General features: G+C 64.5%; 105 protein-coding genes (2 of these 105 cut by a window edge). 35 read left to right on the plus strand and 70 right to left on the minus strand.

What is annotated here, in order from left to right:
- Positions 1-362, minus strand: the 5' portion of a protein-coding gene (gene queD, locus IGS55_RS03925; protein ID WP_034755997.1) for a 6-carboxytetrahydropterin synthase QueD. The gene continues 85 nt to the left of window position 1, outside the view; only the first 362 of its 447 coding nucleotides appear in the window; it begins with the start codon at positions 360-362; its stop codon lies beyond the left edge, outside the window.
- A gap of 8 nt (positions 363-370) precedes the next feature.
- Positions 371-1,006 carry a 7-carboxy-7-deazaguanine synthase gene (gene queE, locus IGS55_RS03930; protein ID WP_034755996.1) on the minus strand — a complete coding sequence of 212 codons (636 nt, stop codon included), beginning with the start codon at positions 1,004-1,006 and terminating at the stop codon, positions 371-373.
- A gap of 288 nt (positions 1,007-1,294) precedes the next feature.
- Between queE and IGS55_RS03935 the strand changes: the two genes are divergently transcribed.
- From IGS55_RS03935 to IGS55_RS03950, 4 genes are all read left to right on the plus strand, one after another.
- Positions 1,295-2,194, plus strand: coding sequence for a sensor histidine kinase (locus IGS55_RS03935; protein WP_230516079.1), 900 nt, complete (start codon positions 1,295-1,297; stop codon positions 2,192-2,194).
- 89 nt (positions 2,195-2,283) lie between these two features.
- Complete coding sequence (locus IGS55_RS03940) at positions 2,284-3,270, plus strand: sensor domain-containing diguanylate cyclase (RefSeq protein ID WP_230516080.1); 987 nt, start codon at positions 2,284-2,286, stop codon at positions 3,268-3,270.
- A 153-nt stretch (positions 3,271-3,423) separates the two neighbouring features.
- Positions 3,424-6,291, plus strand: a complete 2,868-nt coding sequence (locus IGS55_RS03945; RefSeq protein ID WP_230516081.1) for a M16 family metallopeptidase — start codon at positions 3,424-3,426, stop codon at positions 6,289-6,291.
- Positions 6,292-6,395: 104 nt separating this feature from the next.
- A complete protein-coding gene (locus IGS55_RS03950; RefSeq protein WP_230516082.1) occupies positions 6,396-7,031 on the plus strand; it encodes a VOC family protein in 636 nt (211 codons plus the stop codon).
- A gap of 36 nt (positions 7,032-7,067) precedes the next feature.
- Here IGS55_RS03950 and IGS55_RS03955 read toward each other — a convergent pair whose 3' ends face one another.
- Both IGS55_RS03955 and IGS55_RS03960 read right to left on the minus strand, forming a co-directional pair.
- On the minus strand, positions 7,068-7,322 hold the full coding sequence (locus IGS55_RS03955) for a hypothetical protein (RefSeq protein WP_230516083.1): 255 nt from the start codon (positions 7,320-7,322) through the stop codon (positions 7,068-7,070).
- A 21-nt stretch (positions 7,323-7,343) separates the two neighbouring features.
- The gene (locus tag IGS55_RS03960) at positions 7,344-8,129 is read right to left on the minus strand and encodes a DNA/RNA non-specific endonuclease (RefSeq protein ID WP_230516084.1); all 786 of its coding nucleotides are present in this window, start codon (positions 8,127-8,129) and stop codon (positions 7,344-7,346) included.
- Between the two features lie 217 nt (positions 8,130-8,346).
- Between IGS55_RS03960 and IGS55_RS03965 the strand changes: the two genes are divergently transcribed.
- The gene (locus IGS55_RS03965) at positions 8,347-8,874 is read left to right on the plus strand and encodes an SRPBCC family protein (RefSeq protein ID WP_230516085.1); all 528 of its coding nucleotides are present in this window, start codon (positions 8,347-8,349) and stop codon (positions 8,872-8,874) included.
- 72 nt (positions 8,875-8,946) lie between these two features.
- Here IGS55_RS03965 and IGS55_RS03970 read toward each other — a convergent pair whose 3' ends face one another.
- From IGS55_RS03970 to IGS55_RS03995, 6 genes are all read right to left on the minus strand, one after another.
- Positions 8,947-9,960, minus strand: a complete 1,014-nt coding sequence (locus tag IGS55_RS03970) for a response regulator (protein ID WP_230516086.1) — start codon at positions 9,958-9,960, stop codon at positions 8,947-8,949.
- A complete protein-coding gene (locus tag IGS55_RS03975) occupies positions 9,953-11,050 on the minus strand; it encodes a hybrid sensor histidine kinase/response regulator (protein ID WP_230516087.1) in 1,098 nt (365 codons plus the stop codon). Before IGS55_RS03975 ends, IGS55_RS03970 begins: the two co-directional genes overlap by 8 nt.
- A 1-nt stretch (position 11,051) precedes the next feature.
- Positions 11,052-12,395, minus strand: a complete 1,344-nt coding sequence (locus IGS55_RS03980; RefSeq protein ID WP_230516088.1) for a sensor histidine kinase — start codon at positions 12,393-12,395, stop codon at positions 11,052-11,054.
- A complete protein-coding gene (locus IGS55_RS03985) occupies positions 12,395-13,789 on the minus strand; it encodes a class I SAM-dependent methyltransferase (RefSeq protein ID WP_230516089.1) in 1,395 nt (464 codons plus the stop codon). The genes IGS55_RS03980 and IGS55_RS03985 overlap by 1 nt, the downstream gene beginning before the upstream one ends.
- A gap of 264 nt (positions 13,790-14,053) precedes the next feature.
- Positions 14,054-15,079, minus strand: a complete 1,026-nt coding sequence (locus IGS55_RS03990; protein WP_230516090.1) for an AraC family transcriptional regulator — start codon at positions 15,077-15,079, stop codon at positions 14,054-14,056.
- Complete coding sequence (locus IGS55_RS03995; protein ID WP_230516091.1) at positions 15,079-15,987, minus strand: GGDEF domain-containing protein; 909 nt, start codon at positions 15,985-15,987, stop codon at positions 15,079-15,081. The genes IGS55_RS03990 and IGS55_RS03995 overlap by 1 nt, the downstream gene beginning before the upstream one ends.
- 315 nt (positions 15,988-16,302) lie before the next feature.
- On the opposite strand from IGS55_RS03995, the gene IGS55_RS04000 reads away from it, so the two are divergent.
- Together IGS55_RS04000 and IGS55_RS04005 are read left to right on the plus strand one after the other, a co-directional pair.
- A complete protein-coding gene (locus tag IGS55_RS04000) occupies positions 16,303-18,831 on the plus strand; it encodes a TonB-dependent receptor (protein WP_230516092.1) in 2,529 nt (842 codons plus the stop codon).
- Between the two features lie 17 nt (positions 18,832-18,848).
- Complete coding sequence (locus tag IGS55_RS04005; RefSeq protein WP_230516093.1) at positions 18,849-20,717, plus strand: phytase; 1,869 nt, start codon at positions 18,849-18,851, stop codon at positions 20,715-20,717.
- An 81-nt stretch (positions 20,718-20,798) separates the two neighbouring features.
- Here the strand turns inward: IGS55_RS04005 and IGS55_RS04010 are convergent, their stop codons facing one another.
- Entirely contained in the window at positions 20,799-21,212 is a 414-nt protein-coding gene (locus tag IGS55_RS04010) for a hypothetical protein (protein ID WP_230516094.1), read from the minus strand.
- Between the two features lie 586 nt (positions 21,213-21,798).
- Between IGS55_RS04010 and IGS55_RS04015 the strand changes: the two genes are divergently transcribed.
- Together IGS55_RS04015 and IGS55_RS04020 are read left to right on the plus strand one after the other, a co-directional pair.
- Positions 21,799-22,677, plus strand: a complete 879-nt coding sequence (locus IGS55_RS04015; protein WP_230516095.1) for an EamA family transporter — start codon at positions 21,799-21,801, stop codon at positions 22,675-22,677.
- A gap of 82 nt (positions 22,678-22,759) precedes the next feature.
- Entirely contained in the window at positions 22,760-23,167 is a 408-nt protein-coding gene (locus IGS55_RS04020) for a c-type cytochrome (protein WP_230516096.1), read from the plus strand.
- Positions 23,168-23,226: 59 nt separating this feature from the next.
- On the opposite strand, the gene IGS55_RS04025 is transcribed toward IGS55_RS04020, so the two are convergent.
- From IGS55_RS04025 to IGS55_RS04040, 4 genes are all read right to left on the minus strand, one after another.
- Positions 23,227-23,577, minus strand: coding sequence for a hypothetical protein (locus tag IGS55_RS04025; RefSeq protein ID WP_230516097.1), 351 nt, complete (start codon positions 23,575-23,577; stop codon positions 23,227-23,229).
- Between the two features lie 12 nt (positions 23,578-23,589).
- Positions 23,590-23,853 (minus strand): DUF378 domain-containing protein, encoded by a 264-nt coding sequence (locus IGS55_RS04030; RefSeq protein ID WP_051991725.1) that lies wholly within the window; start codon positions 23,851-23,853, stop codon positions 23,590-23,592.
- Positions 23,854-24,032: 179 nt separating this feature from the next.
- Entirely contained in the window at positions 24,033-24,563 is a 531-nt protein-coding gene (locus IGS55_RS04035) for a GNAT family N-acetyltransferase (protein WP_230516098.1), read from the minus strand.
- A gap of 7 nt (positions 24,564-24,570) precedes the next feature.
- The gene (locus tag IGS55_RS04040; protein WP_230516099.1) at positions 24,571-25,143 is read right to left on the minus strand and encodes a helix-turn-helix domain-containing protein; all 573 of its coding nucleotides are present in this window, start codon (positions 25,141-25,143) and stop codon (positions 24,571-24,573) included.
- Between the two features lie 116 nt (positions 25,144-25,259).
- On the opposite strand from IGS55_RS04040, the gene IGS55_RS04045 reads away from it, so the two are divergent.
- Positions 25,260-26,348 (plus strand): flavodoxin family protein, encoded by a 1,089-nt coding sequence (locus tag IGS55_RS04045; protein ID WP_230516100.1) that lies wholly within the window; start codon positions 25,260-25,262, stop codon positions 26,346-26,348.
- A gap of 12 nt (positions 26,349-26,360) precedes the next feature.
- Here IGS55_RS04045 and IGS55_RS04050 read toward each other — a convergent pair whose 3' ends face one another.
- Entirely contained in the window at positions 26,361-27,263 is a 903-nt protein-coding gene (locus IGS55_RS04050) for a LysR family transcriptional regulator (RefSeq protein ID WP_230516101.1), read from the minus strand.
- A 107-nt stretch (positions 27,264-27,370) separates the two neighbouring features.
- Between IGS55_RS04050 and IGS55_RS04055 the strand changes: the two genes are divergently transcribed.
- On the plus strand, positions 27,371-28,447 hold the full coding sequence (locus IGS55_RS04055) for a YeiH family protein (protein WP_230516102.1): 1,077 nt from the start codon (positions 27,371-27,373) through the stop codon (positions 28,445-28,447).
- A 106-nt stretch (positions 28,448-28,553) separates the two neighbouring features.
- Positions 28,554-29,195: a LysE family translocator gene (locus tag IGS55_RS04060; protein ID WP_230516103.1), complete on the plus strand. Its 642-nt coding sequence runs from the start codon at positions 28,554-28,556 to the stop codon at positions 29,193-29,195.
- On the opposite strand, the gene IGS55_RS04065 is transcribed toward IGS55_RS04060, so the two are convergent.
- Positions 29,196-29,957 carry an alpha/beta fold hydrolase gene (locus tag IGS55_RS04065; RefSeq protein WP_230516104.1) on the minus strand — a complete coding sequence of 254 codons (762 nt, stop codon included), beginning with the start codon at positions 29,955-29,957 and terminating at the stop codon, positions 29,196-29,198.
- Positions 29,958-30,043: 86 nt separating this feature from the next.
- On the opposite strand from IGS55_RS04065, the gene IGS55_RS04070 reads away from it, so the two are divergent.
- The gene (locus tag IGS55_RS04070) at positions 30,044-30,802 is read left to right on the plus strand and encodes an AraC family transcriptional regulator (protein ID WP_230516105.1); all 759 of its coding nucleotides are present in this window, start codon (positions 30,044-30,046) and stop codon (positions 30,800-30,802) included.
- On the opposite strand, the gene IGS55_RS04075 is transcribed toward IGS55_RS04070, so the two are convergent.
- From IGS55_RS04075 to IGS55_RS04110, 8 genes are all read right to left on the minus strand, one after another.
- Positions 30,799-31,440, minus strand: coding sequence for a CatA-like O-acetyltransferase (locus tag IGS55_RS04075; RefSeq protein WP_230516106.1), 642 nt, complete (start codon positions 31,438-31,440; stop codon positions 30,799-30,801). The genes IGS55_RS04070 and IGS55_RS04075 overlap by 4 nt on opposite strands.
- A 37-nt stretch (positions 31,441-31,477) precedes the next feature.
- Complete coding sequence (locus IGS55_RS04080; RefSeq protein ID WP_230516107.1) at positions 31,478-31,867, minus strand: DUF5071 domain-containing protein; 390 nt, start codon at positions 31,865-31,867, stop codon at positions 31,478-31,480.
- Positions 31,868-31,880: 13 nt separating this feature from the next.
- Positions 31,881-33,101, minus strand: coding sequence for an MFS transporter (locus IGS55_RS04085; RefSeq protein WP_230516108.1), 1,221 nt, complete (start codon positions 33,099-33,101; stop codon positions 31,881-31,883).
- Between the two features lie 66 nt (positions 33,102-33,167).
- Complete coding sequence (locus IGS55_RS04090; protein WP_230516109.1) at positions 33,168-33,722, minus strand: GNAT family N-acetyltransferase; 555 nt, start codon at positions 33,720-33,722, stop codon at positions 33,168-33,170.
- Positions 33,723-33,829: 107 nt separating this feature from the next.
- Positions 33,830-34,117 carry a pentapeptide MXKDX repeat protein gene (locus IGS55_RS04095; RefSeq protein ID WP_230516110.1) on the minus strand — a complete coding sequence of 96 codons (288 nt, stop codon included), beginning with the start codon at positions 34,115-34,117 and terminating at the stop codon, positions 33,830-33,832.
- A gap of 83 nt (positions 34,118-34,200) precedes the next feature.
- Complete coding sequence (locus IGS55_RS04100) at positions 34,201-34,932, minus strand: molybdopterin-dependent oxidoreductase (RefSeq protein ID WP_442908142.1); 732 nt, start codon at positions 34,930-34,932, stop codon at positions 34,201-34,203.
- A 49-nt stretch (positions 34,933-34,981) separates the two neighbouring features.
- The gene (locus IGS55_RS04105) at positions 34,982-35,578 is read right to left on the minus strand and encodes a cytochrome b/b6 domain-containing protein (protein ID WP_230516112.1); all 597 of its coding nucleotides are present in this window, start codon (positions 35,576-35,578) and stop codon (positions 34,982-34,984) included.
- The gene (locus IGS55_RS04110; RefSeq protein ID WP_230516113.1) at positions 35,578-36,384 is read right to left on the minus strand and encodes a DUF1223 domain-containing protein; all 807 of its coding nucleotides are present in this window, start codon (positions 36,382-36,384) and stop codon (positions 35,578-35,580) included. The genes IGS55_RS04105 and IGS55_RS04110 overlap by 1 nt, the downstream gene beginning before the upstream one ends.
- Before the next feature lie 130 nt (positions 36,385-36,514).
- Between IGS55_RS04110 and IGS55_RS04115 the strand changes: the two genes are divergently transcribed.
- The 10 genes from IGS55_RS04115 (at position 36,515) to IGS55_RS04160 (ending at position 47,423) form a co-directional block, all read left to right on the plus strand.
- Complete coding sequence (locus IGS55_RS04115) at positions 36,515-37,099, plus strand: sigma-70 family RNA polymerase sigma factor (RefSeq protein ID WP_230516114.1); 585 nt, start codon at positions 36,515-36,517, stop codon at positions 37,097-37,099.
- On the plus strand, positions 37,096-37,743 hold the full coding sequence (locus tag IGS55_RS04120) for an NrsF family protein (protein WP_230516115.1): 648 nt from the start codon (positions 37,096-37,098) through the stop codon (positions 37,741-37,743). Before IGS55_RS04115 ends, IGS55_RS04120 begins: the two co-directional genes overlap by 4 nt.
- Positions 37,744-37,874: 131 nt before the next feature.
- A complete protein-coding gene (locus IGS55_RS04125) occupies positions 37,875-39,374 on the plus strand; it encodes a DUF4331 domain-containing protein (RefSeq protein WP_230516116.1) in 1,500 nt (499 codons plus the stop codon).
- Positions 39,375-39,387: 13 nt separating this feature from the next.
- Positions 39,388-39,633 (plus strand): hypothetical protein, encoded by a 246-nt coding sequence (locus IGS55_RS04130; protein WP_230516117.1) that lies wholly within the window; start codon positions 39,388-39,390, stop codon positions 39,631-39,633.
- A gap of 66 nt (positions 39,634-39,699) precedes the next feature.
- Positions 39,700-40,911, plus strand: a complete 1,212-nt coding sequence (locus tag IGS55_RS04135; RefSeq protein WP_230516118.1) for a hypothetical protein — start codon at positions 39,700-39,702, stop codon at positions 40,909-40,911.
- Positions 40,908-42,026, plus strand: coding sequence for a HupE/UreJ family protein (locus IGS55_RS04140; protein ID WP_230516119.1), 1,119 nt, complete (start codon positions 40,908-40,910; stop codon positions 42,024-42,026). The genes IGS55_RS04135 and IGS55_RS04140 overlap by 4 nt, the downstream gene beginning before the upstream one ends.
- A gap of 128 nt (positions 42,027-42,154) precedes the next feature.
- Positions 42,155-42,664: a sigma-70 family RNA polymerase sigma factor gene (locus IGS55_RS04145; RefSeq protein WP_230516120.1), complete on the plus strand. Its 510-nt coding sequence runs from the start codon at positions 42,155-42,157 to the stop codon at positions 42,662-42,664.
- Entirely contained in the window at positions 42,661-43,647 is a 987-nt protein-coding gene (locus tag IGS55_RS04150) for a FecR domain-containing protein (protein ID WP_230516121.1), read from the plus strand. The genes IGS55_RS04145 and IGS55_RS04150 overlap by 4 nt, the downstream gene beginning before the upstream one ends.
- Before the next feature lie 93 nt (positions 43,648-43,740).
- Positions 43,741-46,209 carry a TonB-dependent siderophore receptor gene (locus IGS55_RS04155; protein ID WP_230516122.1) on the plus strand — a complete coding sequence of 823 codons (2,469 nt, stop codon included), beginning with the start codon at positions 43,741-43,743 and terminating at the stop codon, positions 46,207-46,209.
- Between the two features lie 35 nt (positions 46,210-46,244).
- Entirely contained in the window at positions 46,245-47,423 is a 1,179-nt protein-coding gene (locus tag IGS55_RS04160; protein ID WP_230516123.1) for a PepSY-associated TM helix domain-containing protein, read from the plus strand.
- A 4-nt stretch (positions 47,424-47,427) separates the two neighbouring features.
- Here IGS55_RS04160 and IGS55_RS04165 read toward each other — a convergent pair whose 3' ends face one another.
- Positions 47,428-47,973: an RNA 2'-phosphotransferase gene (locus IGS55_RS04165; protein ID WP_230516124.1), complete on the minus strand. Its 546-nt coding sequence runs from the start codon at positions 47,971-47,973 to the stop codon at positions 47,428-47,430.
- 17 nt (positions 47,974-47,990) lie between these two features.
- Positions 47,991-50,069 (minus strand): TonB-dependent receptor, encoded by a 2,079-nt coding sequence (locus IGS55_RS04170; RefSeq protein WP_230516125.1) that lies wholly within the window; start codon positions 50,067-50,069, stop codon positions 47,991-47,993.
- A gap of 95 nt (positions 50,070-50,164) precedes the next feature.
- On the opposite strand from IGS55_RS04170, the gene IGS55_RS04175 reads away from it, so the two are divergent.
- Positions 50,165-51,388, plus strand: a complete 1,224-nt coding sequence (locus IGS55_RS04175; RefSeq protein ID WP_230516126.1) for a response regulator — start codon at positions 50,165-50,167, stop codon at positions 51,386-51,388.
- Here the strand turns inward: IGS55_RS04175 and IGS55_RS04180 are convergent.
- Both IGS55_RS04180 and IGS55_RS04185 read right to left on the minus strand, forming a co-directional pair.
- The gene (locus IGS55_RS04180; protein WP_230516127.1) at positions 51,373-51,753 is read right to left on the minus strand and encodes an immunity 22 family protein; all 381 of its coding nucleotides are present in this window, start codon (positions 51,751-51,753) and stop codon (positions 51,373-51,375) included. The two genes, IGS55_RS04175 and IGS55_RS04180, sit on opposite strands and share 16 nt — an antisense overlap.
- Positions 51,754-54,447, minus strand: coding sequence for a polysaccharide deacetylase family protein (locus tag IGS55_RS04185; protein WP_230516128.1), 2,694 nt, complete (start codon positions 54,445-54,447; stop codon positions 51,754-51,756).
- 161 nt (positions 54,448-54,608) lie between these two features.
- Between IGS55_RS04185 and IGS55_RS27850 the strand changes: the two genes are divergently transcribed.
- Positions 54,609-54,731, plus strand: coding sequence for a hypothetical protein (locus tag IGS55_RS27850; RefSeq protein ID WP_256267169.1), 123 nt, complete (start codon positions 54,609-54,611; stop codon positions 54,729-54,731).
- A gap of 22 nt (positions 54,732-54,753) precedes the next feature.
- Here the strand turns inward: IGS55_RS27850 and IGS55_RS04190 are convergent, their stop codons facing one another.
- From IGS55_RS04190 to IGS55_RS04225, 8 genes are read right to left on the minus strand one after another with little or no spacing between them, the layout of a single operon-like run.
- On the minus strand, positions 54,754-55,818 hold the full coding sequence (locus IGS55_RS04190; protein ID WP_230516129.1) for an ABC transporter substrate-binding protein: 1,065 nt from the start codon (positions 55,816-55,818) through the stop codon (positions 54,754-54,756).
- Positions 55,819-55,866: 48 nt separating this feature from the next.
- Complete coding sequence (locus IGS55_RS04195; RefSeq protein WP_230516130.1) at positions 55,867-56,922, minus strand: ABC transporter substrate-binding protein; 1,056 nt, start codon at positions 56,920-56,922, stop codon at positions 55,867-55,869.
- Between the two features lie 39 nt (positions 56,923-56,961).
- Positions 56,962-57,843 (minus strand): ABC transporter ATP-binding protein, encoded by an 882-nt coding sequence (locus IGS55_RS04200; RefSeq protein WP_230516131.1) that lies wholly within the window; start codon positions 57,841-57,843, stop codon positions 56,962-56,964.
- Entirely contained in the window at positions 57,840-59,105 is a 1,266-nt protein-coding gene (locus tag IGS55_RS04205; RefSeq protein WP_230516132.1) for an MFS transporter, read from the minus strand. The genes IGS55_RS04200 and IGS55_RS04205 overlap by 4 nt, the downstream gene beginning before the upstream one ends.
- The gene (locus tag IGS55_RS04210; RefSeq protein ID WP_230516133.1) at positions 59,098-59,862 is read right to left on the minus strand and encodes an ABC transporter permease; all 765 of its coding nucleotides are present in this window, start codon (positions 59,860-59,862) and stop codon (positions 59,098-59,100) included. The genes IGS55_RS04205 and IGS55_RS04210 overlap by 8 nt, the downstream gene beginning before the upstream one ends.
- Positions 59,859-60,695, minus strand: a complete 837-nt coding sequence (locus IGS55_RS04215) for an ABC transporter permease (protein ID WP_230516134.1) — start codon at positions 60,693-60,695, stop codon at positions 59,859-59,861. Before IGS55_RS04215 ends, IGS55_RS04210 begins: the two co-directional genes overlap by 4 nt.
- Positions 60,692-61,765: an ABC transporter substrate-binding protein gene (locus IGS55_RS04220; RefSeq protein WP_230516135.1), complete on the minus strand. Its 1,074-nt coding sequence runs from the start codon at positions 61,763-61,765 to the stop codon at positions 60,692-60,694. Before IGS55_RS04220 ends, IGS55_RS04215 begins: the two co-directional genes overlap by 4 nt.
- 22 nt (positions 61,766-61,787) lie before the next feature.
- On the minus strand, positions 61,788-62,537 hold the full coding sequence (locus tag IGS55_RS04225; RefSeq protein ID WP_230516136.1) for a class II aldolase/adducin family protein: 750 nt from the start codon (positions 62,535-62,537) through the stop codon (positions 61,788-61,790).
- 226 nt (positions 62,538-62,763) lie between these two features.
- Here IGS55_RS04225 and IGS55_RS04230 point away from each other — a divergent pair, with 226 nt between their 5' ends.
- Positions 62,764-63,816, plus strand: a complete 1,053-nt coding sequence (locus IGS55_RS04230; RefSeq protein WP_230516137.1) for an ABC transporter substrate-binding protein — start codon at positions 62,764-62,766, stop codon at positions 63,814-63,816.
- A 50-nt stretch (positions 63,817-63,866) separates the two neighbouring features.
- On the opposite strand, the gene IGS55_RS04235 is transcribed toward IGS55_RS04230, so the two are convergent.
- The 17 genes from IGS55_RS04235 to IGS55_RS04315 all read right to left on the minus strand — a co-directional run bounded on the left by IGS55_RS04235 (position 63,867) and on the right by IGS55_RS04315 (position 84,536).
- A complete protein-coding gene (locus IGS55_RS04235; protein ID WP_230516138.1) occupies positions 63,867-66,239 on the minus strand; it encodes a TonB-dependent receptor in 2,373 nt (790 codons plus the stop codon).
- A gap of 221 nt (positions 66,240-66,460) precedes the next feature.
- Positions 66,461-67,615, minus strand: a complete 1,155-nt coding sequence (locus tag IGS55_RS04240) for an LLM class flavin-dependent oxidoreductase (RefSeq protein WP_230516139.1) — start codon at positions 67,613-67,615, stop codon at positions 66,461-66,463.
- A 28-nt stretch (positions 67,616-67,643) separates the two neighbouring features.
- Positions 67,644-68,723 (minus strand): LLM class flavin-dependent oxidoreductase, encoded by a 1,080-nt coding sequence (locus IGS55_RS04245; RefSeq protein WP_230516140.1) that lies wholly within the window; start codon positions 68,721-68,723, stop codon positions 67,644-67,646.
- A gap of 250 nt (positions 68,724-68,973) precedes the next feature.
- Entirely contained in the window at positions 68,974-70,167 is a 1,194-nt protein-coding gene (locus tag IGS55_RS04250) for a sigma-54 interaction domain-containing protein (protein ID WP_442908134.1), read from the minus strand.
- Positions 70,168-70,341: 174 nt separating this feature from the next.
- Positions 70,342-71,646 carry a homogentisate 1,2-dioxygenase gene (gene hmgA / locus IGS55_RS04255; RefSeq protein ID WP_230516141.1) on the minus strand — a complete coding sequence of 435 codons (1,305 nt, stop codon included), beginning with the start codon at positions 71,644-71,646 and terminating at the stop codon, positions 70,342-70,344.
- A complete protein-coding gene (locus tag IGS55_RS04260) occupies positions 71,643-71,828 on the minus strand; it encodes a DUF2783 domain-containing protein (protein ID WP_034755818.1) in 186 nt (61 codons plus the stop codon). Before IGS55_RS04260 ends, hmgA begins: the two co-directional genes overlap by 4 nt.
- Positions 71,825-73,558, minus strand: a complete 1,734-nt coding sequence (locus IGS55_RS04265) for an FAD-dependent oxidoreductase (protein WP_230516142.1) — start codon at positions 73,556-73,558, stop codon at positions 71,825-71,827. Before IGS55_RS04265 ends, IGS55_RS04260 begins: the two co-directional genes overlap by 4 nt.
- Positions 73,559-73,571: 13 nt before the next feature.
- Positions 73,572-74,915, minus strand: coding sequence for an MFS transporter (locus tag IGS55_RS04270; protein ID WP_230516143.1), 1,344 nt, complete (start codon positions 74,913-74,915; stop codon positions 73,572-73,574).
- 175 nt (positions 74,916-75,090) lie between these two features.
- The gene (locus IGS55_RS04275) at positions 75,091-75,909 is read right to left on the minus strand and encodes a helix-turn-helix domain-containing protein (protein ID WP_230516144.1); all 819 of its coding nucleotides are present in this window, start codon (positions 75,907-75,909) and stop codon (positions 75,091-75,093) included.
- Positions 75,910-75,919: 10 nt separating this feature from the next.
- Positions 75,920-76,441, minus strand: coding sequence for a peptide-methionine (S)-S-oxide reductase MsrA (msrA, locus tag IGS55_RS04280; RefSeq protein ID WP_230516145.1), 522 nt, complete (start codon positions 76,439-76,441; stop codon positions 75,920-75,922).
- A gap of 56 nt (positions 76,442-76,497) precedes the next feature.
- Positions 76,498-77,841 (minus strand): MBL fold metallo-hydrolase, encoded by a 1,344-nt coding sequence (locus tag IGS55_RS04285; protein ID WP_230516146.1) that lies wholly within the window; start codon positions 77,839-77,841, stop codon positions 76,498-76,500.
- A gap of 126 nt (positions 77,842-77,967) precedes the next feature.
- A complete protein-coding gene (gene hemB, locus IGS55_RS04290) occupies positions 77,968-78,942 on the minus strand; it encodes a porphobilinogen synthase (RefSeq protein WP_230516147.1) in 975 nt (324 codons plus the stop codon).
- 135 nt (positions 78,943-79,077) lie between these two features.
- On the minus strand, positions 79,078-79,914 hold the full coding sequence (locus IGS55_RS04295; protein ID WP_329958119.1) for a DUF535 family protein: 837 nt from the start codon (positions 79,912-79,914) through the stop codon (positions 79,078-79,080).
- A 39-nt stretch (positions 79,915-79,953) separates the two neighbouring features.
- Positions 79,954-80,913, minus strand: a complete 960-nt coding sequence (locus IGS55_RS04300; RefSeq protein WP_230537141.1) for an IS1595 family transposase — start codon at positions 80,911-80,913, stop codon at positions 79,954-79,956.
- Positions 80,914-81,185: 272 nt separating this feature from the next.
- Complete coding sequence (locus IGS55_RS04305; protein WP_230518516.1) at positions 81,186-82,232, minus strand: acyltransferase family protein; 1,047 nt, start codon at positions 82,230-82,232, stop codon at positions 81,186-81,188.
- A gap of 272 nt (positions 82,233-82,504) precedes the next feature.
- A complete protein-coding gene (locus IGS55_RS04310) occupies positions 82,505-83,857 on the minus strand; it encodes a sensor histidine kinase (protein ID WP_230518517.1) in 1,353 nt (450 codons plus the stop codon).
- Positions 83,850-84,536 carry a winged helix-turn-helix domain-containing protein gene (locus IGS55_RS04315; RefSeq protein WP_034755791.1) on the minus strand — a complete coding sequence of 229 codons (687 nt, stop codon included), beginning with the start codon at positions 84,534-84,536 and terminating at the stop codon, positions 83,850-83,852. The genes IGS55_RS04310 and IGS55_RS04315 overlap by 8 nt, the downstream gene beginning before the upstream one ends.
- A 245-nt stretch (positions 84,537-84,781) precedes the next feature.
- Between IGS55_RS04315 and IGS55_RS04320 the strand changes: the two genes are divergently transcribed.
- The gene (locus IGS55_RS04320) at positions 84,782-85,558 is read left to right on the plus strand and encodes a DUF481 domain-containing protein (RefSeq protein ID WP_230518518.1); all 777 of its coding nucleotides are present in this window, start codon (positions 84,782-84,784) and stop codon (positions 85,556-85,558) included.
- A gap of 16 nt (positions 85,559-85,574) precedes the next feature.
- Positions 85,575-87,434: an esterase/lipase family protein gene (locus IGS55_RS04325; protein ID WP_230518519.1), complete on the plus strand. Its 1,860-nt coding sequence runs from the start codon at positions 85,575-85,577 to the stop codon at positions 87,432-87,434.
- 244 nt (positions 87,435-87,678) lie between these two features.
- Here IGS55_RS04325 and IGS55_RS04330 read toward each other — a convergent pair whose 3' ends face one another.
- The 12 genes from IGS55_RS04330 to ppc form a co-directional block, all read right to left on the minus strand.
- Positions 87,679-88,674, minus strand: coding sequence for a response regulator (locus tag IGS55_RS04330; RefSeq protein WP_230518520.1), 996 nt, complete (start codon positions 88,672-88,674; stop codon positions 87,679-87,681).
- A 13-nt stretch (positions 88,675-88,687) separates the two neighbouring features.
- Positions 88,688-92,395 (minus strand): PAS domain S-box protein, encoded by a 3,708-nt coding sequence (locus IGS55_RS04335; protein ID WP_230518521.1) that lies wholly within the window; start codon positions 92,393-92,395, stop codon positions 88,688-88,690.
- A 356-nt stretch (positions 92,396-92,751) separates the two neighbouring features.
- Positions 92,752-93,438, minus strand: coding sequence for a hypothetical protein (locus tag IGS55_RS04340; protein WP_230518522.1), 687 nt, complete (start codon positions 93,436-93,438; stop codon positions 92,752-92,754).
- Positions 93,405-93,773: a hypothetical protein gene (locus tag IGS55_RS04345; RefSeq protein ID WP_230518523.1), complete on the minus strand. Its 369-nt coding sequence runs from the start codon at positions 93,771-93,773 to the stop codon at positions 93,405-93,407. Before IGS55_RS04345 ends, IGS55_RS04340 begins: the two co-directional genes overlap by 34 nt.
- Positions 93,774-93,847: 74 nt before the next feature.
- Positions 93,848-96,307 carry a TonB-dependent siderophore receptor gene (locus IGS55_RS04350; protein ID WP_230518524.1) on the minus strand — a complete coding sequence of 820 codons (2,460 nt, stop codon included), beginning with the start codon at positions 96,305-96,307 and terminating at the stop codon, positions 93,848-93,850.
- 220 nt (positions 96,308-96,527) lie between these two features.
- Complete coding sequence (locus IGS55_RS04355) at positions 96,528-97,496, minus strand: FecR domain-containing protein (RefSeq protein ID WP_230518525.1); 969 nt, start codon at positions 97,494-97,496, stop codon at positions 96,528-96,530.
- The gene (locus IGS55_RS04360) at positions 97,493-98,065 is read right to left on the minus strand and encodes a sigma-70 family RNA polymerase sigma factor (RefSeq protein ID WP_268992006.1); all 573 of its coding nucleotides are present in this window, start codon (positions 98,063-98,065) and stop codon (positions 97,493-97,495) included. The genes IGS55_RS04355 and IGS55_RS04360 overlap by 4 nt, the downstream gene beginning before the upstream one ends.
- A gap of 68 nt (positions 98,066-98,133) precedes the next feature.
- A complete protein-coding gene (locus IGS55_RS04365; protein WP_230518526.1) occupies positions 98,134-98,616 on the minus strand; it encodes a DUF3617 domain-containing protein in 483 nt (160 codons plus the stop codon).
- A gap of 60 nt (positions 98,617-98,676) precedes the next feature.
- Positions 98,677-98,850, minus strand: a complete 174-nt coding sequence (locus IGS55_RS04370) for a hypothetical protein (protein ID WP_230518527.1) — start codon at positions 98,848-98,850, stop codon at positions 98,677-98,679.
- A gap of 109 nt (positions 98,851-98,959) precedes the next feature.
- On the minus strand, positions 98,960-100,414 hold the full coding sequence (gene pyk / locus IGS55_RS04375; RefSeq protein WP_035827421.1) for a pyruvate kinase: 1,455 nt from the start codon (positions 100,412-100,414) through the stop codon (positions 98,960-98,962).
- A gap of 93 nt (positions 100,415-100,507) precedes the next feature.
- The gene (gene gap / locus IGS55_RS04380; RefSeq protein WP_230518528.1) at positions 100,508-101,518 is read right to left on the minus strand and encodes a type I glyceraldehyde-3-phosphate dehydrogenase; all 1,011 of its coding nucleotides are present in this window, start codon (positions 101,516-101,518) and stop codon (positions 100,508-100,510) included.
- A gap of 109 nt (positions 101,519-101,627) precedes the next feature.
- Complete coding sequence (gene ppc / locus IGS55_RS04385; RefSeq protein WP_230518529.1) at positions 101,628-104,381, minus strand: phosphoenolpyruvate carboxylase; 2,754 nt, start codon at positions 104,379-104,381, stop codon at positions 101,628-101,630.
- A 340-nt stretch (positions 104,382-104,721) separates the two neighbouring features.
- Here ppc and IGS55_RS04390 point away from each other — a divergent pair, with 340 nt between their 5' ends.
- A complete protein-coding gene (locus IGS55_RS04390) occupies positions 104,722-105,177 on the plus strand; it encodes an RrF2 family transcriptional regulator (protein ID WP_070291511.1) in 456 nt (151 codons plus the stop codon).
- A 64-nt stretch (positions 105,178-105,241) separates the two neighbouring features.
- Here IGS55_RS04390 and IGS55_RS04395 read toward each other — a convergent pair whose 3' ends face one another.
- The 4 genes from IGS55_RS04395 to IGS55_RS04410 all read right to left on the minus strand — a co-directional run bounded on the left by IGS55_RS04395 (position 105,242) and on the right by IGS55_RS04410 (position 108,987).
- Positions 105,242-106,924 (minus strand): cation acetate symporter, encoded by a 1,683-nt coding sequence (locus IGS55_RS04395; protein WP_230518530.1) that lies wholly within the window; start codon positions 106,922-106,924, stop codon positions 105,242-105,244.
- Positions 106,921-107,229, minus strand: coding sequence for a DUF485 domain-containing protein (locus IGS55_RS04400; RefSeq protein ID WP_034755744.1), 309 nt, complete (start codon positions 107,227-107,229; stop codon positions 106,921-106,923). Before IGS55_RS04400 ends, IGS55_RS04395 begins: the two co-directional genes overlap by 4 nt.
- Positions 107,230-107,358: 129 nt before the next feature.
- Positions 107,359-108,540, minus strand: a complete 1,182-nt coding sequence (gene hmpA, locus IGS55_RS04405; protein WP_230518531.1) for an NO-inducible flavohemoprotein — start codon at positions 108,538-108,540, stop codon at positions 107,359-107,361.
- A 33-nt stretch (positions 108,541-108,573) separates the two neighbouring features.
- Positions 108,574-108,987 (minus strand): hemerythrin domain-containing protein, encoded by a 414-nt coding sequence (locus IGS55_RS04410; protein WP_034755737.1) that lies wholly within the window; start codon positions 108,985-108,987, stop codon positions 108,574-108,576.
- Positions 108,988-109,213: 226 nt separating this feature from the next.
- Between IGS55_RS04410 and IGS55_RS04415 the strand changes: the two genes are divergently transcribed.
- The 6 genes in view from IGS55_RS04415 to IGS55_RS04440 are tightly spaced (at most 58 nt apart) and all read left to right on the plus strand, a layout consistent with a single transcriptional unit that may run on beyond the window.
- Positions 109,214-110,092 (plus strand): STAS domain-containing protein, encoded by an 879-nt coding sequence (locus IGS55_RS04415; protein WP_230518532.1) that lies wholly within the window; start codon positions 109,214-109,216, stop codon positions 110,090-110,092.
- A 7-nt stretch (positions 110,093-110,099) separates the two neighbouring features.
- Positions 110,100-110,462 carry an STAS domain-containing protein gene (locus IGS55_RS04420; protein ID WP_230518533.1) on the plus strand — a complete coding sequence of 121 codons (363 nt, stop codon included), beginning with the start codon at positions 110,100-110,102 and terminating at the stop codon, positions 110,460-110,462.
- A gap of 58 nt (positions 110,463-110,520) precedes the next feature.
- Positions 110,521-110,919 carry an ATP-binding protein gene (locus IGS55_RS04425; RefSeq protein ID WP_268992017.1) on the plus strand — a complete coding sequence of 133 codons (399 nt, stop codon included), beginning with the start codon at positions 110,521-110,523 and terminating at the stop codon, positions 110,917-110,919.
- Positions 110,916-112,001 carry an ATP-binding SpoIIE family protein phosphatase gene (locus IGS55_RS04430; RefSeq protein WP_230518535.1) on the plus strand — a complete coding sequence of 362 codons (1,086 nt, stop codon included), beginning with the start codon at positions 110,916-110,918 and terminating at the stop codon, positions 111,999-112,001. The genes IGS55_RS04425 and IGS55_RS04430 overlap by 4 nt, the downstream gene beginning before the upstream one ends.
- Complete coding sequence (locus IGS55_RS04435; protein WP_230518536.1) at positions 111,998-113,821, plus strand: ATP-binding protein; 1,824 nt, start codon at positions 111,998-112,000, stop codon at positions 113,819-113,821. Before IGS55_RS04430 ends, IGS55_RS04435 begins: the two co-directional genes overlap by 4 nt.
- Positions 113,808-114,857 carry the 5' portion of an ATP-binding response regulator gene (locus IGS55_RS04440; RefSeq protein WP_230518537.1) on the plus strand. The gene runs 468 nt beyond the window's last position, so the window shows 1,050 of its 1,518 coding nt (coding positions 1-1,050); the start codon lies at positions 113,808-113,810; its stop codon lies beyond the right edge, outside the window. Before IGS55_RS04435 ends, IGS55_RS04440 begins: the two co-directional genes overlap by 14 nt.

The raw sequence follows: 114,857 nt of genomic DNA on the forward strand, positions 1-114,857 counted from the left end.
GTAAACGCGGCCTTCAAAATGTCGAAGGCGATGCGCGCCAGGTTTTCCACGGTCGGAATGCGGTCGATGACGACGGTTTTATGGTCGGGCAGGCTGGCCAGGAAGTCGCGCACGGCCGTGTCTTTTTCGTAGACGAGGAAGGCGTGGTCCCACACGTCGACCAGGTGCTGCTTGGCCAGGGTTTTCACGTCGGAAAAGTCCATGATCATGCCATTGTCGGAATTGCCTTCCGCTTCGATGACCTTGCCGACCAGGGTGATTTCCACCGTGTAGCGGTGGCCGTGCAGGTTGCGGCACTGGCTTTTGTGGTCGGGAATGCGGTGGCCCGCGTCGAATTCGAGCTTGCGTGTGATAGTCAGCATATGTGTTGTTAAGGTATTTGCAGGAGTTTATGGGTTTGCAGGCTCAGCTTCCACTTCGGGTTGCTTTTGCACGTTTCGATGGCCAGCTTCATGTTGTGCGCGGCCAGGGGGCCATCCATCGCCTGCACGAAGAAGTTCTCGAAATCCAGTTGTTCGTAGGCAGCCAGGTCTTGCTGGAACTGGGGAATGACCACCTTGATTTCATTGCCTTTGTGGACGACCAGTGTCGAACCCATCTTCGGGCTGACGCAGATCCAGTCCACGCCGGCCGGCACGGGCAAAGTACCGTTGGTTTCGATGGCGATGGTAAAGCCGACCGCGTGCATGGCGTCGATCAGGGCCGTGTCCAGCTGCAGCAGCGGCTCGCCGCCCGTAAACACCACGTATTTGCTCGGTGCGTAGCTGGCCGGCCACAGGCTGTCGATCAGCGCGGCCAGTTCCTCGGGCGTCTTGAATTTGCCGCCCAGTTCACCGTCCGTGCCGACAAAATCCGTGTCGCAGAACTGGCACACGGCCGTGGCGCGGTCGCTTTCGCGGCCCGTCCACAGGTTGCAGCCGGAAAAGCGGCAAAACACGGCCGGACGGCCCGCGTGCGCACCTTCGCCCTGCAGGGTGTAAAAAATCTCTTTGATGCTATAAGTCACTGTATTTCCTAAGAGCTGGCTGGCGTCCTCGCGCAGGGCGTACGCAGCGATGCCGGCGCATACCGCCGGCGCCGCAAAAGCCGATTGACAACCCTCTATTATATGCCGCCACGACACTTCCCGTGCAAATGCCGTGCCCGTCACCTGGCCGTGCGGCGCGAAAGGACCAGAAAGCCACGGCGAAAGGCATAACTGCGCGGCTTTTGCGTTTAGACAATATAAATAGCCCACAGTTAATATATTTTCTGTAATAAGATTGCCTTCTGGAAAACATTTAGGGAGCGGGAAATGATGCAACGCTGGCCACGCCTGCCGTACCGTCTGAGCATTCTGGCCTGTCTGGCGGCCAGCGCACTCGCCACCCTGCACACCGGATACGCGGCGGGACCGATGCCGCCGGGCGGCGCCCCCTCCCCTTTGATGGCGGCCTGCGCCGTCCTGCTCGGTGCGCTGACGCTGCTGCTGTGGCGCCAGCACCGCCTGGCGCTGCGCCTGCAGGCGCTGGAACAGCTGCGCGAGGACGGCGAGCAGGCGCGCCTGGCCAGCGGGCAACAGCAGGCGCGCGAGCAGGAACGCCTGCGCATCGGGCGCGACATCCACGACGACCTGGGCCAGCATTTGCTGACCCTGAAGATCGACCTGTCCATGCTGCAGACCAGCACGCATGAGGCGGTGCCCCAGCTGGCGCAACAGCTGGCCGTGATCGCGCGCAATGTCGACCTGACCATCGCGGCGCTGCGCTGCGTCATCCATGACCTGCGCCCGCCTGCCCTCGACGCAGGCCTGCAAGCGGCATGCGATGAACTGCTGGCCGACTTTACGCGTACCACCGGCATCGGCTGCGGCTGCGACTACCAGCTCGACGCCGCCGCCGGCCGCGCGCATGGCGCCTTGCTGTATCACGTGGTGCAGGAAGCGCTGGCGAACATTGCCCGCCATGCGCACGCCACGCATGTCCAGCTGTGTCTGCAGCAAACGGGCGCCACCGTGGCTTGCCGCATCAGCGACGACGGCATCGGACTGTCGGGCTCGCCGCCGCGCCTCGGTTGCGGCCTGTCCGGCATGCATGAGCGCGTGGCCGCCGCCGGCGGCAGCCTGCACATCGACAGCCGCAGCGGCGCCGGCACCACCTTGCGCGTGTCGCTGCCCCTGCCGGTCTGCCACGACGAAGCAATGGTCCATCACTGAAAATATTGCTCAATATCAACACCATCGCTACCCCACGCTGCATCATGGCCAACGAGCCAGCCCCATTCACGCCCAAGAAGGATGCTTTCATGCCGGATAGCCACGCACATGCCAGCCCATCGCCATATGGTGAAGCCCAGGGTTTCGCCGTCAAGATGATGGAATTGCTGGTCGTGCCCACCTTTGTACTCGATGTGCATGGCAGGGTGATGATCTGGAACCGCGCCTGCGAGCAGCTGACGGGCGTGCCTGCCGCCGAAGTGCTGGGCGCGCGCGAACCGGGCCGCTGCTTTTACAACGACGAGCGCCCCACCCTGGCCGACCTGCTGCTGGCCGGGCGCGGCGGCGACATGCGCGCCCTGCATACCCAGCAGCAATACCGCAGCAGCACGGGCAGCAATCTGTGCGCGGAAAACTGGTGCGACATGCCGCGCACGGGACGGCGGCGCTACCTGGCCGTCGATGCCAGCCCCATCTACGGCAATCACGGCGAACTGATCGCCGTCGTCGAAACCCTGCGCGACATGACGGACGAAAAGCGCGCGCACGTGGAACTGGAACGCCTGGCCACGCGCGACGGCCTGACGGGCCTGGCCAACCGGCGCTGCTTCGACGACACCATCCTGGCCGAGTGGCAGCGCGCCCAGCGCCAGGGCCAGCCGTTGTCGCTGCTGATGGTCGACGTCGACAATTTCAAGGAATACAACGACAGCCACGGGCACCAGGGCGGCGACCTGTGCCTGCGCAAGGTGGCCGGCGCCGTCGCCAGCGAAATGCGCGCCAACGACCTGGTGGCGCGCTACGGCGGCGAAGAGTTTGCCGTCATCCTGCCAAACCAGTCCCTCAAGGGCGCGGCCATCGTGGCTGAACGCGTCCGCCACCGCGTCGAGCGGCTGCAGTTGCCGCGCAAGCGTCCCGACGGCGCCTGCGTCACCGTCAGCATCGGCGCCGCCACGGCCCTGCCCGGCCCCGGCACGGAACTGGGGCAGCTGATCCATACGGCCGACTGCGCCCTGTACCGCGCCAAGCACCTGGGCCGCAACCGCATCAGCCTGCCGGAAACGACGCTGACCTGAGCACCTGTCCCTGCGGCACGCTTTGCCTGCCCTGACGGGGCCGCCCCTTCATGCCAAAACGCCTTGCCCCTATGCACGGCGGCACGAATATTCTATGCTGCGGCGTTGCACTTTCCACATTCCAAAAAAGAAGGAGCCCCCGTGTCAAGAATCATGCCCGTTTTACTCCCCGCTTTCGCCCTGGCCCTGTCGGCCATGGCCTCGTCGAACCTGGGCGCCGCACCCGTCAAGCCGGCCGCCGCCCACAGCGCTGCCGCCGCCGGCAAGGCCGACCTGCTGCCGTTCAAGGCCACGGAAAAGACCCTGGCGAATGGCTTGAAGATCATCATCGTGCCGACCGGCTTCCCGAACCTGGTCTCCCTGCAAATACCCGTGCAGACGGGTTCGCGCAATGAAGTCGAGCCTGGCAAGTCCGGCTTCGCCCACTTCTTCGAGCACATGATGTTCCGCGGCACCAAGGCCTATCCGCCCGAAAAATACCAGGAAGTCATCACGCGCGCCGGCGCGCGCCAGAACGCGTATACGAGCGACGACCTGACCAATTACCACACGACGTTTGCCAAGCAGGACCTGGAAACCGTGCTGAAGGTGGAAGCGGACCGCTTCCAGCACCTCGATTACGCGGAAGACGCGTTCAAGACGGAGTCGCGTGCCGTGCTGGGCGAATACAACAAGAACAGCGCCAATCCCGTGTCGAAACTGTTCGAAGTGATGCGCGACAGCGCCTACACGACGCATACCTACAAGCACACGACGATGGGTTTCATTCAGGACATCGAAGACATGCCGAACCAGTACGCGTACTCGAAGATCTTCTTCGACCGCTGGTACCGTCCCGAGCGCACCACCATCATCATCGCTGGCGACGTGGAACCGCAGCACGCCATCGCGCTGGTGGAAAAATACTGGAGCGGCTGGCAGCGCGGCAAGCAGCAGGCGGCCGTGCCCGTGGAACCCGCGCCGCGCGGCCCCCTCTACAAGCACGTGGCCTGGCCCACGCCGACCCTGCCATGGGTGGCCGTCGGCTTTCACGCGCCCGCGTTTTCCGTCAAGGACAAGGACCAGGCCGCCCTGGCGACCTTGCTGTCGCTGTCGTTCGGCCGCACCTCGCCGCTGTATAAACGCCTCGTGCAAAACGAGCAAAAGGTCGACCAGTTGTTCGAGATGACGCCGGACCGGGTCGATCCGACCCTGGCCGTGCTGGGCGCGCGCGTGAAAAACATCGATGACGCCGTCTACGTGCGCGACGCGATATTGGCCACCGTGGCGCGGCTGCGCGACACGCCGGTGAGCGAAAAAGACCTGGCGGACGCCAAGTCGGCGGAAAAATACGGTTTGATACGCTCGCTCGACAACACGGAGCAGATCGCCGGCACCCTGGCGTCGTTCGTGCATTTCGACCGCTCGTATGCCACCATCAACCAGTACTACCGCCTGATCGATACCCTCACGCCGGCCGACCTGCAGGCAGCCGCGCGCAAATATCTGACGGACGAGGGCCTGGTGGTGACGACCCTGTCGCATCAGCCGATGGCCGCCGCCATCGCCACCACGCCGAAGCTGGCCAGCCTGCTGCCGGCCGCCTCGAACGCGAAGTTCGACGTGCTGGTGCAAAAGTCCGCGCTGCCGCAAATCCGCTACAAGCTGCTGTTTATGGCCGGTTCCGCGCAAGATCCGCAAGGCAAGGAAGGCCTGGCCGCGCTGACGGCGTCCATGGTGGCGTCGGGCGGCTCGTCCGAGCGCAAGATCGACGAAGTCAACCAGGCCCTGTTCCCGCTGGCCGGCAGTTTCAGCCAGCAGACGGACAAGGAAATGACGACGTTTACGGGCTCCATCCACAAGGATAACTGGACGCAGTTCAACGCCATCGCCCTGCCCCTGCTGCTGTCGCCCGGTTTCCGCGAAGACGACTTCCGCCGCCTGAAGGATGCGCAAAAGAACGCGCTGCTGCTGGACCTGAAGGACAACAACGAAGAGGAATTCGCCAAGGAGCGGCTGCAAACGAACGTCTACGCGGGCACGCCGTACGGCCACCCCGTGCTGGGCACGGTCGCCGGCATCGACGCCATCACCCTCGACGACGTGAAACAGTTCTGGAAGAGCGCGTACGCGCAAGGCGCCGTCAAGGTGGGCATTTCCGGCGACGTCTCCGAGGCCATGACGGCGTCACTGACGCAGGCGCTGGCAAGCTTGCCGGTAGGCCCAGGCTTGCCGGCAACGGTGAAACCCGCGGGCCGCAAGGCGCATGGCCTGGAAGTGGAAATCATCGAGAAAAACACGCGCGCCACGGCGATTTCCTTCGGCCTGCCTTTGGAGGTGACGCGCACGCACCCGGACTTCCCCGCCCTGTGGCTGGCGAAAACATGGCTGGGCGAGCACCGCGCCTCGAATTCCTACCTGTACCAGCGCATCCGTGAAATCCGCGGCATGAACTATGGCGATTATGCGTACATCGAAGCCTTCCCGCGCGGCATGTTCCAGTTCTTCCCGAGCCCGAACCTGGGCCGCAAGGCGCAGCTGTTCGAAATCTGGATCCGCCCCGTGGCGCCGGACAACGCTCACTTCGCCCTGCGCGTGGCCCTGACGGAATTGGGCAAGCTCGTCGACAACGGCCTGACGCAGGACGATTTCGCCACCACGCGCGACTACCTGATGAAGAACGTCTTCGTCATGACGTCGACGCAAGACCAGCAACTGGGCTATGCGCTCGATTCGCAATGGTATGGCACGCCCGAGTTCACCAAGCTGATGCGTGATGGCTTGTCGAAACTGACGCTGGCGGACGTCAACCGCGCCATCAAGCAGCATTTGTCGGCGAAGAACCTGTCCGTCGTGATCGTCGCCAAGGATGCGGCCGGCCTGAAGGAAAAACTCGTCAGCGACGCGTTTTCTCCCATCAAGTACGACGGCAACAAGCCGCAAGCCCTGCTCGATGAAGACAAGGTCATCGGCGCGATGAAACTGGGCATCAAGCCGGCGGCCGTCACCGTGACGCCAGCGGCGCAGGCGTTCGCGAAGTAAGGGCTGGTGCAGGATCCCCCCCCGTCTGACGAAGCATGTCGGATGGGGTGCATCGGGGATGGCCAGACTTGAACACATCAACGACCTGCGGTGAAGGATATGGAATGCCACGCTGTCACATTGATCATATCGCCATCACGGCGCCAACGCTGGAAGCGGGTGCGGAGCTGGTGCGGCTGGCGCTGGGGGTAGAACTTCAGACTGGCGGAGCGCATACCCGCATGGGGACGCATAACCTTCTGCTAAGGCTAGGCGATGCCGTCTACCTGGAAGTGATCGCCCCCGACCCCGAGGCGCCGCTACCGTCCCGGCCCCGCTGGTTCGCGCTTGACACCCTGGCCGCCGATGCGGCGCCGGCACTCGCCACCTGGATAGCCCGCACCGCCGATATCGAGGCCAGCGTTGCGGCGTGTTCGGAGCCGCTTGGCAATATCGAAGCCATGAGCCGGGGTGCCCTGAATTGGCTGATCACCATTCCCGGCGATGGCGCACTGCCCTTGCATGGCGTCGCCCCGGCACTCATCGAGTGGCAAGCGGAGGCGCACCCGGCGGCCAAGCTGCAGGATCAGGGGCTGTCCCTCATCAAGCTCGAACTGTTTCATCCCGAACCGGAACGCATTGCACGCTTGCTGCTATCGCTGGGCCTTGAAGGCCAGCTTGTTGTGCACGCGTCGACAGCGGAACGCGGCGCCGGCCTGGTCGCCCACATCAATACGCCGCAGGGACCGCGCCGACTGTAAGCGCGGCGGGCGATCAACCGCCCCCGCGCCGCCAATTCACTCGAAGGGATTGGCCACCGACGTCACCTCGGGCGGCGGCAGCTGGTCGGGCAGCTCGTGCTTTTCCAGCTGCGCCACCACGTCAGCCAGCAGTTTTTGCAGCTGCTTGGCCAGGGCCAGGCCCGGCTTGTCCAGGGTCAGGTCGATGTCGCCGCTGATGCTGATGCGGTCGATCCGGTTTTCAATGGTCAGGCTGCCGATTTCCAGCACATCGCTTTCATTGGCATACGGGACGAATTTCTTTGCGCACATGGGATTTCCTTTTTGACGGTCTTATTTCTTGGACTTGCTCTTCACCTTGGGCAAACTCAGCATGCGCAACTTTTGCTGGCGCGTCAGCGACGGTAACAGATCGATGCCGATCCTGTCTTCCAGTTGCGCAATGCTCAACACTTCATATGTCTTGGTGTCGACGTTTTCAATAAAATAGGCGGCGCCGGCGCGCTGGCGCGGGCTGTACACGGCCTTGTACAGATGGCTGGGCACAATGACTCTTCCCACCTTGCGCAGGTTACCGCCAATAAAAGCCGGCCCCGTGATCACATACAGGTCGCCCTCTTTCTTGGCCATCTTGCGTACGGCGCCTTCGATGCCGGCCCACACATAGCGGTTGTTGCGCGAGTCTTGCGGCACCATGTTGGCCAGGGTAAAGCTGTCGCGCTGGCTCTGGCGGTCCGGCATGTCGCCGTTGGGCGCCATATGGCCACGGTCGAAGCCGCTGCGCGCATAATCGACCAGCTCCGCGCGCTGGGCGGCGGGCAGCTTGCGTTCGGCGTGGAAGGAGTTTTCGCGCGACAAGTCCTGCGCCGCTTCCAGATTGTTCGCCGTCAAGTGCTCGGCCGACCACAGCGGCGTGCGCGTGATACCCGAGTGCATTACGCCAAACACGTTGTAGCACAGCTCTTTGGTTGCCACGTCCAGCTTGGGGTTGGTGATTTCCGGCTTCCGGCCATCGACGTAATGGGCGGGACAGGCATCGGCATGCGCCAGGTTCGCGGCAAAGGCGCAAGCCAGCAAGCCGCACGCCAGGGTCAGCCTGGCGATCGATCGTTGAATCATATTTCCCTAAGTGAAATCATTGCAGGCCAGCATTCTAGCGGACGGCGGCCATCATCACAAACCCGCGCAAACCTGGCGTGCGCGACGAAAACTGGGCGTGCAGGCGGTCCTGCGCAGAGCTGGTGCAAATAAAGGCCAACAGGCCGCGCACAGCCATTCATATCTGCTAAGATTGCCTAGATTCGTTCGCATCGACCATTCAAGATTTGGAGAGCATATGATCAAAAAAACCCTGCTGCTGATCGTTGTCGTCGTCGCCGCCATCCTCGGCTATGCCACCACCAAGCCCGACACCTTCAGTGTCCAGCGCGAAATCACCATCAAGGCCCCGCCCGAGAAAATCGCCGCCCTGATCACGGACTTCCATTACTGGGCCGCCTGGTCGCCTTGGGAAAAGCTCGATCCCGCCATGCGCCGCACGTTTACGGGCCCGGCCAATGGCCTGGGCGCGCAATATGCGTGGCAAGGCAATGACAAGGTGGGCGCCGGCCGCATGGAAATCACGGAAGCGGCCCGGCCCGAACGCACCGTCATCAAGCTGGACTTCCTCAAGCCCTTCGAAAGCCACAACACCACCACCTTTACCATGACACAAGAAGGCGACGGCACCAGGGTGAACTGGACCATGACGGGCCCCAGCCCTTACGTCAGCAAGGTGATGACGGTCTTCGTCAGCATGGACAGGATGATCGGCAAGGATTTTGAAAAAGGCTTGAACAACCTGAAGGCGGCTGCGGAACGCTAAGCCCGCTAGCAGCAAAAGGAAACAGGGCCCGCGCGGCCCTGTTTTACTTGGCGCCGCCTTGCGGGGGCATGCTCAGAACTGCTCGATCCAGGCGGCCAGGTGGTCTGGCGTAAGCGCCGGTTCAGCCTGCACTACCTTGCCCTGCAAGCCCAGTTCAGTCCTGCTCAACTGCAGGGACCAGCCGCGCCGCGCCAGCCACAGCAAGCTGGCCAGCCAGAACGAGTGGATGGACGAGACGGGCGTGGTGGTCGGTGTTTCCAGGAATTCCGTCAGCAGCCGTCCATCGAGGAACAGCGCCGTGCCGCCCTGGTTTTGCAGCGCCGCGCCGAATACGGGCAGCAGCATGTCGATCGCCTGCTCCACGCCACGCCCCGGATGCTCGCGCTCGAGCGTGTCGAGCTGCTGGCGCACGGCGGCGGCAAAGGCCGTGCCGCGGAACGCTTCCGAACTGACCAGGTCGGCATAATCCATCAGCAGCCAGTCCGGCTCGGGCGGCGTGACGCCGGCCGTCAGGGCCGCCGACAGATACGCTTCCACGGGCAGTTGCTGTTCCGGACCGGCCAGGCTGGCGCACAGGGCGTACAGGGTGCCGATGCGGTTGGCGACGGCTTGCCGCTGGCGCACCATCAGCTTTTCGCGCAACAACTGGGCGTGTTCATTGCGCAAGCGCGCCAGTTCCAGCGCCTGTTTGAGTTCCATGCGCAGGGCCGCGATATCCCACGGCTTCTGGATGTAGCGGTGGATCTGCCCCTGGTTGACGGCTTCCACCGTGTGCTCGAGCTCGGAATACGCGGTGGTCAAAATACGCACGATGTGCGGATGGCGGTCCCAGCAATACGACAGCAATTCGTTGCCGTAGGCGCCGGGCATGCGCTGATCCGACACCAGCACGGCGATGCGGTCGGCCTGCTCGTCGAGGATGCGCTTGCCCTCCTCGACCGAGGTGGCCGTCAGCACGTCGGCCAGCGGCGCGATGGCGCGCTGGAAGTATTTGAGGGCGTTGGCCTCGTCATCGACATAGAGTATCGTCGGCAAGCCTTGCGCCGGCTCACGCTGAGCCGGTAAACGCAGATTGGCGTCAATCATGCTCGTTCCTTATATGTACTGGAAAATTCAGGGTTACCGTGGTGGAGGTGCCAAACTCGGTGGCGATATCGAGGTTGCCGCCGAACGACTGCATCATGCGGTGGCAAAACACCATGCCCCAGCCCTTGCCTTCGCCGCCGCCGGCACTGACGGGGTCGATCAACAGCTGTTCCACAATCTCGGGGGCGATGCCGGCGCCATTGTCGCGCACCATGATGCGGCCGGCATCGATGCGGATGCCGATCGCCGGATGGGTTTGCTCGCCGGCCGAACGCAAGGCATTCGCCAGCACGGACGATAATATCAGCGCGACGCAATTGGGCGACTCGGCTATGGAAAAATCTTCGCCCACTTCGACCGTGATGGCGGCGCGCTGGGCCGCGCTCAAGGGATAGCTGTCGAGCAAGGCGTCCAGCAACTGGCGCGCGCTGCCGGCGCGGCGCCCGCCCTGCATGCCGGGCCCGGCGCTGGCCAGGCGCACCGTGTCGACAAAGCTGGCCAGAACGGACAAACAATAGCGCGCATTGTCGTGCATCAGGGCGGCCGCTTCGCCGATCTCGGCCTGCGGCGCGGCGTCCGCCTGCGCGCGCCGCGCGATGCCGCGCGCAAAATTGGCGATGGCCGCCAGCGGCGTGTTCAATTCATGCGCGAGGAAGGCCAGCGATTCCTCCATCGCCACCAGGCCCTGGCGGCGCGCGGCCCGTTCGCGGCCCGTCTGTACGGCCAGCTGCAGCGCCGTTTGCATGGCGGCCAGGTCGAGCGGCTTTTCCAGCAAACGGAACAAGGTGCCGCCGTTGATCAGCTCGAGCAGCACGTCCTTGTCCGCATAGGCGGTCACCAGCATGCAGACGATGTGCGGATAGCGCTGCGCCACTTCCTGCAGCAGCTCGCTGCCCAGGCGGTCCGGCATGCGGTAATCAGTGACGAGCACGTCGATCTGGCCGGCCTCGTCTTCCAGCAGGGCCAGCGCCGCATCGACGCTCTGCGCCGTCAATACGCGGTAACGGGGGCCGACGGCGCGCTCGAAATACTTGCAGGCGAGCGCTTCGTCGTCCACATACAGCACGCTGGCGCGGCTATCGCTGTCCATGCTAGCGGCCCTCCCAATCGGAGCGCTGCAAGTCGAAATTCATGCTGGCCCATTTGCCCAGCTCGCTTTCGGCGCTCAATGTTCCCCCGTGGCGCTCGATCACGCCATAGCTGATGCTCAAGCCCAAGCCCAGCCCCTGCCCCACTTCGCGCGTGGTAAAGAACGGCTCGAACACACGCGCCAGGTTTTCCGGAGCGATGCCGGGGCCGTTGTCGCGCACGCTGATGCGCAGGCGGTTGTCATCCCAGTGGGCCGTGATGCGGATCTCGAACGGCGGCGCATTGCCCTTGCGCATGGACAGCACGGCATTGCCCAGCAAGTTGATCAGCACGCCCACGATGGCCGCCTCGTCGCCGCGCACCAGTGTGTCGACCGGCAAGTCGTGGCTGATGCTGACATTTTTCGTCTCATGGCCCACGAGGCGGATGGCCGCGTCGAGCGCGCTGCGGAACTGGAAGTGTCCCGTTTCCAGCTGGTTCCCGCTCTTGCGGTAGGCAAAGGTCTTCAAGTCGGACACGATGTGCTGCACGCGCAGCATGCCCTGTTTGGCGTCGGCCAGGCATTCGCTGACCAGCGCGCTTTGCTTGGCGGCCGGGTCTTCGATGGCCACTTCGATGGCCATCATGCAGAAATTCACGGGGTTATTGACTTCATGCAGCATGCCGGCGGCCAGGGTGCCGATGGCGGCCATCTTCTCCTGTTGCAGCATCTGTCCCTTGATATCGGCCAGGCTTTTATTCGTTTCTTCCAGCTGCGTGTTCTTTTGCGCCACTTCCGCCTTCAACTGGAACAGCATGAAGCGGGCGCGCTCATTGAAATACGTAAAGACGGCGCTGATGCTGGCCGACATGATGAGGAACAGACAGTTGACGACAAACGTGCCCGGCAAGTCGAAGCCGCCCGCATGCCAGGCGCAGGCGCCCACGTACAGCAGGCAGGAGATGGCGCCGAAGACCATGTTTTGCCACAGGCCGAAAGCGAGCACGATGCCCGACGAATAGATGGCCAGGGTCATGCCCACGTAATAGATCGAGGTGGCGCCTTCCGTGATGGCGATCATCCAGGCGATCATGATTTGCGGCAGGATCAGCCAGACAAACGTCAGCCCCTGGATGCGGTCCTGCGCCCAGCGCGTGCGCATGGCCAGCACGACGCAAAAGATCAGCACGGACACGACGATGCGCGCGCTGGTAAACGCCGATTGCTTGTCCGGATACAGTGCCGAATCGAGGCCCATCCCCAGCAGGATCAGCACGATGCCCGTGTACGCCCCGCCGCGGCTGAATTCCAGGCGGAAGTCGCGCAAAACGGCCGTGTAGCCGGCGTGCAGGCCTGGAGTATCCATCAAGGAATGCTCACTTCCGCGAACACATTCACGCCCGTCGCGTCGACATAGATTTTCGGCTCCGTCGCATGCTCGGGCAGCAAGGCCGACAGGCCCGCTTCATTGCGATAGATCAAATGCCACTCGAGCAAATGTTCCATGCCGAACTTGCCCGGGTTGTTGGCGTGCACATTGGTGACGAGCAAACGTCCGCCCGGCCCCACGCGCGAGGCGAAGTGCATCAACAGGCGCGCGCACACCTTGTCGGACAGGTAGTCGAACAGGCCGGCGCAATACACGGCGTCAAAACTGCCGGGCAAGCCCGTGATGCCCGAGCCATGGCGGCGCTTGAGCAGGTTATGCACGGAATCGTGCACATAATCGATCTCGACCACACGCCCCGTGCGCTGCATGATGGTGGCCAGGCGCGCGCGCGTCCAGTCCAGGGTCTCGCTGCTGAAGTCGACCAGCTCGAAGGCCAGCCATTGCGCATCGGGGCATGTCTCGAGAAAACGCTGCACCTCGATGGCCGGGCCGCAGCCCACGTTGAGCACTTTGTACACACGCCCCGCGGCACGCGCCGCGGCCGCCTTTTCAGCCAAAAATTCCGTCAGGATATCGATGCGGTTGCGGTGCGCCGTCGCCACGGCCGCCTGCAAAAAGGCCGCATTGACGATCTGAAAATACGTGCTTGGGCCCTGGCGCGGATCGTCGAGCAGCTGGTTGACCATCTGGTAATCGCCCGCATAGCCGAGCGGCTTGGTAAACGTGCGGAAGACGAACGGCGCGCGCAGGATCAAAGGATGCAGCGCCGCCTGGGCGAATGCGCGGTGGGCCGGTGCCCGCTCTTCCTCGACGAGCGAGGCTTCCACCTCGAGCTGGCGCAAGTAAAGCTGGGTCTGCTCCATCAGCGGCAAGGCCAGTTCATCGAAGATATCGGGGCGCAGCCGGCCGTTTTCCTTGGGCAGCGAGTCGGACAAGTCGACCTGCTCGACCCAGCGCGCCACTTCCGACAGGAAGGCACGCATTTCGTTGACGACGATCTGGTAGTCGCGGCGGATGCGGAAGCGCTCGCCCCAGCCGGCCACAAAGGCGCTGGACTCTTTCGCCACGGCGCCCTTGACGACGACCACGTCGCTCAATTCGCGCCACTCGTCGATCAGGGTCACGGAAACGATGGCGGTCAGGCCCGTGTTGACGCTGCTGATGACGACGGCCTTGCCGACGTAGGCGTTTTTCGCCCCCATGCGCACCGTCACGTCATTGAGCACCTCGCTGACCTGCACAATCGAGTATGGATTGTAGATTTCCATGACCAGCGAATTGCGCTGCAAGTTAAAAATCGTGCCGCGCACCGCCTCACCTTGGGTGTTGCGGAAACTGACGACTGGATCGATCTGCGATTGTGAATACACGATTGAGCATTATCAAGTTGCCCGGTTTCCGGCGCACCACACTGGTGACACCAGATTCCTGGCTGGGTTAAGGCACGGCACACCGGTCGTTTGCCGCCGGCTCCGCCATCGCAATGTCGGTATTGCGGCGTCGCGCGACGCCGTGCCGGAGCGCCTCAAAGCGCATCTGTTCGCTCTCTGATCGAGTGTACTATGGATGTAGCAGAACGGGCAATTGTTCCCTCAGGAACGACTGCCCGTGGCGCTGGCGCGCAACGCCGGCGCTCATCCCGCGACGAACAAGGCCAGCGCATGACGCAGCAACTGCGGCGTTTGCCCCGTCCAGCGCTTGAACGAGCGGCGAAAGTTGGTGGCATCATGAAAGCCGAGGTAGGCGGCCACGGCATCGTTGTCGTAGCCATGCGCCTGGAACAGATAAATCGCCTTGTGCGCGCGCACCTGGTCCAGCTCGGCCTGAAAATGCGTGCCATGGCGCGCCAGGTGGCGCTTCAGGGTGGCGGGACTGACGCCAAACTCCTGCGCCGTGTGCTCCAGAGTTGGCGCGCAGCGGATATTGGCCAGCAGATAGTCGTACAGCGCACCGAGCAGGCTCGCTGCCGGCACGGGCGCCAGGGCCGCCGCGCGCAAGGCCAGCGCGGCCGCCGTGGCATTGCCGCGCGGCCAGGGTTTGTCGAGCCAGTTGGAATCGATGAGCATGGCGTCGACCTGGCAATCGAAACGCAGGGACTGCCCCAGGTGCACCTCGTGCTGCTCCACATGACGGGGCCGCGCGCGGTTGAAGCAGAAGCGCCACGGCAAAGACTCTCCGGCCAGCCAGCGGCACATGGCCGCCAGCGCCGTCATGTGCATTTCCACCAGAAATGGCAGCTGGCTCGGCGCGCCGAACGCGTCGACCCAGTACAGCACGTGCATGTCGCCCGCCTCTCGCAAGCGCGGTTGTAGCAGCGGACACAGCAAGGTATGAAAGTCGCACAGGATGGTCAATGCCTGGCGCAGGTTCTGCGCCTGCAGCAAGGCATGGCTGGCGGCGCCGTAATGGCCGGGCAGCATTTGCTGGCCCAGCATGAAGCTCGTGTCGGCACTGTCCAGGCCGCGCGCCACGTTGGCCAGCAATTGCAGGTATTGCGCGGCGCTGACCTGGCTTTCCGCGGACGGCAGCGCGCCGCCATCAAGGCCCGTGCCCTTGAGCAGCGGCGCCGTGGCCAGCTCGCGGCTGCGCGCGTAATCGAGCACCAGCGCCGGCTGGTGATGGGCTGCGATGCTGGGGTCGCTTTGCTGGTTCAGCGACATCAGGCAGGCGCGGCGGTGCCGGCCCTGGAACTGGCGCTCCGGCCCGGCGTTTCAACGGCACGGCTCAGCTCGGCCAGCACCACTTCCGGCACGCCATCGGTGAGCGAGCAGGCATGGCGCAGGCTCAGGCGGATTTCACGGTTGTCGTTGGCATGGTGGCGCATCTGCCCCACCATGGCGCACAGGTGGCGCGCCTTCACTGCCGCATCCTCGCGCGACACGCCAGGCATCAGCACGGCGAAGCGGTCGCCCGCATAGCGGCACAGCAAATCGTCATTGCGCAAATTCAGCAGCAGCATGTGGCCCACGGCTTGCAGCACGCGGTCACCTTCGCGGTGGCCGTATTCGCGGTTAATCAGGTGAAAGCTGTCGATATCGAGCAAGATCAGCGCGCAATCGAGACCGGGACGGCGCTCCTGCTCCAGGCGCATCTGCGTGCGCAGGTAGCTGGCGTCGGCCAGCTGCGTGATGCGGTCGAAGGCGCGGTGGTCGCGGAACAGGCGTTCGCGCTTTTGCAGATGCTCGTTCAGGCGGAACTGTTCCTGGCGCCAGTAATACATGCCGATCGTCACCAGCAGCATGCCAAACGGAATCAAGCCTTCGAGCCAGTTATCCCACACGGCGCTCTTGTCAACGGCGAAGAATTCGTCAAGGCAATCGGCCCAGGAGCCCAGCATGATGGCGCACAGGCCGCCGGCGATCAGACTCGTCACCAGCCCGCGCGGCCGGCTGCTGAGGGTAAACAAAAACCAGGTGCCCGCCATGACGGCCGTGCCGCCTTCGCAGACGATATCCATCCACTTCCAGATGGCGAATGGTTTAAGGTGTCCCAGTGTGGCATACAGGAACAAGAACAGGGGCAAGGCCAGTGCGGCGGCAATCAGGCTGTTACGGTGCAATGGCAGCATGTGGGAAAACCTTTAAAAGTGGTGCTGTCGCCACGATAGCGCCCGCCCATGACGGCACGATGACATGCCCCACGCCCGTGCGGCAGGTGCAAACGGCTCATCATTACCTTGGGCGCTCATGCAAATACGGCATGCCACGCCCCATGTGCCCGCGACCGGCAGGTCATTTCAGCTCACCACGCTCCATTTCCAGCCGGAAAGCGTTCACGGGCCGTTGTTTTCAGGGTGGCAAGCCCTTGCCTGTCACGCAACCGTCATATTTGCTGCCTAGAATCCGCCCGGTTCCTTCCCCTAACCGAGCTCTTCATGAAAACCATGCACACTTCGTTACCCTCCCCGCTGCGCCTGACGGCCCTGGCCCTCGGCATCATGGCCGTCTTCAGCGGTCAAAGCCATGCGCAAGCGCAAGATGCGGATGGCCAGCCAGCCGCCACCGTGGTCGTCAGCGGCCAGCGCGCCAGCCTGCGCAATGCCATCGCGGCACAAGAGAAAGCCGACAACATCATCAGCGTCATCAGCAGCGACGATATCGGCGGCTTGCCCGACAAAAACGCAGCCGAGGCGCTGGCGCGCTTGCCGGGCGTGTCCGTGCAGCGCGACCAGGGCGAAGGCCGCTACATCACGGTGCGCGGCCTGGGTCCGGACTTGAATGCCGTCACCATCAACGGCGCCCTCGTGCCGTCGCCGGAAGCGGGCCGCCGCGCCGTGGCGCTCGACATCCTGCCTGCCGGTCTGATCCGCACCCTGGAAGTCTCGAAGACTTTACTTCCTGAAATGGACGCCAACTCGCTGGGCGCCACGGTCGAAGTGAAATCGCTGTCCGCCTTCGACTTGCCGGGCAAGCTGCTGTCGGCCAACGTGGGCGCCAGCTACGACGAAAAGACGGGCAAGACCAGCCCCAGCGGCGGCGCCCTGTGGGCCCAGCGCTTCCTCGACGGCAAGCTGGGCGTGGCCGCCGGCCTGAGCGCGGAAAAGCGCTCGTTCGGCTCCGATGACGTGGAAACGGGCGGCGCCTGGAGCAAGGGTAAATTGTCCGGCCTGGAATTGCGCGACTACCTGCCCGTGCGCAAGCGCGGCGCCCTGGCCGTCAACCTCGATTACCGTCCCGAAGCGGGCAACAGCTGGTTCTTGCGCTCGTTCGTCAGCGAGTTTTCCGACAATGAAGTGCGTGACCGCCTGACCATCAGCAATATCGCGGGCGGCAGCCTGGCCGAAGACCAGACGGCCAGCGCGCGCGCCGAGCGCCGCATCCGCCAGCGCAAGTACACGCAGCAAGTACGCTCGCTCGTGCTGGGCACGCAACAGAAATCGGGCGACTGGACCCTGGACGTGAAAGGCGGCATGAGCCGCGCCACGGAAGACACGCCGGAATCCCTGAACGATGGCCGTTTCCGCGGCACCAGCAATTTCGCCGGCATCAGCTTTACGGATACGCAGGCGCCGACATTGAGCGGCCCCGCCTCGCTGTACGATCCGGCCAGCTACGCGCTCAACGCCATCACCCTGCAAAAGCGCTACTCGAAGGACAATGAACACCATGCGCGCATCGACCTGGCGCGCAAGTTCGACATCGCCACGCTGAAGTTCGGCGCCAAAGTCAGCCGCCGTGAAAAGACCAATGACACGGATCAATGGGCGTATAACAGCAGCAAGGCCACCAGCGGCAACTATTGGGGCGCTGGTTCCACGTCGATGAGCAATTTCGTGCAGGGCCACAATCTCGACTACGACCTGGGCAACATCGGCGTGGCGCTGGACCCGGCCCTGATACGCGCCCGCGTGGCGGGACTGGACCGCGCCAAGGCGCGCCTGTCCACGGAATCGATCATCAACGACTACCGCATGCATGAAGACATCAACGCCATGTATGTGCAAAACAGCTACGACTTCGACGCCTGGCACATCCTCGGCGGCGTGCGTGCCGAACGTACCAGCTTTGAAGCGGCTGGCTCGCAAGTGGACAGCGCCGGCGTCGCCACGGCCTTGACGCGCGAACGTTCGTACACCAACTGGCTGCCCAACCTGCAAACCCGTTATGACGTGGATCAAAAGACCAGCGTGCGGGCCGCCTGGACGCAAGCCGTGGTGCGCGCCAATTTCAGCCAGCTGGCGCCCGGCATCAGCCTGGCCAGCAACACGGAAGCCGTGATCGGCAACCCGGACTTGAAACCGCTGAAGGCGAACAACCTGGACCTCGGTATCGAGCGCGTGCTGGGCAATGATGGCGTGATGTCGGCCTACGGCTTCTACAAGGACATCAAGAATTTTACCTACACGACGAATCTGGCCGGCACCGGCCAATGGGCGGGCTACACGACGGCCACATCGTATGCGAACGGCGACGCGGCCAAAGTCAAAGGCATCGAACTGGCCTACACGCAGCCGCTGCGCATGCTGCCGGCGCCATTCAATAAATTCCTCGTCGGCGTGAATGGCACCCTGAGCACCTCGAGCGCGCAAATCGGCCGCTTCGACAAAGCCGGCAACAAGCAGATGCACCGCGACATCCGCCTGCCGGGCCAGTCGAACCAGGTGATGAACTTGATGCTGGGTTATGAAACAGGCCCGGTCAGCGCCCGCCTGGCACTCAACTACAAGTCGCCGTACCTGCTGGAAATGGGCAACGACATCCTTGACCAAAGCCAGGACCATATCGTCGCCAGCCAGAAACAGCTCGATTTTTCGCTGTCGTACCAGATCAACAAGCAGTTCCAGATACTGTTCGAAGCGGCGAACCTGAACAACGAGAAATACTATGTCTACCAGGGCACGAAGCAATACAACGTGCAGAACGAACAATACGGCCGCACTTTCAAAGTGAGCCTGAAAGCCAGCGCCTTCTGATGATGATTTCAATGAACATGAATAACATAAAAGAAACCGTACTCTGCAGCGCTTTGCTGGCTGCTTTTTGCCTCGCAGGCATGGCGCAAGCGGCGCCTGCCCAAGCTGTCCCTTCATTCACGCAGGAAGCGGAAGAGCTGGCGCGCCTGCCCGGCGGCGGCTGGTTGACCCTGGACAAGCATGGCTTGCGCCTGTTTAACGCCAGCGGCCAGGAGCAGGACCGCATCGCCGTGCGCGCCAAGCAGCTCGACACGCGCAGCGACGGCAATAAAGTGCTGGCCGTGTTCCTGGAAGCGGACACGCAGCGCCCGCTGCCCGTGTCCGTCGACGTGCAGGCCGGCAAGCTCAATCGCCTGGCGCCGTTCCCCGTGCCCACCTTTTCCGTGGAAGCGTCGTGTTTGTACCGTGACGCCCAGCAACTCGACCATCTGTTCTTGATCGGCAAGGATGGACAAGCGGAACAGTGGGTGATGCAGGGCGAACAGCGCAGCCTGGTACGCAAACTGGCTCTGCCGCCGCACGCCAAGCATTGCCGCGCCGACGATGGCGCCCAGCGCCTGCTGGTCAGCGAGGCCAACATGGGCGTGTGGTCGTATGAAGCCGATTCGGAAGGCATGGGCAAGCGCGAAGTGGTGGCCCTGCGCAAGCCATATGGCCAGCTGGACGGGGGCGCCGGCGCGCTGGCCGTGCTGCCGGGCGGCGTGGCCGTGCTCGACAGCAAGGCGGACAAGCTGCACCTGGTCGCCCATCAGGCGGGCAAGTGGACGGCCCAGCTGCCGCAAGCCGTGGCCTTGAACGTGCGCAAGGGCGACAGCCAGCTGGCACTCGACGGAAATTCCTTGATGTTGCGCGGCAAAAACGGTTGGCAAGCGCGGCCATTGAAGTGGAATGGCAAGGCGGAAGCGGTGCCTGCGGTTGCCATCATCGCCCCGCAAGCCCAAACGGAACCGATGGCGCGCCAGGGCGACGCGGCCGACGACCCGGCCATCTGGCTGTCCGGCAACCCTGCCGACGCGCGCATCCTCGGCACCAACAAAAAGCAGGGGCTATTGGTCTACGGCCTGCAAGGCAAGCAGACCCAGTTGCTGGAAGTGGGACGCCTGAATAACGTCGATGTGCGGCAAAACATCAGCCTTGGCGGCGGCAAGGTCGACCTGGCCGTCGCCACCCAGCGCGACGACAACAGCATGATGCTGTTCACAATCAATGCCGATGGCGTCGTGGCGGAAGCGGGCCGTTTCCCGACCGGACTGAAAAGCATCTACGGCATGTGCTTGTACCAGCCAGCCGGCGGCGGCGTGGAAGCGTTCATCAACGATAAAGATGGTACCTTCCAGCAATACAGCATCGGCCTGGAAGGCAACAAGTTCAGTGCCACCCTCTTGCGCAGCTTCAAGGTCGCCACCCAACCGGAAGGCTGCGTGGCCGACGACGCCAACGCCAGATTGTTCCTGGGCGAGGAAACCCGCGGCATCTGGACCACCTCGGCCGACGCCGCCAAGCCCGACGCCCTCACCATGGTCTTGCCCGTGGGCGCACAGCTGACGGCCGACGTGGAAGGCATGGCCATCTATCGCAAGCCGGGCGGCAAGGCTGATTCTGGCTACCTGATCGTCTCCAGCCAGGGCGACAACAGCTACGTCGTGCTCGATGCCAAAGCCCCCTACAAGGTGCGCGGCCGTTTCAAGGTGGGCTTCAATTTACCGGCAGGCATCGACGGCACCTCGGAAACGGATGGCCTGGACGTGACCTCCGCCAACCTGGGCGGCGCGTACGCGCAAGGCATGCTGGTGATCCAGGACGGCTACAAGCGTTTGCCCGATGGGCCACAGAACTTCAAGTATGTGGCGTGGGGCGATGTGGCGAAGGCGTTGAAGCTGGAATAATCAGGAAGAAGCGGGGTCGGGCCTGCCGGGGAATGCGCACCAATGGGGCGCATTCCCATCCCGAAGAGGCCGGTCCCAGCACTATGTGCGCGGCATATCGATATGAAATGGCAGGCGCTTGCCGCACAAGTCCACCATGCCCGTCACGAGCAGGCGCCCTGCCGACAATTCGACAATGTTGACAGCCGATACGTCGCCGTATTCCATCATATAGATACCCGATTCCTCTGCATCGGGATGCGTATCGAGCATTCCGATCGCAAGCGTAGCTTCCTGCCCTTCCGGTATGCGCAAGCCGTGCAGGAAAAAAACCGGCGGATACAGCGCCCACGACCATTCCGCATCGTCCGGCTCGGTCAAGCGCATGAACACATCATCGTCACCATGGATATCGATATTGAGCTCCAGCATACCCTTGCCATGAGCGTCCAGATTAATGCTTGATTTCGCTACATCCACTTCAAAATTGGTGTCACCGATACTAAAAACAGTCATTCAATACTACTCCCAAGTTACAGGTAAATGGACGCGACAGGTAGCAAGAAATACAGGGCAGCCCCGTCGGCCGCGAAACCAGAAGGATAAAGCCGTCAATCACGGCTATCGTGCCGACACCCTATTTTTATCCTTTTAACCATGTTCGTACCATCATTGTCAACGCGCGCCAAAATGAGGTCAAACCTCATCGCCTTTAAGAATGCCGGTGAACGCAAGAAAAGGCCGCTTACTCCGAAAAAAAGCCAAAACCTGTAACGTCCGCTTCCACCGTATTGTGTTGAAGAAGTCGAGCGGCAACAATTTCGGGAGATCTCAGACTTCCAAACAGAAGATGATCGTTCAATAGCGGCGGTTCTGGCCAGTCTAGGCTGGCAGGATTTCTATCTAATCGTTTACATACCCGCGTTTTTCAAGACAATAGGCCATTAGCAAACAATTCTACAGCTGTAGCGTATTTTGCAACAGGGCATCAAAAAAAAGAAACCTCGATGCGCTAGCCATGCCAGCAACTACCCAGTTAAATCTCCCCGGCTTACCAATCTGCCAGCGACTGCCAGCCTCAAGCATATTAAAATACCGTCCCATGACCTCCCCCGCCTCGACCTCTTCCCTTCCCGACAGCATCCTGCTCCCTTCCCTGGCCGTATTGGGAGGGCAGATTTCCGTCAATCTGGGGGCGGCGATTGCGAAGAATCTGTTTCCCGTCATTGGCGTGGAAGGGATTACGGCGTACCGGGTGGGGTTTTCGGCGCTGATCTTGCTGGCGATTTTCCGGCCGTGGCGCTACCGGCTGACGCGCAAGGATGTACTCAATTTGCTCGTCTACGGTTCCGTGCTGGGGCTGATGAACTTGCTGATTTACCGGGCATTTGCGCTGATACCGATCGGCATCGCGGTCGCCATCGAGGTGACGGGGCCGCTGGCCGTGGCCATGCTGTCGTCGCGCCGGCCGCGCGATTTGCTGGCCGTGGCTTGCGCCGTGTTCGGCTTGTATCTGCTGTTGCCCCTGCAAGGCAACCCCGGCAGCCTGGACCCTGTCGGCGTGGCGTATGCGCTGGGGGCGGCGCTGTGCTGGGCGCTGTACATCATTTTCGGCAAGCGGGCATCGACCTTGCAAGGCGGCCAAGCCGTGGCCTGGGGCATGACGGTGGCGGCCATGGTGACGGTGCCCATCGGCATCACCTATTCGGGCACGGCACTGCTGGCGCCATCGATTGCGCTGATGGGCCTGGCAATCGCCATGCTGTCCAGCGCCCTGCCGTACTCGCTGGAAATCTTTGCCTTGCGCCGCTTGCCGCAAGGCGTGTTCGGCATGTTCAGCAGCGCGGCACCGGCCGTCAGCGCGCTGGCCGCCATGGTGGTACTGGGAGAAATGCTGAGCTTGACGCAGTGGCTGGCCATCGCCTGCATCGTGTTTGCGTCGGCCATGGCGGCGCTCGGCGCACAGGGCGGCAAACGCTAGCGGTGCTCGACGGGCAGGCAGGTTTTGATGCCCGCCTGTAAAATGCGTCATTGCTTGCCATATCGCGCACTCTGTCCCACCGATGACATCGACACTTCTTTTTCGCCTGCTCTCCCCTTTCGCTACCGCAGCCGTGCTGCTGGCGCCAGCCGCCGTCGCGCAGGCTGCCGCTCCGGCCGCCCTCACCGGCAATGCGGAAGCGGGCAAGGCCGCGTTTCGCAAGTGCGCTTCCTGCCACCAGGTAGGACCATCGGCGCGCGGCGGCTTTGGCCCCAAGCTGTCGGGCGTGATCGGTCGCAAAGCCGGCGCCACCACCGACTACAAATACTCGGCGGCCATGAAAAACGCGAATATCGTCTGGACCGAGCAAAACCTGGCCGCCTTCCTCAAGGCGCCCAGCGATTTCATTCCCGGAAACAACATGCGCTTCTGGGGCATCGGCAATGCGCAGCAGGTGGCCGACTTGCTGGCCTACCTGCGCACGCAGTAAGCCCAGCCCATAACGCATGCACGGACAGGCGCATACCGCATCCCGCCCATGAAGCCGGATCAAGCTCCCAGCGCCTGCAGCACGCCCTTGCGCTTCTTGTGCGCCGCTTCATAGACTCGCAGCCGCTTGCGCTGGGCGGCGGACAGGCCATCGAGCTTGTCGCGGATCTGCGCCACCGTCAATTGCTGGTAGCCGGCGATGGGCAAGTCCGGCTGCGACGCATCCGAGGCAGCGCCGCCGGCATTTTTCCGCTCCTGTGCTTCCTTCGTTTCACCCGATTGCGCCCTTTGCTTGTTCACGATGCGCGCCGCGACTTCTTCCTCGCGGCCCGGATAGCGGCCTTCCTGCTTGAAATCCCGTTCCAGTTTCTTGAATTCGCGTTCACGCTTGGGGCTTGCACCGACAGGCATGTCACCTCCCGTCTACGGTTTGGCCGGCAACTTGCGCAGGCACAGGTAAATGGAATACAGCGCCGCCAGTCCCACCAGCACGTACACGCCGCGCGAAGCGGCCGTCATGGCGCCGAGGATGCTGGCCACGATGTCGATATCGAACAAGCCCACCAGCGCCCAGTTCAAGCCGCCCACGATCAAGAGGATCATCGAGATCCAGTCGACCACGTTCAAGCGCTTTGCCGACATTTCCTGTTTTGCCGCACCGTCCGATCCTGCCTGGATATTCGCCATATCAGCCTCCTGTAAGAAGAAAGGACCCGCCGCCGGGTCTATCAAGGAACAGTGTAGGCGCGGCACCGGCATGCGCCAGTCGGACGATGCCGGGCATTCAAGTAGGAAGACTCTGTAATCAGGCGGGTGATTTTATCTGGCAACAAGCCAGGCGGCAGCGCGCATCGGGTAACTGCAGCTCATTGCCGCAGCTGCTTGTACATGATGGTGGTGGCGTCCAGGCGGTTGCCGTCCGGCGCCAGCGCATAGGCGGGGATGCTGCCGGCCACCACGTAGCCAAGCGACAAGTACAGCGGTTGCGCTTGGTCGCCGCTGCGCGTGTCCAGAGTCAGCAGGCTGCGCGGCAACTGGCGCGCCTGTGCTTCCAGCGCCTGCATCAGCTGGCGGGCGATGCCATGCCGGCGGAAAGTGGGCGCAACCAGCAGCTTGCGCACTTCGGCCCGGTGCGCCTGGTTGGGATTAGTGTCCCAGTCCAGCTGCACGGCGCCCGCCACCCGGCCATCGACTTCGGCCACCAGCAACAGGCGCACGCCGCGCGTGACGGCCGGCAACACATTATCGGTCCAGAACGCCTGGCTGGCCGCCGTGTCGAAAGGCAAGATAAAACCGATGCTGGCGCCGTCGTACACGCAGTCTTGCAGCAAGGCGCCCAGTTCCGGCAAGCGTTCGACAATATCGGTGGGCGAAAAATGGCATAGCGATGCGGGCATGGCGACCTCAGACAAGAAAGAGAAAATAGCGGGCGCCGCTGTCTGGCGGCGTCGTGAACGCGCTGGGGCCGTGCAGCTGGTAGCGCAAACAGTCGCCGGCTAGCAAATCGTACGCGCGGCCATCGACGGTCACGTTCAGCTTGCCTTCCTGCAGCAACAGATGGTGTTCCATGCCGGGCCGGGGCGAGGCGGCATAAGTGATCGTCACGCCCGCATCGAGTTCGCATTCGAGCGCTTCGCCGGCCAGTACGCGTGACGGGGGCGAGACAGAGCGGCGCCGGAAACCCGTGTCCGGGTCCGTCCATACGCTTTGCTGAGCCCGCCGCAGCAGCGGTGGGAAATCGTCTTCCACCATGCGCAGCAGGCGCGACATGGCCAGGCCGTACGCCGCGCACAGCTTGCCCAGCACGCTAGTCGTCGGGCTGACTTCGCCATTTTCCAGGCGTGACAGGGTGGCGCGGCTGACCTGGCTGGCACTGGCCAGCTGGTCCAGCGACCAACCCTGCTCCACGCGCAACTGTTTTAAACGCGCCGCCAGCCGCTGTTCCGTGTCGTTATCAGTCAATGTTGGATTTTCCATATATGGGAATTTATCCCACAAAAGAGAAATTGGCAAGCAGTTGCTGCACAGTTGTTCAGCGCACAGACCAGCAAGCCCTCCCCAGGCACGATACGCCATCACTTCAAGGAAAAGCCATGGCCTCCACTCCCGCCACTCCCCAGCCACGTCTGGGTCAGGCGCCCGCGCCGCTGGGCAGGGTCGAATTCCATTTGCAGTTTATTCGCTCATATGCCGATCCCGCGTTCGACGCCGTGCGCGGCGCCTTGGTGCAGGTGGAAGAAGTGGCGTGGAAGAATTACCAGGATGGCCGCAAGGCGCCCGTGACACAGAAGGCGGGGCCCGGTTTTCTTGACCCGGACTACGACTTGTCCGTGGAGTGGAAAGCCACGCGCGACCGCCTTCTGGCCGCCGAAGCGCGCCAGAAAGACCCCGCCACGGCGTCGCGCGTGCTGCTGATCTGCGGCGCGGCACGCAATGACGGTTCTTGCCCTGGTGAAATTTCCAAAACGTGGCGCATGACGCAATGGGCCAGGGAAGTGCTGCAGGCCGACAATATCGAAACGGACGTGCTGGACCTGAGCCTGCTGACCTCTTCATATGATTTGCACATTCATCCGTGCAAGGGCTGTGTCTCGACAGCCATGCCTCTGTGCCACTGGCCATGCAGTTGCTACCCGAACCATGGCGAACGGCAGACGAATGACTGGATGGCGGAAATTTACGAGCGCTGGACGGCTGCGCACGCCGTCATCATCCTCACGCCCGTGTACTGGTACCAGACGCCCAGCGTACTCAAACTGATGATAGACCGGCTCGTGTGCGCCGACGGCGGCAACCCCGATCCCACGTCCACGCACGGCAAGAAAGCCGTGGAAGCAAAGGCACTCGAATTACAAGGCTGGAATTACCCGAAACACCTGGCCGGGCGCGCGTATGGCCTCGTCGTGCATGGCGACGTGGCCGGCATCGAAGGCGTGCGTCGGGGCCTGTCCGACTGGCTGGACTGGATGGGCCTGGTTAACGCAGGCGCCAAGGCGCGGCTGGACCGCTACATCGGCTATTACGACAGTTACGCGCAAAGCCACGATACCCTCGACCATGACGCTAATCTGCAGGAAGAAGTGCGCAACGTGGCGCGCGCCGTGGCCGTCGCCGTCCAACGGCTGCGTGCAGGCACGCTGGCGCCGCCCGATACGGAACTCCAGCCTCCCCGGCCAAAATGACACCCGGCACAGCTAGCCCGCCATGCGCGATGCGTGGCGGCACAGCTCCAGGAAACCGGCCAGGCGCGGCGAGAGTATCTTCTTGGACTGGCGGATCAGATAAAAGTTGCGCTCCAGGGGCGGCAGCATGGTCTCGAGTTCCACCAGTTGCCCGCCGGCCAGCAAATCGGCCACGACGACGCGCGACAGGCAGGCGATGCCCAGCCCCGCCGCCGCGCCATATTTGATGGCTTCCGAATTACTGAATTCGCCCGCGGCGCGCAGGTAGTGCAGATACGGCACCAGCGCCTGCTCCACAGCTTCGCGCGTGCCCGAGCCCGCTTCGCGCAGCAGCCAGCCTGCCTGGTTCAGTTCCGTAAAGCTGAGCAGATGGCGCAGCTGCGCCAGCGGATGCGTGGGCGCGGCCACGATCAGCATCTGGTCCGTCAGCCACGGCTCCACCAGCAAGCCCGGCTCATGGCACGGCCCTTCGATCAGGCCGACATCGACACGGAACTCGGCTACGGCGGCCGCGATGTCGGCCGTGTTGGCAATCGTCACCTGCGGAATGCTGCGCCCGTATTGCTGCGCCGCTTGCGCCAGGATCTGCGGCAGCAGATAGATGCCGATGGTGGTGCTGGCGCCGATCTGCAGGCTGACGGGCACGGACGGGTCGGCGCCCGCGAACTGGCGCTCGATGCTGGCGGCCCCGTCGCGCATCTGCCGCGCCTGCGGCAACAGCAGGCGGCCATTGTCGTTGAGCAGCAATCGCTTGCCCACCCGGTCGAACAGTTGCGCACCCAGCAAGGTTTCCAGTTCGTTCAGGGACGCGCTCGTGGCCGATTGCGACAGCGCAATCAGGTCGCCAGCCGCGCTGGTGCTGCCCGAGTCCGCCACGGCGAGGAAAATCTGCAATTGCCGCAAGGTCAACGCCATCTCATCTACCTATTTTTTCAGTTAAACATACAAAAACAATCCGTTTTACCATTTAATCAGCGGACTGTACAGTCATGCCATACGAATCAAGAACCATGGAGTACGGCATGTCATCCCTCTTAACAACTAACACAACCAATTTCAGCGACCGCTATGGCCGCCTTCTGCCGGGCCTGCTGCTCAGCGGCGCAATCGCTTATGGCGCCATCGCGCTGGGCAAGCTGGAATGGATGCAAAGCCACGGCATGAGCGCGCTGACCCTGGCCATCATGCTGGGCATCGTGCTGGGCAACAGCGTGTACGGCCGCCTGGCGCCCACCTGCGGCGCGGGCGTGGCCTTTTCCAAACAGACCTTATTACGACTCGGCATCATCCTGTACGGCTTCCGCCTGACCTTCCAGGATATCGGCCAGGTAGGGCTGGCCGGCATCGCCATCGATGCGCTGGTGCTGGCGTCCACGTTTGGCCTGGCCATGTTCCTCGGCACCAAGGTATTCAAGCTGGAGCGCAACAGCGCCATTTTGATTGGCGCGGGCAGCTCGATCTGCGGCGCGGCAGCCGTGATGGCGACGGAACCCGTCGTCAAGGGACGCAGCGAGGATGTCACCGTGGCAGTTTCGACGGTCGTGGTGTTCGGCACCATCGCCATCTTTTTATATCCTTTGCTGTACCAGCTGAATCAAGGCTGGCATCTGCTGGGCGCCACGCCTGCCGCCTTCGGCGTGTACATCGGCTCGACCGTGCATGAAGTGGCGCAAGTGGTGGCGGCCGGCAAGTCGATCGGACAGGAGGCGGCGAATGCGGCCGTGATCGCCAAGATGGTGCGCGTGATGATGCTGGCGCCGTTTCTCGTCATCCTGTCGGCCGTGCTGGCACGCGGCAAAGCGAAGGCCGGTGGCAAGGAAAATGCGGCCAAGTTGGCCATCCCCTGGTTCGCCTTCATCTTCATTGCCGTGGTCGCCTTCAATTCGCTGGGCTGGCTGTCGGCACCGGTGGTAGCCGCCATCACCGAGTTCGATACGGCCCTGCTGGCCATGGCCATGGCGGCCCTGGGCTTGACGACGCATATGTCGGCCATCCGCCGCGCCGGCATCAAGCCCCTGCTGCTGGCAGGCCTGCTGTTCTGCTGGCTGATCGCCGGTGGCGCCGCCATCAACCACGTGGTTGCCAGCCTGTTTGCCTGACCTTGAGCCGGATTCAAGCCGGGGCCGCTGACGCGGGAGCCGAAAACTTCGTACAATACAAGTGTTTTGACTCTCAAACCGGCTTCGGCCCCATCCAGGAACATCCATGCACCTCTCGAACTGGCTGCTTTTCTGCAGCGTCGCCCTGCTCGTCACGTTTTCTCCCGGCCCGGCCGTCTTGCTGGCCATCTCGAACGCCATCGCCGTCGGCCCCCGCCGCGCGATGATCAGCAGCATGGGTAATGGTTTTGGCTTGTTCATCATTTCCGGCGTGGCCATGGCCGGCATGGGCGTGGTGCTGGCCACCTCGGCCACGGCCTTCATGCTGCTGAAACTGGCCGGCGCCCTGTACCTCGTGTACCTGGGCATCAAGCAATGGCGCAGCAAGACCAGCGTCGTGGCCGATGCGCCCGTGGTGGCTGGTGCGGCGAATCCTAATTCGTTCTGGAAACTGTTCCGCCAGGGTTTGACGGTCGCGTTGACCAATCCGAAAGCCATCCTGTTCTTCTCGGCACTGTTCCCGCAATTCATCACGCCGGGCGAACCCGTGGCCATCCAGTTCACCGTGCTGACGACCTCGTTTGTCGCCTGCGCCATGCTGGCCCACTTGTTCTACGCCAACCTGGCACGCCTGCTGAAAACCCAGCTGGCCACGCCGGGCCGCGCCAAGCTGTTCAACCGCATCACGGGCGGCGCCTTCGTCTTGCTGGGCCTGAGCCTGCTGCGCCTGCGCAGCAAGGTCGCGTAATTACTGAAGTAAAAATGTCTCGATGCTGGCCGCCAGGGCCAGCGGCGTTTCATTCATCGGATAATGTCCCGCATTGCCCAGCACCTCGAGCCGGGCTTGCGGGTACCACGCCAGATACGTGCGGCGCATCAGGGCCGCATCAAAACGGGGGTCGTGCTCCCCCACCAGCGCCAGCAACGGTAGTTCCACGCGCGCCGCCTTGATGTCTTCACTGAAATCCGTCCCGCTCCACGCGAGAAAATAGGCGGCAAACGCCGCTTGGTCCGAACTTTCCCAAGAGTATTGCGCCTTCCAGTCCAGCCAGGCGGCTGGCAAGCGTTCGCCCGTGCTGCGGTCGATGATGCCGCGCCGCGCCTGCACATTGCCACTGGCGTCGAGAAACAGTTGCCGCGCCGCCCCATCGAGCGCCACGCCACAGCTGGGTACTGGCGCCACGGCCACCAGTTTGCGCAGGCGCAAGGGCGCCAGCAAGGCCAGCCGTTCCAGCGCCATGCCGCCCATCGAGTGACCGACCACGCTGAACGTGGCAAAGCCGAGCGCATCGGCCAGGGCCAGCGCGTCGCGGGCGACCTCGTCCATCGAATAGCTGCCCTGTGCGCCGCGCATGCCGCCATAGCCGCGATTATCCATGAAGACATAGCTGAAAGCGCCGCCATCGAGGGCCGCTTCCATCGGCCCGAACGCGTGCGCGTCGCCAAACCAGCCGTGCAGGACGATGACGGCGTGGGCGCCATGGCCCACGCGATGATAGGTGTTGTGCATATTCACTCCTGAAAAAGAGTGTGATGGTAAGCGGCCAGCCGTCGGCCCGCCTTCGATGGCAGGTCAAATACTATAGAGTACGGGCCATGGATGATTTTTATACAGAAGTGCCGCGCCCCTTGATCGCCACGGCGCGCGACTATGGCGCAGGCGCGATGTTTCCCAGCCACAGCCATGCGCGCGGGCAATTCGCGTATGCGGCGCAGGGCGTCATCAGCGTGCACACGCCGCAAGGCAGCTGGCTGGTGCCGCCGCAACGGGCTTGCTGGGTGCCGGCCCAACTCGTCCACGGCATGCGCATGCATGGCGCCGTGACCATGCACAACGTGTTTATCGACGCCCCAGCCATCGCCGGGGCCGGCTTGCCGCCCCACTGCCAGGTGCTGGACACACCGCCGCTGCTGCGCCAGTTGCTGGCCGAGGCAGTGACCGTCGACGCCCTGTATGCGGAACAATCGCGGGCCGGACGATTGATGGCCTTGCTGCTCGATGAGATTGCCGCCGCCAGGCCCCTGCCCCTGAGCGCGCCCCTGCCGCAGGAACCGCGGCTGGCGCGGCTGTGCATGGATATGCTGCAGCAACCGGGCCTGGGCAGCAGCCTCGATACGATGGCGGCGCAGGCCGGCATGAGCCGGCGCACGTTCACCCGGCAATTCCGCGCCCAGACGGGACTGGCCTTTGTCCAATGGCGCCAGCAAGCGTGCCTGCTGGCCGCCATCACGCGGCTGGCCGAGGGGCAAGCCGTCACCAGGATCGCACTCGACCTCGGTTATGCCAGCCCCAGCGCCTTCACGGCCGCCTTCCGCCGCGTGCTGGGCCAGGCGCCCAGCGATTATCTAGCCTAGACAATGATGGCGGCGATGCGCCGCGCCAGCGCCTGCGCCAGTTTCTGCACGTGGTAGCCGTCGACAAAACCATGGTGGGCTTGGGCAGAAAACGGCACGCGCATGCGGCCATCTTCCTGCGCGGGACCGAACTTGCCCCAGGTAAAGGTCGGGATGTCGGCGTCGCCGTGGCGGAAGATCGGGTGCTCGATGGCCGCCAGTTCCAGCCATGGCAGGCAGGTGATGAAGATATTGTTGCGCTGCTCGCGCTCGGTTTCTCCCTCCCCCGTGTTGATCAGCGCGCTGCTCGCTTCGGCCAGGCGTTTCGCTTCCAGGCTGCGTGCGATGAATATATTTAGCTGGTCCGTCATCGCGAAGCGCGTGTAGTTGAGGTTCTCGTCGCCGTTGATGACGGTGTACGAGGCGGGGAAATCGTCGATCTTGATCACCGCGCCCTGGTAGATGCGGTACATGAAGTTGTCGATCTCCCTGACCGTATTGAGCAGGCAGAACAGGAAAAAGTGGAATACGGGGATTTCCCGTTCCTTGCACCAGGGACGGAAATCCGGCACGTCGAGCTGGAAGTTGATGTTGACGAGGGGATTGTCAAACGCCCGGAACAAGTCATAGCGGTCGCGCCGCTTTTCAAAATTTTTCATGCGGCGAGTGTAGACGATGCAGGTGCTGGCGGGCAAGTCACGCAGCACCAGCGCCGCTGCCCGCCAAAATCTCCCGGGCCGCCTCGGCCACGCCTTCCTCCAGCTCGGCAGCCGTTGGCGCCAGGGCGAAACGCTGCAATTGCCCGTCCACCGCGGCAGCCAGCCCGGAGGAATGGCGCACGATGCCCATCAGAACAATGTACTTCCACTGTTCATCGTCGCTGGCCAGCACCGTTTTGACATAGGGAGCCAGGCGCGGACCGATGCCGGCCAGGTAAGGCAGGAGGACGGCGGCCACGGGCCAGTTGGCGTCCTGCACCCACTCGAGGATCTGCGGCATGGCGGGACGGATTTCCTCCCAGCGCAAGGCGGTCAGGGCTTGCGCGTTCTGCGTATCGTGTTTGTCGCGCGGCAATGGCAGACTCATGCGAGGCATCTTGTCATGCGGCGCCGCCATGCGCCAGGCCCCGCTGCACCTTCCACGCCAGCGGCAAGGTCAGCAGCAATACGGCCGCCAGCGCCAGCAAGGCCGTGTGTACGCTCGTATGGTCGCCCAGCGCGCCGAACAGCACGGGCGACAGGGCTCCGCCGCCGATGCTGCCCGTGTAGAACAGGGCAAACGCGTGCTCGCGCTTGCCGGGCCCGGCCAGTTCCGGCACGGCGCCATACAGCACGGACGAGGTGCCGTTCAGCGCCAGTCCCAGCAGGGGCAGCATGGCCATGACGCCGGCCAGCGGCAGCCACAGGGCCGCCACGATCAGCAGCGAGGTCATCGATTCCGTCAGCCACACGGTCTTCATCATGCCGATGCGCGCGCCCAAGTAGCCGCACAGCAGCTTGCCGAAGGCGCCACCCACGAACAGCAGAGATAAGGCCACGCCGATGCCGGCCGTGCCCGCCCCCTTGCTTTTCAGCAGGAATGGCAAAAAGGTGAGAAAACCCATGCGTACGGCGCTGTCCAGGGTGCCCGTGGCCAGCAGCGCACGGAAACTCGCGGGCGAACCGTTGCCCGCAATGGGCTTGCTTACTTTTTTCTGGCTGGCCTGGATGTCGCCGGGCTTGGGCAGCAGCCACCACAGCAAACCGGCCGCCGCCAGCCCCAGCAAGCCCAGCAGCGAGACGCTGGCTTGCCAGCTGCAGACCAATAACAGCAAGCCCACCAGCGCGGGTATCAGGGTCTTGCCGATATCGCCGGCAAAGTTATAGTGCGACAGCGCCTCCTTGACGCCGCCGCCCGCCTCGTGCGTGTCGGTGACGATGGACGAGGCCAACGGATGCTGGGTGCTGGCGCCCAGGCCGCCCAGCAGCAAGGCGAACAGCAGCACGGCCAGACCGCCCGCCTGCCCCGCGACCAGATAGGCGACGCCGGCCAGCGCCGTGCCGCCCACCAGCAGGCGTTCGCGCCCCCAGCGCCTGGCCATGCGGCTGGCCAGCAACTGGAAGCCGGCCATCATGCCCGAGTACGAGCCGCGCAACAGGCCCACCATGGCATAGCTGATGGCAAACTGCGCCTGCCAGATGGGCAGCAGCACATAGATCACGTCCGTCAAGCCGTCATGCACGGCATGCGCGCTGCAGGCGGCGAACAGCGAGCGGCGGCGCAGGGATTTGTCGGTAACGGTGGATATGGCGGACAGCGAGGTGGCGGACGGGTCGGTCATGGCTCTGCGGGTATCGGGAGAGATATCTAGTATACAAGTCTCTGCTCATCCGCGTGCCACGGCTTCCTATCCTTGCGGATGGATCAGCGCATTGAGCACCATATCTTCCCACTGGCCGGCAATTTTCAGATAGGCCCTGGCATAACCTTCGCGCTCGAATCCCAGCGTGCGTAACAGGCGCTCGCTTTTCACGTTGGCCGGCATGTGGTTGGCCATGATGCGGTGCAAGCCCAGCTCCCCGAAGGCATAGCCGATCCCCGCCGCCGCCACTTCGCGCATCAGGCCACGGCCCTCGCAAGCCTTGGCGACGGAGTAGCCAAGATTGCACGCTTGCAGCGGCCCCCTGACGATATTCGTGAAGTTGCACCCGGCAACCATCTTGTGCGAGTCCCGGCCGATGGCGATGAAATTGACGGCGTTGCCATCCAAGAATGCGCGATACGCACTTGCGGCTCGCGCATGGCAGGCATCCACAGTGTAAAACTGGCTGTCGCGTTCAGGCTCCCACGGTGCCAGGTGATGCCTGTTTTCCTGCTGGTAGGCAAGCAGCAGATCCGCATTGCCGGGGTGGAGCACGGTCAAAATGGTCTGTGGCGTTACAATCGTGGGCAATGGCCGCATGGGTATCCGGAGTCGGTATTGTCACCGCACTCTGCGGTATCCGGCCTGCCGCGTCAATACCATGATTGGCCTTGCACCGCCACGACAGGCGGCGCAAGGCCCTTTCCTTATTTGGCCATCGCATCCTTGGCCATGCCATCTTTCTTCATTTCATCCTTTTTCATCTCGTCCTTGGCCGTGCCGTCTTTCGCCATGCCATCCTTGGCCATGTGATCCTTCTTCATGTGTTTCTTGGCCATCGGCTTTTTCATGCCGTCTTTGCCCATCGCGTCCTTGTGCATGGCATCGGCCGAAGCGTCCTTGGCCATGGCGTCTTTCTTCATGGCGTCCTGGGCAAACGCGCCGCCCGACATGAGGATGGCGGAAGCGATGATGGCGGTGATGGTGGTTTTCATGATAGGTCCTTGTCTCAGTGTGGGATGGGCGAGATTGCCCGGTGGTAAAGTGACTGCGGTGCTATAGGTGTTGCCAAAAGTGATCAAGATCCGCCGAACCAGTTGTAGCCCTGATTCTCCCAATACCCTCCCGGGTAGGTATTCGTGACAAAAATGGCCTGGATGTGCTTGGGGTTCTTGTAGCCCAACTTGGTCGGCATGCGCAGCTTCATCGGGTAGCCATACTTGGGCGGCAATTCCTGGCCGTCATACGTCAGGGCCATGATGGTTTGCGGGTGCAGGGCCGTGGCCATGTCGATGCTCGTAAAATAATCGTCGGCGCACTTGAAGCCGATGTATTTGGCCGTCGTGTCGGCGCCCACCCGCTTGAGGAAATGGGAAAACGGCACGCCGCCCCACTTGCCGATGGCGCTCCAGCCTTCCACGCAGATGTGGCGCGTCACCTGCGTTTCCTGCGGCAAGGCGCGCAGCTGCGGCAGGGTCCACGCTTTCTTGTCGGCGATCAGGCCGCTCAATTCCAGGCGCCAGGCGTCGCCGTCGACCTGTTCCACTTCATCTTCGCCGTAATACGCGTTGAAGGGAAACGGCCGCGTGATCATGGAATCGGGATACGTGGGCGCCAGCTTGCTCGGGTCGAACAGCCAGCCTTGCACCCGGTCGTTGAAGCGCGACACCGCCGTCAGGGCTGTCTCGATGCTGGACGGGTCGCTGGCGCTGCAGCCCGTCAGCAAGGACAGGCCGCCCAGGGTCAAGCTGCGCTGCAGGAACAGTCGCCGCGACGGCTGCTTGATCTGGCGCAAGGCGTCGGCCAGCATGGCCTGGCCCTGCTCTTGCACGAGGATGGTTTTTTTCATGCTCATCTCCTTAGCGGCCGCGCAGCATGGCGACCAGGGTGCGCGGCACCAGCGCCACCATCAGCAGGTGCACGCCGACAAAGCCCGTCAGCAGTGCCATGGCGATGAAGTGGACCCTGCGCGCGCTCTCGTAGCCGCCCATCAGCTCGCGCAGCAGGGGAAATTGCACGGATTTCCACAGCACCAGGCCGGACAGCACCAGCACGATGCAGTCGAGCATGACGAACAGGTAGGCGGCGCGCTGCACCATGTTGTAGTGGCGCGGGTCCGCATGGGCCAGCTTGCCCTTCAGCGCGGCCGCAAAATCGGCCAGCAGCAGTCGCGGCGACAAGGGAAAGAACTGGCGCCGCAGCCGCCCCGAGACGATATTAATGATCAGATACAGCAAGCCATTGGCCACCAGCAGCCACATGGCGGCGAAATGCCACTGCAGCGCGCCGCCGAGCCAGCCGCCCAGGGTCAGGATGCGCGGCAGTTCGAACGGGAAAAACGGCGCCGCGTTATAGATGCGCCAGCCGCTGGTGGCCAGCACCACGACGGCCACGGCGTTGAGCCAGTGCGTGATGCGCAGCCAGGCTGGATGGATCACGCTTGCTTGTCCGTTCATCACATCGCTCCCTTCGCGCAGGATGCCGTGCTGACGGCTTGCAGGATGGCGCTGCTGTCGCTGCGCTGCACGAAGGCCACCACTTGCAGCCGCTCCGGGCGCCAGCTGGCGGGCAGGTTGACTTCACGGCGCAGCTGGGCACGGCCTTGCGACATCGCAACCGGTCCCAGCCACAGGCGCACGGCCGCGTCGTGATGCAGGGTGGCGCCCCGGTTTTCCCCGCGCAGCACTTTGGACACGATGGCGCTTTCGCTGATGGCCACGTACAGCTGGCCGCGCGTCTGCGCGTCCGGCGCGCTGGCATTGGCTTCCAGCACCAGCTTCCCACCGGACCCCGGCGTGGCGGACAGGCCGATAGCGACGGGCGCGGCGGTGGCGTTGATGCGGCGGATGGCGGCCGGCAGTTGCGTATCCCAGCTGCGCAATTCCGTGCCGCCGACGAAAAACTGCGGCGTGTAGGCCACGTGGCGCGGCTGGTGGCGCAGCAATTCGGCCTGGCGCGCATCGAATTGCGCCTGCGCCAGCGGATCCGTCCAGCCGATCTGGTCCCAGTAGGTGACGTGCAAGGCCAGCGGCACGATCAGGCTGGCCGCTCCCGCTTCCTTGCGCAAGGCGCTCAGGCGCTGGTCGGCGGGCGGACAGCTGGAGCAGCCTTCGCTGCTGTAGAGCTCCACCAGCGCCGCCGTCTGCGGCCCGCTTTGCACGGCGCAGCGCTGGCCGGACACCATCTGCGCCATGGCCGGGGCGGCCACAGCCATGCTCAGTACGGGTAAAAGCAGTGTTGCAAGGCGGTGCTTGATGTCCATGGTCTTTACCCGGTATATTGAATTAAGAAGCGTGCTTGCCTGTCAATTCGCCGCATGCCGCGGATTGGTTACAGCCGCCCTCCATTATTTTTGAATTTATTTTTTCCAACGCCTGTCACCAAAGGCCTGCATGCAACGAATACCTGTAAGCGAACGCCTGCATGGCACGGAATTGCGGCTGCATGGCTTGATGCTGCGCGGGCTCGATGGCGATGCGGCGGCCTACCGCAGTTTTTTGCAGGCAAGCAGCCAGCACTTGCGCGCGTTTTTCCGGCGCCGCCTGCAGCGCTGGCCGGACGAGGTGGAAGACCTGGTGCAGGAGTGTCTGCTGGCCATCCACAACCAGCGGTTGACGTATGACACGGGGGTGCCGCTGACGTCGTGGATCCATGCGATCGCGCGCTATAAGTTGATCGACTGGCTGCGCCGGCATGGGCGGCGCGAGGCGCAGCACTTGCCGTACGACGAAGAAGATAGCGCGCAGGAACTGTTTTCCAGCGCCGATGCCGAGGCGGCCGAAGCCAGCCGCGACTTGGGCAAGCTGCTGGCCACCTTGCCCGCGCAGCAGCGCGACGCCATCGTGCACACCAAGCTCGATGGCTGGTCCGTGCGCGACACGGCGGCCGCCATGCGGATTTCGGAAGCCAGCGTCAAAGTGGCCGTACATCGCGGCTTGAAGGCACTGGCAGCCAACTTGAGGATAACGACACCATGAAAACCGATGACTTGATCGCCATGCTGGCCAACGGCCCCGACGTGGCCGCCGCGCCGCCGCCGGGCACGCACTGGCGCACCGCATCCACGTTGGGCGCCGGGCTGCTGGCCAGCGTGGCCCTGATGGCCATGCTGCTGGGCGTGCGGCCCAATTTGGAGCAGCTGGCCCAGCTGCCCGATTTCTGGATCAAGGTGGGCTTTGTCGGCTGCCTCTGCCTGGCGGCCTGGCAGGTCAGCCGCCGCCTGTGCGTGCCGGGCGCCGCCACGCGCGCCCTGCCCCTGCTGCTCGCCATGCCCCTGCTGCTGATGTGGGCGCTGGGCGCCATCGTCCTGAGCGAAGCGCCGCCCGAGCAACGGGCGGAACTGTTCTGGGGCGCCACCTGGCGCAGCTGCCCCTTGCTCATCGCCCTGCTGTCGCTGCCCATCCTGGCCGCCGTGCTGCGCCTGATGCGCCAGCTGGCGCCCACGCGGCTGCGCCTGGCCGGCGCGGCGGCCGGGTTTGCCGCCGGCGCCATGGCTGCCCTCGTGTATTGCCTGCATTGCCCCGAGCTGGCGGCCAGCTTCGTCGGCTTCTGGTATGTGCTGGGCATGCTGGCGCCGACCGCCATCGGCGCGACCCTCGGCCCCAAAGTGCTGGCCTGGTAAGGAGGCGGCAAGGTCAGTTGCATACTTTGACAAAGAGTTGAATCCGTTTTTTGTAGCCGTTCGTATAAGTCAGGCAGCCTGCAGTTTCTTGGACTTATCTGTCAACGCTAACAAAAATCGGGAGAATCGACATGTCATTGTTACACTCGAAAACCGCACTGGGCGCCGCCCTCCTGGGCAACCTGCTGGCCTTGGCGATCGCGCCATCGGCCTTCGCCTCCAGCCACCGCGAAGCGCCGTTCATCACGCAAAACCCCAAGGTCGACGCCACCGACTTCTATATGTTCCGCAGCTATGAAACGGGGCGCGGTGCCTACACCACGCTGGTGGCCGACTATATCCCCCTGCAGGACGCCTACGGCGGGCCGAATTACTTCACCATGGACCCGAACGCGCTGTACGAAATCCATATCGACAACAATGGCGACGGCAAGGAAGACCTCACCTTCCAGTTCCGTTTCACCAACACCATCAAGGATGGCCAGTTCACCGTGGGCGGCAAGAAAGTCTCGATTCCGCTCGTCATCAACGGCGGCGCCATCGATTCCGTCAACCCGGCCGGCCTGAACGTGCGCGAAACCTACAGCGTGACCGTGGTGCGGGGCGACCGCCGCACGGGCACGCGCAGCAGCGTCACGAATGCCACGGGCGGCGGCACGACTTTCGACAAGCCCGTCGACAATATCGGTAACAAGGCCATTCCCAACTACGCCGCATATGCCGCGCAGCATGTGTACGCCGTCAACATTCCCGGCTGCGCCACGCCGGCGCGCCTGTTCGTCGGGCAACGCAAGGACCCGTTCGTGGTCAACCTGGGCGAAACGTTCGACTTGATCAACATCAAGGCGCCCGCCACGGAATTTGCCGCGAATGCGGAGTCGGCCGCCAAGGATGACCTGGCCAAGAAAAACGTCACGGCCATCGAGATGGAAGTGCCGACCGCCTGCCTGACCGCCGGCGCCGACCCCGTCATCGGCGGCTGGACCACGGCCAGCCTGCGCCAGGGACGCCTGCTGAACCCGGCGCCGGGCACGGCCACCGCGGCTTCGAAGGAAGGCGGCGCGTGGGTACAAGTGTCGCGCCTGGGCATGCCGCTGGTAAATGAACTGGTGATCGGCCTGAAGGACAAGGACCGCTTCAACGCCAGCAAGCCCTCGGGCGACGCGCAATTTGCCGACTATGTCACCAACCCCACGGCGCCAGCCCTGGTGGAAGTACTGTACGGCTCGGCCGGCGCCAAGGCGCCCACCAACTTTCCCCGCAACGATCTGGTCGCCACCTTTTTGACGGGCATCAAGGGCGTGAACCAGCCCGTCACCGTGACGGCATCGGAAATGCTGCGCCTGAATACGTCCATCGCCGCCACCAACGTCGGTGCGCAAAACCGCCTCGGCGTCATCGGCGGCGATAACGCGGGCTTCCCGAACGGCCGCCGCCCCGGCGACGACGTGGTCGACGTCGTCCTGCGCGTGGCCATGGGCAAGCTGTGCACCCTGAACATCGGCTGCGCCCCAAGCGATGCCCCGGCCGGCGGCCTGCATTTCACGGATGGCGCCTTCCTCGACGAAACGTCGTTCACGGCAGGCTTCCCCTACCTGAAAAATCCCGTGGCCGGTTCGCCGCAGCTGTAACCAGGAGAATGCGATGAAAAAGCTCTATGTATGCGGCGCCCTGGCGTTCACGGCCCTGCTGGCCGGCTGCGGTGGCGGCGGTAGCAGCAGCCACGGCGGCGATAACGGCGGCGTCAATCCTCCGCCCGTCGTCCTGCTCGACTCTTTTTATGTGGCCGTCAGCAACGTCATCCTGACCACCAGCGATGACAAGGACGGCGTCGGCATCGACGCCATCATGGCGACGTCTCCGGAGAATACGGAGCCGGTGCCTCTGTAAGCCCCATCGGGCGCCGGGGAGTCAGCTCCCCGGCGCCCTTGCCCATTCCCGTCGATGGCGTCCACGATGAAAACACCGATTTCCCTGCTGTGCGCCTGTTTGCCCTTGCTGGCATGGGCCGCGCCCTACACGCCGAAAGACGGCAGCGCCGTCATCGAACAGCTGCCGCGCCGCGCCGACGCCACGCAACTGGCCCTGCGCGGCCTGCGCCAGCAACTCGACGCCAAACCACAAGACCTGGCTCTGGCCAGCGGCCTGGCGCAACGCTACATTGCCCTGGCCCGCAGCGACACGGATCCGCGCTACCTGGGCTATGCGCAAGCGGCGCTGGCGCCCTGGTGGCGGCAAGCGGCGCCGCCCGTCCCCGTGCGCCTGCTGCGCGCCACCATCTTGCAAAGCACCCACCATTTCGGCCCCGCCCTGCAGGATCTCGACGCTGTCATCGCGCAGGAGCCGGCCAACGGGCAAGCGTGGCTGACGCGCGCCACCGTGCTCACAGTGCAGGGCGACTACGCGAAGGCGACCGCCAGCTGCGCCCGGCTGTCGGCCTTGACAACACAGCTCGTCACCATCACCTGCCTTGCCAACATCGCCAGCGTCACGGGCCGCGCCGCCGCCAGCGAGCGCTTGCTGGACCTGACCTTGCAGCGTAGCGCCGGCGCGGCGCCCGAACTGGAAAGCTGGGCAGCAACCCTGCTGGCGGAAATGGCCACGCGGCGCGGAGAGCGGGCGCTGGCCGAGGCCCGCTACACCAAGGCGCTGGCGCAGCAGCCGCGCGACAGCTATCTGCTGGGCGCCTACGCGGATTTCCTGCTCGACCGGCAGCGCCCGCAGGAAGTCGCCAAGCTGCTGAAAGAGCGGCAGCGCATCGACGCCCTGCTGCTGCGTTACGCGCTGGCCCTGCAAGCGCTGCCCGGCCAGCAGGCCGCCTTCCTGGCGGCGAAAGCGGAGTTGGCGGCCCGCTTCAACGCCGCCATGCAGCGCGGCGACACGGTGCACCAGCGCGAACAGGCCCGCTTCGCCCTGTTTTTGCAGCAGGATATTCCCGCCGCCCTGCAACTGGCGCAGAAAAACTGGGCCATCCAGAAAGAAGTGCCCGACATGCGCATCTTGCTGGAAGCATCGCTGGCCGCACGCAACTATACGGCGGCACAGCCCGTGCTGGCCTGGATCGCGGCCAATGGCGTGGAAGACGTGGCCTTGCAGCGCCTCGTCAGGCAGCTGGGGCCGCAGGATGATGCGAAAATCAGCTCTGCGAAGAAGGCAGGTGCGCTATGAAACGCTGCCTTTTCATCCTGCTGCTGTGCGCCTGGTTCGCGCCCGCGCAAGCCCACAAGCCCAGCGACAGCTACCTGAGCCTGGAGGTCCACGGCCAGCAGATCGAAGGACAATGGGATATCGCCCTGCGCGACCTCGATTTCGCCATCGGCCTCGATGGCAATGGCGACGGCGCCCTGACGTGGGATGAAATCCGCGCGCGCCACGAGGCCATCGCCGCCTACGCGCTGCAGCGCCTGCAAGTGGCCAGCGACCAGGGCGCGTGCCCCTTGAAAGCCGTCGAACAACTGATCGACAACCATACGGACGGCGCCTACAGCGTGCTGCGCTTCCAGGCCAGCTGCCCCGGCGCTGCGCCGGCCAGCCTTGCCATCGGCTACACCTTGTTCGCGGACCTCGATCCGCAGCACAAGGGACTGTTCAAGATTAATAGCGGTGGTTCCACGCAAACGGCCATCTTCGACCCGGACAGCGCGCGCCAGACGCTTTCCCTGGCCGCGCCCGACCGCCCGGCGCAGTTCCGCGCCTATGTGAAACACGGCGTCTGGCATATCTGGATCGGCTACGACCATATTTTGTTTTTGCTGTCACTGCTGCTGCCGGCCGTGCTGCTGCCGGGCTTGCGCGAACAGCAGCAGGGTCTGAAGGCGGCTTTTTATGACGTGCTGAAAGTCGTCACGGCATTTACGCTTGCCCATTCCATCACCCTGAGCCTGGCCAGCCTGTCGCTCATCTCGCTGCCATCGCGCTGGGTGGAATCGGCCATCGCCGGTTCGGTGATCCTGGCCGCGCTGAACAACCTGCTGCCGCTGTTCCGCGGCAAGCGCCCCGTGGCCGCCTTCGCGTTTGGCCTGATCCACGGCTTCGGCTTTGCCAGCGTGCTGCGCGACCTGGGCTTGCCCCAGGGTTCCCTGATGGCCAGCCTGCTGGGCTTTAACGTGGGCGTGGAACTGGGCCAACTGGCCATCGTCGCCGCGTTCCTGCCCGCCGCCTGGCTGCTGCGCAAGACCTGGCTGTACCGGCAAGTGCTGACCGTCGGCTCGCTGGCCATCGCCCTGGTGGCGGCCGTCTGGCTGGTGGAGAGAGTGGTCGACATCAAGCTGATTTCAAGCTGATGGCGTTGTTGAACAGCCACTAGCCGGCCACAAGCGAGCCACAAGCACGCACAACCGGGCTACAATACGAACAATTCTCAATCGCATCAAGGCCTGTTTGTCCGCGGACCATGGCATGGAAAGGTTGCATGCTACGCCCCGAACTGGAACTGCATCGGCAAATCGAAGTGCTCTACAGCGACCACCACGGCTGGCTGCAGGGCTGGCTGCGCCGCAAGCTGGGCAACGCCTTCGATGCGGCCGACCTGGCGCACGACACCTATCTGCGCATCCTCGCGCGGGGCCGCGCGCCCGGACGCGACGAATCGCGCCAGCACCTGGCGCAGATCGCCAACGGCCTCGTGGTCGACCTGTTCCGCCGCCGGCATATCGAATCAGCCTACGCGGACGCCATCGCCGCGCAGCCGGAAGCGGCCGCACCGACGCCGGAAATACGCGCGCTGATCGTCGAGGCACTGATGGAAATCGACGCCATCCTCGCCAGCCTGCCCGCTAAAGTGCGCGACGCCTTCTTGCTGTGCAAGCTCGAAGGCATGGGCTACGCCGACATCGCCGCACGGCTGGACGTTTCCGTCTCGTCGGTGGAAAAATACATCGCCCGCGCGCTGCTGGCCTGCTGCGCGGCGCAATTCGCATGAGCTCCCAGCTGGACAGCGCCCCCATCGCCCCCGCCGTGCTGCAGCGCGCCGCCGAGTGGATGGCGCGGCTGTGGGCGGAAGACGCCAGCGCGGCCGATGCGGACGCCTGCGCCGCCTGGCGCGCCGCCAACCCCGAACACGAACGGGCCTGGGCCCGGCTGCAGCGCTTCGCCCGGCAATTCGAGGCGTTACCGCGCGACGTGGCGCGCAACGCCCTGGCGGCGGCGCCGCGCCATGCCGCCGGCCGCCGGCGCGCCTTGCAGCTGCTAGGGCTGATCGCGGCGGGCGGCGGCACGGCCCTGCTGGCGCACGAGTCCGGCCTGTGGCAACGCGCCGCCAGCGATTACCGCACGTCGGTCGGCGAGACGCGCGCCATCGTGCTGGCCGACGGCACGCACGTGGTGCTCGACACGGCCAGCGCCATCGACGTGCGCCACGGCGCCAATGAACGGCGCATCGTGCTGCGCGCGGGCGCCATCCTCGTCACCAGCGCGCACGAAACGGCGCCCGTCTACCGTCCGCTGCTGGTGGCAACGCCGCAAGGCACGGCCACGGCGCTGGGCACGCGTTTTAGCGTGCGCCTCGATGAAGGCGAGAGCCGTGTCGCCGTGTTCCAGGGGGCAGTCGCCCTACAGCCGATGCAGGACGGCGCCCCCGCCCTGCACCTGCAGGCGGGCCAGCAGGCCGGCTACACGCGCCTGGAAGTACAAGATGTGACGAACGTCGAAAACAGCGCCGCCGCCTGGGCCGATGGCAGCCTGGTGGCCGAGCGCATGCGCCTGGACGAGCTGCTGGCCGAGCTGGGGCGCTACCGCCACGGCGTGCTGCGCTGCGACGAATCGATCGCCGGCCTGCGCGTGACGGGCGTGTATTCGCTGCGCGACACGAACCGCTCGCTGGCCAACCTGGCCGCCAGCCTGCCCGTGCAGCTGGTTTACCGCACGCGCTACTGGGTCAGCGTGGGGCCGCGCCAGGCCGCCTGAAAAAATAAGTGAAAAAACGTTGAGGGTTTTGGCTTTTCGTTCGGAATACGGGAAGAACCGATTTTTTCCCGCCACTTTCCAAGGATTTGCACCATGCCCCCTCGCCTGACCGCACCCGCGCACAAACTGCGTCCGTTCCCCCTCGCCGCCGCCATCCAGGCCCTGTTCCTCGCAGGCGCCGCCGTGGGCGCCGTCGCCGTCACGGCCCCCGCCGCCCACGCGCAGACGTTAGAGAATACGCAAGCGAAGCGCCAGTACGCGGTCCCCGCCGGACCGCTGGAACGGGCCTTGACCACGTTCGCCAGCGCGGCCGGCGTGGAACTGTCGGCCGACGCGGCCCTGTTGCAGGGCAAGCGCAGCGGCGGCCTGGCGGGCAGCTACACGGTGCGCCAGGGTTTCGAGGAGCTGCTGCGCGGCCAGGGCGTGCGCGTGGTGGCGGGCGCCAACGGCGCGTATGCGCTGCGGCCGGATACTGCGCCAGCGCCGGCAGCCGCGCCGGCCCAGGCCAGCGCCACCCTGCCCGCCATCACCATCAATGCCAGCAGCGAACGCGAAACGGCGACGGGTCCCGTACGCGGCTACGTGGCGCGGCGCGCCGGCTCGGCCACCAAGACGGATACGGCGCTCAATGAAAACCCGCAATCCGTGTCCGTCGTCACGGCCGATGAAATCAGCGACCGCAATGCCGAGTCGCTCGACGAAACCCTGCGCTACACGGCGGGCGTGACGCCGAACCAGCGCCCGCTGGGCAGCGACGATTCCTCGCTGCTGCGCGGCTTCACCATCGAGACGAACGGCATCCTGCAAGATGGCTTGCGCAACTCGGGCCGCACTTTTGGCGCCTCGATCGAACCGTATGGCCTGGAACGCCTGGAAGTGCTGCGCGGCCCCGCGTCCGTGCTGTACGGGCAAATTCCGCCGGGCGGCATGGTCAACGCCGTCAGCAAGCGTCCCAGCGCGGACGCCGTGCGCGAAGTGGGAATTGAGTACGGCAGCTACCAGCGCCGCCAGCTGAAAGCCGACGTGGGCGGCACCCTCGACGCGCCAGGCGCCTGGACTTACCGGGTCGTCATGCTGGGCCGCGAAGCCCATACGCGGCTGGACCGCGACCGCGACAACCGCTTGTACTTCGCCCCCTCGCTCACCTGGCAGGCAGGCCCCGCCACGCGTTTGACCCTGCTGGCTCGCTACGAGCAGGACAACCAGCAGTACGCGTTCCCGAACCAGCTGCTGCACCCGGGCCCGCGCGGCCAGGTCGACCCAAGTCTGAACCTGATGGGCGACGATAACCGCTTCAAACGCCGCAACACCATGCTGGGCTACGAGTTCGAGCACGCATTCAACGATACGTGGTCGCTGCGCCAGAACCTGCGCTACACGCGCCTGAAGAACGACCGCACGGACATGTTCCCCTTGGGCCTGAATGACGATGGCACGGTGGAGCGCTATTTCATGCCTGTCGATACGGCGTCGAAAAGCCTGTTCGCCGACACGCAGCTGCAGGCGCGATTTGCCACGGGCGACCTGACGCACCAGGTGCTGCTGGGCGTCGATTACGCGAACATCCGCAACACGGACGACTACCGCCACCAGCGGGGCTTCATCGAGCCGCTCGACCTGTACCAGCCCGTGTACGGCAAGCAGCCCCTGGTCCCGTCCAAGGCGCCCACGCGCGCCGATGCCCCTTCGCGCCAGCTGGGCCTGTACGCGCAGGATCAATTGAAATGGGACCGCTGGGTCGTCACTGCCGGCCTGCGCCGCGACAAGGCCACGCAATCGCGCGACGTCACGGACCTCAATACCGGCGCCGTCAAACCGGACTACCACCAGTCGCCATCGGCCACCACGGGCCGCCTGGGCGCCGTCTACCTGTTCGATGACGGCTGGGCGCCGTATGTCAGCTATGCCAGTTCATTCTCGCCCGAACTGGGCACGACGATGGGCGGCGGCGCCTTGAAACCGTCGCGCGGCAAGCAGTTCGAAGCCGGAGTCCGCTACGAACCCGTAGGCCAGCGCGCCAGCTATACGGCAGCCGTGTTCGACCTGGTGCGCGACAATGTCTCCACGTCCGACATCGGGAATCCGGGTTTCCTGCTGCAGACGGGCCAGGTCAAGTCGCGCGGCGTCGAACTGGAAGCGCGCACGGAGTTCGCCAGCCGTCTGAGCCTGATCGCCCAATACACCTACCTCGATACGGAGGTCACAAAGAGCAACAATGGCGACCTGGGTTTGCAGCAAGCGGGCGCGCCGCGCCATAGCGCCTCGGCCTGGGCCCGCCAATCGTTCACGCTGGCCGGCAGCCTGCCCGCGTATGCGGCACTGGGCATGCGTTTTCTCGGCGCCATGCGCTCGAACTCCGACGGCGAAAACCTGAATATCCGCAATGGCGGCATCACGCAGTGGGATGCGGCGCTGGGCGTGTCGCGCGGTCCTTGGCAGTTTGCCCTCAACGTCAACAATGTGCTGAACAAGCAAACCCTGTATGACTGCGGCTACCTGCCCAACCTGTGCTACCGCAATGCGGAACGCACGGCCAACGTCAGCGCCATGTACCGCTTCTGATGCCATCGCTGCAAGTTCGGCCGGCATTGGCGGCCATGCACCGCTATGCCGGCCTGCTGATGGCCGGCTTCCTCATCGTGACCGGCGTGACGGGCAGCGCGCTCGCGTGGAAGGATGAACTGGAGGCAGCCATGCTGCCCGCCGTCTTCCGCGTAGCGCCGCCCACGCCTGGTGCGGTGCCGCTCGACGCCCTGCTGCTGCGCGAGTCCGTCGCCACGCGCTTTCCCCAGGCACAGGTCAGCTACGCGCCGCTGTCCGCGCCACAAGGCCACAGCATGGTGTTTTACCTGCGTCCGGCGGACGACGCCCCGCTGGTCAGCGACGAAGTATTCGTCGATCCCTACACGGGTGCGATACTTGACCAGCGCCGCTGGGGCGAGATCAGCCAGGGCGCCATCAACCTGCTGCCCTTCATCGAGCGCCTGCATTACGCGCTGGCGCTGGGCGACACAGGCTTGCTGATATTCGGCCTGATCGCCATCGTGTGGACGGTCGACTGCTTCATCGGCGCCGCCCTGACCTTCCCCGCGCGCCTGAAAAAACGCTCGCCGGGCAGCAAACCGTGGCTGCTGCGCTGGCGCCCGTCATGGCTGCTGCGCCGCAACGGCGGCAGCTATAAACTGGTGTTCGACCTGCACCGCGCGGGCGGCCTGTGGCTGTGGGCCATGCTGCTGGTGTTTGCCTGGAGCGGCGTCGCCTTCAACCTGTACGGCGCGTATGCGGCCGTCATGCATCCACTGTTTGCCCACCAGGGTGCCGAAGAAATCGTCGCGCGGCACACGCCGTCGCCGGGGCCGCGGCTGGACTGGCCTGCCGCGCGCGCGCAGGGCCGCCAGTTGATGGACGCGCTGGCGCGCCAGCACGCATTCACCATCGTCGAGGAAAACGCGCTGGCCTACGAACGCGCGCTGGGCGTGTACAGCTACAACGTGCGCAGCAGCCGCGACGTGCGCGCCCACAAGGGCCTGACCACCGTCTTTTTCGATGCGGCCAGCGGCCGGCAGCTGGCCACCTGGCTGCCCACGGGAGCGGCCAGCGGCGACACCATCCGCAGCTGGATCAGCGCCCTGCACATGGCCTCGATGTGGGGCTGGCCCTTCAAACTGTTCATTTGCGCCATGGGCGTGCTGGTGGCGGGCCTGAGCGTGACGGGCGTGCTGATCTGGCGCCGCAAGCGCCAGGGGCAAGCCAGGGCCAAAGCGCTAAGTCATTAATTAGTCAGGGAAAGCCGATGAAGGCCACCGGCACTGCCGGCGTCAGCCACACGCCATTGTCCGATACATAAAATGCGTGGCCCTGTGCCCGCATGGCGGCAGCATCCACCGTCAGCACGACGGGCTTGCCATGGCGCGCGCCCACGGCCACGGCCGTTTCGCGGCTGGACGACAGGTGCACGTGCTTGCGCGCTCCCGGCAGCAAGCCGCCGGCGCGGATCGCCTCGACAAAGCGGCTGGCCGTGCCGTGGAACAGCATGGCGGGCGGCGTGGACGGCGGCAAGGCGATATCGACGGCGGCCAGCGAATGTCCCTGGTTGGCGCGGATGCGCAAGCCGTCGGCACTGATGGCGTAGCGCGTCTTGCTGTCGCGCGCCACCACCTCATCCAATTGTTCACGGGAAATGCGGCGGCCATGTTGGGCCGCCAGCGCCAGCAGCTGGCCGATGTCAGCCCAGCCCTGGGCATCGAGCGCGAGGCCGATTTTTTCGGGCGCGTGGCGCAGGATAAGGGAAAGGAATTTACTGGTTTGTACTAGGTGATCGGTCATGCCCCAGTGTAGCGTTATCAGAACGCATACGACAAGGTCAGGCGCGCGGAACGCGGTTCCACCGGATGAAAATGCCGGTCGTTCACGCCTTCCGCTGCTTCCCCAGGCAAGCGCGAGGCATAGTAGTAGTCGATGTCGCTGGCGCGCTTGTCGAACAGGTTGAATACGTCGAGCGAGACGCGCGTCTTGCGGTTGAGCTGGTAAGCCACGCGCGCATACGCCAGGGTCGTCGAGGCCGAGCGCACGCTGTTGTCCTCGATCAGGGGACGGGGGCCGAAGTAGCGCAGCTGGAAGGCGCCCGACCACGGGCCCCGGTCCGTCACGGTCACGCCGAACGACGCCACCTTGTCGATCGAACCGGGGATGAAATTGCCGGCCGGATCATTTTCCGTGTAGCGCGAGCGCGAAGCGGCCAGGTCCAGGTCGAACAGCAGCCACGGTGCGGCGATGTAGTGGTTGTTCCACTCGATACCGTGGCGGCGGCTGGCGCGGCTGGCCTCCGTCTCGCCCGCGTCGCCGACGAACAGCAATTCCGACGCGATGTCGAGGCGCCACAGGGCCAGCGAGCTTTGCAGGCCCGGCAGCCATTCCGTGCGCGCGCCCAGTTCCATGCCTTTCGTCGGCACCAGCGGCGTGACGGGCGTGGATGGCGTGCCGTCGGGCAAGCGCGTCTGCGTCGTGCCGCGCGCATCGTTGCTGTGGAAGCCCTTGCCGTAATTGACAAAAAACTCCGTCTTGCTCCACGGCCCAAGTATCAATGACAGTTTCGGCGACACCACGTGGTCGTTCGCCGAGCCGCTGTTGCCGTCTATGCTGCTGTCCACATTGAAACGGTAGGCGTCATGGCGCACGCCCGCCACGGAACGCAGCCAGGGCAGCCATTGCACCGTGTTTTCGCCGTAGAGACCGATGCTGCTTTCGCGCACCCGGTCTTCGCGCACCGCGCTTTGCCGCACGCGCTCCACCGTGTTGTACAAACCCACGGGCGACAGCCGGTCATGGCGCGCCTGCACGCCCAGCTTGTTGCGCAGGGGAAGACCAAACAGCTCCATGGTCCAGCTTTCGCTGGCGTTCACGCCCACCACCGTGCGCCGCTCGCTTTGCTGGAACTGGTCGCCCTGTTCCGGATCGGCAAGGAAATACGTGAAGTCGCTATTGAGGTCCAGCCGCGAGCGGATCAGGTAGGCGTCGAGCTCGAACAGCCGGTTGTCCGTGCGCTTGCGCATCGCGTACGACAGGCTGTAGCGCGACGTGTCGCCGCCGTCGCTGGGTGCCAGGCTGCCGAAACGGCCGATCTGGCCCGATTCCACGGCGCGCAGCGGCACCTGGTCGGTGGCGTTCCAGCTGTTTTTATAGGCCATGGCCGTCACGCTGAAGCCGTCGTCCGGCGTGCCCTGGCTGTAGCGCAGCACGCCGCTGTATTTACGCACGCGCTCCGGCACGTCCCAGGGGCCATTGTTGCGGTTCACCTCCAGGCCATACAGCAAGGTGCCTTGTCCGGCGTCGAGAGAATCGGCCACGATGGCGCGCACATAACCGTGCTGGCCGACGGAGACGCTGGCCTGGCCCTGCGGCAATTTGTCGGCCAGGCGGATGCGCGCCGCGCCCGCCGAGGCGAAATCGCCTTCGCCGGCGAAATACGGCCCCTTCTTGTAATCGATGCGCTGCACCAGCTCGGGAATGAGGAAATTGAGGTCGGAATAGCCTTGCCCGTGCGCATGCGTGCGCATATTGACGGGCATGCCGTCGACATAGGTGGCGAAATCCGTGCCATGGTCGAGGTTAAAGCCGCGCAAGAAATACTGGTTGGCCTTGCCGTCGCCGCTGTGCTGGGTGACGATCAGGCCGGGCACGAATTCCAGCAATTCGCCCGTGCGCAAGGCGGGCCGGTTGACAATCAACTCAGTAGTGATGACGCCCTGGCTGGCCGCGTCCGACGTGCCGACGGCGTTGTCGTAGTGGCCAGTCACGCGCACGGTGCGTGTTTCATCGGCGACTGGAGCCGCCTCGGCCTGGACCTGGGCCGCCGCCTGGTGCCCCAAGCCCAGCAATGCCAGCGCACAAGCCGCCAGCTGTTTGCGTTTTATCAACCGCATCGCGTCTCCCCTTTTTATGATGTCAGTACAGGCTCCTACGGGATATATACGCGGCAGGCCGGCTGCCTGGATTCAGCATTTTTCAAGGAGCGACCGTGGACCTGAGCGACAGTGCCGGCAAGGCGAGCAAAAGCGTCACGGCGGCCGTGCGCAAGCGCGACGTGCTGCCGTACATCCTGCTGTTCATCTTGCTGGCGGGCTTGCTGGCCGTGATGGCGGGCGCCCTGCTGCCGCCCTACTACCAGGCCGTGCCGGTCCTGCTGTGGAGCTTGGGATTTTGCGTCAGCGGCATGCTGCTGGGCTTTTTGTTCGGCATCCCGCGCAGCCTGCCATCGGGCACAGTCAGCGCCGCACCGCCCGACGAGCGGAACAATGGCAAGAGCCGTCCCACGGACGAGCCGCCGGCCGCAGGGACCGACACGGCCACCGCCGCCCCCAGCAATACGCTGTTCCTGGGCACGCCCACGCCCATGGAAATCAATTCGAATCTGGTGGAAGTGTCGGACTGGTTGACGAAAATCATCGTCGGCGTGGGCTTGATCGAACTCAAAAGCCTGCCTGGCAGCGCGCGCAGCATGGCCGCCTTTATCGCGCCCAGCCTGGCCACGGATACGGCCACGGCGATGGCGGTGGTCGGCGGCATCATGCTGTTCTTTTCCGTGCATGGTTTCCTGATCGGCTACCTGCTTACGCGCATTTACCTGTCCATCATGATCAAGCGGGCCGACAGCATGGTCAAGAACGAATCCGTGCGCCTGGAGAGCGGCAAGGAAATCGAGGTGACGGAACTGAGCCGCTTGCAGCAAAAGTCGCTCGATGACATGCAGGAAGCCGTCACGCAGCTGCTGCTGGCCTACCCGCCCGACGGCGGCGCGCCAGTCACGGCCCTGGCCGGCGTGCCGATGGCGCAAAAGCCGGCCAGCCTGGTGCTGTGGCTGGACGACCATCCGCGCAACAATACCTTGCTGGTGGAACAGCTGGAACGGGAAAACATCAAGGTGGACCAGGCCGTGTCGACACGGCAGGCGCTGGCCATGCTGCAACAGAAACCGTATGCGCTGCTGATCACGGACATGGCACGGGTGGAAAACCGCCGGCGCATCAAGGATGCGGGCGTGCGCACGGTGCGCGAAGTGCGCCAGACCTTGCCGGAACTGCCCATCGTCGTATATTGCAGCAAGGATACGGTCGCCAGCTACGGCACGGAAGCGCAGGCGGCCGGCGCCCGTTTCATCACCACGTCGGGCACCAGCCTGCTGGCGGCAATCAACAAGCTACTGCATGAGCAGCGCGAGGATGGCGCTCAGCCACCGGCGTAGGCATAGCTGCCCACGTAATGCAGCGAACTGCGGTGGGGGTGCGACAGCTGGTTCGGCGCAAACACGCAGACGGCCGTGTCGGCCAGCACGCCCTGCCCATCCGCGTCAGCGCAGGCCTGCGCCAGCCAGCTGTCGGGATACGACACGCCATCGAGCAACTGCGCCAGCGGCGCGGGCGACGCCAGCATCGCGCTTTCAAAACAGGCCGGCTCGTAGCACGTGAGGCCCGTTTCCAGGATGAATGGCGATGGCACGGCATCGCCATCCTCCGTGTACGTGGGCGACAGGTAGTCCTGCAGCGCCTCCCAGCTGGGGAAACGGCCGCTGCAGGCAAACACGTGGACGATGGGCAAAGTATTGGCCAACTACAGCTTCTCCATCTTTTGCCGCACGGCCGGCGCCGTGGCCGCCGTCGGCGCCAGTTCCAGATAGGTTTTATAGGCGGCTTTGGCCTTGGCCGCATCGCCGGCCTTGGCATACGCGTCGCCCAGGTTCAGATAGGCGATGGCGCGCGACGGGTCCATCTTGACCGTGTTTTCAAACCAGCGGGCCGCTTCGCGGTATTTTTCCTGCTTGTAGAAGACAAAGCCCAGGTTGTTGGCCGCCAGCGCGAAATCGGGACGCAATTTCAGCGCTTCCGTAAATTGCGCTTCCGCCGCCGCATACTGTTTCTCCTTGTACAGCTGCAAGCCACGGTCGTTGGCCCGCTGCGCCAGCTGGCGCGTCGAGCTCGGCACGGCGCCCGGCGTGACGATCTTCTGTTCGCCGCCCTGCAAATCCTTGACCGTCACGCTGGCCGCCGCCGGTTTGGCGTCGAGCTTGCTGTTCAGGGCAATGGCTTCCGTCGACAGCTGCGTCGTGTTCGGGCTGAGGAATTCCGTCTCGCCCGGCAATTCAAAGACGAAATCGCCCCCTTCCGAACCGGGCAAGCTGCCGAATGCGGGCGTCTGGTTCGACACGCTGGACACGGCAGGCGCCACGTAGGCCGCCAGCTCCGTCGCCGTGATGAGGCCATCGCCGTTCAGGTCGCCCTTGCCCGCCAGCCCTTGCAGCAGGGTCCACGTGAACACGGAGTGGCCGTTCGGCCCGCCATCAGCCACCAGCTGGTCGCCGCCGCCGGCCGTCAGCATTTGCCGGCCGATGCGCTTGGCGTTGTCGCGCAGGAAGGAGTTGGAACCGGCGCCGCGCGTCAGGCCCAGGCCGCTGTAGCAGGCGTCCATGACGAAGAACGCGTGCTTGGCCGTCAGGGACTCCGCGATATTCTGGATTTCCGTCATCGGGATCGCATCCGTGGCAAACTGCGCCGGGTCGGAGTCGACGGGCACGATGTAGCCAAGGTCGCGCCCGGAGCTCAGCCTGCGCGTGGCGCCGTGGCCGGCGAAGAAGACGAAGATGCGGTCATTCTTTTGCACGCCGCCATGTGCCAGCTTGTCGTGGAAGGCGGCCAGGATGTTGTTGCGCGTCGCTTCGCCATTCTTCAAGGTCACGACACGCTCGGGCGCGAACGCAAATTTCTCGATCAGGGTTTCACGGATGCCTTGCGCGTCGCGCACCGCATATTGCAATTTCGGCCACTTCGCGTAATCGTCGATGCCGATCACCACGGCCCAGGAATTGGCGTAACCGGTGGTGACGGGCACTTTCTCGGGCGCGGGCGCCGTGCTTTTCGCCACCTGGAAGCTCGTGCCATCCCAGCCGGCGAATTGATAGCCTTCGGCGATCAGCTTGTCGAGCACGGCCGGCAGGGCTTTTACCGTGCGTTCGTGGATGTCATGGAACAAAATGATGCCGCGTCCCGCCTTGTCGACGGACGCCAGCACCCGGTTCGTGATGGAACTGGGCACGGGGTCGGCCCAGTCCAGCGAGTCGATATTCCACATCACGGATTTCAGATGGGCATCGGCCAGCGCGGCCATGCCTTCGCTGTTGCGCGCGCCATACGGAAAGCGGAACAGCGCGGCCCGCTCGGGGCTGATGGCTTTCAATAAAGTGTCGGTGCCGAGGATTTCGCCCTTCAGCTTGTCGCCCGTCTGTTTCGACAGCTGTGCATGGCTGAAACTGTGGTTGCCCACGGCATAGCCCTCTTTCATCAGCTTGCGGCTCACTTCCGCGCCCGCGTTCAGCTTGGCGTGGCCTTCCGCATCGAGCGACCCCAGGTTGCGGCCCACGTTGAAAAACACGGCCGGCACGCCGTACTGTTTCAAAATGGCGCTGATTTCTTCCGTATAACGGCGGTGCGGGCCGTCGTCGAAGGTCAGCACGATGGTTTTCTTCGGCAAGCCCAGGCCGAAGATTTCCGCTTCATCTTTTTTTGGCGCCGGCTTGGCTTCCGGAATGGAACCTGCCGGTGGCACGGTGTAAGGCACGACAATGCCGTTTTCCTTGAGGATCTGTTCGCGGCTGTAGCGTTTTTTCAGCTGCGCCACGTAATCGTCCCACCGTTCGCGCTTGAGCTCGATGGCGCGCTGGCCCAGGTTGCCGAAGATCTGCCGGATTTCCTTCTCGTAATTGCGCTCGATCTCGCCCAGCGCGTCGAGGTCTTCGGAAATGCGCTTGTGCAGCTTGATCGCCGGCAAGGACGAATCCTTGGCCACGTCGGCCAGCATGCTTTGCAGCAGTTCGCGGAAAGCCAGGCGGTCCGCGTCGTACAGGCCGGGATCGGATTCGATATACGTCAACAGGCTGTCGAGCGCTTCGAAGCGGCCCGGATTGGCGGGCGCCGTCAGCTGGTCGAGCGCGGCATCGAGCCTGGCGATGCGTTCCTGGTTTTCATGGAACAGGGCCTGGCCCACTTTACGGGCTTCGTCGCGCGCGCCTTCGGGCAAGCTTTGCTCGTCGGCCAGCAGCACGATAATCTTGCGGAAATTGCCCAGCAAGTCGCGGAATTGGCTGGCCACGGCGGCCGTATCGACGGCGGAGTGCGGCGCGGCGGCCGGGCTGCCCGCGGCGGGAGCGCCCGGCGTGGCGGTGGCGGCGGGCCGGGTGTAGCTATAAATGCCGGCCCCAGCGGCGAGAGCCACGACGACGGTGGCGGCGATCTTGATCGGCTTGGAAGTCACAGGCTTGTCATTCCCTTCACATACTATGCATACAATTCAGATGGCGCGGATGCGCAAGATGCATAATTGTAAAGCACGCCAGGCACAAGCCCGGCCCGCACGATGAATTTCGGCAATAATATGACGGCAAACCTTCAGTGAACGTAGGAACGGAAAAGACGATGCACAAGAAACTCTGCGCTGCGGCGCTGATGCTGGGCGTGGCCCTGATGCTGCTGCAACTGCGCGCGCATGCGGGCGACGACGTGGTCAATGTGGCGGGACGCGTGTGCCTGCCGCACTGAGCCACGCGCCCGTCTTCCAGAACTACACCTTGGCCGGCTCCCAGTAACTGGCCAGGCCCAGCTTTTTCAAGCCTGCCGCGACAAAACGCGGTTCCAGCAATTCCTCCGCCGTCAGGGGCTGGCGGATCAGCTTTTGTTCCTGCGCAAACGCCAGCACCCGGCGGTAATGGCGGTACACGGCGTCGTCGTACAGGGGCGACCAGCGCTCCTTCCACGGCAAGCCCGGATCGTCATAGCTGCGCCGCACCACGCTGTCGGGCGTGCCATTGCGCGTGCCATCCTTGATGATCGCTTCGCGGTTGCCATCGAGCGCCGCCCAGTGCTGGGCCCGCAGCCAGGCCGTGGCCACCAGTTCGGCGATGTCGGGATGGGCTTGCGTAAAGTCGCGCCGCGCCCACAGCTCCGCCCGCATCTTGCGTTCGGGCAGCCCCTTGCTGGACCAGATGATGCGGCCGATGCCCTTGTCTTCCAGCGGATAGCCATTGATCATGAACAAGGCATCGACGGCGCCCGTGGCCAGCGCGGCCGTGCCCGGTTTCAAATCCATATTGATCAAACGAAAGTCCGTCGGCGACATGCGCTGGTCGGCGATCAGCTGGCGCAAGCCCAGTTCCCACGGCCGGCCCCGGTGCACGCTGATGCGCTTGCCCTTCAGGTCGGCCAGGGACGTGGCGCGCGAACCGGTGGGCACCAGCAAGAACTGGTCCGTGCCCCGCCCCGCCGGCACGATCACCTGCGTGCGCACGCCGCCCGCGTTGAGGATGACGGATGGCAAGTCGCCGTATGCGGCCATGTCGATGCGGCCGCTGGCGAACGCTTCATTCATGGTCGCGCCCGTGTCGCCCGTGACGGGCAGCCATTCCAGCCGCACGCCCCGTTGCTTCAGTTCGCGCGCCAGCCAGCCTTCCTGCTGTACCCGGTAAGCGATGCCGCCCAGCTCCGCCTTGCCGTTTTCCGCAAAACCCGTCGAGGCGATGCGCAGGGCCGCCGGCGGCGCCCCCGCCCCTTTCGCTGCCGACACCGCCGACACTGCCTGTCCCGCCAGGGGCAGCAAGGCCAGACCGCCCATCACCGTGCGTCGCCGCATCGCATTCTCCTCATCATCGAACATGGCCACTGTTGACGTGCTTCCCGCTCAAGCCGCCCGGCGCGTCTGCGCCAGCGCCGCGTCGAAAGGACGGGGATCGATCCACGCGCGCACGTCGACCTTGCTGGGCAGGAAGTTCCAGCGGAACAAAAAGTCGCTGAAGTCCTGCAAGCCGGCAACCGACGTTTCCGCCAGATCCGTGTCCAGGCGCAGATGGGCATCCTTGCCGTAGGCCACTTGCACCCAATGCTCGCTGGCATTCGATTCGCGCGCGAGGAAACGCCGCGTTTCGTCCGCATGGCCACGGGCCCACGCTTCGGCCCGCAGCACCTGGTCGACCAGGGTCACGGCGGAAGCAAAATGATTGTCGAGCAAGTGCGCATCGACGCTCAGGGTGCGCGGCGTGCCGTTGTTGGCGCGGATCAAGGGGTCCGGATGGATGCCCGTGTCGATCACCGTATGCAAGCCGAACTGCTGCGCCAGCTGGGCCGCTGACGCGCCTTTCAGGAAAATGGCGTCCACCTCGCCCCGCAGCAGTCCCAGCAGTTCCGGACTTTGGCCGCCGCGCCGCGTACCGCTGAACAGATTCGTCGCCGCGCCCTTCTCCGGCGCCGTCTCGCTCTGGCCCGTATTGACCACATAACCGACCAGTTCCACGTCATCAACAGCCAGCCCTTCCAGGCTCAGCGCGTTTTCCAGCCCGCGCAAGGCTTGCGCGCGCGCAAAGTCGATCTGCGCCTTGGCCCATAATGGCAAGCCGAAGCGCCGCCCCTTCAAGTCGCGCACGGTCTCGATGCCGCTGCCGGGCAAGGTCAATATCAGCTGCGTCTCGTCCGACCACGACAGGCCGATGACGCGCGTCTCGCGCCCCGCCGCGCGCGCCCACAGGGCGGGAATATTGCCGCCGTGACGCACGGAATTCTGCAAGGTATGGTCGAAATGCGATTCGCGCACGGCTTCCTGGTCGGATTCGCGCAAGGAGCGCAAGCTGGTGCCGTCGGCGCGCAACGCCTCTTCCAGCCAGCCTTGCTGCAGGGAAATGCCCAGGCCCGTGGGGACGGGACAGCGCGTGTACCACAGGGTGTCGAGTGTGTCATTGCTCATGGTGTATCTCCAGAGTGGGTGGACCAGTCAAAAAGGAAACTACAGCGCCATCCTGCGCGCCCATTCATTACCATCCCACAAGCTGCTGGGGTGTTCCTCCTGCGCCACCGGCGCATGCGATTCGTCGAGGTCGCTGAAATCCGCATGCAAGCCATCGCGGATGGACACAAAACCGGGCGAACCGCGCTGACGCGGGTGGGCCAGCGGCACGTCTTGCACCCGGCGCACCTTGCCGGGACGCGCGTCGAGCACGACGATGCGGTCGGCCAGGTAGACGGCTTCATCGATGTCATGCGTGACCATGACCATGGTGATGCCTTCGTCTTGCCACAAACGGCGCAGTTCCTGCTGCAGGCGCAAACGGGTCAACGCGTCCAGCGCACCGAGCGGCTCGTCCAGCAGCAGCACGTCGGGCCGCCCCACGAGGGCGCGGGCAATCGCCGCCCGTTGCGACATGCCACCCGACAATTGATGGGGATAAGCATCCGCATAGCCGTCGAGGCCCACGCGCGCAATTTCCGCCGCCACGCGCGCGGCGCGCTCGGCCAGCGGTACCCTGGTATTGCTGAAGGCCACGGCCACGTTCTGCTGCACCGTCAGCCAGGGAAACAGGCGGTGATCCTGGAATACGAGGCCCCGGTGCAAGTCCGTGCCACGAATCGGCACGCCATCGTGCAGCAGCAAGCCCGTGTAGTCCGTGTCGAGGCCCGCCAGCAGGCGCAGCAAGGTGGATTTGCCGCAACCGGACGCGCCCACGATGGCGACGAATTCGCCCGGAGCAATCGTCAGGGAAATATCGTCGAGCACAGGCAGCGGCGCGCCTTTCAGCGAAAACGACTTGCTCACGTGCTGCACTTGCAAGCCGCCGCTCAGGTGCTGCTGTTGCGGCGACAAGGCCGAAGGGGAAACGAAATCATTCATGGCGCACTCTCTGCGGTGGGGGCGAGGGAAGGAATGGCGGCGGGCGGCGCCCGGCGCAGCCAGCGGCTGCCGTGGAAAACCAGCCAGGCGGCCAGCCACGGAGCCAGCCAGATCAGGAACACATTACGCAGCCCCGTCAGGTCGGCCAGGCGGCCGGCCGCCAGCGCGCCAGCCGTGCCGCCCACCATGCCGAACAGGGTCAAGTGGGCCGAGACTCGGGCCTTGTCGACGGGCGCACGGGCGATATTGTCCGTATTGACGAGGTTATTCACACCCAGACCCAGGCCCAGCAGCACGGAGGCAGCCAGGTAGGCGATGCTGTTCGGCCACAGGCCGAGGATCAGCAAGGCGGCCATGATGGCCAGGTGGGCGCCGCCATACAGTTGCTCGCGGTGACGGCTGGCCAGCACGAAGCGCCCCAGGAACAGCAGCACGAGCACGCAGCTCAAGCCCTGCACGGCCATCAGCCAGACGGAGTGATGCGCAGGCCAATGCAGCACGCGGATGGCCAGCAGGATGGAAAACACCCCCACGCTGGAGGCCGTGAAGCTGGCAAGGATTTCAAACAGGTAAGTCACGCGCACGATAGGCAGGCCCAGCAGTTCGCGCAGGCTGGCCGCTCCGGGCAACAAGGCCCGGCCTTCCAGCTTGCGCGGCGCCGTATTGCTGGGTAACACTTGCCAGCCCAGTACGGCCAGGATGGCGAACATCAGGGCGGAGATCAAAAAGCCCGCCTTCAGCCCCAGTTGCGCGATCAAATAATTGCCGCACAAAGGCCCCAGGAACTGCATGCCGAGGATTAATGTGCCTTTGTACCAGCCGGCCTTGCCCTGCCCCAGTTCCGGCAGGCGCACGAGAAACACCGTACTCATGGCAACAATGCGCAGCGAGATGCACAGGCCGACGAGAAACATCAGCAGGGCCACCCATTGCCAGCCGGGCAGCCACGGCAGCACGCAAAAGGCCAGCGCCAGGCTCAGGCTCACTCCCGCATACAAATGCTTCGGACTACCGCGCGACAAGATATAGCCGGCCGGTATGGTACCGAGCGCCATGGCCAGGGTTTCCGCGCTGCTGATCGCGGCCAGCTGGAAATTGCTCACGTGCAGATGCAAGCCCAGCAAGGTGGCCAGCACCTTGTTCATGCCGATGGTCACGCCCGACAGCAAGGTCAGGCCGATAAAGCGCAGCAAGAAGGCGCGCAGCGCCCCTTCGCGCGCGCTGGCGGCCGCGTCTGGCTGGAATGGCGGGGATTCACTCACTGCTGCGCCCCTTCACCAGCAAACGCGCGAGACGCGCGAACGCCACGTTCATCGCTTGCGCCAGCAAGGCGATGACGAGCACGGCCAGCAAAACGACGTCCATGCGGCCCGACACTTCGCCATTGAGCAGCAAGGAACCCATGCCGGGGCCAGCCGAAAACAGCAGTTCGCCGCCCAGGCAGGCGAGCCAGGCGAACGCCAGCGCATGCGTGATACCGGTGACGATGGCCGGCATGGCGCCCGGCAACAGAATCTGGCGCAAGGTTTGCCAGCGCGTCAGGGTCAGCACCTGTCCCACTTCGCGCAGTCTCCCTTCCACCTGGCGCATGCCCGCATACGTGTTGAGCACCGTGGGATAGAAGGCGGCGATGGCGATCACCAGCAGCTTGGCGCCATCGCCATTGCCCACCCACAAGCCCAGCAAGGGGATCAGGCCCAGCAGCGGGACTTGGCGAATGCTGTGGAACAGCGGGCCGATCAGCCGGTCCGCCAGCGGCGACTGCGCCATCAGCGCGCCCGTGACGATGCCGGCGCTGCCGCCCAGCAGCAAGCCGGCCAACGTCCTGCCCAGGCTGGCGCGCAAATGCACCCACAGCTCGCCCGTGACGAGCAAGTCGCGCAAGCTGTGCGCCAGGTCGCCCAGCGACACGAAAATGTAGGCGGCGGCCGCGCCCTGGCCCGAGGCCCATTGCCAGGCGCCCAGCAAGGCCAGCGGCAGCAGCGCGCCCTTGATGAGCAGTACTAAACGCTGTTTCATGTGTTCTCTCCGCTACGTTTCCAGCGCATCAGCCGTGCTTCCAGCGTGTGGCAGAGCCGGTCCAGGCCAAAGCCGATCACACCCGTCAGCACCACGCCCACCATCACCACGTCGAGGCGGAACATTTGCCGGCCCATTTCCATCATCTGGCCCAGGCCGCTGTCGGCGGCCAACAATTCCGCGCCCACCAGCACCATCCACGAGCGCGACAGGGCAATGCGCATGCCCGTCAGCGCGGCCGGCACGATGGCGGGCAGGACGATCAGGCGGATGCGCTGCCAGCGCGAAAAGCAATACACTTGCGCCACCTCAAAATAGCGCTGCGACAGGTTGCGGATGGCGTCATGCACAGCAAGCGCGACGATAAAGAAACTGGCCTTGGCCACGATAAACACCTTGAAACTCTCGCCTATGCCGAACAGCAAGATAAACAGGGGAATCAAGGCCACCGTGGGCAGCTGGCGCAAGACATTGAACGTGGGGTCGACATAGCTGCGCAAGCCCGGCGACAGGCCCAGCACGACGCCAAACGCCAGCCCCCCGCTGGCGCCCAGGCAGAAACCGGCCAGCAGGCGGAACAGGCTGATGCCGAGGTGCTGGCCCAGTTCGCCGCTCTCGGCCAGGTCGCGGGACGTCAACAGCACTTGCCATGGCGACATCAAGATGTGCGCGGGCATCCACTCCCAAGTGGTGGCCGCCGTCCACAGCAGCAGCAAGGCCAGCGGCGAAGCCCACACGGACCAGGGCGAACGCACGAAGCGCCGCAGCCAGGGAACAGAAGCCGCACGCGCTGGCGCAGGGGCGCGCGGCAAGGCGATAGTCAAGGAAGTCATGGCGCCCAGTAAGTTTGCAATTTCAGCTGCGCCAGCGCCTGGTTGACGAACTGGGGCGCGAACAGGCTGTCCACTTGCAGGGGCCGCCCGATCAGGCCCGCGCTCTTCGCATACGCCGCCTCGCCCACGTAATGCTGGCGCAGGCTGGCCGTAAAGAGGGGCGACCAGCGCGCCTGCCATGGCGTATGGTCGCCCGCCAGTTCGCGCCGCACCACGCTTTCCACCTGGCCCGCGGCCGCCTCGGTGCGCACGTATTCATCTTCGCCGCCAGCGCCGGCGGCCCGGTGGTGCTCGCGCACATAGGCCGTCACCACCAGCTGGGCCAGCTGCGGATAGCTTTTCAGGAAACCGCTGTCGGCCCACAGTTCGGCGCGCATCTTCCAGTCCTGCGGCGGCGCCTTGCTGGCCCAGATGATCTTGCCCACCTTTTTATCCTCGAGCAGGAAAGCATCGCTGAGGGTGAAGAAGGCATCCGCGCCACCGGTCGCCACGGCCGCCGCGCCCGCCTGCGGATTGAGGTTGAGGATTTTCACGTCGCGCAAGCTCATGCCATTGGCTTCCAGCAAGCGCGCGAACGGGTATTCCCACGGCCGGCCACGGTGCAGCGCGATCTTCTTGCCCTTCAAGTCCTTGATCGACTTGGCCGTCGAGCCGTTCGGCACCACCAGATAGGTATTGTTGGCGCTGCCGCCGGGCAGGATCAGCCGCGTCTGCAAGCCCGAGGCATTGGCGATAATCGACGGCAGATCGCCATACTGGGCCAGGTCGATCGAATGGTTGGCAAACGCTTCGTTGACCTGCGTCGCCACGGAATTGGTCGTGACGGGCACCCATTCCAGCTTCACGCCCAGCTTGCCCAGCTCGGCCGCCAGCCAGCCTTGGGATGCCACCTGGGCGGCCGAGCCGGCAAACACGGTCTTGCCGGACGGCGCCGTGCGGGCCACGACGGCGATGCGCACGGCGGCCGGCAACGGCTCGGCGGCCGCCGCGATGGCTGGCGCCAGCAGGCTGGCTGCTAGGGCGGCCGCGGCGACTTTGCGCCAGCTCAAACGTAAGAATTTCAATGACATTGCGGGCCTGTTCTAGTAAGGGTTACACCAGGTCGGTGGCAGGCAGGAGCGACAGCGCGCGCGCCGTGTCGATCAGCTTGCTCATCTTCCATTGCTGCAGCAGCACGCCGGGGCCGAAGTCGCGCGAACCGCCGATGGCTTCGGCCGCGATCTGGATCTGCGCGCCCTCTTCCAGCAGCAGGATGAATTCGGCCAGCTTCAGCAAGCCCTGCTTGCCCCACACGGTGGCGCCGCCATTCGCTTCCAGGATGGCCGTCGCGTGCGTATTGCGCGCGATTTCGCTGAGGATGAAATCGACTTCCGGCTGGCGGCGGTCGATATAGATGGGAATTTCGCGGATCAGCTGAAAGCGCTGCACGGGCACGTAGCGGATCGGCAGGGTGCGGTGCGTCTGCGCCCACGCGCCCAGGGACGGCGAATGCACGTGCGAGATCGACGTGACCTCGGGCCGTTCGCGGAACAGTTTTAAATAGCGCGCGCCGCCGTTGTTCGCGTCACCCACGATCACCGTGCCGTCCAGCGCCAGCACGGCCGCCTTTAACGGCTGGCCGCGGCGGAACGGACCCGGATCGTTGACCACCACGACCTTGTCGCCGCCAGGGGTGCGCTCGACAAAGCCCACCGTGCCGTTGGCCGTCAGGCTGCCCGTCTCGCGCAAGCCGTCGAAGGCGATCTGCGCGTCGCGCCGCACCTGCTCGACGAAGGCCAGTTCGGCCGCCGTCAGATCCTGTGCCTGTACTTGCTGTGCTTCCGCTTGTGCCACGTCCGTCATGTCATGCTCCAGTCTTTGAGGTTGAGGTACGAATCAGTCATGCCTTTACTTCGCAAGACGCGTGCCAGCGCCGGGGCCGCGAAAATGGTGAAGCGCTGCTGCCTGCGCAACAGCGGCTGCTGGCGGGGCAGCAGCGTTGCCGGCACGCGCTGTCGGCAAATTAGCAAGCGGCGCGGGCACGTTTCCTGCACGGCTCAAGGCACCACCACCACCACCAAGGAATTCCATGACTACCGCACCATCTTCCGCCGTCGATACCGTCTGGTTCACCCGCTGCCCCGTGCCCACGGCGACGGGCCTGGCCTATAAACTGGGCTGGCTGGACGAGGAATTCGCCCGCGACGGCATCGCCCTGAAAACCCTGCAGGAAGTGGGCGGCGAACTGGCGCGCCACCATTACGACCACGGCTTGTCCACGCTCGTGCGCGAAGGCGGCAACCTGCTGGCTCTGCCAGCCCGCGCGCAAGGGGCGCCCACGCGCCTGATCGGCCTGACGTGGATCGATGAGTGGCAAGCCATCCTCGTGCGCCCCGGTTCCGGCATCGCCACGCCCGCGCAGCTGCAGGGCAAGCGCCTGGCGCTGCCCGCGTTCCGCGCCGAAGACTTGCGCGAGAACCGGCGCGGGCGCAGCATCGCGCGCGGCATGAGCCTGGCCGGCTACAAGGGCGTGCTGGCGTCGGCCGGCCTCACCTTGGACGATGTGCAGCTGGTGGAAGTGGGCGCCGACGCCCAGGCATCGGCCAATCTGGGCGCGGGCCTGTGGCAAGGCATCGCGCCGCTGCTGCGCGGCGAAGTCGATGCCGTCTACGTGAAAGGCGCGGCGGCGGCCGAGGCGGCCCGCGCGGCGGGGCTGGAGGTGGGGATCGACATCGACGCCCTGCCCGACCGGCGCTTCCGCGTGAACAACGGCACGCCGCGCCCGATCACCGTGCATGAAACCATGCTGGAGCAGCATTTCGAACTGGTCGTGCGCTTTTTGACGCAGACACTGCGCGCCGCGCACTGGGCCCGCAGCCACCAGGCCGACGTGCTGGCCATCCTGCAGGGCGAGACGCGGGCCGGCGCCGACGCCGTGGCCGAGGCTTATCGGGACGGTTTTCACCTGACCCTGGCGCCCGACCTGTCCGACGACAAGGTGGCGTTGTTCCGCCAGCAAAAGGATTTTCAGCTGCGGCATGGTTTTCTTGACCGCGACGTGGATATCGAGCGCTGGATCGACCGGCGGCCGCTGGAGGAGGCGCAGCGGCGGCTGGAGGCGCTGCTGCAAGTGGCGGCATAAACAACAAGGCCGGCGCGTTCGCCGGCCATTTTTACATCAATCAATCGCCGTCAGAACTGGATCGTGTACGACGCGCCCACCGTGCGGCCCTGGCCGATGATGACGGTGTCGCCGTTGACGGCGCCGGGCACGAAGCTGGTCAGGGTGTGGTTGCGGTAGACCTTGTCTGCCAGGTTGTTCGCATACGCCGTGATCCGGTGCCTGCCGCCCGGGAGCACGTACGACAGGCGGGCATTGGCCAGCGCGAAGCCGCCCTGGTTCAGCAGGTCGCGCGCGGCGTTTTGCGGGTCGACATAGTAGTACTGCTTCGATGTGTAGCGCACGTCGCCGCTGAAGACCAGCTGCGCGCCATTGCCCAGCGGGTAGCGGTAATCGGCCGCCAGCAAGGCCGTCACGTGGGGCGAGCGCACGAATTCATTGCCGGAGCGGTCGCCGCCATTGTTCTGGATGGCGAAGTCGTCGAATTCCGTGCGCAGCAGGCCGACATTGGCGTTGATGTGCAGATTGTCCGTCGGCTGCGCCTCGATCTCGAATTCCGCGCCATTCACATGGGCCTTGCGCACGTTCTGCAGGTAATTGACGCTTTGCGTGGGGTCGCCGTTGTACACGCCCGTGATATTGACCTGCACGTTCTTGTAGTCATAGTGAAAAACATTGGCGTTGAAATTCAAACGCCCGTCCAGCCACTCGGACTTGATGCCCGCCTCGAACGAGTTCAGGGTTTCGGGCTTGACCGTGTTCAGCGCCCGCACGTCCGTGGCGCTCGTGTTGTAGCCGCCCGACTTGATGCCATGCGCATATTTCAAATAGCCGCGCAAGGTGCGGCTGAAGCGGTATTCGGGCGTCACGTCATACGTGAGCGCGTTCCACGTGGTCGATGGATTCGACGTGAAGTTATTGTTGGCCACCGAGGCGGCCGCGTAATTGCCGCCCCGGACCGTGTTCCACCAGCTGGCCGCGTCGCCAAACGTCACCGTGTTCGATGCGGCCTGCACGCGCTGCAAGTCGAGGTCCTTGGTTTCCGTCGTCCAGCGCAGGCCGAAGGTGGACAGGAACTGTTCGCTGAAGTTGACGGTCGTGCTGCCGAAAATGGCCGCGCTGCGCGCCTTGTGCTGATAGATGGCGCGGTTGTAGCCGACGGGCTGCGTGCTGCCCGCCAGCGCCGGCACGGTGCCGTTGGGCAGGCGCGCGCCGGCCGAATCGGAATCGATCTTTTCATTGAAGTAGAACAGGCCCGCCACCCAGCTCACGGCGCCGTTTTGCGGCGACGTCAGGCGCAGCTCCTGCGACACTTGCCGGCTGCTGGCTTTTGAACGGCTGCGGCCCACTTCCAGCGGCGTGTTGTCGCTGTCGCCCGTCGCTTCGTTCCTGAAATTTTCATAGCCCGTGATCGACGTCAGGGTCAGCTCGCCCAGCGCGTATTCCAGGTTCAGCTGCGCGCCGCCCTGTTTCACGTCGCTGTCGGCCGGCGCATTCGTGCTGACGTCATCGGGATTGGTGCTGGGGACGTAGCCATTGCGGTACACGCCGTTGGCGCCATAGCTGGCCACCGTCGTCGTGGCGCCCTTGGTCGTGTAGTCGCGGTAATGCAGGTTCAAATTGGCCGTCAGGTCGCGCCCGATCAGGGCCTTGAGCTGGCCGCGGATGGCGCTGTCCTTGAGTTTTCCATCGCGCTCGCCCGTAAACTGGTTGCGGAAGCGGCCCTTGTCCTGCCGCTCCGTGTGGAAGGACAAGCGCCCCGCCAGCACCTCGTCGACGAGCGCGCCGCCAATGGCGCCTTCGGCCAGCTTGGTGTCGTAGCTGCCGTAGTCGAGCTTGGCGTAGCCGCTGGACTTGAACGAGGGTTTGCGCGAAATGACGTTGATGGCGCCGCCCGTCGTGTTCTTGCCCCACAAGGTACCTTGCGGGCCGCGCAGCACTTCCACCCGGTCCAGGTCGAACAGGGGAAAGCCCGTGGCGCTGGAATTGCTGATGTAGACGTCGTCGAGGTAGAAGCCGACGGGATTCGGGAAATCCACCTGCTGCTGGCCCGCGCCGACGCCGCGTATCCACCAGCGGGGGCGGCCATGCTGCTGCGTGCCGGCCGAAGCGTTCGGCACGTAATTGAGGATTTCGCTGGCCGAGCGGCCGATGCCCGTATCGAGCAGTTCCTTGCCACCGAGGACCGTGATCGCGCTCGGCACCTTCTGCGCCGATTCCTCGCGCTTTTGCGCCGTCACCGTCACCGATTGCAGGGAGGCGCCCTCGCCCCCGCCGTTCGCGTCGACGGCGGCAATGACGTCGGCGCCAGGCGCTTCGGCATGGACCATGCTGGAAGCGAGCATCAGGCCGCCGATGGCGAAGGCCGAGCGCAGCGCGCGGCGCACCGGCGTCAAATGGAAGGGGAAAGAAGAAACGGCGGCGGGGGCGGTCGAACGGCGCATGGGTGATTATCCTTGAGTAAAGTCAAAACGCGAGATGGTGATGACCTGTATTGCAAGGCGCATGCCCGCTGCCGCAGCGCAACAAAATCGTTCTTAAGTAATTGATTTAAAAGGAAGTCCATCATCATGATAGTGCTGTTGATTTGGCAGCAGCGGAACCGCCGCGTGCTGCCTGCGCGACAGCGGGCGGTGGTGCTGCTGTCGCGCCAACAGGGAAAGGATCAGGCGGCGCGCAAGAGCGCGGACGTGTGTCCGCGCACGAGCGGCAGCACTTCCTCGCCTACCCGGTACGCTTCTTCCAGGTGCGGCGTGCTGGCCAGGATGAAGGCGTCGGCGCCCAGTTGCACCAGTTCGTCGAGGCGTTCGGCCACTTGCTGGTAGCTGCCGACGATGCCCTGCGTCTGCCCGCCGCGCAGCAAGTTGAAACCGGACCAGATGTTCGGCGCCGTGATCAAATCCTTGTAGCTGTTCAGGGTGGTCGGACGGTTGCCCCGCTGGCGCGCCGCGCCCACGGAATCGCCGCCATCGGCGCCGAGGAACTGGCGCAAGGTCGCGGGGTCCACGGCGTCAAAGCCCTTGCGCACTTCATCCCACGCTTCTTCTTCCGTGGCGCGGGCGACGATGTCGACGCGCACGGCGCATTTGATCTTGCGTCCCAGTAGCGCCGTCTTTTCATGCACGCGGGCGAATTTCTCGCGCAGCTGCTCGAACGGTTCCAGCCACGTCAGGTAGTAATCGGCATGCTTCGAAGCGGAACCGAGGGCCGCGTCGGACGAGCCGGAAAAATAAATCTCGGGGAAGTCCTGCTCCGACAGCGGCGTGGCCAGGCCCGCGTCTTCCACCTGGTAGAACTTACCCTGGTAGGAAAATGGCCCGCCGCGCCACACGCCGCGCACCACGTCGAGAAATTCCGTTGTGCGCGTGTAGCGGTCGTCGTGGCCGGCCGCATCGCCCCACCACAGCTGTGCCGGACCGCCGCCGCCCGTGATCACGTTGTACAGGGCGCGGCCGCCCGTGGCCCGCTGCAGGCTGGCCGTCATGCGCGCGGCCACCACGGGGTTCAGGAAACCGGGCTGGAACGGGATCATGAAGCGGAAGGTGCTCGTCTCGCGCGCCAGCAGCGCGGAAATGGCCCACGGTTCATCCGTCATGGGGAAAGACGGAATCAAACCGCCCTGGAAGCCCGACAGCTCGGCCGCGCGGGCGATCTCGGCCAAATAGTCGATATACGTAAAACCGTCGGCGCCGCCGCCGCCGAGGCCGGCCTGGCGCAGGTTGTCATTGCCGGGAAACCAGTCGCCGCGAAACGGCGTGCGGGCGCGGTGCGAACTCGGTTCGCCATGCGTGGGGATGCGCCAGAAAAAATCGATTGCCATGTAGTGGTACTCCTTCAAATTAGGGGATTCAGGCCGCTTGCCGTTGCGTGTACAAAGCCGCCCGCACAAGCGGCAGCACGTGTTCGCCGATGCGGTAGGCTTCCTCGAAATGGGGGATGGCGGCCAGCACGAAGCTGGAGATACCCGCCTGCGCGTAGGCCTCGAGCGCGGCGCTGACCTGTGCATAGCTGCCGACCAGGGCGCCGCGGGCGCCCGTCTGCGCTTGCGCAAAGCCGGGCCAGAAGGCGGCCGTGCCGCCATCAAACGCACTATCGTCGGACAATCCCGCCCCGCTGCGGTAGCCGCGCGCGTCGCGCAACGCTTCCTCGAACGTTTCACGGGCCAGCACGTCGATGCGCACGCCTGCGGCCACCGTGCGGCCCTGCTGGCGCGCCTGCGCTCGCAGGCTGGCGATGGCCGGCTGCAAGTCCGTCACGGGCACCGCGTCGAACACGTGCACGTCGGCCTGGCGCGCCGACAGGGCCAGCGCCTCCGGGCTGTCCCCCGTCAGATAGATGCTGTTAATGGGATGGTTCGCCAGCGGCCCCTTGAAGCCGCCGTCCTGCACCTCGAAGAACTTGCCCTTGAAACTGAACGGCGAAGTACTCTGCACGCCGCGCGCCACCGTGATGAATTCATCGATGCGGGGCAGAATATCGGCGTCCGGCACGGCATCGCCCTGGCGCCGGCGCGCTGCCGCATCGCCGCCGTGACCGATCTGCCAGGCGAAGCGCCCGCCCGTAAAGCGCTGGAAGCTGACGGCGTTCTTTGCCGCATACACGGCCGAACCCCAGGCCGCGTCGAATTCGGCGATCAGTTTCAGGTGACGCGTGCTGCGCGCCAGATACCCTGCGACGATCCAGCTTTCATCGCCCTGCGTATCGTGGCGTACCTGGATGCCGTCAAAGCCGGAAAGATCGGCCGCGCGGGCGATCTGGTGCAGGTAGTCGAAATAATTGAAGGGCGGGCGCGCGCCGCGCGGGTCGCTCACGCCCGCCTGCAAGGGACTGGGCGCGCCAGCGTTTCGCTCGCCCCGGCGCGTGATGCCGGGCGCCGCGTAGCGGCCGTCGCCGCTGGTGGGCAATTGCCAGATGAATTCGATGGTCATGCATGGACTCCTGTCGTGGGTCGAAGAAAATGCCGCTGCGCGCATTGCCTACTTGCGCGCAACGGCCCGCCCTTCCCTCCTCGCAGAAAACATGCCATGCGCTGGACACCCATCGGCGCCCGAAGCTGCTGCTTGCGCAGCAACCGGCTGCAGCCACGGCAGCAATGTGTTGCGCGCGCAGCAGCCATGAAAAAAGCCGGAGCCGCATCGCTGCGGGTCCGGCTCCGGCTCCGGGAAGTGCATCGAGCGCCTAGTCGATGGCGCCCGCCTTTTTCAAGAAGGTGCGCAAGATGTTACGGCTCAGGTTCAAGTGCCTGGCCGTGCGTACCTGGTTGCGCTCGTTGCGCTCCCACGCGGCGCGCACCAGTTCCTGCTGCATGGCTTCGAATTCCACGGCTTCGCCCGATTCGAGCAAGGCTTGCCAGGCGCGGGCAAAACGCTCGGCGGCCAACAAGTCGTCCTGGCCGGCCGCGCCATGGGCCGCATACGCGATATCGGCGCCGCCGGCCCACGCATCTGGAACAGGCGCAGAGACAGGTGCGGCGGCAGGCGCGCGGTGCCAGCCCGACAAACTCAAGTCCTCGTCCCGCACGACGCCGCTGCGGCAGACGAGCAGCGCGCGGTGAATGACATTTTCCAGTTCGCGGATATTGCCCGGCCATGGATAAGCGAGCAAGGCCTGCTGCGCATCGGGGCCCAGTTCCACCTCGCCCAGGTGCAATCGCTGCGCATAGATGGCCATGAAGTGGCGCGTCAGCGGCATGATGTCGCCCGGACGCTCGCGCAAGGGGCGCAGCGGCAGGCCGATCACCTGCAGCCGGTAATACAGGTCTTCGCGGAAGCGCCCGGCCCGCACGGCTTCGGCCAGGTCCACGTTGGTGGCCGCGATCAGGCGCACGTCGATGGGGATGGCACGGCGCGCGCCCAGGCGCACCACTTCGCGCTCCTGCAGCACGCGCAGCAGCTTGACCTGCATCGCCAGCGGGAGGTCGCCGATTTCATCAAGGAACAGGGTGCCGCCGCTGGCCGTCTCGAACCAGCCAGGCTTGCCCTGCTGCGCGCCCGTAAACGCGCCTTTTTCATAGCCAAACAGCTCGCTCTCGACGAGGGTTTCGGAAAACGCGCCGCAGTTGATCGCCACGAAGGTCTGTTCGGCGCGCCCGCTCAAGCCGTGCACGTGGCGCGCGATCAGTTCTTTTCCCGTCCCCGTTTCGCCCGTGATCAGCACCGTCGCCTCGCTGGGGGCGATACGTTCGATCAGTTCGTGCAGCTGGCGCGAACGGGGATCGGCAAAGACAAAGGCCGTGGCGCGCACCAGCAAGCTCATTTGCTGCGGATCGCGGAAGGCGACCAGCGCCTCGCTGTCGCCGTCATCGCCGGCGCCACGGGCAAGGTGGGCGCTGCGCGCGAAATCGCTGCTGAAATTGTGGGCTAAGAGTTCCATGAGCCGACTATACCGCGCGCCATCCGCAGGCGTGAACGAATGGTGCCGCGCTAGCTTATCCGGATTTTGCATATGCGGGGCGTGGGCCCGAACCTTGCTGCGGCAAGGAAGCAGGCAATGCGGCCTGCCCGGCAACCCGCACACGCTGGCGCGGGCCGCTTGACCGCCGTTTGACTATGCCTGGTCGGGATCGAAATGCTTGCGCAAACCTTGCCAGCACTCGAAATAGTCGTTTTGCAGCAGCTCGCCGTTCAAGGCGAATGGCGTCGGCTTGAGGATGGTGCGCGTCTCGAACATGAAGGCCATGGTGTCGGCCACCTTCACGGGCGCGGACGTGTCGCTGTGCGACGCCTTTTCGAACGTCTGCGCATCGGGGCCATGGCCCGACATGCAGTTGTGCAGGCTGGCCCCGCCCGGCACGAAGCCGGCCGCCTTGGCGTCGTAGACGCCGTGGATCAAGCCCATGAATTCGCTGGCCACGTTGCGGTGGAACCAGGGCGGGCGGAACGTGTGTTCGGCGGCCAGCCAGCGCGGCGGGAAGATGGCGAAGTCGATGGCGCCGAACTGCGGATTTTCGCTCGGTGCCTGCAGCACGAGGAAGATCGACGGGTCCGGATGGTCGTAGCTGATCGAGCCGATGACATTAAAGCGGCGCAAATCGTATTTGTAGGGCGCGTAATTGCCATGCCAGGCCACCACGTCCAGCGGCGAATGGTCGAGGGTCGTGCGCCACAGATGGCCGCCGAACTTGGCCACCAGTTCGCATTCGCCATCGATGTCTTCGTAGGCCGCGTGCGGCGTGAGGAAGTCGCGGCTATTGGCCAGGCCGTTCGAGCCGATGGGCCCCATGTCGGGCAGGCGGAAGGCCGTGCCGAAGTTTTCGCACACATAGCCGCGCGCCTTGCCGTCCGGCAGAGTCACGCGGAAACGCACGCCGCGGGGAATCACGGCGATTTCCTGCGGTTCCAGCTCGATCAAGCCCAGTTCCGTGGCGATCGCCAGCCGGCCTTCCTGCGGTACGACCAGCAATTCGCCATCGGCCGAGTAAAAGAAACGCTGCATGGAACGGTTGGCTGCATACACGTGGATGGCGCAGCCGCTCATCGCTTCCGCGCTGCCATTGCCGGCCATCGTTTGCCAGCCGTCGATGAAGTCCGTTGGCGTCGCGCTGTCGGGCAACGGCAGCGGATCCCAGCGCAGCTGGTTCGGCGGCGTGGGCGGCATGGCGTGGAAATCGCTGACGATGCGCGTGTTGGCCAACAAGGTAAAAGGCGGATGCTGGCTGGCGGGACGGATGCGGTACAGCCACGAGCGCCGGTTCTGCGCGCGCGGCGCCGTGAAGGCCGTGCCCGACAATTGCTCCGCGTACAGGCCCAGCGGCGCCCGCTGCGGAGAATTCTGCCCTTGCGGCAAGGCGCCGGCGATGGCTTCCGTGGCAAATTCGTTGCCGAAGCCGCTCTGGTAGCCGGCGCCTATCATGCGCGCTCCGCCAGGCCATCGGCCGCGTCGCGCAGCAAGCCTTGGACCACGTCGGCCTTACCGATGGCGCCCATGGCCAGCAAGGCGAAGCGGGCCAGGAACAAGGGCGAACGCTGTTCGCCCAGGCCGCCCATGGTGTGGCACAGCTCGGTGTAAAGATTGTCCAGTTCGATGTCGGTCATGCTGCCTCCTTAATAACTTTTAATGACCCGCTGCGCAGAGTACTGGGGTCAGACCCGCCGGGTCTGACCCCGGCTTTTGCCAGCGCTTCAAGCACCTGCCCCACCCTCACCTCGCGCCAGCGCCCCAGCACGTGCCCATCAGGTCGCACGAGATAAAACGTGCCTGGCTGCGCGTCGAACAGCGAGCATACCTGCGCCGTGTGGTCCCAGGCGCCCCCTTGCGCGCCGCTGCGGGCGATCGCCACGGTCGTCAGCGGCAAGCTATCGCCCAGCGCCAGCAGTTCCGCAGGCACGCAGCCATCGTCGCTGAAATACAGCCCCGTGAAATGGCCATCAGTGCGGTTCACCAGATCGGTAATATACCGCGCTTTCTGCCCGCCGTTGTGCGGCAGCGCCAGCGGACACTCGGGCAAGACGGCGCCCGGCGCCGGGCCGCCGGCAAACACATCCGAATCAAGCACGTTCAAGGCCGACTGCGCATACGCGATGGCGCTCGTCTGGCGCGGGTTGATCAAGGAGCGCACGTGCGCGTGCTTGCCCGCCAGGCCCAGCACGGCCGTGCGCATGAGATCGAAGGCGAACGTGGGCGGCGCCATGAATTCCGTGCTTTTCGTGCCGTGGCGCAGGTTTTCATGGGCGGCGAACACGCGCTCGTCCGAATAGCTGTCGAGCAAGGCCTGCGGCGCCTGGCCCTTGACCACGTACGCGAGCTTCCAGGCCAGGTTGTCCGCATCATCGATGCCCGAGTTCGCCCCGCGCACGCCGAAGATGGGCACCAGGTGGGCCGCATCGCCAGCGAACAGCACGGGACCGTGCCGGTATCTTTCCAGGGTCAGCGCGTTGGCTTTATAAATGGTGATCCATACGGGATGCCAAGGCTGTGTCTCCCCCATCATGGCCAGCAGGCTGTCCACGCGGGGCGCCACGTTTTCCAGCAGCACGGCCGCCTGCGCATCCTCGTCGTCGCGCAATTGATAGTCGATGCGCCAGATATCGTCGGGCTGCTTGTGCACCAGCACGGTCGAGCCTGGATTCGATGGCGGATCGAAATACGCGAGGCGCTCCGTCGGGCGGTCACTCTTCAGGTGGATATCGACGATCACATAGCGTCCTTCATAGCTGGTGCCCTGCAATTTCAAGCCCAACGCCTCGCGCACGACGCTGCGCCCGCCATCGGCCGCCACCAGCCAGTCCGTCTCGATCAGATACGTTTCATCGGGCGTGGCCACGGTAACGGTAGCGCCATCGGCGCGCTGGTCCACGCGCGTGACTTTCGTCTGCCAGCGGATATCGATCAGCTCCGGCTGGCGTTCGGCCGCGTCGAGCAGGAATTGCTCGATATGGTATTGCGCCAGGTTGACCATCGGCGGCAGCTTCTGGTTCGCGTCCTGCGGCATGCTGAAGTGCAGCACTTGCTCGGCGCGGTAAAAACTGCGTCCGCCCGCCCAAGGCAAGCCCTTGGCCAGGAAACCGTCCAGCGCGCCCAGGCGTTCGATGATTTCCAGGCTGCGCCGCGAGATGCAGATGGCGCGGCTGCCCGTGCACACGCCATCGTCCGCTTCGATCATCACCGAGCGCACGCCGTGGCGGGCCAGGCCCAGGGCCGTGGCCAGTCCCACGGGGCCGCCGCCGACGATCAGCACCGGGACGTGCTGCGTCGATGCGCCCGCCGGCTTGCCGGGCGGATACACTTTCGGCACATGGGGATAAGGGTGGAACGTATCGCTCATGATGGTGTCCTCTTCAAAGTTGTTCTTTGTTGCCGCCACGGGCGATGGGCAAGGTCAGCACGATGGCCGCGCCGGCCACCAGCAGCACGCTGGCGTACAGCAAGCCCGTGGCAAAGCTGTGCGTGAAATCCTTCAGCCAGCCCACGACAACGGGATTCAGGGCCGAGCCGATATTGCCCGTCGCATTGATGACGGCGATGCCGATGGCCCGCGCGCCCAGGCTCAGGGCCCGGTCCGGCGTCGTCCAGAAGACGGACATGGCCGTGTACGCGCCCGTCGATGCCATGCATACGCCCAGCAGCTGCACGATGGGATTGCCCGAATACGCGGTCAGCAGCCAGCCACCGGCCGACAGCAGCATGGGCCAGACGATGTGCCAGCGGCGCTCCTGCAGGCGGTCCGAGCGCCGGCCCCACAGGATCATGCCGATGACGGTGCACACTTGCGGGATGGCGGCCAGCAAGCCGATCTGCGTGTTGCTGGCGTTGCCGCTAAAACTTTTCACGATCAGCGGCGTCCACACGGCCACCATCGCCAAAGTATTCACCAGGCAAAAGTAGGCGACGCCGAATTTCAATACCGTGGGCGACAGCATTTCCGCCATCACCGAGGTGTTCTGCCGCGGCGCCACGGGCTTGTGCTCGGCCGCCAGCATGCGCGCCAGCACCTGCTGTTCCAGCTTGCTCAGCCAGTTCGCCTTGTTGGGCGAGTCGTCGAGGTAACCATACACGGCCAGCCCCAGGAACACGGATGGCATGCCTTCGAGCAAGAACAGCCATTGCCAGCCCTTCAAGCCCCAGTGCCCATCGAGCCCCAGGATCAGGCCGGACAAGGCCGAGCCGATGGCGGCCGTGACCGGCATGGCGATCATGAACAGAGCATTGGCCCGCGCCCGGTAGGCGCTGGGAAACCAGTACGTCAGGTACAGCAGCATGCCGGGCAGGAAGCCCGCCTCCGTCACGCCCACCAAAAAGCGCAGCGCGTAGAGGCTGGCCGGACCGCCGGCGAACAGGGTCGCCGTCGAGGCCAGGCCCCAGGCGATCATCATGCTGCCTATCCATTTACGCGCGCCGATGCGCGCCAGCACGATATTGCTGGGGATGCTGCAAGCGATGTAGGCGATGTAAAACAGGGTGGTGGCAAAGCCGAACTGGGTGCCGCTCAAGCCCAGGTCTTGCATCATGGTCAGGCCGGCAAAGCCGATGTTGATGCGGTCCAGGAAGGAAAACACGAACAGCAGGAACAGAAATCCCAGCAGATGGCGCGATACCTTGCGCATCACCTGCTGTTCCAGTTGGACGGCGGCCACGTCGGGAACGGGCGCAGTGGCGGGGGTGGCCGCTTTGGCGATGGTCATGCTTGTCTCCATAAGGTGTCGCCCTCCCCTTGCTGTTTTTATTGGGTGAGAGCGGCCGGGTGATCCCGGCTTGAAACACAGTATGCAGACGGCAACGACGCCGGCTGTCCCCATTTTGGGGACATTTTGCGGCCAAAACAGTCAGAAAGGCGGAGCCATTGCTACGTCCAAGGAACTAGACAGGCGCTGGCGCCATGCACAGGGCGAACAACTGGCGCTGGCTGGAAATGCCCAGGCGTTTATACGCGCGCTTCTGGTAAGTCGTCACGCTGGACGGCTGCACACCCATGATCTCGGCGATTTCCACGGCCGTGAGGCCTTCGAGCACACAGCGCAGCACATCCAGTTCACGCTTGCTCAAGGCGGGACAATGCTGGCGCAGCCTTGCCAGCATCATGGGCGCGACGCCCTGCGCGGCCTGGCCGTTCAGGCTGTAGTGATGCTTGACGGCATGGGCAAACAGCGGCGACAGGGTTTCGATGCCGGCCACTTCGCCGGCCTGGAACTGGCCCTGGCTGCTGTCGCGGTAGAAATTGACGGATAGCCAGATATCGCCGGCCGGCTGCACCAGCAGGGATAAGCGATCCGAGACATTCGGTTTTTGGTAGCAGGCGGCGCGGTAGCCGGGATGGTCGATCTCGTCGCTGGCCTGCTGGTGCAGCACGATGGCGGGATCGATTTTCCGCCCCGGCGCCGGCGCGATCACGCGCTGGTTGCCGTCGAGCGCGTAGTAATGGCGCGCGTAGCTGTCGGCAATATCCTGCAGGAAACGTCCACCGCGCCGGTCGGCCACGGCGACAGTGCGTGGCCGGTTGCCGAATTCATAGGCAAAGATCGTGCACTGGGCAATCGGCGCGACCGTGCTGACCGTCTTCAGGATCGCCCCGGCGACGGCATTCACGTCGGCATGGCCGATGGCCGCCATCAACTCCAGGGTACGCCCGAAGTCCAGCTGCCCTTCCGCCTGCCGCCGTTCGACGCGCCAGTAACGCATATCTGCGCCCTTACTGCCCGCGCTGCGGCAAGACCCAGTCCGGCCGGATGTAATGGCAGGTGTAGCCGTGTGGCAAGCGCTGCAGATAATCCTGGTGCTCCGGCTCCGCTTCCCAGAACGGGCCGGCCGGCGCCACTTCCGTCACCACCTTGCCGGGCCACAGGCCGGAAGCGTCGACGTCGCGGATAGTGTCTTCGGCTACCCGTTTTTGCTCGTCGTTCGTGTAATAGATGGCTGAACGGTAGCTCGTGCCGCGGTCGTTGCCCTGGCGGTTTTCCGTGCTGGGATCGTGGATCTGGAAGAAAAATTCCAGGATCTTGCGGTAGCTGATGGTGTCCGGGTCGAAAATGATTTCGATCGCTTCCGCATGCGTGCCATGGTTGCGGTAGGTGGCGTTGGCCACGTCGCCGCCGCTGTAGCCCACGCGCGTGGCGATCACGCCCGGATAACGGCGCAGCAAGTCTTGCACGCCCCAGAAGCAGCCGCCGGCCAGGATCGCCGTTTCATTGCCTTGTGCATTGTCTTGTGCCATGGTGTCTTTCCCGTTCTAGTCAGAAGCAGCTATCTTACCCTGTCGCGCGACTTTCTTCAGCGGGCCAGCAAGCGCTTGAGCTGAGCCGCCTGGTAGGCGCCGATGGCGTCGTTGAACAGGCAGCGGATCAGCGGGTCGTCGACGATGTCGGCCTCGTCCAGCTCCGCCCGCGTGGCGGCATCGAAAGGGCCATCGTTGATGCGCATGTACATCGACGTCAGCGATTCACCGAGCACCAGCGCCGCATGGCATTTCACCAGCGGCACTTCCGTCGTCCAGCCGGGCGCCTCGCCCGTGTCCGGCACGAGGTCGATCAAGTCGCCGTGCGTACGGTAATGGAGGACGGTGGCCGCGCCGTCATGGCCATACAGCGACAATCGCCACAAACGCGGTTGCTGGAAGTAGCTGTCCTCAGGCAGCTCCATGTCACGGTAGCGCTCAAGCAAACCGTTGCGGCAGAAATCGAGCACCAGCGCTGCGTCGGCATCGCTCAAGGGCGCGAAACGGCGCGCGATGTCCGCCGTGGCGGGTGGCGGCGCCTCGGGACGGTAGTCGAAATCCACGTCTTGCGGGCCCACGGGTACCACCCAGGGCAAGGGTTCGGCGCTGCTCACGCCGTGCGCGTCGAGCAGCACGGCCGTCGATGGATCGAGGCGGAAAATGTGCGCCTCGGGCTGCGCGGCGCCGATTTCATCGGCAAAGCGGCGGTAGGTAATCGGGAACATCGCGTGGTTGTACCAGGACCAGTCTTCCTGCACGAACTGGCAAGAGCTGGGCACGATGTACCGTGGCGCCAGCGCGCGCAGCTGCGCCCCCCAGTCGTCAGGCAGCTCGACGGGGCCAGGCTGCGCCTGCGACGGCGCGATGACGGCGATCTCGCGCATGGTCTGGAATGGCCACAGCACCATGTCCCACGGCGCAAAGGCGGCCAGCTGTTCAAGCGTCTCGGGGCCGATCCAGGAATCGACGACATTGAGTACGTTCAGCCCGGCCGCGCGCACCTGGAACAGCGAGTCGACATCGTCATCGAGCGCGCGGCGCGGAATCACCTCGATGGCGCCCACCTGCACGGGCACGTCCACGTGCAGGCGCTGCACCTGTGTAAAACCCAGCGCGCGCAGCATCGCGAACAGTTCGTCGAAGACGCAGTACAGGTAGATGGGCGTAGCGCGGTCGAGCACATCGAGGCTGTCGAGCGAGCAATGGTCGTCGTGGAAGTGCGAGATGAAGACGGCATCCCAGCGCAGCCGGCGCACGGCGTCCAGGTCGAAGCGCACGGACGGAAACGCGTGGCAGTTGCGGCTGAACGGATTTTCGACGATGGGGTCGAAGGCGATGGCCGTGCCTTCGCATTCGAAGACATAGCCGGCGTGCAGGATGCGGGAGATTTTCAGGGGCATGGGAAAGCTGAATAAACCCAAAGGCAAATTCCGGGGTCAGACGGGGACGCCGAGTCCCGGCGGGTCTGACCCCGGCTCTTGCTTTTGGGGTGAAAAAGAACGCTAACGGCGCGCCAGAGACAAACCTCAATACGGATTATTCAGCACATCCATCGCAAAATACGTAAAGATCATGTCCGCGCCCGCGCGCTTGATGGCGCCCAGGGTTTCCTGCACCACGCGGCGTTCGTCGATGGCGCCCGCCTGCGCGGCGAACTTGATCATCGCATATTCTCCACTGACCTGGTAGGCGCCGATCGGCAAGCGCGTCACTTCGCGCAGGTCGCGGATGATATCCAGATACGCGCCGGCCGGTTTCACCATCAGCGCATCGGCGCCTTCGGCTTCATCGATCAGCGATTCGCGGATCGCTTCGCGGCGGTTCATCGGGTCCATCTGGTAGGTCTTGCGGTCGCCCTTCAGGGTGCTGCCGGCCGCGTCGCGGAACGGGCCGTACAGGCCGGAGGCGAACTTGGTCGAATACGCCATCACGGGCGTGTCATGGAAACCGGCTGCGTCGAGCGCGCTGCGGATGGCCGCCACCTGGCCATCCATGGCGGCCGATGGAGCGATGATGTCGGCGCCCGCCTGCGCGGCGATGACGGCCTGCTTGCCCAGGTTCAGCACCGTGCTGTCATTGTCGACCGTGTCGCCATGCAGGATGCCGCAATGGCCGTGGTCCGTGTATTCGCAGAAGCAGGTATCGGACATGACGACCATTTCCGGCACGGCGTCCTTGATGATGCGCGACATGCGCGCCACCAGGCCGTCCGGGTTCAGGGTGTCCGTGCCGTGGCTGTCCTTGTGGTGCGAAATGCCGAAGGTCATGACGGAGCGCAGGCCGGCGCGCGCGTAGCGCTCCACTTCCTGCGCCAGCTTCGCTTCGGGAATGCGGCGCACGCCGGGCATGGACTTGATGTCGATGAAATCGCTGCTGCCCTCGTCGACGAAGATCGGCAGGACCAGGTCGCGCGGATTGATCTCGGTTTCGCGGAACAGCTCGCGCAGTTGCGGGGTCGCGCGCAGGCGGCGCATGCGCGAAATGGGGAATTGTGCTGGCATGGAGTGACTGGCTTCGGGTTAACAACGCCGATAAGTATACGCCGATCGCGCCGGTTGCGCCGGACCGCCCGGCAAAAAAGCCGCGCAGGTCAAGAAACACCGCCCTGCGCCGTCATTGCGCGTGCAGCAGGGCCGTCACTTGCCAGCGCATGTCGGCCGCCAGCTGCACCAGCATGGGCCCCGGCGGCGCGCATCGGCCCGTTTCTTCGACGGCACCAGCGCCAGGTCCGGCATCCGGCAGGGGCCGCACGGCAGACGGAAATTGCCGCCGCTGGCGAGCAGCGCATGCAGTTCGCGCCACGCCAGGTCGTAGTCGCACGAGATATGCCGGCGCCGGCGCCAGTTCAGCGCGATGCGGTTGGCGTTGCTGACCAGTTCCAGATGGTCGCAGCCGAACAAGTCGCCCAGGTCGCGCAAAGCGGCCACCATCAGGTTTTTCGGCCGGCAGCCGTGCAGCGCCCGCGTGGCCTCTTTCACCGCCTGAGCGCCGGCGGGCGAGCGCAAGCCCTGCAAGGCGCCCAGCTGGATGACGGCGCCGCCTGGCTGGGGGCGGAACAGGAAACTGGCCAGGTACAGCGGGACGCCGTCGCGCGTCAGGCGCAGGCACAGCTCCCCTTCCCGGTGGCTGTCGCGGATGGCCGTCAGTTGCAAACGGTAGGTGGCGCCATCCTTGCCCGCGATGGCGGCCAGCACCAGCGCACGGCGCGCCGCGTACTCCACCAGCGGCCGCGCGCCCGCCTGCCACAGGAAGCGGTAATGCCCGCACAGCAGGTCCACCCGCGCCGCGCCGCCGAACTGGCGGCTGGCGTAGGGACGATAAATCTTGTACAGCAGACTGGGATGGGCTTGCGCCAGCGCCGCCAGGCCCGGCGTCGTGGAAATAAAGGCTTGCCAGCGCGCGCGCTGCACGGGAAAGGCGATGGCGCCCAGCGCGGCCTTGATACGGTGGCCATGCTGGCGCAGTGGCGCCAGCTGCGGCGCGGCGTTGTCGCCGGTGGCGGTAAAAGTAGGCTATGTCACCGTCAGATGTGGGAATGCACCCAAAGTTGCTTTCAACAGCGTTTCCGGTGACCGGATGCGCCCGGCGTCGAGTATCCAGCGCCAGCCCAGGTAGTTCGGCAGGTAGCGCGTCGCCACGCCGTGAAACGGCCCCATCCATTTTCGCAAACGGCTGTGATAGGCGTTAACGTTCTGCACGTGGGCGGCGCCCCGCACGCGGATGCCGGCACGCAAGTTGACGGCTTGGTGGCTGATCCCCGCTTCCCGGGCGAAGGCCCGGTAGGCGCGATGGCCGTCGGTGACCAGCAAGACATCCTTGTCGATGACAGGCAACAAACAGTGATGCAACTGCGCCTTCGTCAGCGCTCCTTTGCCCGTGACGAAATCGAGGGTCTGTCCCGTGCGGTCGCGGGCCACCAGGATGCAGACCTGTTCGTTCGATATGCCGCGTTTATGGGCATGGCCGCCCCGGCGGCGGGGCGGACGCGTCATCTGCCGTGCTCCCTTTTCCGATTCCAGCAGATATAACTCGTCGGCCTCGGCGATGCCATGCAGGCCATGCGGCCGGTCCGTCTTGGCCAGCGATAAAAACCGGTGGCGCCAGCGAAACGTGGTGTTGCGGTGCACGCCCAGCTGTAACGCCGCCTTGCGCACGGAATCCGATGCCAGCAGACAATCGGCGTAATCGAGCCACAGCGATTTATGGCGCAAGCGCGCCAGCGGCGTGCCGGTGAGCGCATTGAAGGTGCGCCCGCACGGCACGCAACGGTAGCGCTGCAGACCGTGCGCGTGACCATGCCGGTGCAGGTGCGCCGAGTGGCAGGCGGGACAGGCCAATCGCGGCTGCGCGACACTTTCCAGCAACGCGACGGTCGCGTCGTGTGGCGCGTTGCCATGCAGCAGGGCAATGCCAGCCTGCCGCTGACGCTGGCTCAACTGCGCAATCAAGGTGATCCATTCGGCTGGCCGCATGATCTGCTCCTGCAGGGTAAGTATGCAGAGTCAGACAACACAACCAAGGGAAGATTCCGGCATTTCCCTACTTGCCGATGACAGAGCCTAAAAGTATGCATGCAAACGGCTCTACTGAAAAGGACGCGGCGACGGCCGCAGGCAGCCCGGAACAGGCGGCTGCGCGCTGGCAGCCGCTCTACGCCGGGTAGAGCGGATGATAGGGGGAGGTGAAAACGAAGGGGGTTACAAGTTGGTAATGTGCCGGCAAGCGCGTCCTGGCGCCATGCGGTTTACACGGCCGTGGCAGCGGCGCGGGCCACGGGCCGCCGTCCGTAGCGCTGGACAAGCCAGCGACGCGCCGGCACTTCCAGCAGGCGGTAACTGAGGCTGCTGGCAATGATCAGCACGAGACCGAACACGCCGGCCTTGAGCAGCACCGACAACAGGTCGGTGCCGGGAAACGCCAGGCGCAGCGGCTTTTGCAGCAGCAGCGACAGCGGGATGTGCAGCAGGTAGACGGCGTAGGAAATATCACCCAGGAAAGCCGACACTCTGCCCTCCAGCACGGCCGGCCGCCAGCGCGCGCACAGCCAGATCAGCACAGGCAGCACGCCCATGACGGTGAGCGCCAGCGGCGCCACGTCGCCCGCCCCTCCATGCAGGGCCAGAGCGGCAAGAGTGAGGCCAGTCAACACGGCAAAGTACAACAGGATACGCGGCTCTTTCCTGCATTCGAAGAGCAACAATCCGCCTGCAAATCCCATCACGCCCCGCAACATGCCCTCCAGTAAATCGCTATTGTTAAACCCCTGCAGATACCTGCCCATTCCCATTGCCATGCCCCAGAGGAAAATGCACGAAACGATGTGGATGGCCATTTTCCAGTCCATGCTGCGCAAACCATAGCGCACCGCGCAGTACCACAGCACGTTCAGTACGACCTCGACAAAAATGCTCCATCCAGGCTGGTTCAGGGGAAAGCCCAAACCATCATTGAGCAGACACGGCAGCATCAGCGCATTTGGTGCGGCACAGCGCAAATCGGCGATGCCCTCACCCGTGCCTAACCACCTTTTCGACACGAATACGAGCAAGGCCAGCATCAGGCTGGCGATATACAGCGGATACAGACGTGCCATGCGGTTGAGAAAAAAAGTGCGCGCAGGCAGGCCCTGAGCGATGCGTTCCTCATAGCTGTAGGCCATGACCCAGCCCGACAGCAGGAAGAAAAAGTCCACGGCCAGGTCGGCATGCGGAATCGCGAAGCCGAACAGTCCAGGCAGATGGTAGACCGCCACGATGAGGGCGGCAATGCCGCGCAAACCGTCGAGCGACACGATGCGCGTGTTCGCCACGCCCCGTCCATTCATACCTGCAACATGCATGTCACGCCCCGTCTTTTGTCTGAGAGCGGCAAAAATGATGAGCCCGACAACGGAAGCATGGCCATGACGGCATGCACCCGGCACAGGTCAAAATAGTGCCAAAAATGCATTATAGTGTCTTTTTTATAATTTGACGATTTAATTTATGATAACTTTAAACTGATCAATGCCGCGCGCGCGCCGAGGCGGCGGTAGGGCCCGCCAGCGGCAGCGATACTGGGAAACTAGCGGCGCAGGCGCAATTGCACCCGCAAGCCCGGCGCCGCATCCTCGATCTCCAGGCTGCCGCCATGCAGGGCCGCGATGGCCGCCACGATGGACAGGCCCAGGCCATTGCCGGGCAAGTGACGGCTCTTGTCGAGCCGGTAAAAGCGCTGCGTCAGCTTCGGCAGCTCTTCCGTTGGCACCCCGGGGCCGTTGTCGCGCACGGCCAGCCAGTTGCCATGCGCATCGCTGCCGGCCGACACCTCCACCGTCGCGCCCGGGCCCGCGTACTTGATGGCATTGTCGACCAGGCTGGCCAGCGCGCTGCCCAGCAGGTTGCGGTCGCCGCGCGCCGGCACGCCGTCGCCATACATCTGTACCAGCAGCACGCCCTGCTCGTCGGCCGTGGCCTCGTACATTTCCACGATGTCGGCGCCGATCTGATGCAGGTCGATGTCGTCGAAATTCTCGGGGCGCATGCCCGATTCGGCCGCGGCGATCTGCAGCAGCTTGTCGAACACGCGCGTCAGGTCGTCGATGTCGTCGATGGCCGCCTGCGCCGCGCTCTCGTAGCCGGCCACGCCCTGCTGCTGGCGCAAGGCGCCATCGAGCTTGTTGCGGATGCGGCCCAGCGGCGTACGCAGGTCGTGCGCGATGGCGTTCGACACATGGCGCACGCCTTCCATCAGGTGTTCGATGCGGTCGAGCATGCGGTTGATGTCGCGGCTCAGCAAGCCGAATTCATCCTCGCTGGAGACAGGAATGCGCCGACTCAGGTCGCCCGCCTCGATCTCGCCCGCCGTGCGGCGGATCTGGCCAATCCGCGCTTCGAGCTGGCGCCGGAACAGCCAGGCGCCGGCCACCACCAGCAGGATGGCCGCCCCGCCGCCATAGGCCAGCGAGCGCAGTACCAGGGAGCGGATCGACTTGCCCTCCTCCATATCGCGCCCGACGAACAGGCGCGCGCCGCCCGCCAGCTCGCGGATCAGCATGCGCGCGGGCACCCTGCGCCCTTCGCGCGTGACGTCGCGGTGCAGCAGGTGGCCCACGGGGCTGCCCACGTCGGGCCAGGACGACAGATTGCCCGCCACGCGGCGGCCATCGGCGTCCACCAGCAAAAAGATCTCCGTGTCGCTGTCGGTGCGGTCGGTGAGCAAGTGGGCGATTTCCGCCGTCGTGCGGCTGCTGCCGCCCTGCTCGTACAGCACGGCGAGGCGCTCGGAGAGCAGGGTCAGCTTGCGGTCCACGCTGCGATCGAGCACGCCGATGGTGCCGAAGTAGAACACGGCGCAGACGATGCTGATCGACACGACCACCAGCACGCCATAGCCAAGCGCCAGGCGGGCCGCGATCGAGCGGTGCAAATTACGCACTGTCGATCACGCCCAGGGTGTAGCCGACGCCGCGCACCGTATGGATCAGCGGCGGCGAAAATTCCTTGTCCACCTTGGTGCGCAAGCGGCTCACCTGCACGTCGATGACGTTCGTCTGCGGGTCGAAATGGTAGTCCCACACGGCTTCGAGCAGCATGGCGCGCGTGACGGACTGGCCCTGGTGGCGCATCAGGTATTCGAGCAGGCGAAATTCGCGCGGCTGCAGGGCGATCTGCCGGTTGGCGCGCGTCACGCGCATGGTGCGCATGTCGAGCACCAGGTCGGCCACCTGCAGCTGCGTCGATTCGGGCACGGGCGCGGCGCGGCGCAGCAGCGCCTCGATGCGCGCCAGCAGTTCGTCGATGGCGAACGGTTTCGACAGGTAATCGTCGCCGCCGCTGCGCAGGCCGCGCACGCGCTCGTCGACGCTGGACAGGGCCGACAGCACCAGCACGGGCGTGTTGCGGCCCATGCCGCGCAGGCGCGCGACGATGGCCAGGCCATCGATCTCGCCGGGCAGCAGGCGGTCGAGCACCAGCGCATCCCAGTCTTCGCCGCAGGCCAGGCGCATGCCGTCGATGCCATTGTCGCAGGCGGTGACGTCGTGACCCGCCTCGCGCAGGCCGGCACAGATATAGCGGGAAGTTTCGGCTTCGTCTTCGATGACCAGGCAGCGCACGGGGAATTCCTTGTAATGATCAGGCAGCAAATAGGCGCAGCATACGCCAGGCGCGCGCCACTTGCCAGCCCCGCCGCGTGCGACGCGCGATCACAGGGTCGGGTACAATACAGCCTCGACAATGTTTGGCCGCGCCCGCGCGCGCATTTTTTATCGGCGCCTCCCGGCTTGCCGCGGCCTGCAAACCATCACTGCCACTAACGAACATCAGGCGCGCCTGGCGCGCGCCACAAACCGATACAGCCATGAAATCGACCCACTCTCTCGCACTGGCGCTGGCCATGGCCATCAGCTGCGGCGGTGCCGCCGCCGCAGACACCAAGCAAAGCATGCTGTTCGATGAAATCCCCATCGGCAGCTGGAGCACTTCCGCCGAACTGGGCGCCATCACCACCTCGGGCAACACGGTCGGCACCTCCGTCACGGGCAAGATCGATGCGCGCCAGGAGCTCGATGACTGGAGCAACCAGTACATCTTCAGCGGCTATTTCAAGGAAGACGAAACGACGAACGACGATGGCGAGAAAGTGCGCGAACGCTCGGCCGAACGCTTTTCCGCCTCCGCCAAGGCGGCGTACAAGCTGATGGCCGACCATGAAAAACTGTTCGTGCTGGCCTCGCACGTGAACGACAAGTTCGGCGCCTACACCAAGTACTCGACCCTGGCCGTCGGTCATGGCTCGCGCTGGTACCAGTCGACAGATAAAAGCGTCGACGTGGAAATCGGTCCTGGCTATTTCAGCGGCACCAACGACGCGGGCGAATCGGAACACGGCCTGACGGTGCGCGGCGCGGCCGCCATGAAGTGGAAGATCAGCCAGTCGGCCATGTTCACGCAGACGGTCAGCGTGGAACGAGGCACCTCGAACACCCACTCGATCGCCGAAACGGCCCTCAGCACGAAAATCAACGGCACCATGCAGATGAAAGCCGCCTTCAGCGCCCGCAACGACACACGCGTGCCGGACGACAAGAAGAACACGGATACGCAAACCTCGCTGACCCTGGTCTACTCGTTCTGACATGCGGGCAACGCTGATGCGGCGCCCGCGCCTTGGCGCCTTGCTGTGCGCGGCGGCGCTGCTGAGCGGCTGCGCCGCCGTCACCGTCAGCTCCATTTCACCGGCCGACTACCTGCAGCAGCGGCGCGGCGACATCCTCACCACGGGCAAACTGAGCGCCTCGGCCAGCGAGGTGCTGCGCATCATCGGCAGCGACATCGCCGCCTGCGAAGCCAATACGGGCAGCTGCCGCGCCGACCTGGCACGCTCCGAGCTGCTGAGCGACGAGCAGCGCCTGGCGACCCTGTCCGAATTGTGGCTGGAAAGCGCGCTGGCGGAAGAAAAACAGGGCGGCCACCCGAGCGCCGAAACGCTGGCCGCGTGGCTCGAATCGGCCCGCTACGCGTATGCCTACCTGTTCTACACGACGCGCACGCCGGGCCAGCGCGCCTTCGAGGAACGGCAGACGCAAATCCGCGACTACTATAACTATGCCGTGCAAAAGGCCGTCGGCAACCTGTTCCGCCACCGCGGCGAATACCGCCCCGACGGCAATGTGATCCGCGTCGCCGGCTGGCAGATCGACAGCGAATTGTCGGCCCTGCGCCTGCCCGACGACGGCACCCTGCCCGACGAACTGCTGCCGGCCACCTCGCTGTCGTTTTCCGGCCTGCGCAATGTGTACCGGCGCGACGGTTTCGGCGCCGACCTGGTGGCCGTCATGCCCAAGCCCCGGGCGCCGAAAGGCGCGTATGTACCGTACCAGGAGACGCGCTTTCCTGTCGTCACGGCGCTGATCCGCTTCGACGGCAACAGCCTGCAGGAGGTACTGGCCACGCAACAGCTGCTGGTGATGCTGGTCGACCCGACGCGCAGCGAATCGACGCGCATGGCGGGCCAGGAACTGCCCGTGGCGGCCAATTTCACGGCCGGCTACGGCCTGTGGCTGGCCCGCTCCGGCTTCGGCGTGCAGGCGCTGCGCACTCTGTTCGGCAGCGCCGACGGCATCTCGCGCCCGCAGGTGCACCTGATGCAGCCCTACGATCCGGACAAGCGCACCATCGTCATGCTGCACGGCCTGGCCAGCAGCCCGGAAGCGTGGATCAACGTGGCGAATGAACTGATGGGCGACGAGCAGCTGCGCCGCCGCTACCAGATCTGGCAGGTGTACTACCCGAGCAATGCACCACTGGCGGCCAACAACGCCGCCATCCGCAAGGCGCTGAACGCGACCCTGGCGCAATTCGACCCTGCCGCCAAGGCCGACGCGGCCAACGACATGGTCTTGATCGGCCACAGCATGGGCGGCGTACTGGCGCGCCTGATGGTCTCCGATGCCAGCAACACGCTGCTCGACGCCATCACGGAAGAATACAATTTGAAGGGCAAGAAGGCGGAAAAAGTGCGCGCGGGACTGGCGCCCTACCTGAATTTCACGGCCATGCCTCAGGTGAACCGCGCCATCTTCATCGCCGCGCCGCATCGCGGCACTTCGTTCGCCAACCACAAGGTGGCGCGCTGGATCGCCAACCTCGTCACCTTGCCCATCACCATGCTCGACCAGTTGTCCGACGCGGCCGGCAGCCTGGCGCAGCTCGACACGGGCAGCAGCGAACCGCTGCGCATCCCCAACAGCATCGATAACCTCAGCGACAAGGACCCGTTCGTGCGCCTGGTGGCCGACCTGCCCATCAGCCCGAACGTGCGCTACTACTCCATCATGGGCAACGACACGCCGGACCTGCCGCTGGTGGAGTCGAGCGACGGCGTCGTGCCCTACGCCAGCGCCCACCTCGACGGCGCGCAGTCGGAAAAAGTCATCCCTTCGTGGCACAGCGTGCAGGAAAGCCCGCAGGCGATTCTGGAGATACGGCGCATCTTGCGCATGCCGGATTAAGTCGCCAGGGCGATAGCGGCGTAGGTCGGATTAGCGGGGCCGCCGAGGCCGCAAGCGGCAATCCGACAACATTATTGGCCACGCCCATGGTGATGTCGGCTTACTGGCAACCGTAGGTCGGCTTAGGCGAAGCCGTAATCCGACAACATTGTTAGCTTCGCTTTGGGCAGCGTCAACAACGTTGTCGGATTACGCGGGGCTTTGCCCCGCTAATCCGACCTACCAGGCTGGCGCGCTCCCAGCATCACACCGGCTCGCGCCACTTGTCCTTGATCTCCAGCATGGCCGGCAGCTGTTCCACAAACAGTGCCAGCAGGTCCGGGTCGAAGTGCGTGCCGCTGTCGCGCTGCATGGTGGCGATGGCCTCGTCGACCGTCCAGGCGCGCTTGTACGGGCGCTCGCTGGTGAGCGCGTCGAAGACGTCGGCGATGGCGACGATGCGGCCTTCGTGCGCAATTTCCTCGCCCTTCAAGCCTTGCGGATAGCCGCTGCCATCCCATTTCTCGTGGTGCGTGAGGGCGATGGTGCGCGCCATTTTCAGCAGGCCGCTTGCGTGCTCGCCGATGATGGCCGCGCCGATTTCCGCGTGGCGGCGCATGACTTGCCATTCGTCCGCATCGAGCTTGCCCGGCTTTTGCAGGATGGCGTCGGGGATGCCGATCTTGCCCACGTCGTGCATGGGCGCCGCGTTGAGCAGGTCTTCCGCCCTGCCCGCGCTGTAGCCGGCCGCCAGCGCCAGCTGGCGCGCGTAATAGCTCATGCGGATGACGTGCATGCCCGTCTCGTTATCCTTGTATTCGGCCGCCTGGCCCAGGGTCTGGATCACCTGCAGGCGCGAGCGGCGCAATTCCTCGGCGTCCACCAGCGACAGGTGCGTGCGCACGCGGGCGCGCACGATGGGCGGGCTGACGGGCTTGGTGATGTAGTCGACGGCGCCCGCGTCGAAGCCGTCCGCCTCGTCCTTCACGTCGCACAGGGCGGTGACGAAGATGACAGGAATGGGCGCGGTGGCCGGCATGGCTTTGAGCTGGCGGCATACTTCATAGCCCGTCATGGCCGGCATCATGATGTCGAGCAGGATCAGTTCGACGGGGTTGTTCTGCGCCAGTTCCAGCGCCTTCTCGCCATCCTTGGCGTACAGCAGGCGGTAATCGTCCTGCAGGATCTGGCGCAGCACCTGCAGGTTCGTCGCTTCGTCGTCGACGAGCAGCAGGATCGGTTTGTCTTCTTGTAAGGTCATCGTCAGCCCAATATCAGGAAAGGTCGGCAGGCACCGGTGCTTCCAGCCACGCCAGCAGCTGGCGCAGCACGCCCGCGGCACGCGCAAATTCAAAGTCGTCGATGGCGCTGGCCAGCGCCTGCAGGCGCTGCTGCTGGCCGTGCGGCGCCAGCATGGCGGCGATCTGCGCCATCAGGGCGTCGTCGAGCTGCCCGCCCTCCAGGCAGGCGATGGCTTGCCGCAGCAAGGCACCAACGGCGGTGGCATCAAGGGGCGCGCCGGCAGCCGGCGTACCCACGGCCACGGCCGGCATACCCGATTCTTCCAGCTCGCCGGCCAGCGCCATGAAGGCGGCGGCCAGCTGTACCAGCAATTCGGTCGCAGGCAACTGGCGCGCGATCGCCTGCTCGATGCGTCCCAGCAGGCTTTCGACCTGCACCAGGCACAGGTTGCCCGCCGCGCCCTTGATACGGTGCAGCAGATGGCCCGCCACGCTGCTGCCGCCACGTTCCAGTTCGGCCGCCAGCATGGCGGCGCAGTCGCCATTGGCCTGCACGAAGCGGCCAATCGCCCGCTGCAAGGCTTCGCGGCCGCCCCACAGGGCGATGCCGCGCTGCCAGTCGATCTGGCCCGCGGCCGCACGCGCCGCCGCGCCGGCCGCCGGCGGCGGCATGGACACGGCGATATCGAGCAGGCGGGCGATTTCCGCCGTCAGCTTGTGCATTTCCAGCGGCTTCGAAGCAAAACCGTTCATGCCGGCCGTCTGCGCGGCGCGCCGGTCCTGTTCCAGCACGCTGGCCGTCAGGGCGATGATGGGCGTCGCCTTCAAGCCCTGTTCGCGCTCATGCACGCGGATCAAACGCGTCGCTTCCAGGCCATCCATGCGCGGCATCTGCACGTCCATCAGGACGATGTCGAAGCTGCCCTTGCTGAACTCGCGCACGGCGCTCTCGCCATCGCTGGCGGCGATCACCTGGTGGCCGGCCGCGCCCAGGCTGATCAGAAGCAGTTCCACGTTCTGCGGCACGTCGTCGGCCGCCAGGATGCGCAGCGGCGGCAAGGCCGCCACGGGCTGCTCGCTGCGGCGCGACACGGCCTTGCCCGGCGCCAGCGGCAACAGCACGTGGAACACGCTGCCCACGCCCAGGGTGCTTTCCACCGTGATGGTACCTCCCATCAGTTCGACCAGCTGCAGCGAAATCGTCGTGCCCAGGCCCGTGCCGCCAAAGCGGCGGCTCATCGAGGAATCGGCTTGCGTGAATGGAGCGAAGATTTTGTCCAGGCGGTCGGCCGGGATGCCGATGCCCGTGTCGTGCACAGCGATGTGCACCTGCTCGCCCCGCATGTCGACGGCCACGCGTACATGGCCCACTTCCGTGAACTTGACGGCGTTGCCGATCAAATTCGTCAGCACCTGCTGTACCCGGCGCGCGTCGCCCAGGAAGAACTGGCCCATGCCGGGATCGACATCGACATGCAGCACCAGGTCGCGCGCATGCGCCGTGATGCGCAGGGACGCGGCCACGTGGTCGACCAGGTCCGGCAGCGAAAAGTCCACCAGTTCCAGCTCGGTGGCGCCTTTTTCCAGCTTGGCCGTGTCGAGGATGTCGTTCAGCAGTTCGAGCAGCGAACGGGCCGACTGGCGCACCGTGCCCAGGTGGCGGCGCTGCAGGCTGTCCAGGGCTGTGCCCAGCAGCACTTCCGTAAAGCCGATGATGGCGTTCATCGGCGTGCGGATTTCATGGCTCATGTTGGCCAGGAAGCTGGTCTTCGATTCGGCGGCCAGCTCGGCGCGGTCTTTCGCCGCGCGCAGGTTTTCCTGCATGGCGCGCCGCTCGCTCACGTCGGTGGCCAGCTTGACCACCTTGAACGGCTTGCCGTCCGTGTTGAAGATCGGATTGTACGAAGCCTGTATCCACACTTCCTTGCCATGCTTGCCGATGCGCTTGTACTCGCCCGTATTGAATTCACCCTGCGCCAGTTGCCGCCAGAACGCGCTGTAGTCGGGCGAGGTCACGTAACCCGGTTCGCAGAAGATGCTGTGGTGCAGGCCCAGCACGTCGTCGAGCTGGTAGCCGACCAGGTCGAGGAAGTTCTGGTTGGCGGCCAGGATGCGTCCCTGCAGGTCGAACTCCGCGACGGCCGTCGCGCGCGAGATCGCCGTCACCTTGCCCTCGTATTCCGCGTTGCGCAATTCGCTTTCCGTGATATCGAGGATGACGCCGTCGATCCAGCGCACCACGCCGTCGTTATCGAGCACGGGACCGCTGCTTTCGCGTACCCAGCGCTCGCGCCCGTCGCGGTGGATCATGCGGTAGACGTTCTCGAAATCGCGCCGTTCGCCGGCCGCCTGCACGCAGGTGTCGTTGACGCGCTGGCGGTCGTCCGGATGCACGAGGTCGAACAGCCTGACCCGCCCTTCGGCGAAGTCCTGCGGCAGCCAGCCCGTCAGATTGAAGACGGCGTCGCTGATGAAAATCATTTTCCATTCGGGCGCGAAGCTGCAGTGGAAGGACACGCCGGGGATATTGCGGATCAGGGTGCGGTACTGGCGCTCGCTGTCCTTGAGCGCCTGCTCCATGCTGCGCGACGAGCGCATGTCCGTGACAAACGCCACGAACAGGGGCTGGCCCGGCGTATCAATCTTGCCGATCGCCACGCGCATGGGCAGCACGGCGCCATCCTTGTGGCGGCCATCGAGTTCGCGTCCGCTGTCGAGGATGCGCGAGGCGCCCGTTTCCAGGTAGTCGCGCAGATAGCCCTCGTATTCGGCCGCGTCGGCCGGCTGCAGCAGCACGCTGGCGTCGCGCCCCGCGATTTCCGCTTCGCGCCAGCCAAACAAGCTTTCCGCGGCGGGATTGAAGGAGCGCACCTTGCCCTGGCCATCGATGGTGATCAAGCCATCGGCCGCCGTATCGACGATGGCGCGCAGGCGCGATTCACTGACGCTGGCGTGGCGCAGCAGCTGGCGGTAGCGCAGCAAGCCGTTCGCGGCCGCCACGAAGACGGTCAGGGTAATGGTGATCAGGGCCACGGCCAGGGCCACGAACGAGGCTTGCACCGTAATCGTGTTCTCGCCTGCCGTGGGCGTACCGGAAAAACGCGCGGCCAGCATGCCTGTGTAGTGCATGCCGGAAATGGCCAGGCCCATCACCACGCTGCTGAGCAGCAAGGAAGTCAAGGGGCTCAGGCGCTGGCGCATGGCGCTCAGGCCGAAGCGCACCCACAGCGCCAGCATGGCCAAGGTGACGGCCACCAGCAGCGACAGGGCGAACAGCCAGGGTTCGTAGCGCAGGGCCAGCGACGTCTGCATGGCCGCCATGCCGCTGTAATGCATGGAGCCGATGCCCACGCCGACGAGCACGCCGCCCACCACCAGTTGCCGCCAGTTGATGCTCGGACGCGCCAGCAAGTGCAGCGCCACCCACGAAGCGGCCATGCCGGGCAGCATCGACAGCAGGGTCAGGCCGGGGTCGAAGGACACGCGCGTGCAGATGTCGAAGGCCAGCATGCCGATGAAGTGCATCGACCAGATGCCGCCGCCGAGCGCGATGGCGCCCGTGATGATGGCCGTCTGGCGCTGAAAGCCGCGTTCGCTGCTGCGCGCCATGCCGGCGATCTGCAAGGCCATGAACGAGGCAAAGACGGCGATACCGATGGAAAACAGCACCAGCCACGCATTGTGCGTGCCATAGATGTACTGCATGGTATCGGTCGATACGGCAAAGATGGAACTAAACATACTGTCGTGGCATAAGAGAGTGAAACCTAACGTCGCAAAACATGACGGCACACCGCGCGCCGTCGCCAGGCTTTTTACTAAAGCGGCAATACAGCGGAAATGACAACGGTAGCAGTCGACCAGGGCAAGGCTCGGTCATCACGCCCGCGCCTGCCGCGCGGGGGAAAGGTGCTTTTTACAGAGGGAAAAAGCGGAATGCGTACGAACTCTGGCGCGGATATCTGGCCGCCAGCGTGACGATGATTTTTTAAAGAGCCATGAGTATAGTTGCTTTGCGAACATATTCATAGGACTTCAGCAATATAGTTGCCAAAAGAAAAATATTCCGCAGCCCTGATGCGACAATTCCCGGCCGCTCAGCCTGGCGGCCACTGCGCGCGTATCGCGGAAGATTCCTGATAGGCGGGACCGGCCCGCACGGCGACAGGAATACCGGCCAGTTTGCAACGTCGGCTCAACTCGTCCTTGATCTGCCGCAACGACCAGCGCTGCGGCACGGGCAGATCCATGCCAATCACGCGAATCAGCGGGCAGTCGTCGAGGGTCGTGTGCAGCAGCAGCTCCAGGCGCGCCATCGGTGGCCCGCCCCGGTAGACATTTACCGCGCCCGCGTAGGCGACTACCTCGAGCGCGCGTATCTGCCGCAGTTCCAGCTGCAGCGCCTTCTCATGGCCAGGCAAACGCCGCGCCACCCGGCGCAGCAACAAGCCGGCGTCGTTGATTTCGACATGAAAGGACAGATTGCGATCCGGCAGCAGGACCAGGCCGACGGTCCAGGCGGCCAGCGCCGGCAGGAGCAGCAGCACCGCCTCGCCCGCGTATGGCACGTCGCGCCAGACGGCTTGCAGGACAAAGGCGAGGATCAGGGCGCAGCCGCCCAGCAGCACGCTGCGCCACAGCACGGGACGCAGATTGGCCATCATCGCTGTCTGGGAACTGGCATCGTCGGCCGGCGCAAAGCGTATCCATTCGGCCCGTGCCCCTTTGAGCTTGCGCGACGGCGCTGCGCTCAGGCGTTCTGCGCCAGCATGCGGCGGAACCATGCCAGCTGTTCGCGCGTCAAATAATTGGCGCCATCGCCGTGCAGGATGACGATTTCGATCTCGGCGGGAATCGAAGCAACCAGTTGCGCGCCCGTGACGGGAATCTTCGGAAACGCGATGCCGGCCAGGAAGGCCGGGTCTTCCGCCACCGTCACGCACTGGCGCTCGGGATTCGGCGACGGCACGAGGAACAGGTCGATCTGCTCGCTCTGCCCGCCGATAACGACGTGCAATTGCGCGGCCAGCAGTTCGGGCAGGATCAGCTCGATGTTATTCTCGGTGCGCGATTGCTGGAAAGCGCTTTTCAGGGGTGTGAGGACAGGCGTGGCGGTCATGGCAAAGTGAAAAGATAAAGACGGCGGCAGTGTAGCAGAGGCGCCGCAAGGGACGCGCTCCGCTGGCGCAACGGCTACATCTTGTAGTGCAAGGACAGCAGCACGCTGCGCGGCGCGCCGTAACGCTCCAGCCCGCCCGACCACGCATAGCCGAGCGCCTGGTAATAGCGTCGGTCGAGCACGTTGTCGACATTCACGCGCAGCTGCAGCTGCTCGCTGATACGGTAGCCGGCCGTCAGCCCGACGATGGCGTAGCCGCCCTGCCGCGTCAGGTAAGCCGTGTCGCGGCGCTCAATCTTGTCTTGCGCGTACACGGAAGCGCCCACATTCCATTGCGCCAGGCTGCCGCCCAGCTGTACGCTCGTCATCAGCTTGAACAGCTGCTTCGGTTCGTCCGTGGCGATGCGCTGGCCGATGTTGGCGGCCACGCTGTCCTGCGTGTACTTGGCCAGTACATAGGTGTAGCCGCCGGCGATCTGCCAGCCCGGCAATGGCGAGCCCGACAATTGCAGATCGATGCCTTCGCTCCGCACCTGCCCGGCCGCGCGGGCGCAGTAAATGGCGCCGCCTGTGGGACAGTTGAGCTCATCGGCCATGGCGCGGTTATTTTGCCGGATGCGGAACAGCGCACCGCTGGCATTGAGCCGGCCGCCGAAATACTCGCCCTTGACGCCCGCCTCCAGGTTGGTGCCGCTCAACGGCGGCAAGGTGTTGCCGCGCACGTCCAGCGAACTTTGCGGCTCGAAAATCTGCGTACCGCTCGCATACACGGAGTGATGCCGGTCCACATCGTAGACGAGGCCTGCGTACGGCGTGAATTTCGCATTTTCCGTCAGGCCGCGGCGCCAGCTCGGATTGGTGGAATACCAGCCCGTGACATCCTGCGCATACCAGCCGAAGCGCCCGCCCAGCACCAGGCGCAGCGAATCGGCCAGGCTGAAGTTGCCTGCCGCATACACACCCTTCTCGTCCGTCTTGCGGCCCCAGTTGTACGGCTCGAACGGCGCGCCGCGCATCGGGTAGGCGTAGGGATTCCACTGGCGGATATCGATCACGCGCGTGGCAGCGCCTTCCCAGCTTTGGCCCGCGTCCGAATCGTCATGGCGGTAACTGGCGCCGACGATCACGTCGTGCTGGCGGCCGAACCAGGTGACGGGACCGCTCAGGCGCCAGTCGGCCACCACCTGTTCCGTGTTGTACTTCCAGCCCGTTTCCGACTGGCTCAGCTTGTATATTTCGCCATCGATGCGGCTGTTGGTGGTGTTGCGCGTGCTCGACGAGGCGTCGATGCGCGTGATGGCGAAGCGGCTGCGCCAGCCCTGCTCCAGCTTTGTTTCCAGGTCGGCGAAGACGACGTTGTTGTCGCGTTTCTGGAAGGAGTCGGCATTGTTCAGAAAAGTCGAGCGGGGCAAGTCCATGTGACGGCCGTCAAACATGGTCGGCAAGCCGACGAACACGCCATCTGTGCGGCTGTGCTGGCGCGAAAAGCCGATGCCGGCCGTGGTCGACGGCGTCAAGTCCGCCTCGACGACCGCATACACGGTGCTGTTCTTGTTGTTGACCACGTCGACGAAACTGTCGCTGTCGCGCCAGCTGGCCGCCACACGCCCCCGCACGCTGCCCGAGGCATTCAGCGCATTGCTGGCGTCCACCGTCAATTGCTTGTCCTTCCAGCTGCCCAGGTGAGCGGAAGCGTTCAGCAGGGGCGTGGCCGTGGGCCGCTTGCGTATCATGTTGATGCTGCCCGACGGCGCGCCCGCCCCTTCCATCAAGCCCGTGGCGCCGCGCACCACTTCCACCCTGTCGTACATCAGCATGTCGGCCGAGACGTTGCGTTCATTAAACCCCGTGACGTCCAGCGGCAAGCCATCGACGTTGACGTGGCTCAAGGCAAAGCCGCGCGCGAAATACGTGGTTTCCTGGTCGGACACGCCCTGCGTCTTGCCATAGATGCCAGGCGTGGCGCGCGCCACGTCCTGCAAGGTGCTCAGATCGAAATCTTCCATTTGCTGGCGCGAAATGACGCTGACCGTTTGCGGCGTGTGGCGCTGCGACAAATTCAACCCCGTGGCCGTCGACATATTCCTCGACGTGTATAAACCCGTGCCTTCCGTGGCGCGGTCCGCCTCGGCGCTGACGACGACGGCGGGCATGCTGGCCAGGCCGCCATCGGCCGAGTTGGTATTGATCTTGCGCAGCAGGTAATTGCCATCGCCACCATCCGCCGCTTCCAGACCGCTGCCTTGCAGCAGTTGTTGCAAGCCGGCCGTAACCCCATGGCTGCCTTGCAAACCCGGCGTCGCCAGCCCGTCAAGCGCCACGCCCTGCGTGGACAGGTTGATCCCCGCGGCGATGGCAAACGAGGCGAGTGCGCTGCGCAAGCTGCCGGCGGGAATATGATAGTCGCGCACGGTGGCGGCCGGGCTGGACTCGGCCGCCACCGCCATGTGCGGCAAGCCGGCGCCGGCGGCGCCCACGGCAAGCAACAGGACCAGCGCGGCGCGCACGGCGCCGGTGGCGGGATGGAGCGTCATGCGTGCTGCGGTAAAGTTATGGTGCTGCAAAGCCATGTGGACCCTTTCGATGGTTCGGATTGTTCGTTCTCTACCTTGTATGACGAAGCAATCTGCAAAAAGGGACAGGCAAGAAGTAAATTGGAGCACGTCGGCTTACGCCCTGCGGGCTAAGCCGACCTACCATACCCGACAGGCGTAGGTCGGCTTAGCGTGGCAAGGCCACGCTAAGCCGACTAGCTCAAGCCGCCTCGACACTGATCCAGTAGCGCGTGCGGCGCGCCAGCCGGATCGGCAAGGATCGCTGCAGCAGAAGCAGGATATTGTCCGGGTCGTTCAACTGGAAGATGCCGTCCACGGGCAGGGCCGCCAGCGCGGGATCGCAGCGCAGCACGCCGTAACGGTAACGTGCCACCTGCTCGAGCACCTCGCCCAGCGGCATGCGCTCGGCGATCAGCACGCCCCGCAGCCAAGCGTCCGCATGCGATGCCAGCGGCGTCAAGGCAGAAACGGCACGGCCATCGAAACTGCCCCGCCGGCCCGCATCGATCCTGCGCAAGGCGTCGGGAGCTTCGCCGGGCTGGATCTCGACGGCGCCCTCGCTGACGCTGACCTGCGTGCGCGGCGCCAGCACGCTGCCAAGGTGGCGCACGCTGAAGTGCGTGCCCAGCGCCCGCACGGCGCCATTGCTGCTGCGCACAAGGAAGGGCCGCGCCGGCATGGAGCTGTCGTGCGCCGTGCCGACGTGGATTTCCCCGGCATGCAGCAAGACCTGCCGCGCCGCGCCGTCAAAACGCACGTCGATGGCCGTGTCCGTATTAAGCACCAGTTGCGTGCCGTCGGGTAATGTCAGGTGGCGGATTTCGCCCCTGGCCGTGCGTATGCCGGCGCGCCACGCTTGCCATGGCGCCGACTGGCTGGCCAGCCACAGGGCCGGTCCGGCCGCGATCAGCCCGGCCAGGCCGTAGAGCACGGCGCGCCGCTGCGGCGACTGCGGCGCCGCGTCCGCCGTCTGGCGCAATGCGGGCGGCACGCTGGCCAGGGCGCTGCACACCAGCTCGGCCCGCTGCCACGCCGTTTCATGCGCGGGATCGCTGGCGCGCCAGGCCTGGAACGCTTGCTGCTCGTCCGGACACAAAGCGCCCCCGTGCAGGCGCACCAGCCATTGCGCCGCCGCCCGGGCCGCGCGAGGATCGATGGCCGCGTTCACAGGACCAGCAGGATGCAGCGTTCGAACGCCTGCACCATGTAGCGCTTGATGCTGCGCTCGCTCACGGCGAGGCGCCGGGCGATTTCTCCGTAGCCGAGGCCGTCGACATGGGCCAGGAGGAAGGCGCTGCGCACGAGCGGCGGCAAGCCGTCGAGCATGGCATCGATGCGCTGCAGGGCTTCGCGCACGAGCAGCCGCTCTTCCGGCGACTGCATCAGCAATTCAGGCTGCTGCGCCAGGGTTTCCAGCCACGCCTGCTCCAGCGACAGGCGCCGGTAATGGTCGATCAGCAGGCGCTGCGCCACGGTGGTCAGGTAGGCGCGCGGCTCGCGCAAGCTTTGCCGGTTCTCCGGCGGCGCCGTCAGCAGGCGCACGAAGGTATCGTGCGCCAAGTCGGCCGCATGGTCGGCGCACTGCAGCTTGGCGCGCAGCCAGCGCATCAGCCAGCCGTGGTGGTGGCTGTAGATACCGGCTATCGACTCGCTGGACTGCGCAATGTTCACTGGGACTCCGATGCGCGCAAGGCAAGGCGCAGCTAATTGATAATAATTCTCATTATCACAAATCATTGCCGCTGGCGTCAATGCCGGCGCCCACCTATCCCTGGAAACTGTTGTTTCAGCGTGGCTGCGCTCTTCTAGCGGTCGGTATACAAGCTCTTCATCACCATGCCGCCGCGCATTTTCTTCGCGCCCGGCGCCAGCCCCGCCGGACAAGCGCCCTGGAACACGGCCGCCAGTTCCGTGCGCTGCACCTCGCTCTCGCCATTGACTTGCACGGTGGTGTCGGCGCTCAGGGTATATGCCTTGGCCAGATCGCCCTTGAAGGTGCCGGCCAGCCTGGCGTCCGGGCAGCTGGATGCGAATTGGTAGCTGTCGCCCTGGCGGCTTTGCGACTCGATCTTGCATTCCTGCTCGAAGCCGGACCACAGGTCGTCGTCGATCAGGCGGTCGCGCGCGTGGTCGACACAGATTTCCCAGGAAAATGGCGAGGTGGCAGGCGTTACCTTCCACAGCCCCGTGGCGCGCTGCAAACGCTGCACAGGCTCGGCCGCCGAAGCGAACGTGGCCGCGCACAGGGGGAAAATAGTCATCAGGAGCAAGGTGACGCTGCGCTTCATGGGCATTCCTTTAGCTAAAAGTTTGAATATAGCAAAGAGGAATGCGCGCAGGCCACACGCTTAGCCGTACATCTCGGGCTTTGCCGCCAGCGCGAAGGGAATGGCAAACGGCCCCAGGAAAGTCACCAGGATGGCACGGATGACCGTTATTCGTAAGGAGCGGCGTTTGGCGATGAAGAGGCAAGCGAAGGCCGACAGCGACCAGGTCAAGGCGGGCAAGTATGCAGTCATCATGCACTCCGGATGCGCCCTGAAAGGCAGGAAAACCATGCTGACACGGAATTGCGGCCACCGCAATGACAGATTGGACATCTGCCTTGCGATGGATAGGGTCGTAATACGATCAGTGCTGGCCGATCTTCATGATTTTCAGCGCGTTCGTGCCGCCGACCTTGCCCATCGGCTCGCCCCAGGTCAGCACGACGGTGTCGCCCTTGGCCACGACTTTATGTTCCACCAGCAAATCTTCCGCCTGCTGCAAGACCTTGTCGCGGTCCGTGCCGGACGTCAGTTCCAGGGTGCTGACGTTGCGGTACAGGGCCAGCTTGCGGCGCGTGCCCACGCTCGGGGTCAGCGCGACAATAGGAATGTCGATGTTGCAGCGGCTCATCCACAGGGCTGTGGAGCCCGATTCCGTCAGGGTGGCGATGGCTTTTACGCGCAAATGGTGGGCCGTAAACAAGGCGCCGTAGGCGATCGACTGGTCGATGCGCGAGAACGTGGCGTTGAGGAAATCGGCATCGAGCTTGCAGGTATCCCACTTTTCCGCGTCCAGGCAGATGGCTGCCATCGCTTCCACCGTTTCGATCGGGTAGCGTCCCGAGGCCGTTTCCGCCGACGTCATGACGGCGTCCGTGCCGTCGAGCACGGCATTCGCCACGTCCGACACTTCCGCGCGGGTCGGCACGGCGTTGACGATCATCGATTCCATCATCTGCGTGGCCGTGATCGCCAGCTTGTTCGATGCGCGCGCCATCTTGATCATGCGTTTCTGCAAGGCGGGCACGGCCGCATTGCCCACTTCCACGGCCAGGTCGCCACGCGCCACCATGATGCCGTCGGAAGCGTCAAGAATTTCCTGCAGCGCTGGAATGGCTTCCGCGCGCTCGATCTTGGCGATCATCATCGGCTTATGGTCCCACGCTTCGCCGGCGATATTGGCCAGCTGGCGCGCCATGACCATGTCGGTGGCGTTTTTCGGGAAGGACACGGCCACGTAATCGGCCTGGAAGCTCATCGCCGTTTTCACGTCTTCCATGTCTTTCGCCGTCAGCGCGGGCGCCGACAAGCCGCCGCCCTGGCGGTTGATGCCCTTGTTGTTCGACAACTCCCCGCCAATCTTGACGGTGGTGTGGATTTCGCTGCCGACGACTTTGTCGACCGTCAGCACGATGAGGCCGTCATTCAGCAGCAGCACGTCGGCAGCGCGCAAGTCGCGCGGCAATTCCTTGTAGTCGAGGCCGCAGCGCTCGAGGTTGCCCAGTTCGCCGTTCTCGCCCCATTTCGCGTCGAGGATGAACTTGGCGCCGTTTTCCAGGAAAATCTTGCCTTCTTCAAACTTGCCGACGCGAATTTTCGGGCCTTGCAAGTCGGCCATGATGGCCACTTCGCGGCCGCACAGGGCTGCCGCTTCGCGCACCATGCGGGCGCGGTCGATATGGTCTTGCGCCTTGCCATGCGAAAAGTTCAGGCGCACGACGTCGACGCCGGCCTTGAACATGCGGACCAGGGTATCGATATCGTTCGAAGCGGGGCCGATGGTGGAAACGATCTTGGTGGCGCGTTGCTGTACTTGCATGGTCATGGTGTGCTGCTTTCTAAAATAAGTTGCTACAAGGGCCGGCCTTGTGGGCCGGCCGTCCTGGTGCGCTGGATCAGCGGTACTACGTTCTTACTTGGCCGCCATCAGGGCGACCGTCGTATCGAGCATGCGGTTCGAGAAGCCCCACTCGTTGTCGTACCACGACGACACTTTCACGAGGCGGCCCGAGACCTTGGTCAAGGTCGAATCGAAGTTCGACGAGGCCGGGTTGTGGTTGAAATCGATGGAAACCAGTGGTTCCGTCTGGTACGTCAGGATGCCTTTCAGCGCGCCCTCCGACGCCGTTTTCAGCAAGGCATTCACCTCTTCCACCGTCGTATCGCGCTTGGCGATAAAGGACAGGTCGACCAGCGAGACGTTAATCGTCGGCACACGGATGGCAAAGCCGTCCAGCTTGCCATTCAATTCAGGCAAGACCAGGCCCACGGCGGCAGCCGCGCCCGTCTTGGTGGGAATCATCGAATGGGTGGCCGAACGGGCGCGGCGCAAGTCTTCATGCATCACGTCGGACAGCACCTGGTCGTTCGTGTAGGCGTGCACGGTGGTCATCAAGCCCGATTCGATGCCGATGGCGTCGTTGAGAGGTTTTACTAATGGCGCCAGGCAATTCGTCGTGCACGAGGCATTCGAGATGACCGTGTCCGTGGCTTTCAGCACCTGCTGGTTGACGCCGAACACGATGGTGGCGTCCACGTCCTTGCCGCCCGGCGCGGAAATGATGACTTTCTTTGCTCCGCCCTTCAGGTGGGCCGCGGCCTTTTCCTTGGTCGTGAAGAAACCCGTGCATTCGAGCACCACGTCGACACCGAGTTCGCCCCACGGAATCAGGGCCGGGTCGCGCTGCGCGAAGACGCGGATGCGGTCGCCATTGACGAGCATATTGTCGCCGTCGATGGTGACGACGCCGGGAAACTTGCCGTGCACCGTGTCGTAGCGCGTCAAATGCGCATTCGACTTGGCGTCGCCCAGGTCGTTGATGGCGACGATCTCGATATCCTGTTGCTTGCCGCCTTCATAAAACGCGCGCAAGACGTTGCGGCCGATACGGCCATAGCCATTGATGGCAACTTTGATGGTCATGCTGTCTCCTTGATGTTTTCTACTGAGTTCGTAAAGCCAACCCAAGTGCAAAGCTGGGGTCAGACCCGGCGGGTCTGACCCCGGAATTTCGGCAACTTTGCCCTAAAAGTTAACCGCTGTTGCGCAAACCCGCCGCAATGCCATTGATCGACAAATGAATCCCCGTGCGCGCCGCCGCATCCTGCTTGCCCTCGCGGAAGCGTTTCAACAACTCCACTTGCACGTGATTGAGCGGATCGATATACGGGAAACGGTTGCGTATCGAACGCTGCATCAGCGGATTGGCTTGCTGTAACTCTTCCTGGCCCGTGATCAGTTTCAAGGCGTCCAAGGTGGCCGCGTATTCGGCGCGGATGCGCGTGAAGATGGCGTCGCGCAAGGCCTTGTCCTTGACCAGTTCCGCATACTTGCCGGCAATGGCGATGTCGCTCTTGGCCAGCACCATATCCATGTTCGACAGCAAGGACGTAAAGAATGGCCAGTCCGTGTACATGCCGCGCAGCACGTCCGCGCCATCGGCGGGATGGGCGGCCAGGTAGGCTTGCACGGCGGAACCGAAACCGAACCAGCCCGGCAGCATCAAGCGGCATTGCGCCCAGCTCAACACCCAGGGAATGGCGCGCAAGTCCTCGATGGACGTGGATTTCTTGCGCGAAGCGGGACGGCTGCCGATGTTCAGTGCGGCAATCTCGGCAATCACCGTCGATTCCCAGAAATACTGCTCGAAGCCCTCCGTGCCGTAGACCAGGTCGCGGTAGGCGTTCAGGGCCGTGCCGGACAGCTCTTCCATCGCGGCCAAATGGCCGGCGCCGGCCGAAGCCTTCGGTTGCAGCTGTGCCTGCGGCAGCAGGGTCGACTGGATGGTGGCGGCCACCAGCACTTCCAGGTTGCGGCGCCCCACTTCCGGGTTCGCATACTTGGCCGTGATGACTTCGCCCTGCTCCGTCAGGCGGATCTGGCCCTGCACGGCGCCTGCCGGCTGGGCCAGGATGGCTTCATAGCTGGGTCCGCCGCCGCGTCCCACGGAACCGCCGCGGCCGTGGAACAAACGCAGCTTGATCTGATACTCCTTGAACACCGTCACCAGCTCGATCTCGGCCTTGTAGAGTTCCCAGCCGGAGGTCAGGAAGCCGCCGTCCTTGTTGCTGTCCGAATAGCCAAGCATGACTTCCTGCTGGTCCGCGCGCGAGGCCAGCAAGCCCCGGTAGAACGGCAAGCCGAAGGCGCGCGCCATGATGGCGGGGCCGGCGCGCAAGTCGTCAATGGTTTCAAACAGCGGGATGATGTTGACGTCCGCTTCGCGGCTGTCCTGGCGCAGCAAGCCCACTTCTTTCAGCAGCAGGGCCACTTCCAGCAAGTCCGACACGCTGGCCGCCTTCGAGATGATGCAGTTCGGCACAGATTCCTTGCCGTATTTGACGTGGGCTGCGCGCACGGCGCGGAAGATGTCGAGTTCGGAAGTCGTTTCTTCCGAATACTGCGCATACGGCGACGTCAGCAGGCGTGGCGATTCCAGTTCGGCCAGCAGCAGGCTGATGCGCTGCTCTTCGTCGAGGTCCAGGTAGACGAGGCCCGGCTGGGCGCCCGCGAACAGCTCGCCCACGACGCGCTCATGCACGTCGGAATTCTGGCGCAAGTCCAGCGGCGCCAGCGAAAAGCCGAAGACCTTGACGGCGCGGCGCAGCTGGCGCAGCCGGCCACGGGCCAGCGCGCGCAAGCCGTTGCTGACGAGCGAATGCTGGACCACGTCCAGGTCGGCCAGCAGTTCGGCAGCCGCAGCGTAGGGCTGTACGCCGTCGGCTTGCTTGCCCTTGCCCGATAGCACGACGCGCGTGGCATCGAGGCGCGCATGGATGCCGTGCAGGGCGCGGCGGTACGGCTCGTCCACGCGGTGCGGCGAGGCATCGGCCGAGCCTTCGGCCAGCGCGCGCAGCGGCTCGCTGCACGCGTTCAGTATTTGCGCCAGCGACAGTTGCGAAGCGAGCTTGCGCAATTCGCCGAGGTAAAAGTCGAGCACCTTGTCGGCCTGCGTTTGCAGGGTGCTGCGCAGGATGTCGGCCGTGACGAAGGGGTTGCCGTCGCGGTCGCCGCCTATCCAGCTGCCGACCTTCATGAAATTCGGCAATTCCGTATCTTCCCAGCGGGCATCGCGCTGGGCCAGCATGGTTTCCAGTGAAGAATACAATTTCGGCAATTCGCGCAAAATCGTGTGGTCGTAGAACGACAGGCCATTGGCCACTTCATCCATGACGGACAGCTTGCTCGTACGCAGCAAACGGGTCTGCCACAGGGTGACGATGCCGCGGCCCAGCGCTTCTTCGTTTTGCTCGGCTTCTTCCGGCGTCATCTGCACACGGTCGCGCTCGCTCAACAGGCGGGCGATGGCCATCTGGCAATTCTGGATACTCTTGCGCTGCACTTCCGTCGGATGCGCCGTGAAGACGGGGCTGACGAACGCATCTTCAAAGAAGGTTTCCAATGCATCGGCCTTGCCCGCGTCAAACACATTGCCGACGGCATGGCTGAGGCTACCCTGGCGCGGCGGCGAACCGGCGATCAAATGGGCGCGCGTGCGGCGGATGTGATGCTGGTCTTCCGCAATATTGGCCAGCAGCGAGAAATAGCTGAAAGCGCGCGTCAATTGCGTGGTTTCTTCCTGCGACAGCGCTTGCAGCGCGTCCGACAGCTGCGCGCGCGCCGCTTGATCATTGTCGCGGCGGAAACGGATGGCCAGCTGGCGCACATGTTCGATGCGCTCGAAGGCAGGGTCGCCCAGGTGGTTGCGGATGGCATCGCCCAGCAGACGGCCCAGCTGGCGGATATCGCTGCTCAGCAGCTCGTCTTTCACTTCATTCATTTGCATGGTATGTATTTCCTGGGGCGGCCACGGCGGCACCGCACAGATTGCGTAGTTCGCGCTTCCCGGCCCGGGAAACGCCCATCGTCGAATTTGTAGTAAATTTACCTTATTGCTTCACCATCCTCTTGATTTCCATCAAAAAAAATCCTACTCAAAGGGCCAACAAGGGCTTGCGAGCTATTTACCAGGGCAACAATATGAAAATTTACTACGCATTTAAGCGAAAGGCAATCAACTTTTGTCTTTCGAGGATGAAAAGTGACGGCGCAACACACACGGCCGGCGCTCTCCTGTATGCTGCGGATGAAACAAGGATGTAATCCACATCTTATGAACGAAGCCCATGCGACTGACTGCCTATACCGACTACACCCTGCGCACCCTGATGTACCTGGGCGTGCACCGCGACCGCCTCGTCACCATCCAGGACATCGCCGACCTGCATGCCATCTCGAAAAATCATTTGATGAAGGTGGTGCACCAGCTGGGCCTGTCCGGCATCGTGGAAACGGTGCGCGGGCGCAATGGCGGCCTGCGCCTGGCGCGCGATCCGGCCGAGATCAATATCGGCACCGTCGTGCGCGAGACGGAAAACGATTTTTTCATGGCGGAATGTTTTAACAAGGAAAACAATACCTGCCCGCTGACACCCGATTGCCTGCTGAAGGCCAAGCTGGGCCAGGCCACGGCCGCCTTCCTTGCCGTGCTCGACACGGTGACCCTGGCGTCGATACTCGAAGCGACGCCGGGCGCGCCGGCGCTGGCGGCCGGCGTGATTCCCTTGCGCGTGGCAAAGTAAGCGCGCCAAAAACAACAATGCCCGGCGAACCGGGCATTGTTTCCTGCAGCGACTATCTAAAACATCAATGCGCGCTGGCGCCTGCCGCGCCGATACCCGTCTCCGAACGCATTTGCTGCGCTTCGTAGCCGGCGCGGTCGATGCGCGCGCGGGGGCTCTTGTCGAGCACCGAGAACAGCCAGATGCCGACAAAGCCGGCCGTCATCGAGAACAGCGCCGGCGAGGCGTAAGGGAACAGCGCTTCGCCATGGCCGAGCACGTCGACCCACACGGACTTCGACACCACCGTCAGCGCGACGGCCGTGGTCAAACCGAGGAAGCCGCCGATGGTGGCGCCCCGCGTCGTGCAATCCTTCCACAGCACCGACATGAACAGCACGGGGAAGTTGGCCGAGGCGGCAATGGCGAATGCCAGCGACACCATGAAGGCGATGTTCTGCTTTTCAAAGGCGATGCCCAGCACCACGGCGATGATGCCCAACACGATCGTCGTCACGCGCGACACTTTCAATTCGTTGGCGCCCGTGGCCTTGCCCTTCTTGATGACGGTGGCATACAGATCGTGCGACACGGCCGACGCGCCCGACAGGGTCAAGCCCGCCACGACGGCCAGAATCGTGGCGAACGCGACCGCCGACATGAAGCCGAGGAAGACGTTGCCGCCCACGGCCTTGGCCAGGTGCACGGCCGCCATGTTGTTACCGCCCAGCAGCTTGCCCGCAGCATCCTTGAACTCTGGATTGGTGCTCACCAGCACGATGGCGCCAAAGCCGATGATGAAGGTCAGGATGTAGAAATAAGCGATCCAGGTGGTGGCCCAGAACACGGATTTGCGCGCTTCCTTGGCGCTCGGCACCGTGAAGAAACGCATGAGGATGTGCGGCAGGCCGGCCGTGCCGAACATCAGCGCCATGCCGAAGGAGATGGCCGAGATCGGGTCCTTGATGAAGGAACCGGGGCCCATGATGGCTTCCTTGGTGGCATGCACGTCGACCGACTTGGCGAACAGCGCTTCCGGGCTGAAGTTGAATTGCGCCAGCACGGCAACGGCCATGAAGGTGGCGCCGCCCAGCAGCATCACGGCCTTGATGATCTGCACCCAGGTGGTAGCCGTCATGCCGCCGAACAGCACGTAGATCATCATCAAGGTACCGACCAGGACGACGGCGATCCAGTACTCGAGGCCGAACAGCAGCTTGATCAATTGGCCCGCGCCCACCATCTGCGCGATCAGGTAGAACGCCACGACGACGAGGGTGCCGGACGCGGAAAAGATGCGGATCGGCGCCTGCTTGAAGCGGTAGGCGGCCACGTCGGCAAAGGTGAAGCGGCCCAGATTGCGCAGGCGCTCGGCCATCAAAAAGGTGATGACGGGCCAGCCGACGAGAAAGCCGATGGCGTAGATCAGGCCATCGTAGCCGTTCAGGAAGACGGCGGCGGAAATGCCGAGGAATGAGGCGGCCGACATATAGTCGCCCGCGATGGCCAGGCCGTTCTGGAAGCCCGTGATGCCGCCGCCGGCCGTGTAGAAATCGGAAGCCGACTTGGTCTTCGCGGCCGCCCACTTGGTGACGAACAGGGTGAAAATGACGAAGGCGGCGAACATGATGATCGCCGTCCAGTTGGTCGGCTGCTTGACTGCCTGGCCCAGGTCGGCGCCGGCCGCAAACGCGGCGTTGCTGGCACCCAGCAAGGCCAGGATGCTCAGGCAAGACATGCCGCGCAGCGCATGCTTGGCGGCGCTCATGCTTGCACCCGTGCCTGGATGGCGTTGCTCAGGTCGTCGAATTGCTTGTTGGCGCGGCGCACATAGATGCCGGTGACGAGTACGGTAAACACGATGACGAACAGGCCGATCGGCATGCCCCAGGTCATCACGCCGGCGCCCGTTTTCGTGGCAAGAAATTCCTTGTTGAAGGCGATGAGCAGGATGTAGCCGTAGTACACGAGCATCATCAGGCCCGTCAGCGCCCAGCCGAAGCGGGAACGCACCTTGACCAGCTGATGATAGCTGGGGTCACTCTTGATTTTTTGAACCAGATCGTCATGCATTGTGTTGCCTCCTGTTATGTAAAAGCGTGCTCTTTTGTGCGAGCTTGGATTCACAGTACAGCGCGAGGCTTACCCGCCCCTTACGGCGGCGTTTTTTCGCGCGGGGGCAACACAAGGCAGGAAGAAAAATCAGTTCAAGGCGGCAGCCGGTCCGAAGAACTCATGGTGCGTCTGCTGTTCCGGCACGCCCAGCTCGCGCAAGTATTGCTTGACGGCCCGCATGAATGGCTGCGGTCCCAGGAAATAGGCATCGACGTCGCGCGAGGCGGGCAGCCAGTTATTCAGCTGCTCTTTATCGAGCAAGCCCACGGCGTCCGGCGCATCCTGTTCGCCAGCGTGTTCCGCGTAGCAGTAATAGCGCCGCAGCTGCGGGTGCTGCGCGGCCAGTTCGTCGATCTGCGCGCGAAACGCATGCACGCCGTGGCTGCGCGCCGCGTGGATGAAGTGCACTGGACGCTTGCCGCGCAGGGCGGCCGTCAGCATGGCCAGGGTCGGCGTGATGCCGACGCCGCCGCTGATCAGCACCAGCGGCTTGTCGCTGTCTTTCAGCACGAAGTCGCCCGATGGCGGCGTCAGCTGCACCGTGTCGCCCGCCTGCACGTGGTCGTGGAAATAGTTCGACACCTTGCCGCCCGCTTCGCGCTTGACGCTGATGCGGTAGGTCTGGCCATTGCTGGCGGCGGACAACGAGTACTGGCGGCGCATGGGCACGCCGTCGACGGTGGCCACCACGCCGATGTACTGGCCCGGCGCAAAGTCGAGCACGGCCTGGCCATCGGCGGGCGCCAGCAGGAAGGACGTGATCTCGCCGCTTTCCACCGTCTTGCTGCGCACGGTAAAGTCGCGCGCGCCGCTCCAGCCGCCCGGCGCGGCGGCCTGCGCCTTGTAGATGCGCCCTTCTTCGCCGGCCAGGATGTCGGCCAGCTGGCCGTAGGCCGCGCCCCAGGCGTCGATGACGGCGTCGCTGGCCACCTCTGCGCCCAGCACTTCGCGGATCGCCTGCAGCAGGCTGGCGCCCACCAGCGGATAGTGCTCGGCGCGGATCTGCAGGGCCACGTGCTTGTTGACGATGGTGGCCACCAGGTCGCCCAGCGCGGCCAGTTGATCGATATGTTTGGCATACATCAGCACGCCATTGGCCAGCGCGCGCTGCTGGTCGCCGCTGTGCTGGTGCGCCTGGTTAAAGTACGGCAGCACTTCGGGATGGTCGCGGAACAGGTTCTTGTAGAAGTGGCGCGTCAGCGCTTCGCCGCCCTGCTCGAGGATGGGCACGGTGGCCGTGATGATGGCGCGTTGTTGTGGGGTCAGCATGTAAAACTCCTGTGTGGATATGGGTAAGCGGTGTCAGGCCAGCGTCTCTACAGCTGGATATAACTCATGATCTTCGCGGCGCATGCGCTGGAACAGCGCATGCAGCACGGTATTGGCTTCGCTGCGGAAGGCGTCCGGTTCCGCTTCCAGGCGCACGGGCGTATTCCAGCGGCCGGCGAAATCGAGGTAGGCGCCGGCGATGCCGTGCATCTCGTTTTCGTACTGGCGCCCCAGCTGGGCCACTTTGGCCACGCCGGACGCCTGCGCGGCCGGATACAGGTAGCGCTGCTCGACGGCCAGGTGCAGCTTGATCAAGCCGCTCATGGCGATGATCTGTTCGGCAATCGCCTGCGCCTGCGCGGCGACACCGCCGCGCGCAAGCTGGCGCAAGTCGTCGATGGCGGCCAGGATGGCCAGGTGCTGCTGTTTGAATTTGTCGATATTCATGGCGTGTTTCTCTTGTTGAGTGTTGCCAGTGTAGCGGAATCCCCTTAAACATGCAAACAACATACATCTTTAAGCAAGCCATGTTTCCTGCAGGAATCTGAATCGACATGCGCCACTATGTGCGGCACAGAACACAAGCTAAGGCCACGTCTGCCTATAATTTATCCATCACAGCGCGGGCCCGTTTGCGGCCGTGCCGCACCCTCCACTCCAGCCAAGGATGAGCATGAAAAACAAAACGGGCATGGGCCAGGCGCAGCAACTGGCCGGCATCATCAACGAACACCACACGGAACTGCTGGACGGCTGGATGGCCGGCCTGATCGCCCGCCTGGTGCGGCGCGACAAGATCGCCGAAAACGAGCTGCGCCAGCAGGCGTCGCAATTCCTGCCGCTGCTGGCGGGCGCGCTGGAAAGCGGCGACTCGTTCGACATCGAAGGCGGCGCCTGGGACGACACGCGCCAGCTGCTCGCGGAAATATCGCAGTCGCGCGTGCGCCAGGGCTATTCGCCGATCGACACGGCCAGCTTCATGTTCTCCCTGAAGGAACCGCTGTTCGCCTACCTGCGCAAGGCGATCACGGCGCAGCCGGAGCAGCTCGGTGACGCCATCGTCAGCACCAGCAAATTGTTCGACGAACTGGGCCTGCTGACCATCGCCATCTACCAGAAGGCGCGCGAACAGGTGATATTGCGCCAGCAGCAGGAATTGCTGGAACTGTCGACGCCCGTGGTGCAGCTGTGGCAAAACGTGCTGGCCCTGCCCCTGATCGGCACGCTCGACAGCGCCCGCACGCAGGTGGTGATGGAGAGCCTGCTGCAAAAGATCGTCGACACGGGCGCCCTGATCGCCATCATCGACATCACGGGCGTGCCCACCGTCGACACCCTGGTGGCGCAGCACCTGCTGAAGACGATCGCCGCGGCGCGCCTGATGGGCGCCGACTGCATCATCAGCGGCATCCGCCCGCAGATCGCGCAAACCATCGTGCACCTGGGCGTCAACCTGGAAGACGTGATGACCAAGGCCACCCTGGCCGACGCCTTCGTCGTGGCCCTGAAACGCACGGGTTCCAGCATCACCTACCAGCAGCAACAACACTGAGGCGCCTATGGAAAGAATCCCCATTTTACGCATGGGCCGGCTGCTGCTGGTGACGATACAGGTGGACATGCATGACCGCCTGGCGATGACCCTGCAGGACGACCTGACCACCCGCATCGTGACGGACCGCGCCACGGGCGTGCTGATCGACATTTCCGCGCTCGACATCGTCGACTCCTTCATCGGCCGCATGATCAGCAACACGGCGGCGATGGCGAAAATCCTCGACGCGCGCACCGTCGTCGTCGGCATGCAGCCGGCCGTCGCCATCACCCTGGTGGAACTGGGGCTGACCCTGGAAGGCGTGAGCACGGCGCTCAACGTGGAGCTGGGCATCAAGCTGCTGGAACGGAGCGGCGCATGCGCATGACGGAGGCGCCGTGCTAGGCGCGCAGGCACAGGAGCGGGCGCAGGCGGGGGCGCAACAGCTGCAGCAGATCCTGCCCCTGCGCAGCGACGAGGACGTCGTGCGCTTGCGCAAGCAGGTGCGCGACAGCATGGTCGCCATGGGTTTTGGCCTGATCGAACAGACCAAGATCATCACGGCGGCCAGCGAACTGGCGCGCAACACCCTGCGCTACGGCGGCGGCGGCGAGGCGCGCATCGCGCGCGTCAGCGATGGTGCGCGGCAGGGACTGGAACTGCGCTTTGTCGACGCGGGACCGGGCATCGACGATATTCCCCTGGCGCTGACCGATGGCTATACCAGCGGCGGCGGACTGGGACTGGGGCTGGGCGGCGCCAAGCGCCTGGCCGACGCATTTCACATCGACACGGCGCCCGGCGCGGGCACCACCGTCACCATCGCGAAATGGAAGCTGTTTTGAACCACCAGGAACCACAGCCTGACATTCTCAGGCAAAGAAGTTTTCCCATCGGCGAACCGAGCGAGATCGCCGCGGCCCGCCGCGCCGGCAACGAGCTGGCGCGCCGCATCGGCTTCGACGAAGTGCGCACGGGCCAGCTGGCCATCATCATCAGTGAAGCGGCGACCAACATCGTCAAGCACGCGCAGCGCGGCGAAATCCTGCTGCGCAAGGTGCTGCGCGGCGGCACCAGCGGCATCGAGGTGCTGGCCATCGACAACGGCCCCGGCATGGCCAATGTGCGCCAGCACATGCAGGATGGCCATTCGACCACGGGCACCTATGGCGTGGGGCTGGGCGCGATACGCCGCCTGGGCCAGGAATTCGACCTGTACACGGCACCCGGCAAGGGCACGGTGCTGATGGTGGTGGTCTGGGGGCAGCACGCCAGCAGCGCCATCCCCGCCCACCCGAACTGGCGCATCGGCGCCGTGTGCCTGCCGCTGGCCTCGGAACAGGTGTGCGGCGACGCGTGGAACGTGGTCTGCGAAGGCCATGAACTGAGCCTGATGGTGGCCGATGGCCTGGGCCACGGACCGCTGGCGGCGCGCGCGTCGGAACGCGCCAGCTCCCTGCTGGAAACCGACACGCCCGGCTTGCCGCCCCTGCCCGCCCCCTTCATCGAAATGGCCCACGGCGCCCTGCGCACGACGCGCGGCGCGGCGCTGGCGGTGGCGCATATCGACAGCGCGCGCCGCGAATTGCGCTATGCGGGCGTGGGCAACATCGCCGCCTGCGCCTTCGATGCGCAGCAGCGCCGGCATCTGCTGTCGCATAACGGCATCGTCGGCAGCAACCTGCGCAAGGTGCAGGAGTTCTGCTATCCGTGGCAGCTGGGCGCGACCTTGATCATGCACTCGGACGGCCTGCACACGCGCTGGGACCTGGAACAGTATCCGGGCCTGGCGCAATGCCACCCCAGCCTCGTCGCGGCCGTGCTGTACCGCGATTTTGCGCGCGGGCGCGACGACGTCACGGTGGTGGTGCTGCGCGAACATGAGGAATGCCCGGCCGTCACCGCGGAAAGGAGCGAAACAACATGACGCAACGCATATTGACGGCCCATATCGGCAGCGAACTCGATGTGGTGGGCGCGCGCCAGCGCGCGCGGCAGATCGCCGCCCTGTGCGGCTTCGGCGTGCAGGACCAGGTGCGCATCGCCACGGCCGTGTCGGAACTGGCCCGCAACGTCTATAACTACGCGGGCAGCGGCAAGGTGCATTTCGCCATCGATGGCCAGACGGCGCCGCAGGTGCTCAGCATCCGCATCGAGGACCAGGGCCCCGGCATCGCGCAGCTCGACAAGATATTGGCCGGCACCTACCGCTCGCCCACGGGCATGGGCCTGGGCATCCTGGGCGCGCAGCGCCTGATGGACCGCTGCCATATCCACAGCACGCCCGGCGAAGGTACGCAGATCACGCTGCACAAGCTGTTCCCGCGCGACGCGCCCCTGCTCGACGGGCAAAGCATCGGCACGCTGTCCGGCAGCCTGCAGGCGCTGCCGTCGGATATCACGCTGTCCGAGGTGCAGCAGCAGAACCGCGAACTGCTGAGCACACTGGCCGAACTGAAGACGCGCCAGGACGATTTGCTGCAGCTGACGCGCGAACTGGAAGACACCAACCGGGGCGTGGTGGCGCTGTTCGCGGAACTCGACGAAAAAGCCGACCACCTGCGCCGCGCCGACCAGATGAAATCGCGCTTCCTGTCGAACATGAGCCATGAATTCCGCACCCCGCTCAGCTCCATCCGCGCCCTGTCCAAGCTGCTGCTCGACCGTATCGACGGCGAGCTGTCGGAAGAGCAGGAAAAGCAGGTGATGTTCATCCTGCAAAGCGCCGTCAGTCTGAGCGACCTGGTGAACGATCTGCTGGACCTGGCCAAGATCGAGGCGGGCAAGGTCGACGTGCACGCCAACAGCTTCCAGGTGTCCGACCTGTTCAGCGCCCTGCGCGGCATGCTGCGCCCGCTGCTGGTGTCCGAGTCGCTCACCCTGACCTTCATCGACCCCGACCCGGCGCTGCACATCCATACGGATGAAGGCAAGCTGTCGCAAATCCTGCGCAACTTCATTTCCAACGCCCTCAAGTTCACCGAGGCCGGCGCCATCGTCGTCAGCGCCACGCCCTTGCCGGAGCAGGACGCCATCCGCTTTTCCGTCTCCGACACGGGCCTGGGCATCGATGCCGAAGACGTGCAGCTGATTTTCGAGGAATTCAGCCAGGTGGAAAACCACATGCAGCGCAAGGTCAAGGGCACAGGCCTGGGCCTGCCCCTGTGCCGCAACCTGGCTACACTGCTCAATGGCACGGTGTCCGTGGAAAGCACGCCTGGCGAGGGCTCGCTGTTTTCCGTCGTCCTGCCCACCAGCTACCATGCGCCCGAAGGCAGCCTGCCGCCATGCGCGCCGGCCAACGACAATGGCAACGACCAGCGCGTCGCCGTGCTGGTGGTGGAAGACAATCCGCCCGTGCGCCTGCTGTATGAAAAATTTTTGGCCGGCAGCGAATTTCGCGTCGTCCCCGCGCGCAGCGTGCGCGAGGCGCAGGAGCGCTGGGAACAGCAGCGCCCCGCCGCCGTCATCCTCGACATCCTGCTGCACGGCGAAACGGCCTGGCACTGGCTGGCCGAGCTGAAAAACGACCCGCTGCGGCGCCAGGTGCCCGTCATCGTCGCCACCGAGATCGACGACGTGCGCAAGGGCCTGGCCCTGGGCGCCGAGGCCTACTACATCAAGCCGCTGTCGCGCCAGCAATTGCTGGCGACCCTGCGCGCGCTGATCGGCAACACACATCACCGGCAAGAGCCGGCTCCGCCGCAAGGCACAACCACATGGGACAATGCGCATGCTACCGGATAACAACAGCGATGCTCTGATCCTGAACGTCGATGACAGCGATGGCGCACGCTACGCCAAATCGCGCATCCTCAAACGCGCCGGCTTCAAGGTCATTGAAGCCTCGAACGGCGGCGACGCGCTGCTGCGCGCCCGCCAGGACCGCCCCAACCTGATCCTCCTCGACGTCAAGCTGCCCGACATCAACGGCCTGGAAGTGTGCCGCCAGCTGAAAGGCGGCGCCGAGACGAACACCATCCTCGTGCTGCAGACGTCCGCTTCCTGCATCGGCACGGCCGACAAGATCCGCGCCCTCGACGGCGGCGCCGACAATTACCTGGTGGAGCCGATCGAAGCCGATGAACTGATCGCCAACGTCAAGGCGCTGCTGCGCCTGGGACGGGTCGAGCGCGCGCTGCGCGACGTGGATCGCCGCAAGGATGAATTCCTGGCCACCCTGGCGCACGAATTGCGCAACCCGCTGGGCCCCATCCGCACGGCACTGGCCCTGTTGTGCAAGCTCGACCCCGTCGTGCCGGCCGTGCAGGACAATGCGCGCCGCACCATAGCCCGCCACACGGACCACCTGGTGCGCCTGGTGGACGACCTGCTCGACGTGTCGCGCATTTCGCAGGGCAAGATCTCGCTGCAATGGGACAGCGTGAGCCTGCCCAGCGTCATCCGCAGCGCGCTGGAAACGAGCTCGCACAGCATCGAGGCGCGCGGCCATGCGCTCGACGTGCATCTGCCCAAGGAAGAACTGTGGGTCTGCGGCGACGCCGTGCGCCTGTCGCAGATCGTCGCCAACCTGCTGCTCAACGCGGCCAAGTTCACGGCGCCGGGCGGACGCATCGCCATTACCGCCGTACGCGAAGGCGACAATGTGCGCATCCGCCTGAGCGACAACGGCATCGGCATCGCCGCCGCCAGCATCGACAGCATCTTCGGCCTGTTCGAGCAGAGCGGCCATTCGCCCGACCGGGTGCAGGACGGCCTGGGCATCGGCCTGTCGCTGGTGCGCAACCTGGTGACCTTGCATGGCGGCCAGGTCAGCGTGCAC

It is taken from the genome of Janthinobacterium sp. EB271-G4-3-2 (assembly GCF_020858035.1).
GTDB lineage: Bacteria > Pseudomonadota > Gammaproteobacteria > Burkholderiales > Burkholderiaceae_D > Janthinobacterium > Janthinobacterium aestuarii.

Coding starts and splice junctions, on each gene's coding strand:
- IGS55_RS03935 (WP_230516079.1), top strand. CDS start 1,295: ATGATGCAACGCTGGCCACGCCTGCCGTACCGTCTGAGCATTCTGGCC.
- IGS55_RS03940 (WP_230516080.1), top strand. CDS start 2,284: ATGCCGGATAGCCACGCACATGCCAGCCCATCGCCATATGGTGAAGCC.
- IGS55_RS03945 (WP_230516081.1), top strand. CDS start 3,424: ATGCCCGTTTTACTCCCCGCTTTCGCCCTGGCCCTGTCGGCCATGGCC.
- IGS55_RS03950 (WP_230516082.1), top strand. CDS start 6,396: ATGCCACGCTGTCACATTGATCATATCGCCATCACGGCGCCAACGCTG.
- IGS55_RS03955 (WP_230516083.1), bottom strand. CDS start 7,322: ATGTGCGCAAAGAAATTCGTCCCGTATGCCAATGAAAGCGATGTGCTG.
- IGS55_RS03960 (WP_230516084.1), bottom strand. CDS start 8,129: ATGATTCAACGATCGATCGCCAGGCTGACCCTGGCGTGCGGCTTGCTG.
- IGS55_RS03965 (WP_230516085.1), top strand. CDS start 8,347: ATGATCAAAAAAACCCTGCTGCTGATCGTTGTCGTCGTCGCCGCCATC.
- IGS55_RS03970 (WP_230516086.1), bottom strand. CDS start 9,960: ATGATTGACGCCAATCTGCGTTTACCGGCTCAGCGTGAGCCGGCGCAA.
- IGS55_RS03975 (WP_230516087.1), bottom strand. CDS start 11,050: ATGGACAGCGATAGCCGCGCCAGCGTGCTGTATGTGGACGACGAAGCG.
- IGS55_RS03980 (WP_230516088.1), bottom strand. CDS start 12,395: ATGGATACTCCAGGCCTGCACGCCGGCTACACGGCCGTTTTGCGCGAC.
- IGS55_RS03990 (WP_230516090.1), bottom strand. CDS start 15,079: ATGTCGCTGAACCAGCAAAGCGACCCCAGCATCGCAGCCCATCACCAG.
- IGS55_RS03995 (WP_230516091.1), bottom strand. CDS start 15,987: ATGCTGCCATTGCACCGTAACAGCCTGATTGCCGCCGCACTGGCCTTG.
- IGS55_RS04000 (WP_230516092.1), top strand. CDS start 16,303: ATGCACACTTCGTTACCCTCCCCGCTGCGCCTGACGGCCCTGGCCCTC.
- IGS55_RS04005 (WP_230516093.1), top strand. CDS start 18,849: ATGAATAACATAAAAGAAACCGTACTCTGCAGCGCTTTGCTGGCTGCT.
- IGS55_RS04010 (WP_230516094.1), bottom strand. CDS start 21,212: ATGACTGTTTTTAGTATCGGTGACACCAATTTTGAAGTGGATGTAGCG.
- IGS55_RS04015 (WP_230516095.1), top strand. CDS start 21,799: ATGACCTCCCCCGCCTCGACCTCTTCCCTTCCCGACAGCATCCTGCTC.
- IGS55_RS04020 (WP_230516096.1), top strand. CDS start 22,760: ATGACATCGACACTTCTTTTTCGCCTGCTCTCCCCTTTCGCTACCGCA.
- IGS55_RS04025 (WP_230516097.1), bottom strand. CDS start 23,577: ATGCCTGTCGGTGCAAGCCCCAAGCGTGAACGCGAATTCAAGAAACTG.
- IGS55_RS04030 (WP_051991725.1), bottom strand. CDS start 23,853: ATGGCGAATATCCAGGCAGGATCGGACGGTGCGGCAAAACAGGAAATG.
- IGS55_RS04035 (WP_230516098.1), bottom strand. CDS start 24,563: ATGCCCGCATCGCTATGCCATTTTTCGCCCACCGATATTGTCGAACGC.
- IGS55_RS04040 (WP_230516099.1), bottom strand. CDS start 25,143: ATGGAAAATCCAACATTGACTGATAACGACACGGAACAGCGGCTGGCG.
- IGS55_RS04045 (WP_230516100.1), top strand. CDS start 25,260: ATGGCCTCCACTCCCGCCACTCCCCAGCCACGTCTGGGTCAGGCGCCC.
- IGS55_RS04050 (WP_230516101.1), bottom strand. CDS start 27,263: ATGGCGTTGACCTTGCGGCAATTGCAGATTTTCCTCGCCGTGGCGGAC.
- IGS55_RS04055 (WP_230516102.1), top strand. CDS start 27,371: ATGTCATCCCTCTTAACAACTAACACAACCAATTTCAGCGACCGCTAT.
- IGS55_RS04060 (WP_230516103.1), top strand. CDS start 28,554: ATGCACCTCTCGAACTGGCTGCTTTTCTGCAGCGTCGCCCTGCTCGTC.
- IGS55_RS04065 (WP_230516104.1), bottom strand. CDS start 29,957: ATGCACAACACCTATCATCGCGTGGGCCATGGCGCCCACGCCGTCATC.
- IGS55_RS04070 (WP_230516105.1), top strand. CDS start 30,044: ATGGATGATTTTTATACAGAAGTGCCGCGCCCCTTGATCGCCACGGCG.
- IGS55_RS04075 (WP_230516106.1), bottom strand. CDS start 31,440: ATGAAAAATTTTGAAAAGCGGCGCGACCGCTATGACTTGTTCCGGGCG.
- IGS55_RS04080 (WP_230516107.1), bottom strand. CDS start 31,867: ATGAGTCTGCCATTGCCGCGCGACAAACACGATACGCAGAACGCGCAA.
- IGS55_RS04085 (WP_230516108.1), bottom strand. CDS start 33,101: ATGACCGACCCGTCCGCCACCTCGCTGTCCGCCATATCCACCGTTACC.
- IGS55_RS04090 (WP_230516109.1), bottom strand. CDS start 33,722: ATGCGGCCATTGCCCACGATTGTAACGCCACAGACCATTTTGACCGTG.
- IGS55_RS04095 (WP_230516110.1), bottom strand. CDS start 34,117: ATGAAAACCACCATCACCGCCATCATCGCTTCCGCCATCCTCATGTCG.
- IGS55_RS04100 (WP_442908142.1), bottom strand. CDS start 34,932: ATGCTGGCCGACGCCTTGCGCCAGATCAAGCAGCCGTCGCGGCGACTG.
- IGS55_RS04105 (WP_230516112.1), bottom strand. CDS start 35,578: ATGAACGGACAAGCAAGCGTGATCCATCCAGCCTGGCTGCGCATCACG.
- IGS55_RS04110 (WP_230516113.1), bottom strand. CDS start 36,384: ATGGACATCAAGCACCGCCTTGCAACACTGCTTTTACCCGTACTGAGC.
- IGS55_RS04115 (WP_230516114.1), top strand. CDS start 36,515: ATGCAACGAATACCTGTAAGCGAACGCCTGCATGGCACGGAATTGCGG.
- IGS55_RS04120 (WP_230516115.1), top strand. CDS start 37,096: ATGAAAACCGATGACTTGATCGCCATGCTGGCCAACGGCCCCGACGTG.
- IGS55_RS04125 (WP_230516116.1), top strand. CDS start 37,875: ATGTCATTGTTACACTCGAAAACCGCACTGGGCGCCGCCCTCCTGGGC.
- IGS55_RS04130 (WP_230516117.1), top strand. CDS start 39,388: ATGAAAAAGCTCTATGTATGCGGCGCCCTGGCGTTCACGGCCCTGCTG.
- IGS55_RS04135 (WP_230516118.1), top strand. CDS start 39,700: ATGAAAACACCGATTTCCCTGCTGTGCGCCTGTTTGCCCTTGCTGGCA.
- IGS55_RS04140 (WP_230516119.1), top strand. CDS start 40,908: ATGAAACGCTGCCTTTTCATCCTGCTGCTGTGCGCCTGGTTCGCGCCC.
- IGS55_RS04145 (WP_230516120.1), top strand. CDS start 42,155: ATGCTACGCCCCGAACTGGAACTGCATCGGCAAATCGAAGTGCTCTAC.
- IGS55_RS04150 (WP_230516121.1), top strand. CDS start 42,661: ATGAGCTCCCAGCTGGACAGCGCCCCCATCGCCCCCGCCGTGCTGCAG.
- IGS55_RS04155 (WP_230516122.1), top strand. CDS start 43,741: ATGCCCCCTCGCCTGACCGCACCCGCGCACAAACTGCGTCCGTTCCCC.
- IGS55_RS04160 (WP_230516123.1), top strand. CDS start 46,245: ATGCACCGCTATGCCGGCCTGCTGATGGCCGGCTTCCTCATCGTGACC.
- IGS55_RS04165 (WP_230516124.1), bottom strand. CDS start 47,973: ATGACCGATCACCTAGTACAAACCAGTAAATTCCTTTCCCTTATCCTG.
- IGS55_RS04170 (WP_230516125.1), bottom strand. CDS start 50,069: ATGCGGTTGATAAAACGCAAACAGCTGGCGGCTTGTGCGCTGGCATTG.
- IGS55_RS27850 (WP_256267169.1), top strand. CDS start 54,609: ATGCACAAGAAACTCTGCGCTGCGGCGCTGATGCTGGGCGTGGCCCTG.
- IGS55_RS04190 (WP_230516129.1), bottom strand. CDS start 55,818: ATGCGGCGACGCACGGTGATGGGCGGTCTGGCCTTGCTGCCCCTGGCG.
- IGS55_RS04195 (WP_230516130.1), bottom strand. CDS start 56,922: ATGAGCAATGACACACTCGACACCCTGTGGTACACGCGCTGTCCCGTC.
- IGS55_RS04200 (WP_230516131.1), bottom strand. CDS start 57,843: ATGAATGATTTCGTTTCCCCTTCGGCCTTGTCGCCGCAACAGCAGCAC.
- IGS55_RS04210 (WP_230516133.1), bottom strand. CDS start 59,862: ATGAAACAGCGTTTAGTACTGCTCATCAAGGGCGCGCTGCTGCCGCTG.
- IGS55_RS04215 (WP_230516134.1), bottom strand. CDS start 60,695: ATGACTTCCTTGACTATCGCCTTGCCGCGCGCCCCTGCGCCAGCGCGT.
- IGS55_RS04220 (WP_230516135.1), bottom strand. CDS start 61,765: ATGTCATTGAAATTCTTACGTTTGAGCTGGCGCAAAGTCGCCGCGGCC.
- IGS55_RS04225 (WP_230516136.1), bottom strand. CDS start 62,537: ATGACGGACGTGGCACAAGCGGAAGCACAGCAAGTACAGGCACAGGAT.
- IGS55_RS04230 (WP_230516137.1), top strand. CDS start 62,764: ATGACTACCGCACCATCTTCCGCCGTCGATACCGTCTGGTTCACCCGC.
- IGS55_RS04235 (WP_230516138.1), bottom strand. CDS start 66,239: ATGCGCCGTTCGACCGCCCCCGCCGCCGTTTCTTCTTTCCCCTTCCAT.
- IGS55_RS04240 (WP_230516139.1), bottom strand. CDS start 67,615: ATGGCAATCGATTTTTTCTGGCGCATCCCCACGCATGGCGAACCGAGT.
- IGS55_RS04245 (WP_230516140.1), bottom strand. CDS start 68,723: ATGACCATCGAATTCATCTGGCAATTGCCCACCAGCGGCGACGGCCGC.
- IGS55_RS04250 (WP_442908134.1), bottom strand. CDS start 70,167: ATGGAACTCTTAGCCCACAATTTCAGCAGCGATTTCGCGCGCAGCGCC.
- hmgA (WP_230516141.1), bottom strand. CDS start 71,646: ATGATAGGCGCCGGCTACCAGAGCGGCTTCGGCAACGAATTTGCCACG.
- IGS55_RS04260 (WP_034755818.1), bottom strand. CDS start 71,828: ATGACCGACATCGAACTGGACAATCTTTACACCGAGCTGTGCCACACC.
- IGS55_RS04265 (WP_230516142.1), bottom strand. CDS start 73,558: ATGAGCGATACGTTCCACCCTTATCCCCATGTGCCGAAAGTGTATCCG.
- IGS55_RS04270 (WP_230516143.1), bottom strand. CDS start 74,915: ATGACCATCGCCAAAGCGGCCACCCCCGCCACTGCGCCCGTTCCCGAC.
- IGS55_RS04275 (WP_230516144.1), bottom strand. CDS start 75,909: ATGCGTTACTGGCGCGTCGAACGGCGGCAGGCGGAAGGGCAGCTGGAC.
- msrA (WP_230516145.1), bottom strand. CDS start 76,441: ATGGCACAAGACAATGCACAAGGCAATGAAACGGCGATCCTGGCCGGC.
- IGS55_RS04285 (WP_230516146.1), bottom strand. CDS start 77,841: ATGCCCCTGAAAATCTCCCGCATCCTGCACGCCGGCTATGTCTTCGAA.
- hemB (WP_230516147.1), bottom strand. CDS start 78,942: ATGCCAGCACAATTCCCCATTTCGCGCATGCGCCGCCTGCGCGCGACC.
- IGS55_RS04300 (WP_230537141.1), bottom strand. CDS start 80,913: ATGCGGCCAGCCGAATGGATCACCTTGATTGCGCAGTTGAGCCAGCGT.
- IGS55_RS04320 (WP_230518518.1), top strand. CDS start 84,782: ATGAAATCGACCCACTCTCTCGCACTGGCGCTGGCCATGGCCATCAGC.
- IGS55_RS04325 (WP_230518519.1), top strand. CDS start 85,575: ATGCGGCGCCCGCGCCTTGGCGCCTTGCTGTGCGCGGCGGCGCTGCTG.
- IGS55_RS04330 (WP_230518520.1), bottom strand. CDS start 88,674: ATGACCTTACAAGAAGACAAACCGATCCTGCTGCTCGTCGACGACGAA.
- IGS55_RS04335 (WP_230518521.1), bottom strand. CDS start 92,395: ATGTTTAGTTCCATCTTTGCCGTATCGACCGATACCATGCAGTACATC.
- IGS55_RS04340 (WP_230518522.1), bottom strand. CDS start 93,438: ATGGTTCCGCCGCATGCTGGCGCAGAACGCCTGAGCGCAGCGCCGTCG.
- IGS55_RS04345 (WP_230518523.1), bottom strand. CDS start 93,773: ATGACCGCCACGCCTGTCCTCACACCCCTGAAAAGCGCTTTCCAGCAA.
- IGS55_RS04350 (WP_230518524.1), bottom strand. CDS start 96,307: ATGACGCTCCATCCCGCCACCGGCGCCGTGCGCGCCGCGCTGGTCCTG.
- IGS55_RS04360 (WP_268992006.1), bottom strand. CDS start 98,065: ATGATTTGTGATAATGAGAATTATTATCAATTAGCTGCGCCTTGCCTT.
- IGS55_RS04365 (WP_230518526.1), bottom strand. CDS start 98,616: ATGAAGCGCAGCGTCACCTTGCTCCTGATGACTATTTTCCCCCTGTGC.
- IGS55_RS04370 (WP_230518527.1), bottom strand. CDS start 98,850: ATGATGACTGCATACTTGCCCGCCTTGACCTGGTCGCTGTCGGCCTTC.
- pyk (WP_035827421.1), bottom strand. CDS start 100,414: ATGCAAGTACAGCAACGCGCCACCAAGATCGTTTCCACCATCGGCCCC.
- gap (WP_230518528.1), bottom strand. CDS start 101,518: ATGACCATCAAAGTTGCCATCAATGGCTATGGCCGTATCGGCCGCAAC.
- ppc (WP_230518529.1), bottom strand. CDS start 104,381: ATGCAAATGAATGAAGTGAAAGACGAGCTGCTGAGCAGCGATATCCGC.
- IGS55_RS04390 (WP_070291511.1), top strand. CDS start 104,722: ATGCGACTGACTGCCTATACCGACTACACCCTGCGCACCCTGATGTAC.
- IGS55_RS04395 (WP_230518530.1), bottom strand. CDS start 106,924: ATGAGCGCCGCCAAGCATGCGCTGCGCGGCATGTCTTGCCTGAGCATC.
- IGS55_RS04400 (WP_034755744.1), bottom strand. CDS start 107,229: ATGCATGACGATCTGGTTCAAAAAATCAAGAGTGACCCCAGCTATCAT.
- hmpA (WP_230518531.1), bottom strand. CDS start 108,540: ATGCTGACCCCACAACAACGCGCCATCATCACGGCCACCGTGCCCATC.
- IGS55_RS04410 (WP_034755737.1), bottom strand. CDS start 108,987: ATGAATATCGACAAATTCAAACAGCAGCACCTGGCCATCCTGGCCGCC.
- IGS55_RS04415 (WP_230518532.1), top strand. CDS start 109,214: ATGAAAAACAAAACGGGCATGGGCCAGGCGCAGCAACTGGCCGGCATC.
- IGS55_RS04420 (WP_230518533.1), top strand. CDS start 110,100: ATGGAAAGAATCCCCATTTTACGCATGGGCCGGCTGCTGCTGGTGACG.
- IGS55_RS04435 (WP_230518536.1), top strand. CDS start 111,998: ATGACGCAACGCATATTGACGGCCCATATCGGCAGCGAACTCGATGTG.